Origin of the sequence: Collinsella aerofaciens, from assembly GCF_040915545.1 — a bacterium.
GTDB classification, from domain to species: domain Bacteria; phylum Actinomycetota; class Coriobacteriia; order Coriobacteriales; family Coriobacteriaceae; genus Collinsella; species Collinsella aerofaciens_BE.
Genome location: NZ_JBCPDH010000006.1, coordinates 1 through 95,822, shown reverse-complemented (window position 1 = coordinate 95,822; position 95,822 = coordinate 1). Strand labels below are relative to the sequence as shown.

106 protein-coding genes, 1 tRNA gene, 1 other RNA gene and 1 pseudogene are annotated in these 95,822 nt (G+C 63.2%); 39 read left to right on the top strand and 70 right to left on the bottom strand.

The features are described from left to right. The first annotated feature begins 157 nt into the window (after positions 1-157). From AB5202_RS03765 to gatB, 5 genes are all read left to right on the top strand, one after another. Entirely contained in the window at positions 158-562 is a 405-nt protein-coding gene (locus AB5202_RS03765) for a prealbumin-like fold domain-containing protein (protein WP_368144665.1), read from the top strand. A 742-nt stretch (positions 563-1,304) separates the two neighbouring features. Continuing rightward, positions 1,305-2,222, top strand: a complete 918-nt coding sequence (locus AB5202_RS03760) for a class C sortase (RefSeq protein WP_368144664.1) — start codon at positions 1,305-1,307, stop codon at positions 2,220-2,222. 303 nt (positions 2,223-2,525) lie between these two features. After that, positions 2,526-2,837: an Asp-tRNA(Asn)/Glu-tRNA(Gln) amidotransferase subunit GatC gene (locus AB5202_RS03755; RefSeq protein ID WP_368143787.1), complete on the top strand. Its 312-nt coding sequence runs from the start codon at positions 2,526-2,528 to the stop codon at positions 2,835-2,837. After that, on the top strand, positions 2,837-4,351 hold the full coding sequence (gene gatA / locus AB5202_RS03750; RefSeq protein ID WP_368143788.1) for an Asp-tRNA(Asn)/Glu-tRNA(Gln) amidotransferase subunit GatA: 1,515 nt from the start codon (positions 2,837-2,839) through the stop codon (positions 4,349-4,351). The genes AB5202_RS03755 and gatA overlap by 1 nt, the downstream gene beginning before the upstream one ends. Further along, complete coding sequence (gene gatB / locus AB5202_RS03745; protein ID WP_368143789.1) at positions 4,351-6,027, top strand: Asp-tRNA(Asn)/Glu-tRNA(Gln) amidotransferase subunit GatB; 1,677 nt, start codon at positions 4,351-4,353, stop codon at positions 6,025-6,027. Before gatA ends, gatB begins: the two co-directional genes overlap by 1 nt. Positions 6,028-6,249: 222 nt before the next feature. Here the strand turns inward: gatB and AB5202_RS03740 are convergent, their stop codons facing one another. Beyond that, positions 6,250-7,248, bottom strand: coding sequence for a helix-turn-helix domain-containing protein (locus tag AB5202_RS03740; protein ID WP_368143790.1), 999 nt, complete (start codon positions 7,246-7,248; stop codon positions 6,250-6,252). A gap of 120 nt (positions 7,249-7,368) precedes the next feature. Between AB5202_RS03740 and AB5202_RS03735 the strand changes: the two genes are divergently transcribed. From AB5202_RS03735 to AB5202_RS03710, 6 genes are all read left to right on the top strand, one after another. Then, the gene (locus tag AB5202_RS03735) at positions 7,369-9,195 is read left to right on the top strand and encodes an ABC transporter ATP-binding protein (RefSeq protein ID WP_368143791.1); all 1,827 of its coding nucleotides are present in this window, start codon (positions 7,369-7,371) and stop codon (positions 9,193-9,195) included. Then, positions 9,196-10,953 carry an ABC transporter ATP-binding protein gene (locus AB5202_RS03730; protein WP_368143792.1) on the top strand — a complete coding sequence of 586 codons (1,758 nt, stop codon included), beginning with the start codon at positions 9,196-9,198 and terminating at the stop codon, positions 10,951-10,953. Positions 10,954-11,098: 145 nt separating this feature from the next. Next, positions 11,099-11,344 carry a DUF6110 family protein gene (locus AB5202_RS03725; protein ID WP_055250999.1) on the top strand — a complete coding sequence of 82 codons (246 nt, stop codon included), beginning with the start codon at positions 11,099-11,101 and terminating at the stop codon, positions 11,342-11,344. A 78-nt stretch (positions 11,345-11,422) separates the two neighbouring features. After that, positions 11,423-13,438 (top strand): heavy metal translocating P-type ATPase, encoded by a 2,016-nt coding sequence (locus AB5202_RS03720; protein ID WP_368143793.1) that lies wholly within the window; start codon positions 11,423-11,425, stop codon positions 13,436-13,438. A 138-nt stretch (positions 13,439-13,576) separates the two neighbouring features. Further along, complete coding sequence (locus tag AB5202_RS03715) at positions 13,577-13,930, top strand: hypothetical protein (protein ID WP_349091633.1); 354 nt, start codon at positions 13,577-13,579, stop codon at positions 13,928-13,930. Further along, on the top strand, positions 13,927-14,442 hold the full coding sequence (locus AB5202_RS03710) for a type II toxin-antitoxin system VapC family toxin (RefSeq protein ID WP_368143794.1): 516 nt from the start codon (positions 13,927-13,929) through the stop codon (positions 14,440-14,442). The genes AB5202_RS03715 and AB5202_RS03710 overlap by 4 nt, the downstream gene beginning before the upstream one ends. A 58-nt stretch (positions 14,443-14,500) precedes the next feature. On the opposite strand, the gene AB5202_RS03705 is transcribed toward AB5202_RS03710, so the two are convergent. Continuing rightward, a complete protein-coding gene (locus AB5202_RS03705) occupies positions 14,501-14,935 on the bottom strand; it encodes a hypothetical protein (RefSeq protein WP_368143795.1) in 435 nt (144 codons plus the stop codon). A gap of 237 nt (positions 14,936-15,172) precedes the next feature. On the opposite strand from AB5202_RS03705, the gene ssrA reads away from it, so the two are divergent. Further along, positions 15,173-15,536: a transfer-messenger RNA gene (ssrA, locus tag AB5202_RS03700) on the top strand. A gap of 105 nt (positions 15,537-15,641) precedes the next feature. Here the strand turns inward: ssrA and AB5202_RS03695 are convergent. The 53 genes and pseudogenes from AB5202_RS03695 to AB5202_RS03435 form a co-directional block, all read right to left on the bottom strand. After that, the gene (locus AB5202_RS03695) at positions 15,642-15,953 is read right to left on the bottom strand and encodes a hypothetical protein (protein ID WP_368143796.1); all 312 of its coding nucleotides are present in this window, start codon (positions 15,951-15,953) and stop codon (positions 15,642-15,644) included. Between the two features lie 3 nt (positions 15,954-15,956). Then, positions 15,957-16,769, bottom strand: coding sequence for an N-acetylmuramoyl-L-alanine amidase (locus AB5202_RS03690; protein WP_368143797.1), 813 nt, complete (start codon positions 16,767-16,769; stop codon positions 15,957-15,959). 3 nt (positions 16,770-16,772) lie between these two features. Beyond that, the gene (locus AB5202_RS03685) at positions 16,773-17,078 is read right to left on the bottom strand and encodes a hypothetical protein (protein WP_117637892.1); all 306 of its coding nucleotides are present in this window, start codon (positions 17,076-17,078) and stop codon (positions 16,773-16,775) included. A 13-nt stretch (positions 17,079-17,091) separates the two neighbouring features. Continuing rightward, positions 17,092-17,517: a hypothetical protein gene (locus tag AB5202_RS03680; protein WP_233514508.1), complete on the bottom strand. Its 426-nt coding sequence runs from the start codon at positions 17,515-17,517 to the stop codon at positions 17,092-17,094. Between the two features lie 74 nt (positions 17,518-17,591). Further along, positions 17,592-17,837, bottom strand: a complete 246-nt coding sequence (locus tag AB5202_RS03675) for a hypothetical protein (RefSeq protein WP_117637890.1) — start codon at positions 17,835-17,837, stop codon at positions 17,592-17,594. Positions 17,838-17,855: 18 nt separating this feature from the next. Continuing rightward, positions 17,856-19,037, bottom strand: coding sequence for an RNA-directed DNA polymerase (locus AB5202_RS03670; RefSeq protein ID WP_368143799.1), 1,182 nt, complete (start codon positions 19,035-19,037; stop codon positions 17,856-17,858). Positions 19,038-19,229: 192 nt separating this feature from the next. Continuing rightward, positions 19,230-19,370 (bottom strand): annotated as a pseudogene (locus AB5202_RS03665) (DUF6273 domain-containing protein); the annotation flags it as partial. 31 nt (positions 19,371-19,401) lie between these two features. Beyond that, complete coding sequence (locus tag AB5202_RS03660; protein WP_368143800.1) at positions 19,402-19,872, bottom strand: hypothetical protein; 471 nt, start codon at positions 19,870-19,872, stop codon at positions 19,402-19,404. 104 nt (positions 19,873-19,976) lie between these two features. Beyond that, positions 19,977-20,885 carry a DUF6273 domain-containing protein gene (locus AB5202_RS03655; RefSeq protein WP_368147481.1) on the bottom strand — a complete coding sequence of 303 codons (909 nt, stop codon included), beginning with the start codon at positions 20,883-20,885 and terminating at the stop codon, positions 19,977-19,979. 12 nt (positions 20,886-20,897) lie between these two features. After that, complete coding sequence (locus tag AB5202_RS03650; protein WP_117765355.1) at positions 20,898-21,800, bottom strand: BppU family phage baseplate upper protein; 903 nt, start codon at positions 21,798-21,800, stop codon at positions 20,898-20,900. Between the two features lie 3 nt (positions 21,801-21,803). Then, the gene (locus tag AB5202_RS03645) at positions 21,804-22,124 is read right to left on the bottom strand and encodes a hypothetical protein (protein ID WP_368143802.1); all 321 of its coding nucleotides are present in this window, start codon (positions 22,122-22,124) and stop codon (positions 21,804-21,806) included. A 22-nt stretch (positions 22,125-22,146) separates the two neighbouring features. Then, on the bottom strand, positions 22,147-24,699 hold the full coding sequence (locus AB5202_RS03640; protein WP_368143803.1) for a phage tail spike protein: 2,553 nt from the start codon (positions 24,697-24,699) through the stop codon (positions 22,147-22,149). After that, complete coding sequence (locus AB5202_RS03635; protein ID WP_117637885.1) at positions 24,699-25,412, bottom strand: distal tail protein Dit; 714 nt, start codon at positions 25,410-25,412, stop codon at positions 24,699-24,701. Before AB5202_RS03635 ends, AB5202_RS03640 begins: the two co-directional genes overlap by 1 nt. Continuing rightward, positions 25,409-28,099, bottom strand: a complete 2,691-nt coding sequence (locus tag AB5202_RS03630) for a phage tail tape measure protein (RefSeq protein WP_368143805.1) — start codon at positions 28,097-28,099, stop codon at positions 25,409-25,411. Before AB5202_RS03630 ends, AB5202_RS03635 begins: the two co-directional genes overlap by 4 nt. A gap of 2 nt (positions 28,100-28,101) precedes the next feature. Continuing rightward, positions 28,102-28,758 carry a Gp15 family bacteriophage protein gene (locus AB5202_RS03625; RefSeq protein WP_161160595.1) on the bottom strand — a complete coding sequence of 219 codons (657 nt, stop codon included), beginning with the start codon at positions 28,756-28,758 and terminating at the stop codon, positions 28,102-28,104. Next, positions 28,758-29,261 carry a hypothetical protein gene (locus AB5202_RS03620; RefSeq protein ID WP_368143806.1) on the bottom strand — a complete coding sequence of 168 codons (504 nt, stop codon included), beginning with the start codon at positions 29,259-29,261 and terminating at the stop codon, positions 28,758-28,760. Before AB5202_RS03620 ends, AB5202_RS03625 begins: the two co-directional genes overlap by 1 nt. A gap of 108 nt (positions 29,262-29,369) precedes the next feature. Continuing rightward, positions 29,370-30,086 (bottom strand): phage tail tube protein, encoded by a 717-nt coding sequence (locus AB5202_RS03615; protein ID WP_368143807.1) that lies wholly within the window; start codon positions 30,084-30,086, stop codon positions 29,370-29,372. A 2-nt stretch (positions 30,087-30,088) separates the two neighbouring features. Further along, positions 30,089-30,487 carry a phage tail terminator protein gene (locus AB5202_RS03610; RefSeq protein WP_368143808.1) on the bottom strand — a complete coding sequence of 133 codons (399 nt, stop codon included), beginning with the start codon at positions 30,485-30,487 and terminating at the stop codon, positions 30,089-30,091. Position 30,488: 1 nt separating this feature from the next. Then, on the bottom strand, positions 30,489-30,839 hold the full coding sequence (locus AB5202_RS03605) for a minor capsid protein (protein WP_368143809.1): 351 nt from the start codon (positions 30,837-30,839) through the stop codon (positions 30,489-30,491). A 2-nt stretch (positions 30,840-30,841) separates the two neighbouring features. Continuing rightward, a complete protein-coding gene (locus tag AB5202_RS03600; protein WP_368143810.1) occupies positions 30,842-31,135 on the bottom strand; it encodes a putative minor capsid protein in 294 nt (97 codons plus the stop codon). 32 nt (positions 31,136-31,167) lie between these two features. Then, positions 31,168-31,527, bottom strand: a complete 360-nt coding sequence (locus tag AB5202_RS03595) for a hypothetical protein (protein ID WP_368143812.1) — start codon at positions 31,525-31,527, stop codon at positions 31,168-31,170. Further along, the gene (locus AB5202_RS03590) at positions 31,517-31,672 is read right to left on the bottom strand and encodes a hypothetical protein (protein ID WP_368143813.1); all 156 of its coding nucleotides are present in this window, start codon (positions 31,670-31,672) and stop codon (positions 31,517-31,519) included. Before AB5202_RS03590 ends, AB5202_RS03595 begins: the two co-directional genes overlap by 11 nt. A gap of 14 nt (positions 31,673-31,686) precedes the next feature. Then, positions 31,687-32,568 carry a hypothetical protein gene (locus AB5202_RS03585; protein ID WP_117637877.1) on the bottom strand — a complete coding sequence of 294 codons (882 nt, stop codon included), beginning with the start codon at positions 32,566-32,568 and terminating at the stop codon, positions 31,687-31,689. Positions 32,569-32,571: 3 nt separating this feature from the next. Further along, entirely contained in the window at positions 32,572-33,132 is a 561-nt protein-coding gene (locus AB5202_RS03580) for a phage scaffolding protein (protein ID WP_368143814.1), read from the bottom strand. A 199-nt stretch (positions 33,133-33,331) separates the two neighbouring features. Continuing rightward, positions 33,332-33,496 (bottom strand): hypothetical protein, encoded by a 165-nt coding sequence (locus tag AB5202_RS03575; protein ID WP_158573939.1) that lies wholly within the window; start codon positions 33,494-33,496, stop codon positions 33,332-33,334. Next, positions 33,469-35,139 (bottom strand): phage minor capsid protein, encoded by a 1,671-nt coding sequence (locus tag AB5202_RS03570; protein ID WP_368143815.1) that lies wholly within the window; start codon positions 35,137-35,139, stop codon positions 33,469-33,471. The genes AB5202_RS03575 and AB5202_RS03570 overlap by 28 nt, the downstream gene beginning before the upstream one ends. 50 nt (positions 35,140-35,189) lie before the next feature. Next, positions 35,190-36,506 carry a phage portal protein gene (locus AB5202_RS03565; protein WP_368143816.1) on the bottom strand — a complete coding sequence of 439 codons (1,317 nt, stop codon included), beginning with the start codon at positions 36,504-36,506 and terminating at the stop codon, positions 35,190-35,192. A gap of 197 nt (positions 36,507-36,703) precedes the next feature. After that, the gene (locus AB5202_RS03560; protein ID WP_117765327.1) at positions 36,704-37,987 is read right to left on the bottom strand and encodes a PBSX family phage terminase large subunit; all 1,284 of its coding nucleotides are present in this window, start codon (positions 37,985-37,987) and stop codon (positions 36,704-36,706) included. Then, entirely contained in the window at positions 37,971-38,402 is a 432-nt protein-coding gene (locus AB5202_RS03555; RefSeq protein ID WP_368143817.1) for a hypothetical protein, read from the bottom strand. The genes AB5202_RS03560 and AB5202_RS03555 overlap by 17 nt, the downstream gene beginning before the upstream one ends. A gap of 29 nt (positions 38,403-38,431) precedes the next feature. Next, positions 38,432-39,154, bottom strand: a complete 723-nt coding sequence (locus AB5202_RS03550) for a hypothetical protein (RefSeq protein ID WP_152067357.1) — start codon at positions 39,152-39,154, stop codon at positions 38,432-38,434. Between the two features lie 103 nt (positions 39,155-39,257). Then, positions 39,258-39,392: a hypothetical protein gene (locus tag AB5202_RS03545; RefSeq protein WP_264297873.1), complete on the bottom strand. Its 135-nt coding sequence runs from the start codon at positions 39,390-39,392 to the stop codon at positions 39,258-39,260. Next, entirely contained in the window at positions 39,389-39,586 is a 198-nt protein-coding gene (locus tag AB5202_RS03540) for a hypothetical protein (protein WP_368143818.1), read from the bottom strand. The genes AB5202_RS03545 and AB5202_RS03540 overlap by 4 nt, the downstream gene beginning before the upstream one ends. Beyond that, complete coding sequence (locus AB5202_RS03535; protein ID WP_368143819.1) at positions 39,583-39,768, bottom strand: hypothetical protein; 186 nt, start codon at positions 39,766-39,768, stop codon at positions 39,583-39,585. Before AB5202_RS03535 ends, AB5202_RS03540 begins: the two co-directional genes overlap by 4 nt. A gap of 2 nt (positions 39,769-39,770) precedes the next feature. Then, positions 39,771-40,277 carry a hypothetical protein gene (locus tag AB5202_RS03530; RefSeq protein ID WP_368143820.1) on the bottom strand — a complete coding sequence of 169 codons (507 nt, stop codon included), beginning with the start codon at positions 40,275-40,277 and terminating at the stop codon, positions 39,771-39,773. A 2-nt stretch (positions 40,278-40,279) separates the two neighbouring features. After that, entirely contained in the window at positions 40,280-40,471 is a 192-nt protein-coding gene (locus AB5202_RS03525; protein WP_117637866.1) for a hypothetical protein, read from the bottom strand. Next, positions 40,468-40,677 (bottom strand): DUF3110 domain-containing protein, encoded by a 210-nt coding sequence (locus AB5202_RS03520; RefSeq protein WP_346964631.1) that lies wholly within the window; start codon positions 40,675-40,677, stop codon positions 40,468-40,470. Before AB5202_RS03520 ends, AB5202_RS03525 begins: the two co-directional genes overlap by 4 nt. 11 nt (positions 40,678-40,688) lie before the next feature. Beyond that, entirely contained in the window at positions 40,689-40,937 is a 249-nt protein-coding gene (locus tag AB5202_RS03515; protein WP_368143821.1) for a hypothetical protein, read from the bottom strand. Beyond that, positions 40,934-41,329 carry a hypothetical protein gene (locus AB5202_RS03510; RefSeq protein ID WP_118349165.1) on the bottom strand — a complete coding sequence of 132 codons (396 nt, stop codon included), beginning with the start codon at positions 41,327-41,329 and terminating at the stop codon, positions 40,934-40,936. Before AB5202_RS03510 ends, AB5202_RS03515 begins: the two co-directional genes overlap by 4 nt. Further along, a complete protein-coding gene (locus AB5202_RS03505) occupies positions 41,316-42,044 on the bottom strand; it encodes an ATP-binding protein (protein WP_152067353.1) in 729 nt (242 codons plus the stop codon). Before AB5202_RS03505 ends, AB5202_RS03510 begins: the two co-directional genes overlap by 14 nt. After that, positions 42,028-42,729, bottom strand: coding sequence for a conserved phage C-terminal domain-containing protein (locus AB5202_RS03500; protein WP_368143823.1), 702 nt, complete (start codon positions 42,727-42,729; stop codon positions 42,028-42,030). Before AB5202_RS03500 ends, AB5202_RS03505 begins: the two co-directional genes overlap by 17 nt. A gap of 19 nt (positions 42,730-42,748) precedes the next feature. Continuing rightward, the gene (locus AB5202_RS03495) at positions 42,749-43,321 is read right to left on the bottom strand and encodes a single-stranded DNA-binding protein (protein WP_368143824.1); all 573 of its coding nucleotides are present in this window, start codon (positions 43,319-43,321) and stop codon (positions 42,749-42,751) included. Then, the gene (locus AB5202_RS03490; protein ID WP_117637860.1) at positions 43,318-43,671 is read right to left on the bottom strand and encodes a hypothetical protein; all 354 of its coding nucleotides are present in this window, start codon (positions 43,669-43,671) and stop codon (positions 43,318-43,320) included. The genes AB5202_RS03495 and AB5202_RS03490 overlap by 4 nt, the downstream gene beginning before the upstream one ends. Further along, on the bottom strand, positions 43,672-44,244 hold the full coding sequence (locus AB5202_RS03485; RefSeq protein WP_368143825.1) for an ERF family protein: 573 nt from the start codon (positions 44,242-44,244) through the stop codon (positions 43,672-43,674). Between the two features lies 1 nt (position 44,245). After that, positions 44,246-45,256, bottom strand: a complete 1,011-nt coding sequence (locus AB5202_RS03480) for a DUF1351 domain-containing protein (RefSeq protein ID WP_117637859.1) — start codon at positions 45,254-45,256, stop codon at positions 44,246-44,248. Further along, a complete protein-coding gene (locus AB5202_RS03475; RefSeq protein ID WP_368143826.1) occupies positions 45,257-46,540 on the bottom strand; it encodes a ParB N-terminal domain-containing protein in 1,284 nt (427 codons plus the stop codon). Continuing rightward, the gene (locus AB5202_RS03470; protein ID WP_117765307.1) at positions 46,528-46,824 is read right to left on the bottom strand and encodes a hypothetical protein; all 297 of its coding nucleotides are present in this window, start codon (positions 46,822-46,824) and stop codon (positions 46,528-46,530) included. Before AB5202_RS03470 ends, AB5202_RS03475 begins: the two co-directional genes overlap by 13 nt. Positions 46,825-46,866: 42 nt before the next feature. Next, the gene (locus AB5202_RS03465) at positions 46,867-47,424 is read right to left on the bottom strand and encodes a hypothetical protein (protein WP_368143827.1); all 558 of its coding nucleotides are present in this window, start codon (positions 47,422-47,424) and stop codon (positions 46,867-46,869) included. Continuing rightward, a complete protein-coding gene (locus AB5202_RS03460; RefSeq protein WP_158551309.1) occupies positions 47,421-47,786 on the bottom strand; it encodes a RusA family crossover junction endodeoxyribonuclease in 366 nt (121 codons plus the stop codon). The genes AB5202_RS03465 and AB5202_RS03460 overlap by 4 nt, the downstream gene beginning before the upstream one ends. Then, on the bottom strand, positions 47,783-48,181 hold the full coding sequence (locus tag AB5202_RS03455; protein ID WP_158551308.1) for a hypothetical protein: 399 nt from the start codon (positions 48,179-48,181) through the stop codon (positions 47,783-47,785). The genes AB5202_RS03460 and AB5202_RS03455 overlap by 4 nt, the downstream gene beginning before the upstream one ends. Continuing rightward, a complete protein-coding gene (locus AB5202_RS03450; RefSeq protein ID WP_117637854.1) occupies positions 48,169-48,369 on the bottom strand; it encodes a hypothetical protein in 201 nt (66 codons plus the stop codon). The genes AB5202_RS03455 and AB5202_RS03450 overlap by 13 nt, the downstream gene beginning before the upstream one ends. A gap of 88 nt (positions 48,370-48,457) precedes the next feature. Beyond that, positions 48,458-48,658 carry a hypothetical protein gene (locus AB5202_RS03445; protein WP_117637853.1) on the bottom strand — a complete coding sequence of 67 codons (201 nt, stop codon included), beginning with the start codon at positions 48,656-48,658 and terminating at the stop codon, positions 48,458-48,460. Positions 48,659-48,707: 49 nt separating this feature from the next. Then, on the bottom strand, positions 48,708-49,046 hold the full coding sequence (locus tag AB5202_RS03440) for a hypothetical protein (protein ID WP_368143828.1): 339 nt from the start codon (positions 49,044-49,046) through the stop codon (positions 48,708-48,710). Positions 49,047-49,068: 22 nt separating this feature from the next. Then, a complete protein-coding gene (locus AB5202_RS03435) occupies positions 49,069-49,263 on the bottom strand; it encodes a helix-turn-helix transcriptional regulator (RefSeq protein ID WP_114513521.1) in 195 nt (64 codons plus the stop codon). Positions 49,264-49,378: 115 nt separating this feature from the next. Here AB5202_RS03435 and AB5202_RS03430 point away from each other — a divergent pair, with 115 nt between their 5' ends. From AB5202_RS03430 to AB5202_RS03385, 10 genes are all read left to right on the top strand, one after another. Continuing rightward, the gene (locus tag AB5202_RS03430; protein ID WP_114513522.1) at positions 49,379-50,023 is read left to right on the top strand and encodes a LexA family protein; all 645 of its coding nucleotides are present in this window, start codon (positions 49,379-49,381) and stop codon (positions 50,021-50,023) included. 2 nt (positions 50,024-50,025) lie between these two features. Next, positions 50,026-51,537, top strand: a complete 1,512-nt coding sequence (locus AB5202_RS03425) for a recombinase family protein (protein ID WP_368143829.1) — start codon at positions 50,026-50,028, stop codon at positions 51,535-51,537. Positions 51,538-52,227: 690 nt separating this feature from the next. Continuing rightward, positions 52,228-53,106 (top strand): patatin-like phospholipase family protein, encoded by an 879-nt coding sequence (locus AB5202_RS03420; RefSeq protein WP_217107582.1) that lies wholly within the window; start codon positions 52,228-52,230, stop codon positions 53,104-53,106. Positions 53,107-53,299: 193 nt separating this feature from the next. Next, positions 53,300-53,743 (top strand): 50S ribosomal protein L13, encoded by a 444-nt coding sequence (rplM, locus tag AB5202_RS03415; protein ID WP_022094635.1) that lies wholly within the window; start codon positions 53,300-53,302, stop codon positions 53,741-53,743. A 2-nt stretch (positions 53,744-53,745) separates the two neighbouring features. Beyond that, the gene (rpsI, locus tag AB5202_RS03410; protein WP_022094634.1) at positions 53,746-54,141 is read left to right on the top strand and encodes a 30S ribosomal protein S9; all 396 of its coding nucleotides are present in this window, start codon (positions 53,746-53,748) and stop codon (positions 54,139-54,141) included. 123 nt (positions 54,142-54,264) lie between these two features. After that, complete coding sequence (gene glmM / locus AB5202_RS03405) at positions 54,265-55,602, top strand: phosphoglucosamine mutase (protein ID WP_368143830.1); 1,338 nt, start codon at positions 54,265-54,267, stop codon at positions 55,600-55,602. A 101-nt stretch (positions 55,603-55,703) separates the two neighbouring features. After that, entirely contained in the window at positions 55,704-56,171 is a 468-nt protein-coding gene (locus AB5202_RS03400) for a PTS sugar transporter subunit IIA (RefSeq protein WP_346982314.1), read from the top strand. Between the two features lie 271 nt (positions 56,172-56,442). Then, positions 56,443-57,171 (top strand): glucosamine-6-phosphate deaminase, encoded by a 729-nt coding sequence (gene nagB, locus AB5202_RS03395; protein ID WP_195233705.1) that lies wholly within the window; start codon positions 56,443-56,445, stop codon positions 57,169-57,171. A 448-nt stretch (positions 57,172-57,619) separates the two neighbouring features. Next, complete coding sequence (locus tag AB5202_RS03390) at positions 57,620-60,340, top strand: AfsR/SARP family transcriptional regulator (protein WP_368143831.1); 2,721 nt, start codon at positions 57,620-57,622, stop codon at positions 60,338-60,340. Then, positions 60,313-60,618: a bacterial transcriptional activator domain-containing protein gene (locus AB5202_RS03385; protein WP_368143832.1), complete on the top strand. Its 306-nt coding sequence runs from the start codon at positions 60,313-60,315 to the stop codon at positions 60,616-60,618. The genes AB5202_RS03390 and AB5202_RS03385 overlap by 28 nt, the downstream gene beginning before the upstream one ends. Positions 60,619-60,687: 69 nt before the next feature. Here the strand turns inward: AB5202_RS03385 and AB5202_RS03380 are convergent, their stop codons facing one another. After that, positions 60,688-60,987 (bottom strand): YhbY family RNA-binding protein, encoded by a 300-nt coding sequence (locus AB5202_RS03380; protein WP_006234690.1) that lies wholly within the window; start codon positions 60,985-60,987, stop codon positions 60,688-60,690. Positions 60,988-61,145: 158 nt separating this feature from the next. Then, positions 61,146-61,901, bottom strand: a complete 756-nt coding sequence (locus tag AB5202_RS03375) for a methyltransferase domain-containing protein (protein WP_368143833.1) — start codon at positions 61,899-61,901, stop codon at positions 61,146-61,148. Here AB5202_RS03375 and AB5202_RS03370 point away from each other — a divergent pair. Next, on the top strand, positions 61,901-62,110 hold the full coding sequence (locus tag AB5202_RS03370) for a hypothetical protein (RefSeq protein ID WP_368143834.1): 210 nt from the start codon (positions 61,901-61,903) through the stop codon (positions 62,108-62,110). The genes AB5202_RS03375 and AB5202_RS03370 overlap by 1 nt on opposite strands. Before the next feature lie 239 nt (positions 62,111-62,349). Here AB5202_RS03370 and AB5202_RS03365 read toward each other — a convergent pair whose 3' ends face one another. The 4 genes from AB5202_RS03365 to AB5202_RS03350 all read right to left on the bottom strand — a co-directional run bounded on the left by AB5202_RS03365 (position 62,350) and on the right by AB5202_RS03350 (position 68,048). Beyond that, positions 62,350-63,714 (bottom strand): PFL family protein, encoded by a 1,365-nt coding sequence (locus tag AB5202_RS03365; protein WP_035136908.1) that lies wholly within the window; start codon positions 63,712-63,714, stop codon positions 62,350-62,352. 108 nt (positions 63,715-63,822) lie between these two features. Continuing rightward, positions 63,823-66,378 carry a homocysteine S-methyltransferase family protein gene (locus AB5202_RS03360; protein ID WP_368144299.1) on the bottom strand — a complete coding sequence of 852 codons (2,556 nt, stop codon included), beginning with the start codon at positions 66,376-66,378 and terminating at the stop codon, positions 63,823-63,825. A 9-nt stretch (positions 66,379-66,387) separates the two neighbouring features. Then, complete coding sequence (locus AB5202_RS03355; RefSeq protein WP_368139821.1) at positions 66,388-67,176, bottom strand: hypothetical protein; 789 nt, start codon at positions 67,174-67,176, stop codon at positions 66,388-66,390. Continuing rightward, complete coding sequence (locus tag AB5202_RS03350; protein ID WP_368144301.1) at positions 67,176-68,048, bottom strand: methylenetetrahydrofolate reductase; 873 nt, start codon at positions 68,046-68,048, stop codon at positions 67,176-67,178. The genes AB5202_RS03355 and AB5202_RS03350 overlap by 1 nt, the downstream gene beginning before the upstream one ends. 426 nt (positions 68,049-68,474) lie before the next feature. Between AB5202_RS03350 and AB5202_RS03345 the strand changes: the two genes are divergently transcribed. Continuing rightward, complete coding sequence (locus tag AB5202_RS03345) at positions 68,475-70,562, top strand: glutamine synthetase III family protein (RefSeq protein ID WP_368144302.1); 2,088 nt, start codon at positions 68,475-68,477, stop codon at positions 70,560-70,562. Positions 70,563-71,197: 635 nt separating this feature from the next. Here AB5202_RS03345 and AB5202_RS03340 read toward each other — a convergent pair. The 4 genes from AB5202_RS03340 to AB5202_RS03325 all read right to left on the bottom strand — a co-directional run bounded on the left by AB5202_RS03340 (position 71,198) and on the right by AB5202_RS03325 (position 75,716). Continuing rightward, a tRNA-Glu gene (locus AB5202_RS03340) sits at positions 71,198-71,274 on the bottom strand. A gap of 99 nt (positions 71,275-71,373) precedes the next feature. After that, on the bottom strand, positions 71,374-73,551 hold the full coding sequence (locus AB5202_RS03335; RefSeq protein ID WP_368144303.1) for a MurT ligase domain-containing protein: 2,178 nt from the start codon (positions 73,549-73,551) through the stop codon (positions 71,374-71,376). 45 nt (positions 73,552-73,596) lie between these two features. Further along, positions 73,597-74,640: a hypothetical protein gene (locus AB5202_RS03330; RefSeq protein ID WP_195361393.1), complete on the bottom strand. Its 1,044-nt coding sequence runs from the start codon at positions 74,638-74,640 to the stop codon at positions 73,597-73,599. Further along, positions 74,640-75,716: a tetratricopeptide repeat protein gene (locus tag AB5202_RS03325; protein WP_035136915.1), complete on the bottom strand. Its 1,077-nt coding sequence runs from the start codon at positions 75,714-75,716 to the stop codon at positions 74,640-74,642. The genes AB5202_RS03330 and AB5202_RS03325 overlap by 1 nt, the downstream gene beginning before the upstream one ends. Positions 75,717-76,216: 500 nt before the next feature. Between AB5202_RS03325 and AB5202_RS03320 the strand changes: the two genes are divergently transcribed. The 6 genes from AB5202_RS03320 to AB5202_RS03295 all read left to right on the top strand — a co-directional run bounded on the left by AB5202_RS03320 (position 76,217) and on the right by AB5202_RS03295 (position 82,830). After that, positions 76,217-77,440: an iron-containing alcohol dehydrogenase gene (locus AB5202_RS03320; protein ID WP_035136916.1), complete on the top strand. Its 1,224-nt coding sequence runs from the start codon at positions 76,217-76,219 to the stop codon at positions 77,438-77,440. Between the two features lie 83 nt (positions 77,441-77,523). After that, a complete protein-coding gene (locus AB5202_RS03315) occupies positions 77,524-78,624 on the top strand; it encodes a glycerol dehydrogenase (protein ID WP_368144305.1) in 1,101 nt (366 codons plus the stop codon). A 147-nt stretch (positions 78,625-78,771) separates the two neighbouring features. After that, positions 78,772-79,839 carry a glycerol dehydrogenase gene (locus AB5202_RS03310; RefSeq protein WP_368147480.1) on the top strand — a complete coding sequence of 356 codons (1,068 nt, stop codon included), beginning with the start codon at positions 78,772-78,774 and terminating at the stop codon, positions 79,837-79,839. A 151-nt stretch (positions 79,840-79,990) separates the two neighbouring features. Continuing rightward, positions 79,991-81,244 carry a 4Fe-4S binding protein gene (locus tag AB5202_RS03305; protein ID WP_368144306.1) on the top strand — a complete coding sequence of 418 codons (1,254 nt, stop codon included), beginning with the start codon at positions 79,991-79,993 and terminating at the stop codon, positions 81,242-81,244. A 114-nt stretch (positions 81,245-81,358) separates the two neighbouring features. Continuing rightward, the gene (gene ychF / locus AB5202_RS03300; protein WP_035136922.1) at positions 81,359-82,435 is read left to right on the top strand and encodes a redox-regulated ATPase YchF; all 1,077 of its coding nucleotides are present in this window, start codon (positions 81,359-81,361) and stop codon (positions 82,433-82,435) included. A gap of 11 nt (positions 82,436-82,446) precedes the next feature. Then, the gene (locus AB5202_RS03295) at positions 82,447-82,830 is read left to right on the top strand and encodes a DUF1648 domain-containing protein (protein ID WP_161160566.1); all 384 of its coding nucleotides are present in this window, start codon (positions 82,447-82,449) and stop codon (positions 82,828-82,830) included. Between the two features lie 9 nt (positions 82,831-82,839). Here the strand turns inward: AB5202_RS03295 and AB5202_RS03290 are convergent, their stop codons facing one another. Beyond that, complete coding sequence (locus AB5202_RS03290) at positions 82,840-83,229, bottom strand: hypothetical protein (RefSeq protein ID WP_368144468.1); 390 nt, start codon at positions 83,227-83,229, stop codon at positions 82,840-82,842. Positions 83,230-83,305: 76 nt separating this feature from the next. Between AB5202_RS03290 and AB5202_RS03285 the strand changes: the two genes are divergently transcribed. Beyond that, positions 83,306-83,524 carry a helix-turn-helix domain-containing protein gene (locus AB5202_RS03285; protein ID WP_215675233.1) on the top strand — a complete coding sequence of 73 codons (219 nt, stop codon included), beginning with the start codon at positions 83,306-83,308 and terminating at the stop codon, positions 83,522-83,524. Between the two features lie 21 nt (positions 83,525-83,545). Here AB5202_RS03285 and AB5202_RS03280 read toward each other — a convergent pair whose 3' ends face one another. Further along, complete coding sequence (locus tag AB5202_RS03280) at positions 83,546-84,559, bottom strand: asparaginase (RefSeq protein WP_368144470.1); 1,014 nt, start codon at positions 84,557-84,559, stop codon at positions 83,546-83,548. A 266-nt stretch (positions 84,560-84,825) separates the two neighbouring features. Between AB5202_RS03280 and guaA the strand changes: the two genes are divergently transcribed. Next, positions 84,826-86,424 (top strand): glutamine-hydrolyzing GMP synthase, encoded by a 1,599-nt coding sequence (gene guaA, locus AB5202_RS03275; RefSeq protein WP_152068629.1) that lies wholly within the window; start codon positions 84,826-84,828, stop codon positions 86,422-86,424. Between the two features lie 257 nt (positions 86,425-86,681). On the opposite strand, the gene AB5202_RS03270 is transcribed toward guaA, so the two are convergent. Continuing rightward, complete coding sequence (locus tag AB5202_RS03270) at positions 86,682-87,107, bottom strand: hypothetical protein (RefSeq protein WP_368144472.1); 426 nt, start codon at positions 87,105-87,107, stop codon at positions 86,682-86,684. 59 nt (positions 87,108-87,166) lie between these two features. Here AB5202_RS03270 and AB5202_RS03265 point away from each other — a divergent pair, with 59 nt between their 5' ends. From AB5202_RS03265 to AB5202_RS03235, 7 genes are all read left to right on the top strand, one after another. Further along, positions 87,167-89,908: a PRD domain-containing protein gene (locus tag AB5202_RS03265; protein ID WP_368144473.1), complete on the top strand. Its 2,742-nt coding sequence runs from the start codon at positions 87,167-87,169 to the stop codon at positions 89,906-89,908. A 123-nt stretch (positions 89,909-90,031) separates the two neighbouring features. Further along, on the top strand, positions 90,032-90,505 hold the full coding sequence (locus AB5202_RS03260; protein WP_368144475.1) for a PTS sugar transporter subunit IIB: 474 nt from the start codon (positions 90,032-90,034) through the stop codon (positions 90,503-90,505). 9 nt (positions 90,506-90,514) lie between these two features. Beyond that, positions 90,515-91,300 carry a PTS mannose/fructose/sorbose/N-acetylgalactosamine transporter subunit IIC gene (locus tag AB5202_RS03255; protein WP_368144476.1) on the top strand — a complete coding sequence of 262 codons (786 nt, stop codon included), beginning with the start codon at positions 90,515-90,517 and terminating at the stop codon, positions 91,298-91,300. A 2-nt stretch (positions 91,301-91,302) separates the two neighbouring features. Beyond that, positions 91,303-92,136, top strand: coding sequence for a PTS system mannose/fructose/sorbose family transporter subunit IID (locus tag AB5202_RS03250; RefSeq protein ID WP_368144478.1), 834 nt, complete (start codon positions 91,303-91,305; stop codon positions 92,134-92,136). A gap of 26 nt (positions 92,137-92,162) precedes the next feature. Next, positions 92,163-92,561, top strand: a complete 399-nt coding sequence (locus AB5202_RS03245) for a PTS sugar transporter subunit IIA (protein ID WP_368144479.1) — start codon at positions 92,163-92,165, stop codon at positions 92,559-92,561. A 12-nt stretch (positions 92,562-92,573) separates the two neighbouring features. Beyond that, positions 92,574-93,698 (top strand): glycoside hydrolase family 172 protein, encoded by a 1,125-nt coding sequence (locus AB5202_RS03240; RefSeq protein ID WP_172676343.1) that lies wholly within the window; start codon positions 92,574-92,576, stop codon positions 93,696-93,698. A gap of 79 nt (positions 93,699-93,777) precedes the next feature. Continuing rightward, on the top strand, positions 93,778-94,662 hold the full coding sequence (locus AB5202_RS03235) for an ROK family protein (protein ID WP_368144480.1): 885 nt from the start codon (positions 93,778-93,780) through the stop codon (positions 94,660-94,662). A 96-nt stretch (positions 94,663-94,758) separates the two neighbouring features. On the opposite strand, the gene AB5202_RS03230 is transcribed toward AB5202_RS03235, so the two are convergent. Both AB5202_RS03230 and AB5202_RS03225 read right to left on the bottom strand, forming a co-directional pair. After that, positions 94,759-95,589 (bottom strand): class I SAM-dependent methyltransferase, encoded by an 831-nt coding sequence (locus AB5202_RS03230; RefSeq protein ID WP_368144481.1) that lies wholly within the window; start codon positions 95,587-95,589, stop codon positions 94,759-94,761. Positions 95,590-95,600: 11 nt separating this feature from the next. Beyond that, positions 95,601-95,822, bottom strand: a 222-nt coding sequence (locus AB5202_RS03225; RefSeq protein ID WP_368147478.1) for a hypothetical protein, incomplete at its 5' end; no start/stop codon positions are given.

Genomic DNA, 95,822 nt, shown 5'->3' with positions numbered 1-95,822 from the left:
CATGCCGTCCTCCGATCTCCCGGGGCCGGCCGATCCGGCCCTCAGGGTATCGGGTTCCCACATTCATCCGCACATGTGCGGATGAATGTGGGAAGTGTTCGGATGAAGTTGATAATCAAGGGGCGCCGGCGCCCAGTATGTCTAAGTGAACGGTTCTTTGGGCAATACTGCTTATGATTTTACGACTGATGATAAGGGCGAAATCAGCGTCAAGGGCCTCGATGCTGGCACTTACACGGTCGAGGAGACCCATACGCTCCCCGGCTATAACACCGTGCCCAAATTCACGTTCACCATTACTGCCACGGGTCTTAATCAGAATGAGGGCGAGAATACGTTGACGGTGACCACATCCAAGAATGGTTCTGGTCTCGTCACCAATTCCTCTTCTGGTGGCGGCACCGTTACCCTTACCGTCAAGAACAAGAAAGGCTCCGGCCTCCCGCTGACCGGTCTTAACGGCGTGACCTTCACTTGGATCGCTGGCAGCGCAGTGCTGTGCATCGGCGTGGCACACCTCATCCGCAGCCGTAAGCAGGCTGAGGAGTCCGAGCACGAGTAACGCTCGCTCACCCATCACTTTGGCAGGTGGGATGTGATGGCCATGAGACTTGCGGACACTTTTCTCGTCCATCTACGCTCTTGCTTTGCCATTCTCTTTTCGGGGCAAACTCCGCACTGGAGTTTGCCCCGTTTTTTTTGGGACAACGCAGCCAGGCTCCATTGCTCGATGGATCAAGCGTATGAATATCGAACAGATGTTTGCAATTATTGCGTTTACCAGCTGTAAGTGCGGGTGCTCGCAGTAAAATATCCTTGCGACGCATCCCGTGCGCGGGCGGCCGACGACTCGATCGGAGGTCCCCAAATGCTGAAATTCCTTAACGCGCTCGCCGCCCTCGCGGCAGTGGGCTCGTTCGTCATCGCGTTTCTTGACTCGTATGAGGTTCGGTTTAAGGTCCGTAGGCGCACGCGCGGTGCGGACGGTAGAAGGCATTTGTGCCGCAACAAGCGCAAATAAGAATGCCCGGGGGTCGGATCCCGGGCATTTAACAAAAGCTGAAAACTAGGCCGCCCGCGCTCTCGTACACTTACGCGGGGTGCGTCGTTTTCTATTGACATTGTATCCCGAATCGCTCAGCCGATTCGGGACATTTTGAAAACTCAAATGCGGGCCCATACTCGCACTGCGCAATGCTGCTAGGCTGCGTTGTCCGGCGTGGAAGCTCGCTAATCGGCTATTATTTGTTTAGACAACTTGAGTTGTAGAGGAGTGACCGGCGATGGTGCAGGGCGCCAAACATATGAAGAGCAATAACGCCGCGGACAACGGTGGCTCAAGTCCTCAGCCCCAACCTCAGCCAAAGCCCAAGCGCCGCCGCAAGCGACTGCCGCGCTGGGCCGATCGGCTCATCACCATCGTCATCATCCTTATTGGCGTGGGCCTTATGACCTGGCCGTGGATCTTGGACCGGCTCGAGGCCTCGGGCGTGTTCAACCAGATCAGCACCGTGTCCAGCACCGTGGACGCGCTTTCTGCCGAGGAGCGCGAGCGCATCCTGCTCCAGGCGCGCTCCTTTAACGAGCAACTGGCGGGCGAGGCCACCGAGCTCCCCGCCGACCAGATCGAGCCCTACGCTCAGCAGCTCATCTTTGACCGCGACCCCATGATGAGCTGGGTCGAGATTCCCTCCATCGACGTGAGCATGCCCATCTACCACGGCACGAGCGAAGAAGTCCTTATGGCGGGCGTCGGCCACCTGGAGGGCACGAGCCTGCCGGTGGGCGGCACCTCGACTCATTGCGTGCTCACCGCGCACTCGGGCATGCGCAACCTGAGCATGTTCGATGACATCCATTCGCTGGAGCCCGGCGACCTGGTGCTACTGCACACCATGAACAAGACGCTCGCCTACAAGATGGTGGACTCCGAGGTGGTGCTGCCCGAGGAGATGGAGTCGCTGACCATTGAGCCCGGCGCCGACAAGGTGACGCTCGTCACCTGCACGCCCTATGGCGTGAACGACCACCGCCTGCTGGTGCATTGCGTACGCACCAAGTACAGCAAAAAGGACGTCGACAAGCAAAAGTCGCTGGCCGGCCGCCACTGGGGCAAGCGTGAGTTTGCCGTGCTCATCGTGGTCGTTGCCATTGTGCTGTTGCTGCTGGACATCGTGATCCACACGGTCCGCAAGCGCCGCAAGGCCAAGGCCTCGGCATAGGACATTCTCCAGAACCACCACAAAGGGGACAGGCACCTTTGTGGTGGCGGGGCTTCCAAACCATCACAACATTCGATGAAAATCGCGATTTTGACGAAAAGCGTCGAATGTTGTGATGGTTTTCGTTGTGGGCGAGACGGTTTTCGTTGCGGGCTGGCGGTTTTCGCTACAAAACCGCCAGCCCGCCGCCTGTCAGCCGCCTCCCTCGTTACGTTTTCGCTGCATTTGGGTAAAGCGCCTGCTCCAAGCCGGCGTTGCCCTGTATACTAGAGCGGTTTAACTGTTATGCGGAAGGGAGCGCCTATGGCACTCAGCGAGAAAGACGTGCGCGGCATCGTCGAGTACGCAAAGATCGCACTGACCGATGACGAGCTCGCCCAGATGACGTCCTACATGAACGATGCCGTCCAGATGCTCGAGCCCGTCTTGCAATATGACTTGCCCGACGTGGAGCCCACGTTCCATCCCATCGGAAGCCTGTCCAACGTGATGGGCGATGACCTGCGCGAGCCCGAACGCGATCTGCCGCTCGACGTCGCGCTTAAAAACGCCGGTAGCGCGCGCGACCGCTACTTCCGCGTGCCGTCCATTTTGGGAGAGGGGGAGAGCGAGTAATGGCGCTAAGCTTCGATTCCCTTACCGCCGCCCAGATCGCCGCAGGCGTTGCTGCCGGTGACTTTACCGCTACCGAGGTGGCCCAGGCCTCCCTTGCCGCCATCGAGGCGCGCGAGGGCGGGGTCCAGGCATTCCTGCAGGTGGCGCCCGAGCTTGCGCTCGAGGCCGCTGCGCGCGTGGATGCCGACCGTGCCGCAGGCAAGCCGCTGCCCCCGCTCGCGGGCGTGCCGCTGGCCATTAAGGACAACATGAACCTCGTGGGCACACGCACTACCTGCGCTTCTCGTATGCTCGAGGACTACCAGAGCGTCTACACCGCCACCTGCGTCCAGCGCATGCTCGATGCCGGCTGCCTGCCCATGGGCAAGGCAAACATGGACGAGTTTGCCTTTGGCAGCTCCACCGAGAGCTCGGCGTTCCACCGCACCAACAACCCCTGGGATACCGAGCGCGTGCCTGGCGGCTCCTCGGGCGGCTCCGCTGCCGCCGTCGCCGCGGGCGAGGTCGCGCTCTCGCTGGGCTCGGACACCGGCGGCTCCATCCGTCAGCCGGCGTCGCTGTGCGGCGTGGTGGGCTTTAAGCCCACGTATGGCGCCGTGAGCCGCTACGGCGTGGTTGCCTTTGGCTCGTCGCTCGACCAGGTGGGCCCCTTTGGCCGCACGGTCGAGGATGTCGCGCTGGCCATGAACGCGCTCACCGGTGCGGGCCACGATCCGTACGACTGCACCAACCAGGATTGTGCCGTCGACTTTACCGAGCATCTCAACGACAGCATCGAGGGCAAGCGCGTGGGCATCATCCCTGCGTTTATGGAGGCCGAAGGCCTGACGCCCGAGGTCAAGGCTGCTGTTCAACGTGCCGCCCAGGAGCTGCAGAACCAGGGTGCCGAGCTGGTCGAGGTCGACCTGCCGCACCTGGACGCCGCCATCGCCGCCTACTACGTCATCGGCCCGGCCGAGGCATTCTCCAACCTGGCCCGTTTTGACGGCATTCGCTACGGCTATCAGGAGGAGGGCTGCGCTAACCTGTCCGACCAGAGCTCGCTCTCGCGCGCCCACGGCTTTGGCGCCGAGGCCAAGCGCCGTCAGATGCTCGGCGCCTACCTGCTGAGCTCGGGCGTGTACGACAAGTACTACTACGCCGCGCAAAAGGCCCGCACGCTCATCACGCAGGACTACGACGCCGCGTATGCCAAGGTGGACACCATCCTCATGCCCACCTCGCCTCGCACGGCCTTTAAGTTTGGCGAGATTAGCGATCCCACGCAGATGTATCTCTCCGACCTGTACACCATCTCGCTCAACATTTGCGGTAACGGTGGTATCTCGGTGCCGCTGGGCCTGGGCGAGGACAGCAGGCTGCCCGTTTCTGCCCAGCTGGTGGGTTCGGCCTTTAAGGACCGTCAGCTGCTCACGTTTGCCCGCGCCCTGGAGCGCGGCTTTGCCGATACCGCCACGGGTGCGCCTGCGCTTTCCGTCGCGCCCGATTTTGCCGGGAAGGGAGGCGAGCTGTAATGAAGGAGCTTTCCGAGGTCCTGCAGGATTGGGAGGCCGTGATTGGCCTGGAGATCCATACCGAGCTCACCGCACTCGACACCAAGATGTTCTGCAACTGCAAGCTCAGCCACGATGACGAGCCCAACGCCAACGTGTGCCCGGTGTGCCTGGGCCTGCCCGGCGCCCTGCCGGTGCCCAACAAGCGCGCCATCGAGAGCATTGTCAAGGCTGGTCTTGCCACCAACTGCGAGATTCAGCGCCACTCGATGTTCTACCGCAAGCACTACTTCTATCCCGATATGGCCAAGAACTTCCAGACCACGCAGGGTCCGGTCGCCTTTGCCATGTACGGTCACCTGGACCTGGACGTGACCGGTCGCGGTGCCGCCGAGCGCCCCGACTGCGCGTTTGGCGAGGCCGAGGCCCAGAGCCTGGCGAGCGCTTCGGCCAATGCCGAGGGCCTGTCCACGTCCATGTCCTCGACCATGCGCGAGGGTAACCAGCGCGCCGGTCACCTGGCCAGCTACGATGCGTCCAACCTGCAGATGCCTGAGCGTCGCGAGGACGGTTCCTACACGGTGCCCATCCGCATCCTGCGCATCCACATGGAGGAGGACGCCGCCAAGATGGTGCACGTGGGCGGTGCTGAGGGCCGCATTACCGCCGCGGCCGAGTCGCTCGTCGACTACAACCGCTGCGGCACGCCGCTCATTGAGCTTGTCACCGAGCCCGACTTGCGCACGCCCGAGGAAGCGCGCCTGTTTATGGAAAAGCTCCGCCGCATCTTTGTGACGCTGGGCATTTCGGACTGCTCTATGGAGAAAGGTTCCATGCGCTGCGACGGCAACGTGTCGCTGCGTCGCCGCGGCGAGACCAAGCTGGGCACCAAGACCGAGCTCAAGAACCTCAACTCGTTTAAGAGCCTGCACGATGGCCTTGCCTACGAGATTTGCCGCCAGGCCGAGGTGCTCGAGGAGGGCGGCATCATCTATCAGGAGACCCGCCACTGGGAGCCCAGCCGCAAGCGCACCGTGGTCATGCGCGTCAAGGAGACGGCCGACGACTATCGTCTGTTCCCCGATCCCGATCTGGCGCCGTTCGATCTGGACGACGAGTTTATCGACCGCTGCCGTGGCGAGATTCCCGAGCTGCCCGATGCCAAGCGCGTCCGTTTTGAGGCCGACTTCGGCATTAAGACGGCCGACGCCGAGCAGATTGCCGGCGACCCCGAGTTTGCCGACTTCTTTGAGGCCGCCGCTGCCGGTATGGCCGGCAAGGAGGCCCAGACGGTCGCAAACCTGCTGGTCAACGAGATGATCGCCTATCTTAAAGGCGCAGGCGTCTCGCTCGCCGAGTCCGGCATCGCGCCGGCTCAGGTGGCGGCACTCGCCAAGCTGCTGGCGACCGATGCCATCAGCTCCAACCAAGCGCACGAGGTCTTTGAGGCCATGGCCCAGACCGGTGACGATCCCAATAAGATCGTCGACGAGCGTGGTATGCGTCAGGTGAGTGATGCCGGCGCGCTGCAGCCGATTGTGGACGAGGTGCTGGCAAACTGTGCCGAGCAGGCGCAGCAGTACCGCGACGGAAACCAGAAGGTCATCGGCTTTTTGGTGGGCCAGTGCATGAAGGCAAGCCGCGGCAAGGGCAACCCGAAGCTCTTCAACGAGTTGCTGAGAACGTCGCTCTCGTAAGCGGGAACCCGGGAGCCCCGGCAGGGCGGGTGCTTCCTCAAAATTTCAAACAGTCCTGCGCAAGACGAAGGCCACATTAAGTGGCCTTCTTTGCGTGCGGAACTCATTTTGAGCAAGCGCCCGCCCTGCCGGGGCTTCCGGGTTCTGCAACGACTCGGCCGTTCGGGTCAGGTGGGCTGGATTGAATTTGGTGAATGAGGGTGCCAATGGCGCCCTCATTCTTTAAATATGTTGGGAACGCCAAGCGGTGGGGGTGGTGCCGGTGTATTGTTTGAAGGCTTGGGCGAAGGCGGCCTGCTGAGGGTAGTCGAGCCGCTCTGCCACCTGCGCTATCGTAAGCGAGCTATCTGCCAAAAGTTCCTGCGCCCGCTCCATGCGGCGCCTTCGTATGTAGGCACCCAGGGACTCGCCGGTTTGGGCCTTAAAGGTGGCGCACAGTTTGGATCGGCACGTAAAGAGTCTCTCGGCCACCTCCTGGATGCTCACATGTCTGCCCTTGTTGAGCGAGTGCTCTACAAGGGCAGACGCTTCCTTGGCTAAAGTCACGCTGGTGTGCGTGCCCGTCGCCCGTTGCGCCTGTCTATGGGCCGCATGCGAACAGGCGAGCTCGGCGACCATGGTCTCCACGATGCCTTGCATATAGACGTGCCCGCCTACGGTGCGGGCGCGGTTCTCGTTAATCCGGCGCAGCGTGTGGCAGATGGCAGACGCCGCTTCCTCGTGCCATGGCTCGGCAAACGCCTCAAAGATTCCCGCGAATTCGGTGGGATAGCGGTACTCCAGTTCGTCAAAATATCCAGGCAAAAAGAGCACCGAGCGCGAGTGGTAGAGTTGCCCTGCAAACAGTGGGCTTAATTCCTCGCCACAGTTATCTTGGATAAAGCTGCAAACGGCATTGTTTGGCCACGGTCCATGCAAGAGTGTAAGGTTCGCAGGCGTTATGCCAGCCTCGGGCATGCATGTAAGTGTGGGCGCGCTGACTTCGCTCACGCAGGCGTACGGCTCAGGTGTGTATTCGGTCAGGTACATATCGTGCGTCGGGGTAATGAAATGCTCTATGACGATGCAGGTGGGGGAGAGGGGCATGATCCATGCGCGTCCGTGCGCCCGATCATTTGCTACCTCGCCGGTAAAGACGGCGCCCTTGCCGGAAAGCTCCAGGCCAAACTGCTCAAACTGTGGTGCGTATAGCTCGGTTATGTTGGTCGCGGCCCGATGCATTTTCGAAAGCGTCCCCTTCCTTTGCAGAAACATCCACGCCTGGCTCGATTGTGTGCCTTGGCTAACATATCAATGATAAGTTGATTACGGTTAACTCTCAAGCCGTTAGAAAGGAATCTCATGGCAAAGGGATCAAAAAGGGAAGGCGGCGGTATCGGCGAGCTACTTGCATATGCCGGCGACCGTAAATTCCTAACGTATTTGGGCATGGCGCTCTCGGCGCTCTCGCAGCTGCTGGGCTTTGGCCCGTACGTGTGCATCTGGTTTGTCGCGCGAGACCTGATCGCTGTGGCGCCTAACTGGAGCGAAGCCACCGATATCGCGATGTATGGCTGGTGGGCCGTTGGTTTTGCCCTGGCAAGCATCGTAGTGTATTTCGCAGGCCTCATGTGCACGCACCTGTCTGCGTTTCGCTGCGCGTCCAATATCCGCAAGACTGCGAGCGAGCACCTGCTCAAGCTGCCGCTTGGCTACTTTGACATGCACGCTACCGGTGAGCTGCGCCGTATTGTAGACGGATGTGCCGCCTCCACCGAGACCCTGCTCGCGCACATGCTGCCCGATATCGCCGGCGCCACCGCCATGGTCGCAGGTCTGCTCGTGCTGCTTTTCGCCCTCGATTGGCGTCTGGGGGCTGCATGCCTTATCTCGGTCGTCGTTTCGTTTGGCGCCATGGCCGCCATGATGGGCGGCAAGGGCGCCGAGTTCATGAAGGCCTACATGGGAGCGCTGGTCAAGATGAACAAGACCGGCACCGAATACGTACGCGGTATTCCCGTGGTCAAGGTGTTTCAGCAGACGGTCTACTCCTTTAAGGCTTTCCACGATGCGATCGCCGAATACGCCGACATGGCACAAAACTATGCGGGCACGTTCTGCCGAGGTCCGCAGGTACTCAACCTTACCGCGCTCAATGGTCTTGTGGCATTCCTGTTGCCCGTGGCGTTGCTGTTGGCGCCGGGCGAGACGGACTTCGCGCATTTTATGGCCAACTTCACGTTTTACGCGATATTTTCGGCCGTGGTGCCGACGGCCATGACCAAGCTTATGTTTGTGGGCGAGGCCTCTCAGATGAGTGCCGATTCGCTGGCTCGTATTCGAAGCGTCATGGATTCCAAGCAGCTCTCCGTGCCCGCCCAACCCAAGCACCCTGCCGGCGGCGACGTGCGATTTGAGGACGTGAGCTTTACGTACGAGGGTGCCGAAGCACCTGCCGTTAGCCATGTGAGCTTTAGCGTTTCCGCGGGTAGCACCCTCGCCCTGGTGGGTCCCTCGGGTGGCGGTAAGTCAACCTGCGCAAGCCTGATCCCGCGTTTTTGGGATGTTTCCTCGGGTCGAGTGCTCGTAGGCGGTGTGGACGTTCGCGATATGGATCCGCACGAGCTTATGGACCAGGTCGCCTTCGTGTTCCAGACCAACCAGCTGTTCCGGCAAACACTTGCCGATAACGTGCGCGCCTCCAAGCCTACGGCCACTGACGACGAAGTGCGTGCGGCCCTCTCCGCAGCTCAGTGCGACGACATTGTGGCCAAGCTCCCACAGGGCATCAATACCATGCTCGGTGCCGGCGGAGCATATCTTTCGGGCGGCGAGGTCCAGCGCGTGGCACTCGCCCGCGCGATCCTTAAAGACGCGCCTATCGTGGTGCTCGACGAGGCCACGGCGTTTGCCGATCCCGAGAACGAGGCGCTCATCCAGCGCGCCTTTAGCAAGCTGGCGGCGGGCCGCACGGTCATTATGATTGCGCATCGACTTTCGACCGTGGTGGGCGCCGACCAAATCGTGGTGCTCAACCAGGGCAGCGTGCAGGAGTCGGGTACCCATGCCGAGTTGCTGTCCCAAGAGGGTCTGTATGCCAAGATGTGGGCCGAATACGAACAGGCCGCGAGCTGGAAAATCACTGCAGCGACCGCGGATGCCGCTGTCACGAAGGGAGGCGAGGCCTAAATGTTCGCCTCATTCCAAAAGAAGTATTTCCTATCCGATAAAGGCGTCGCCGGAGTAAAACGCGGCATTTTCTGGACCACGCTCACCAATCTTATTTCCATGGCCGGCATGGGCTTTTTATTCTTGGTCATGGCCGGCTTTGTCGAACATCTCGCCACCGGCGCCGACCTGCCGGATGCGCTGCCGATCGTGGGCGGCCTCCTGGTCTTTTTCGTGTTGCTCTTTGCCTCTAACTGGCAGCAGTATTACTACACCTACTGCATCTTTTACGAGGAGTGCGGCAAGCAGCGTATGGAGATTGCCGAGCGCTTGCGCAAACTGCCGCTGTCATTTTTCGGTCGTCGTGATCTGGCCGATTTAACCGAGACCATCATGGGTGACGTCCAGGCCATGGAGCACGCCTACAGCCACGTGCTGGGAGAGCTTTGGGGCGCCATCATCGCAAGTGCCATTGTGTTCGTGGCATCGCTGTTCTTTTGCTGGCAACTGGCGATCGCGGCGTTTTGGAGCGTTCCCGTGGCCTTTGCCGTGCTGTATCTAACACGCGGCCCCATGACTCCGGTGTTCGATCGCGTGCGCGCCGAGAAGGTCAAGGTTACCGAGGCAATTCAAGAGACGCTCGACTGCGTTCGCGAGATCCGCGCTACCAATCAGGAGGCCCATTATCTTGAGGGGCTCAACGCCGTGATCGATGCCGAGGAGCGCGAGACCACCAAGGGCGAGCTCGCTAACGGGCTTTTGGTCAACTCCGCCTTTGTCATCCTGCGTCTGGGCATTGCCACCACGCTGGTCACGGGCGCCGCGGTGGTCGCCTCCGGCCAGGTCGACTTTTTGGTGTTGTTTGCCTTCCTGCTTATGGTGAGCCGTATCTATGCGCCCTTTGACCAGGCGTTAATGTTAATGTCCGAGCTGTTTGCCGCCGAGTCGTCTGCCAAGCGCATGCGTTCCATCATGGAAGAGCCTGTGGCGCGGGGCAGCGAGAAATTTGAGCCCGTGGGCCACGATGTGGTGTTCGATCACGTGGCATTTGGCTATGGTGCGGGCGAGGACGGCCGTGCCGGCGAGAAAGTTCTTACCGATGTGAGCTTTACCGCCAAGGAAGGCGAAGTTACGGCGCTGGTCGGTCCTTCGGGTTCCGGTAAGTCTACGGTGAGCCGCCTGGCCGCGCGCTTTTGGGATGCCACCGAAGGCACGGTCACCGTGGGTGGCGTGGATGTTGCGGGCGTTGATCCCGAGGTGCTGCTGCGCGACTACGCCATTGTGTTCCAAGACGTGCTGCTCTTTGACGACACGGTGATGGGAAACATCCGCCTCGGGCGTCGTGATGCCACCGATGAGGAAGTGCTTGCGGCCGCGCGTGCCGCCAACTGCGACGAGTTCGTGAACCGCATGCCGCAGGGCTACGACACCATGATCGGCGAGAACGGTTCCAGGCTGTCCGGCGGCGAGCGCCAGCGCATTTCTATCGCCCGTGCGCTGCTCAAAGACGCGCCCATCGTGCTGTTGGACGAGGCGACGGCAAGCTTGGATGTGGAGAATGAGACCGTGGTACAGCAGGCGCTCTCCCGTCTGCTTGCAGGTAAGACGGTTATCGTTATTGCCCACCGTATGCGTACGGTGGAAAATGCCGACAAAATCGTTGTGCTCAAGGATGGTGTGGTTGCCGAGCAGGGCACTCCGGCGCAGCTTAAGGCGGCAGGCGGAGAATTTGCCCGCATGGTCGCACTGCAAAAGGAAGCGGCTACCTGGCAGCTGTAGGAAAGGGGACCAAGATTTCCAAAGGTTAACTTTGGTTGACCATAATAGTTCGATTAAACTAGTCTCAAAAGCGTGCTCGAGCAAACTAATGAACTCGGGTGCTAAGGCACCATGCCGCGCTTGTGCGGCAAAAGGGAGAAGCAACATGAAGAAGTCGACGTTTAACACCCTGCTTGTCGGTGGCGGTTTTCTGCTTGGCACGGCCGGCATCAAGCTGCTCACCAGCGCTCCGGTAAAGAATGCCTGCGTGCAGGGTATCGCGTGCGGCATGCGCATCAAGAACGGCTACCAGGACATGGTCGAGCAGGCCAAGGCTAATGTCGACGACATGGTTGCCGAGGCTGCTTACATCACCCAGAGCGAGGCCGCTGCTGACGAGGCAGCCGAGTAACGCTCCCAGGCACAAACTATGAGATTCTCGATTATTAGCGAGATCCCTGGCAGGACCCGTCTTCAATTGGCGGGTCCTGTGCCAGAGAGCGATCTCGACGCACTTCTTAAGCTCAGCGGCGATATCGATGGCGTGCACAAGGTGCGCGTTTATGGCCGTATTGGCCAGATGGCGCTGGAGTACGACGAGCCGCGCCGTGCGAGCGTGCTCGACGCCCTGGGCGCACTCGATGCTCAAGCTATCGCCGATGCCAAGTCGGGCTATGTGATGCAACTCGAGCCGCGCAAGCACAAACTCGTTATGGACCTGGCGACACTCGTCGGCGCCCATTACGCACGTCGCTGGTTCTTGCCGACGCCTCTGCGTGCGGTGTTTGTCGTGGCCGGTTACATGGCATTTTTGCGCGCTGCCCTTCATGAGCTGGCGCAGCCGCGCCTGACCGTTCCTGTGCTCGACGCTTCGGCCATCGGCATTTCGTTCGTCAAGCGTGATGTCGACACCGCGGGCCAGACGATGTTCCTGCTCAACGTGGGCGAGCTGCTTGAGGACTACACCCGCGCCATGAGCGAAAACGAGCTCATCAACTCGCTGCTCGATGTGCCCGACAAGGCGCAAAAGGTCGTCGGCGACACCGAGGTAAGTGTTGCCGCGACCGAGCTTGAGCCCGGCGACTTGGTCGCCGTTCGCACCGGCATGTCCATCTGCATCGACGGCGTGGTCGAGCAGGGAAGCGCCATGGTCAACCAAGCGACCCTGACCGGCGAGCCGCTTGCCGTCGAGCGCAGCGCAGGCGACGACGTGTTCGCCGGCACTGTCGTGGAAGACGGCAGCATCTTGGTGCGCGTGCGCGCCAACACGGCGCAGACCAAACTGCGCTCGATCGTCTCACTCGTGCAGACGGCCGACTCGCTCAAGTCCGAGGGCCAGTCGCACATGGAAGACCTCGCCAACAAGATCGTCCCGTGGAACTTCCTGCTTGCGGGCTTGGTTGCGCTTGCCACCCGCAGCCTCATCAAGACCTCAGCGGCACTGATGGTCGACTACTCGTGCGCACTCAAGCTCACGGGCTCCGTCGCCGTCATGACTGCTATGAGCGATGCTGCCAAGATGGGCGTGATGGTCAAGGGCGCCAAGTACTTTGAGTCGTTTGCCAAGGCCGACACCATTGTGTTTGATAAGACCGGCACGCTCACCGAGGCGCAGCCGCGTCTTGCCTGCGTGCTCACCACCGATGGCTGGAGCGAGGACGAGATCCTGCGTCTTTCCGCTTGCTTGGAGGAGCATTTTCCGCATCCGGTGGCGCGCGCCGTGGTCAATGCGGCACGCGAGCGCGGGCTTGAGCACCGCGAGCGTCACGCTGCGGTCGAGTATATTGTGGCGCACGGCATCGCTTCGTCCATTGAAGGGCGTCGCGCCATCATCGGTTCCGCGCACTTTGTATTTGAGGACGAGGGTGCGCAGCTCGAGTCCGACATCAAGGAGCAAATCGAGCTCCAGATGCAGGGCCTGTCGCCGCTGTATCTGGCGGTCGATGGCACCGTTGTGGGCGTGCTCGGTATCGAGGACCCGCTCAAGCCCGGGGTCCGCGAGGCCATCGCCGACCTGCACGCGTTGGGCGTCAAACATGTCGTTATGCTCACGGGCGACTCCGAGCGCACGGCCGAGCGCATCGCGCGCGAGGCAGGTGTCGACGAGTTTAAGGCCGAGCTACTGCCCGAGGACAAGTACGCGTATGTTGAGCGCATTAAGGGCGAGGGGCGCCACGTTGCCATGGTGGGCGACGGCGTCAACGACTCACCGGCGCTGGGTCTGGCCGATGTGGGTCTGGCCATGGGCGGTGGAAGCGACATCGCCAAGGAGGTCGCCGACATCATCCTGACCGATACGGATCTTGCCGCGATCGTGCGCCTGCGCCGCATGAGTCAGGGGCTTATCGACCGTCTGACGAGTTCGTATTCCAAGGTGATGCTCACCAACTCGGCGCTGTTGGCATTGGGCATTACCGGCATGATCACTCCGCAGACGTCGTCACTGCTGCACAACGGCTCGACGATCGCCTACAGCCTGGGCAACGCGAAGGCTTACCTGCGCTAGCGTTTTTACTTAAGTTTTTGGCCTGCATTTGGGCGGTGTTGCAGCCGCCAGAATGCAGGCCTTTTGCGTTTGACCATGTGCTAGCAGAAATATATAGTTGTGCTAGCTTAGATAGCAAAAGTCGAAGGTGAGGTTGAGATGGGTACTGTTAGCGGCATGGCGCAGGTGAACGTTCGCGTGGATCGCCAGGTCAAGAACCGTGCCGAGGAGGCGCTGCGGCTTTCGGGCGGGTCGCTGCCCGAGCTCATCAAAAAGGTGGTGGCCAAGGTCGCGCAGGGTGGCGGGCAGTGCGAGGAAGTGCTGTCTGCCGTTGATGGCCGGCAACAGACCGTCGCGCACGATACTCCGTTCGCCGCATCGTGGGCAGCGGCAGATCGGCTTTATGCAGATTTGGGCATCGCTACGTCGCCCGTATCCGACGATCGCGGTTGGGACACAATCTATTCCGAAGCCATGGACGAGCGCTATCGCCAAAAGGGGATGATCCAGTGAGTGGGGCTCCCCTCAAAATAATGGTGGACGCCAACGTATGGGTTGATTCGTTTTGCGTCGACCATGCCGAGTCGCTTGCCGCGCGTGCGTTTATTGGGCAGGCAGCAGAGACGGGGGCATTGCTGTTCTTCCCGGTGCATATTGCCAAGGACGTGCTGTACGTTGTCCAACACGAGCTGAGGCGTAGCGTTCTTGCCAGCGGGGGAGCGCTCGACGAGGCATCTGCCCGCGCGATTGGCGATGCGGCGCTGGCGTTTGTTCGGAACATGACCGAAAACGCCACAGCCGTGGGCGCAGATGCGTCGGACCTTTGGTTGGCCGACAAATACTTAGCGCTCCATCGCGATTACGAGGACAACTTGGTGCTCGCCGCGTGTAAGCGCGCACAGGTCGATTACTTGGTGACCAACGATCGCAAGCTGCTCGAACATGCCGATCTTGCAGCAAAGAAACCTCGTCAAATGATGCCGATTCTTGCTTTGGCCGAACGTGGCGGCGCGGCTATCGGTTAACGCGAACTGTTTGCGGGCCTCTTGGACGACGATGCGCCAAGGGGCCCGCGTCTGCTATTTACAAAAGCTCGGCCTTAATGGCGGGACTTTCCGCGAGCTGCTCGGCTGCCTTTTCGTCGGAGCTGTCGAGCGCTGCCAGGCTGCGGTAGACCCACTCGTTGACCTGGGTGTTCTTGACGCCTGCGGTCTGCATAAGGGCGCCTACCTCGCGGATTGCTGCGAGCAGATCGGCTTTGGGACCCGCGAGCTCGACCTCGATGTCGTGGTAGGCGGCCACGCCGCGGTTCTCACTCACGTGGTCGATAAAGCCCTCGACGGTCTCAAGCTGCTGGGCGAGAGCTGCATCATCGTCAGCGTCCAGCGCGACGAGTGCGTTCGATACCGTGAGGGCGGGATGTCCACAGGGGACAAAGCCTTCGATGACATCCATGGCTTCGGTAATGGTTGAGCCCAGGCCTGCGAGGGCATTGACGAGTTGCTGCTTGGTATCCATAACGGTCCTTTCGGCGGGTCAATTTTGCTTGGCGAAAATATACGTGACGCGTTCGGTAGCAAAAGTGCGAAGTATGGTGCACATTAGGGTCTTCACAGCTCGTGCATAGAACAGCTGTCCGCTTTCAGAACGTGGTAAGATAACACTCCACAAGCGGGGCTCGCCCTGCATGTTCCTTGAAAAGTCGACGGGTGTTGGGTGCTCGTGCCCAATGCCATCCAGACTTTCCCGACATTCGGGGGCGACTGGTTTCGACACGATAGCTCTGAGAGAGGAAGCAAGCCGAGGTCTCCTCGCCTCGTTAAACAGGGGTACCGTCAAATTGAATTGACAACAACTCTTCTTTTGAGCCTATGGCTCTTGCTGCTTAGTTTATAGCGGCGCGTCAACCCGGTGATTTCCCCGACACCGGCGCGACGTCATGTTAGGGGAATGCTCCTGCGCACGTAATCGGTATGGCGCAGGCTAAGACCGAACCGGTTAGGACGCCGCGAGCGTGTCGCTGCGCGCAAAGCGTCCGAGACTAAACCAGCGACTGAGCTTGGAGATGCCAATTAGGGGGCTTTCGTGGACCGGAGTTCGATTCTCCGCGCCTCCACCAACTGTTCAGTAGGCGAACACATACGCGTGTTCGTCGTTAGGCGGGCGTTCGTATTGCTCGTCAGATAGAAAGAAGCCGCTCCATACGGGGCGGCTTCTTTGCGTTCTAGGCCTGCGGCATGATCTCCTGCTCGCCGTCCTCGTCCATGTACGGCATGAGGAACACGCCGCCCTGCTCGGTGGTCAGCAGCAGGTACTCGCGGTTGTGCTCGTCGCACACGATTTCCTGGCCGATGCCCTCGGGCAGGTCGTATATGGGGCCGTCCGTGCGGGCTTGCCTCACGGTCACGTCTTGCGCTCCCATAGCCTGCGACGCGCAGCTGGCGGCGGCCAGGACGATGAACAGCAGGACGACCGCCGCGAGGACGGGGCCGCACCCGCCGTTGCGCTCCTCGTCTGCGGGGCTCGGGTACGGCATGGCCTATCCCACCTTCACCAGATAGTCGTCGGCCTCTGGCTTGCCCGTGGCCTTGCCCACGGCGATGTAGCGCGTTGCGCCGCTGTAGCCCGTGTATCGGCCCCACACGTAGCCGTCGGCGATCTTGTACCAGTTATCCAGCGTCACGGTCTCGCCGCTGGAATAGTGCGCCACCTCGGTGCCGCCCAGGCCGGGGGCGTCGCGCACGCGCAGGTAGTCCACAGTGCAGCGGTAGGTGCCGCCGAAGTTCTCGGTCGTTTCCTGCTGCGCAGGCTGCGGCTGCGGGACGGCTGCGGGGGCGCTTCCAGCAGTGATGCCGAAGCATTCCAGGTAGATGCGCGCCAGCTCGTCCAGGTTGCCGTTGAACTTCTCGCGGTCGCCGTCGTTGTCGATGAAGCCGTTCTCGCACAGGCGGTAGTTGATGCCGCGCGCGGCGGCTCGGTTCGGGTTCGCTAAGTCGGAACGGCGCACCAGCTTCTCGGAGCGTCCGGGCATGAACGCCGCCAGCTTGTCGGCCAGCGCATTGTCGTACTCGTCAGGCTCGAAGCCCTCCTTGATGATGACGTGCGCGCCGTGGGCCGTGGCGATGCCGCTGGCGTCCATGTGCAGCTCCACCACTGGCGCGTCGGTGTTCAGGCGGTTAAGCCCGCCGTCGGCGTACCAGTTGCGGGACGTATCGCCCAGCTCGACCTCGGAACCGCCCAGTTCCTTGATTCGCTGGCCCAGGGCGCGAACGCGCTCGGCCTCGGTGCAGCCGCCTGCGCAGCAGCCGGGGTCGCCAGCGCCGTGGCCGCAGATGATGAACAGTTTAGCCATTGCCTACTCCTTCCCGCCTACGGTCACGCCCAACAGGGCGTCGAGCCACTTGGATGTGATGCCTACCGACTTGAACAGCGTGTAGGCCGCCTGCACGCCGCCTACCACGGCGAAGGCGCACGTGACCCATGCGCCCGGGTCTGCGGGCACGCCGCCCACGAAGCCGGTCACGACGCCCGCCAGGAGCGAGCAGCCCAGCGCCAGGATGCGCGCGGCCTTGCCGGTCATGGCCTCGGTCTTGATCAGCTGCACCGCGAACGGCACGGCGAAAGACAGCACGATGGCTGCGATTGCTTGCATTTCTGTCATTTCGGATTCCTTTCTATCGAGCCGATTCCTTGTAGAGCAGGTCAACGCGGTCGGCGATGTGGTCGACCTTCGCCGCCATGCCCTGGCTGCGCGCCTGGCTGTTCGCCAGGTCGGCGTGCAGCACCTCGTTGGAGGTCACGACGGACTCCATGAGCGCCTTCATAGCCTCCATCAGCGCGTTGCTGCGCTCCATCTGCGCGGCGATGCGGCCCTCCATCTGGCTGCGCTCGCGGTCGCGCTGTGCCCGCTCGTTCACCTCGTCCTGCTTTCGCTCTTCGCGCTTGAGGTCGATGTTCGCCTTGCGCTCGTTCTGGGCCTTGAACTCTTCGAGGAACTGCTTGCCGAAGTACAGGACCACTAGGACGAGCAGCGCGCCGAAAAGCGACCCGGGGCCGTACGGCGCGAAGATTTCCAGCACGTCGGTCATTCGTTTTCTCACCTCCTCGAATCGCTGCCGCGATTGTCCGCGAGGTGTCGCCGGGCAAAAGAAAAGCGCCCCCGAAGGGGCGCTCGCTACTCCTGCGGCGCTTCCGGCTGGTCGGGCTCCATGGCTTCCAGCTCGTTGATGCGGTCGCGCCATGTCTGGCGCTGCGAGATGATCTCGGCCACCTCCTTGGCAGCTGCGGCGATGGCCGAGAGCAGGTCGGTGATGGACGATGCGGAGAAGATGCGCTCCACCGCCTTCATGACCTTGTAGTCGCTCTGCTCAAGCTGCTGTTTGTAGCCGTTGATCTCCCCGGCGATTTCCTGTTCCGTCATGGGTCGCTCCTTCCGTTGCTAGGGTAGGGGCATGTTCCCATCCGTGTCGCCTCCAGGTTTGGATTGCATTGAGCAACCCCCCCCCGCGGGATTTCCGAACAGGCTGCGGTACAGCGCGTCCATGGCCCGCACGCTGCGGTGCGCGTCCAGCCGCTTCATGCCTCCGCGCCAGCTCTGGTAGCTCTGCTCCACCTGCTCAGGGGTCATGATTCCATCGGCGACCATGCGGGCCATCTTCTTGAGCTTGCGGCGCTCCCGCGTTATGGAGTCTCGGCACGGCTTCACGACTATGCGGCCCGTGTCCGTGTAGAAGATGCGCTTCTTCAGCCACGTGAACCCGCGCGTGAGCTTCACCACGCGGGTCTTGCGCGGGTTCAGTTCGATGCCCAGCTCGGCGCATTTGCGCTCTATGAGCAGCAGGCACACCTGCAGGTAGTCCTTGGACTCGTGTATCAGGTAGAAGTCGTCCATATATCGACCGTAGGCCTCGGGGCGCAGCATCTCGATTACGTAGTGGTCAATGCGGTTGGGGTGCGCGACGGCGCATATCTGGTTCGGCTCGCTGCCCAGCCCCAGGCCCACATCGCCCTGCGCGTCTATCAGGCGGTGCTCCAAGGCGACCACGCGCGGATCTAGCAGCGCGGAGGCCACCTGGTCTTTGACGGGTTGGTGCGCTATGCGCGCGAAGTAGTCGGAGAAGTCGCCGAGCAGTATGTAGCCCTCGCGGCCGTGCCGCCTCCAGTGGTCGGCCAGGTGGCGCTTGAGCAGCTTCAGGGCGTAGTCGGTGCCGCGCCCCTTTATGTTCGCGGAGTTCGCGGCTATGAGGGTGGGCACGATCGCGGGCACGAGCGCGTTCTGCGACAGCGACTTCTGCACCACGCGCTCGGGAAAGTGCACGGCGCTGATGTGGCGCAGCTTGCCGCGCTCCCATAGGTCGAAGCGGATGAAGCCCCGGCATATGTCGCGGCCCTCCAAAAGGTCGCGGCGGGACAGGACGGCGTTGCGCAGGTAGTCCTTCATGTACCGCTGCGTGGACGCCTTCCACATCACGCCGCGCGCGGCCTGCTTGGAAGCCTTGCACAGGCTGTTGAGGTCGGCCACGGTCTCAAGCGTGCACGTCTTGACGCGCTCGGCCTTGGCCTTGGCCCGCTTCTCCTCGCGGCGCTTCCGGCGCGCCGCCCGCCTTTGCTCGGAGTTCACAGAAGGCACCCCGCACGGCTTTCAATGTGGCTCTGACAGCCGCTTGAGGTATGGCCATGAAACGCGGCGAAGCCACGGAGCGCCGCGCCATGCAAGCAGCGTCCGGCCACCCTCGCGGGGTGCGTATTTACGGGCGCATGCCCGATGGTCGCGCCTTCCTTCCTCTCCGCGCTCTGCTTTCGGCCCTGGGGCCTACTCGGTCTGGCAGTAAGGGAATCCGGGGCGGGGGCGAACCCAGGTGTTCGTCGCCGAATTGTAGTTGGCATTGCCGTTGTTGTTGACGTAGCACACGTTGGACGAGGAGCCACCCATGACGGAACGCAGCCACCAATTGTACCGATAAACAAGGCGCGACCGCCGCCCATTATAGCGAACGCAGGCGCTCTAGCTCGGCCTCGGCCTCGGCTATGCGCTCGTCGGTCGTCTTCTTGCCGGTGACGCGTACGTTCTTGCGCGCGCCCTTGAGCAGTTTGATCTCCTCCTCGACCATGGCCGCCAGCTCCTCGAAGCGGTTGGCGTTCACGGGCAGGCCGATGTCCATGAGGCACTGCATGTCGAGCATCAGCTGCTCGCAGTCGGCTATCGCCAGCGTCAGGTAACGCTTGCGCTCAAGTGCGTTGAACGAACTGTTGGGGTAGAAGCAGTCGGCGCGGTTGACGTTGTACACGATGCTGCGCGCCGTCTCCACGGTCGGCACCGCGTTCAGCAGCCTGTAGGCCTTGGGCACTACTGAGGAGGACGCCATCAGCTTGTTGACCTCCACGCGGATGGCGATGGCCTGTGTGAAGAACTTGTACTCGGACACCTCGCGGTTGCGCTGGTAGACGCCGCTCACGTGCACCTCCTGGGGAAACTGGCGAAAAAAACGGCCCGCTTCGCGGGCAGGAGGCGACCGCGCAAGGCGGTCGCCTAAAAGCAGAGTATAGAGCACTCGGCTGGCTAGCCGACGAGGAAGCCGGGGCGGGGGCGAACCCAGGTGGTCGTCGCCGAACTGTAGTTGGCATTGCCGTCGTTGTAGACGCAGCACACGCCGGACGAGGAGCCACCCACGACGGAACGCAGCCACCAATTGCACCGAATTCCGTTGACTCGGTGCGCCGTGTCTCGGAACAGATCAAGCTGGCAGTCGAAGCCCACGCTGTAGCCCTTCGTCCCCCACACTGGGCAGCCGTACACCTCCATCTCCGACAGCGAGAACACCTTGCCGATATCCTGCCAGCTCCACGAGTTGGAGTCGTTGAGCGCGCCGCTGGCGCTGTACCGCTCCTCAAGCAGCACGCGCTGGGTAAGCAGGTACTTGGTCAGCCCCTCGGGCAGGCACGCCTCGAAGGCCGTCTCCCACACCTTGAGGTTGCTGTTGAGGTAGGGGCATTTCTGGTCGGCGGTGCCCTGGTTCGTGTTGGTGGTGTTCCACATCAGGAAGCTGTCGTTTGCCACGCCGGTCACGGTCTTGGCCACGGCGATGGGCGCGGAGGCCACGAAGGCGATGTGGTGGCCTTTGGAGCTGTCGCCGCAGCAGTAGTACGGGTCGAAGTGCGCCAGGAGGAAGCGCACGGACTGCTGGGCCGCCACGCCCGACGCGCTTACCAGCGGCACGTCGATGTAGTCTCCCACGCGCAGGCCCGCGAAGTTGCCGTTGGCGGCTCGCTTGTGCAGCGCGTCGTACACGCTGCCGCTGCCGATCTCTCCCGCCAGGATGGTGGCGATGTTCTGCCCGCCGTACTTGCCGATTTGGCCCTGGCGGTTGTACTCGGCGTTGTTGAGCGCCGTCTGCGCGTTGCTGCGCGCGGTATCGTCGATGACCTCGTAGCCGATGCCGCTCACCGACAGGGTTTTCGCTTGTGCCATTTCGTTGCCTTTCTACTTGAGGTTGAGGGTTGTGCCGGACGCCGTGCAGGTGCTCCCGAACGTGATGGTGCTGCCAGATGCACTGGCCTTGGAGGCGGGGCAGTACACGGTGCCGTCGTCGTAGATGAACGCGTCAGTGGCGTCGGCCAGCTTGCCGTACAGGTCGGCTATCTGCTGCTTCTGCTTGGCCATGTCCGAGCTGCCCGCGCTGCCCTGCGCCACGCTGTTGGCTATCTGCAGGGCGATGTTTGCCGCCGCGTCGGCGTTCGAGGCCGCGCCGTTTGCCGCAGCCGTGGCGGCTTGCGAGGCCGTCTTCAGCTGCGACGCCTCGGTCACGCGGTCGCTTTCCGCCGCGGCTCGCTTCTTCTCGGCCTCTGCGCGCTTGGTTTCGGCGGTCTGGCGTGCCTTCTCGTTCGTGGCGCGCTGGTTTTCCGCGCTCGCGCGGGAGGCCTCGGCCTTCTGCATCTGCGCGTTCAGCGCGCTCACATCGGCTAGCTGCCCTTCGAGGTTCGCGATGATCGCCTCCACCGCATCGACGTACGGGCCGGATATCTCGCCCGACGCGCTCGCCGAGGGCAGCACGTTCACCAGGACGTTCTCGGTGGTGGCGTCCAGCCCTGCCGCGTTCCGCACGCGCACGTAGCACACCTTGAGCAGCCCGGCCACGCCGAAGACGGCGGGGTCGACCGTCACGGTGGCCACGTTGTCGCTGATGCCAGTGAACTGCTGCTCCACGTAGGTGTGGTCGGGCTTCGCAGCCATGAGGTGCACCTTGCAGCCCGTCAGGGCCGCCTTCTTGTCGCCGTCGTAGATGGCGGCCTTCAGGACCTCGGCGCTGTCGCCCTGGTGCACGGTGATGACGGGCGGCGCTATGTTGGTCTTCTTGAGGTTGAGCGTAAGCTCGTGCGTTGCCATGCCTCACTCCTTTCCTTCGGCCGCAAGTGTCCGCGATATGTCGCCGGGTTGCACTCTGTGGACCCCGCATATCTCCTCGTCAGTGAGCGCCGAGAAGTCAACGGCGTTGGCCTCGCCGCCTTCCGCGTCCATGACGGCCACGGGGCTGGACACGAGCGTGAAGCCGCCCTTGCCGTCGAACTCGAACACGTCTTCCGATTCCACGATGGCCCGCGCCGTGGCCGGGTCGCTGATGCACTCGAACACCGGAAGCGCCTCGGGCGGCTTCGGCGCGCCGTCGAGCGCCTGCGGCGCTTCGGGTTGCTGCACAAGGTGGTAGAACATTCCGTTTCCTCTCTTGCTTGGTCTAGTTTCCCGTGATGCTGCTCATGCCGGTAATGATTCCGTTCACCACGTTGATGGTGCCCCACGTCCAGTTGTTGCCGTTGTTGGTGATGCACCCGATGAACTGCGTGGAGCCCGTGTATCCGTAGGTGCCGCCGCTGCTCGGGTTGGTTCCTATGGCGAACTTCGGGGCGAGTATCCTGGCGGTGCCCGACGACCCAATGTCTGCGCGGCTGCTATCCAGATACACGTAGTTGCTGGAGTTCTCTTGCAGCTTCACGTACGCCGAGCCGCCCGCGTTGCTGTTGCCACTCTTCATGTACAGCTGCTCGTCGGGATGGCTCATGTATCCCGCGTAGTAGGGGGTCGTCAGCCACGTCTGGCGGTAGTAGCGGTTGACTGCCAGGAATCCGTAGCCGCAGGCGGATATGCCCACGCCGTCGGTAGAGCTCGCCGTGGGGCTGTCCTTCGCGTGGACGGCCTCGATGGTGCAGTACTCGGTCGAGCCGTTCACGAACGACGCTCCCGGGTGGTTGTTCGTCGTCGTGCCGGTGGTGATGTAGTTGGTGGACGACGTACCGACCATGTTGCAGCGGAACATGGAGGTGCTGCCCACCAGCACGGTGCCCGCGATGATGGAGCCGTTCTTGTCGTATATCTGGAAGCCGTTGGTGGCGTTGATGTACACCTTGTTGCCGTTGCCGTCCGTCATGAAGATGGAGCCGTCGCGCAGATAGAAGGCCCCGCTGTCGAGGTCCCAGTACGAGTTGCCGCCCTTGATGCGGCCCGTGGTCAGCTCGTCGGCGGTCACGCCGTCGCCGGTGATGGCCGTGCGCCACTTCCACGCGCCGCTGGAGTACTTTGAGTTGGCCACGCCGATGACGCCGCCGCCTATCTTCACGCACTTGGTCGCGTTCTCCGGCTTCTTGTCGTACACGAGGATGCCCTGGCCGGGCTCCTCGTACACCCAACCGCCCGTGGTGTTTATCTCGCTGTTGAGCATTTCCACGATCTTCTTGCGGATATCCGTCGGCAGCTGATCGAGCTGGTTCTGCAGCCCATCAACCTCGCTCTCGGCGCTCGTCAGGCGCTCGTCCAGCGAGCCGGTGACGCCTTCCAGGTACTCCTTGTTGGCCTCGTCTATCTGCTTGAGCACGCTCTCGCTCTGCTCCACCGTGGTGTCGGTGTAGAGCTTGAGCACTTCCTCAAGGGACAGGTTGCCGTCGTCGGAGTACTTCTTCAGCGCCTCTTCCAGCGTGGTGTCGCCCTTGTCGGCATACTCCTTGAGGGCCTTGTCAAGCGCGTCCTTCACCTCGTCGGTGTAGTCCTTGGCCGCGCCGCCCTGCTCCATGGCGAACGCCTCCTGGCGCTTCTCGGAGGCCGCCAGGCTCTCGCCCCATTTGCCGGTCGATGCCTTGTTGGACGCGTTTACCGCGTCGGCCACGGTGGCGCGGATGCTCGAAGCCGTTCTCTTTGCGCTGGACTTCTGGGCGGCCATCAGCTCGGCCACGGTCTGGTAGTTGCCGAACGTGTAGGTGACCTCGCCGGGGCGCAGCTGATCCTCCACCACCTTGGTGATGCGGGTGCGCACGCGCAACGGCGGGTCGTACACCTTGTCCACCACGGTCACCAGGTCGCCCTCGTCCGCGCCCTCGAAGCCCTCGCCGGCGCGCGCAAGCGCCGTGGCGTCCACGGTGTAGGACACGGTGGGCACGCACGACTGCGCCAGCTGCGCCTCGGTGAGCTTCTTCAGCTCGGCGGCGTCCTCGCAGTCGGAGAACTCCACGTCGCCGAACACGTGCGCCTTGCCGCCCTTGCCGTCGGGCCGTCCCCAGCGCGCCAGCGCGTCGGCCGACCCCACCCAGTTCTGCCCGCCGTTCACGTCGCCGAAGGTCAGCTTGCGGTCGTAGCCGCCCGTCAGGTTGCCGTCCTCGTCGGCGGTCTGCAGGGACTTGCCGTAGCCGTACAGGGCGGTGCACACGTTGCCCTCGTCCACGCTGCGCTTGACGCTCACGAGGTCCTTGGCGTAGGTGAAACGCTTGCCGTTGTCCTCGCCGACCTGCTTGGCCATGCACACGCGGCGTGCGGTCACCTTGGTGCCGCTCACCTGGATTTCGAACGACAGCTCGCCGCCCCAAGTGTCTGCCACGTCGTGGATGGCCGCCCATGCGTTGGTGTGGTAGAAGTTCGTGCCGGCCTGCCCGAGGTCGGCCACGGTTCCGACCTGCCAGCGCGAGGAGGACAGCGCCGAGGCCAGCGCGGCGTAGGCGCTCACGTCGTAGGGGCGCTTGTCCTCCAGGTAGTCGCCCAGGAGCTCGATTTGCGCCGAGGTCGGGCAGTAGTACGTGTAGAGGATGCCCGCGCTTGCGCGCTCCTCCTCCACGCCGTCCACGATGTTCTCGTGCCAGCGGCCCTTGAGGTCGCGCCACACCAGGCGGTCGCCCTTGTCGAGGCGCGCCAGCGTTGTGATGCTCAGGGCGTTCTCGCCGTTGACCTCGCGCGTGTCCTCGCACTCGAACAGCGTCTTGATGGGTCCCTTGTACGCCTCCCAGCGGTCGCATGCCCACAGAATCATCAGCCCACGTACCTTTCCGTCCACTGTACCGTCGCGGTGCCGCTGGACAGCTTGAGGCTGTTGGCCCCCGGCTCCAGCGGGAAGAAGTCACTCTCGAAGGTCACGGGCGCTGGGCTGCCGTCCACCGTGGCCTGCGGGGCGGCCATGTCGATGACCACCGCGCTCGATGCCGTCACCGCCTTGTCGATCTGCACGAATTCGCCCGTGCCCATGTTCGTCAGCCGCAGCGCCGACGTGCTGCCGCCGGGCCTGACGGTCACGGTGGGGTAGGTGCGGAACGTCCCGCCCACCTGCACGCCCGAGGTGCCCGACACGGTTGCGCGCCCCTCGGCCCCGTAGGCCACGGGGTCGTATGCCGTGAACGTCAGCGTGGCCTCGCCGGTGTGCCACAACGTGTCGAGCGCGCCCGGCGAGGTCAGCACGGCCATGTAGCGCAGGCCCAGGTGCCTCTCGTCGTCCAGCCACAGCTCGGCCTCCTTGAGGCACAGCAGGCGCGAGGCCATGAGGCGGCGAAGGGCCGCCATGTCGTCGGCGGGGCGCGCCCTCCAGGCCGCCGCCACGTCTATCGTCAGGGGTTTCAGCTCTGCGCGCATGAAGCGCGAGCCGGGCTGCCCGGGCACGTCGCGCGTGGCGATTTCGTACTCGGGCAGCAGCGAGCGGGTCACGAGCCGGGTGTCGAACCACGGCGCGAAGTCGAAGCCGTTGTATATCATGCGAAGCACTCCTGCCGTTTGATTTCCTTGGCTATCTGGCGGGAGATTTTCTCGATGTCGGCCTCCTCCCGCACGGTCGCGTACAGGTTGATTGTCACGTTCGTGTCGCCATGGGCCGCGCCGCCCTTGCCGTCGAGCAGCTTGGCGATGCCCTCGGCCAGCGGGCGCGCGCCGCGCTCGTTGAACGGCACCACGCCCTCGGGGCCCGCCTCGCCGACGCCGATGACGCTGGGGCCGTTGAACACGCCGCCCTTGGCGTACCAGTCGATGCCGAAGTGCGGCACGCTCGGCGGGGCGATGCTGAAGCTGCCGGAGATGGACAGGTGCGGCAGCTTCAGGTGGGGCAGCGACCACGAGAAGTTGAAGAACCCCTTGATGGAGTCGATGACGTTGCGCACGGTGTCGCGGGCGTTCTGTATCGGCGTCTCGATGGCGCTCTTGATGGAGTTCCACACGCTGCTCACGGTGTCCTTGGCGGCGTTGAACACACTGGAGATCGTGTCGCGGATGCCGTTCACGATGCTGGATATGGTGGAGCTGATGCCGTCCCACACGCTCGACGCCGTGCTGCTCACGGCCCCCCATATGGAGTCCCACACCGCCTGAATTGCCGACAGCACCGCCGATATGGTGGAGCTGATGGCATTGATGGCCGCGCCTATCGCCGAGCTGATGGCATCCCATATGCTGGAGGCGGTGAAGCTCACCGCGCCCCACACCGTGTCCCACACGCCCTGGATGACCAAAAGGGCTGCGCCTATCACGTCGCTAACGTACTGGATGTATGCGCTCACCGCGCCGTAGATGGCCTCCCATATGGCGCTGGCGGTGCCGCTGATGCCTTCCCACGTCGCGCCCCACCATTCGGAGAGCGCCGTCACCACGTCGGTGATGACCTGGCTCACCGCGTCGATGTAGCTTCCCACCGCGCTGCAGATTGCGTCCCATGCCGCCGTCAGCTGCTCGCCGAAGTTCTCCCAGATGAAGTTCCAGGGTATGAGCAGCGTCTCGATGGCCAGGTTCAGAATCTCGCCCAGAAGCATCACGGCGACCTGCACCACGTTGCAGATGCCGTCCCAGATGGACGAGGCGGTGCCGGCCAGGCCTTGGAAGAACCCGGCCATGGCGTCGATGGCTCCCTGCACCGTGGAGCAGATGCCGTCCCACACGCCGCCCAGCGTCTCGCCGAGCTGCGAGAAGAACTCGCCGACGCTTTGGGCCACGTTGCCCGCCACCTGGGTGGCCACCTCGAACGCGGCGCACACGGCATCCAACACGGCGGTCACCGCGTCGCGGAACTCCTCGCAGTTGTTCCACAGCAGCACCACGGCGGCGATGATGGCCGCTATGGCCGCTACCACGGGGTGCGCGGCTATGAGCCCCAGCGCGCCGGTGCCCAGCTTGCCGACCACCTGGAAGGCCGCTCCGATTTTCGGCACGGTGTCCAAGACGGTGCCGACCGTCGACAGCACGGGGCCTATGGCGGCCGCTATCGTGGCGATCGCCAGCACGGCGGTCTGGCCGCCCTCGCCGATGCCGGCGAACCACTCGGAGAACGACTTGACGACACCCGCCACGTTGGTGGCGATGTTGAGCAACGGCTCGCCAAGCGGCTCGATGGAGCCCTGCAGCTCGCGCATGGCCTCCTGCGATTTCACGGCGAAGCTGTCGGAGGCGGCCTCCTGGGCCTGCTGCGCAGCGCCCGCCACGTCGCCGAAGCTGTCCTGCACGCCCGCCAGGGACTCGATCATGCCCATGGCATTGTCCTCGCCCAGCGAGGACCACAGGGTGGAGGCCAGCGCGGCCTTGTCGTACTCGTTTGGCATCTGCGTGAGGTCGCCCAGCACCGCCTGCAGCATGTCCTCGGCGGTGGCGCTGCCGTTCTTGAAGTTCTCGAAGACCTCCTGCGTGCCCTCGCTGAACGAGCCGATGGATTCCTCCATGCGGCCGTCGGACAGCGCCGTCAGGAACTCGTTGAGGTAGTCGCCCACCTTGTCCAGGTTGTACGCGCCGTTGGACGTGCCCGCTTCGAGCAGCGAGAAGTACTCGCTGGCGCTCATTCCCGCCTCGCCCCATCGCACGGAGTATTCGCTCAGGTTGTCGCCCAGCTCGTCGGTATAGTTCAGGCCGCGCTGCATGCCCGCCGTCAGTAGGTCGCTGGCCTCGGTGGCGGACAGCCCGAAGCCCTCCATGAGGGCGTTGGTGCCGCGTATGGACTCGTTCACGTCTGCGCCGAAGGTGTCCGACAGCATGAGTGCGTTGGTGGTGACGGTCTGCAGGTCCTCGTCGGACACGTCGCGAAGGGTGGACTTGCACTGGATCAGCGCATCGTTGACCTCGTCCAGGGACTGGCCCCAGCCACCCTCGTATATGCGCTTGCCTATGCCGCTGAAACGCTCGGCCTCCTCGCCGGACACGCCGAACGCGGCGGCTATGCGGGCGTTGGCCTGCTCGTAGTCGCTGGCCACGCCGAATACGGCCTTGCCGGCGGCCACCACGGGCGCGGTCAGCGTCACCGTGGCGGCCGTGCCGACCTTCTTGAACGAGGACGACAGCTTCGCGGCCTTCTCGTCGCCCTCGGTTATGTTCTTCCAGGAGATGCCCTGGAGGTCGCGCTCCAGGGCCTTGATGTTCTTGGATACGTCAACGGTGTCGAGCACCGCTTTGATGATGACGTTGCCGTCCATGCTCACCTCGTCGCTCTCTTGAGCGCGGCGAACACATCGCGCATCGCCGCGTCGCTTCCTTCCTCAGAGCCGTGTGAGCTGCGGCCTTTGCCGAGTTCGAACGCCTTGTGGGCGGCGTTCCAGGCCTCGACCTCCTGCCTGTTGTATTTGGTTGGCTTCGGCTTGGTCGCCGGGTTGCGGTAGTGGATGGCCGCGCCGAGCGGCGTGTCCTGCGGGCAGCCGCCCACGAGTGCCACGAACTCGGCAAAGCTGATGCGGCCGCGCACCTCGTCCCACTCGATGCCGTAGGCCTGGCGGAAGCTGGTGCGTATGCGCGCCGCGTCCTCCTCCAAGTCCCACAGCGGGGTCTCGTGCGGGCGGTCGCCGGTCAGGTCGAGTCCGCACATGTCCCATACCGCCGCGTCGCGCATCCGCACGAACTCGGCGGCGTCGTAGTCGCATGCGCACCACGCGTCCGCCCAGTCCACGAAGAACAGCGCCAGGAACTCGTCCCGGCGCTGGTCGTCGGACTTGCCCTCGTCGGTCAGCACCTCGATGACGCGGATGATCGTGAGCGCGTCGTCGCGCACCAGCACCTCCTCGCCGTTCCACGGGTAGCGCGTGGCGCTCGTGCCGTCGGGCAGCCGCACCCGCTCGGCCGTGAGCGCGGCTGGCAGCATTACTTGCCGCCCTTCTTCTTGCGCTTGGCCTTGGCGCGGCGCTGGGCGCGGTTGAGCGCCTGGACCTGATCGGCGCGCTCGCTGTATGCAAGGCCGCACGCCATCAGCTGCTCGCTGGTCGCGTGGCGCGCCAACATGTTGAGGAACGTGGCGAAGACCTCGCCCAGGATGCGGATGTTCTCCTCGGGCGCGATGGGGCCCTCGTCGCCGCCCATCCACGCGAGCAGCTGCTCCCAGCCCTCGGTGCCGATGAACGCCGAGATGGTGCGCTTCATGAGGCGGGCCTGCGCTGCGTTGGCCTCGGCCGCCTTCTCGGGGGTGTCGGCCTCGCGGGCCATCTGCTCGTTGGCCTGCGCGCGGTCGATGGCGTTGCCGACCTTGGCCAGGTACTCCTCGATGTGCTTGTCGTCGAACCACACGCGGAAGCGCGGCGTGTCGGGGTTCTCCTCGGGGTCCTCGAAGAACACGTCCTCGTACTCGCGGATGTTTTTCAGAAGTTCCATTTGTTGCCCCTTTCGTGAGCGGTGAGCGTCGGGCATAGAAAAGGGGCGCGGGCCGCTCACTAGCCCGCGCCCCCATGTCCAGGAGGTTATGTCTGGTGTCGCCTGCGGCTACTTCGCCGCCACGGTGACCTTCACCTGCGTGCAGATGCTCGGCTTGGACGCGCAGCGCACGGTGATGACCGCCTCGCCTGCGGCCACGCCCGTCACGTTGCCGTCGCTGTCGACGGTGGCCACGTCGGTGTTGCCCGATGCGAAGAAGCACTTGGCGTTCGCCTCGGCGGGCGTGACGGTCGGCGTGAGCTTCATGGACTTGCCCACGGCCGGGCCGGTCGGCGCGGTGCAGGTGACGCCCGTGGGCTGCTTGAGCTTGTTGGCGGGGATGTAGCGCATAGCGCCAGCGCCCGAGATTGTGCAGGAGAACGCGCCGGGGTCGGACGCCGCGCCCTGCTGCGAGCCGACGGTCAGGCCCAGGTAGGTGCAGTCGCCCTCCACCACGTCGCCGTTGGGGTCGGTGTGGCGGAAGTGGCCCGTGCGGCCCTCGCCGGTCTCAAGCGCCAGGCTGGCAACGAAGTCCTGCGCGGGGTCGCCGTAGCAGCGGTCGCCTGTGACCTCGTACTGCGGCTGCACGCTCTTCACCTTGTCGGTGGGAGTGCCGTAGCCGTCGTAGTAGTCCTTGGTCTCGGTGGTCTCGTTGGTGGTCGGCTTCACCTCGGTGATGCCGCGCGAGAAGATGGCCCACGTGGGGCTGGCCGCGTCTGGCGTAGTGTCGATCTCCAGCGCGCTCATGTAGTTGGGCGCGAAGCCCAGGTCTTGGTTCTTTGCCATCGTTATCCCTTCTCTATGGTTATGGTCGCTTTGATTCGGAACTCCCACAGGTACGGCCCGCCCTCCGGCGGCGTTATCTCCTGCGGCTCTGTGTACAGCGCCGCGCTGGTGAAGCCGTAGGAGCCGGTGGGCGAGGACAGGTCGGCCCCGTCCAACGCGTCGGCCAGGTCGTAGGCGTTGCCCATGGCCTTGGCCTCGGAGGTGTCCTTCACGATGACCTGCAGCACGTATCCGACACGGCGGGTGCCGTCCATGTGGCGCACCGCGTCGGCCGTGGGCATGGGCCTCAGCACCACCGCGTCGTCGTGGCCGCGCGATGCTGCCAGGCGGGTGAGGAGCACCGGGCCGTAGCCCAGGGCCTCTATGGCGGCCTTCGCCGCCTCCATCACGTCCGGGGCCATGTCACGCCCCCTCGGTCAGGAGGTCGACGGCCAGGCGCTCCCAGTCCTCGCCGTGCGCTTCCTTCGCGGCCTTCGGCCAGTCGGCCTTGGCCCTCGGGTTCTTGCCGTGCTTGATAGAGCTGTCGGGCAGGTCGCGCACGTAGGTGGCGTAGTCGGCGTCCCATATGACGAGGCCCTGCCTGAAGTCTGAGGCGGCCTGCATGGAGTTGTGCATGCGCTTGGTGTCCTCTGGCGTGAACGCGTTCATGTCCTCGGCCACGCTCATGGCGAACTTCACCTGCTTGGCCTCCAGCTCCTTCGCGCTGAAACGCTTCATGAGCTTGGTCAGGTCGACCGTAACTGCTGCGGGCATGGCTACCTCACCTCCAGTTCCCAGTGGTGGGGACGGGTGCCGAACGCGCGGCGGGGCGTGCACCTCGCCACGTTCATCCACTCGCCCCCGTCGATGCTCACGCGGCTGCCCACGGGCACGTCGAACATGCCGGGGCTGTCCGCGCCGTCCGCTATCACGAGGCCCTGCGCGCCGTCGCCCAGGGCGTACTCGCGCACGAGCCACGCCGAGACGGGCTCGAAGCGCACGCGGCGCACCTCGACGGGCCGCTCGAATTCGCCGCCGTAGCCGCCCTCCCTGGGCACCTTGACGGACATGGTGGAGGGCCGCGCCGAGCGCGGCACCCGCATCATCTGGTACCCCCGATGCCCGCGTAGAGCAGCGGCGTTCCAAGCAGCTCGCTGCGGACGGCGGCCTCCATGTCGCTGCGGTAGGTGCTGGCCCCTTCGGTACCGGGGTTCCACGAGAACGAGCCGACGGTGAAGCCGCCGCCCTCCATGATGCCGCCCGAGCATCCGTACGCGGCGTCGACCTCGCAGGCCGCCATGACCGCGCGCGCCCACTCCTCGGAGCCGTCCGGCTCGTTGGGGAAGATCAGGTCGCGCACGGCTGCCGTGGCGTGGGGGAGCGCCGCCTTGAACTCCTCGGCGGACAGCTCCCCGCGCCCGGCTGCCAGGTAGTCCTCGTGGGTCGGGGCTCTAGTTTCCATCGTCCTCGGCCGCCTCGGGCTTTTCCGCCTTGCCCTTGGCGGGCTGCTCGTCTGTGGCCTTCGCCTCGGGCTTTTCCGCCTTGCCCTTGGCGGGCTTGGCCTTCTTCGGGGCCTCCTTCTCGAAGGCCAGTCCAACGGTGCGCATGTCGCGCCTCCTTCCTACGCAGCCTTCATGCCTGCGGTGATGTAGTGCGCCAGGTTCTCGCGCACGCCGCACACGCCGTACTTGCGGTACTTGAACAGGTGGCCGAAGCCCTGCTGGTTGTCTTCGGCGTCGATGACCTTGCCGTGCGCGAAGTTCCAGCGCAGCACCACGGCGTCCTTGTGGACGATGAGGAAGTTCATGTCCACCGCGCCGGTGCCCTTCTTGTAGTGGCCGATCTCCTCGTCCTTGGTGGTGCCGTCCAGGAGGTCGATGGCGCTGTAGAAGCGGGACTGCGGCACCTTCACGATGGAGGAGAAGCCGTCCAGCGCCTCGCGGGACTTGGTGGTGTCCAGGTCCTTCACCATACCCAGCAGGGTGGGGGTGATGAACAGCACGCGGCCCTCTTCCGGCACCTCCTTCTCGTCCATGTCGCACATGGCGGCGTTCAAGCCCTTGAGCATGTCCGCGCCGTCGGCGTAGGTCTTCTGCTCCTTGGTGATGCCGGTGCCTGCGCACAGCGTGGAGAACACGAACGCGTCTCCCTCGGGCACCACCTTGGTGCGGTTGAAGTGCGCGGCGGCGTTGCCGAACGCCAGGTTGAAGGACTGGGCGTCCACTTTCTGGTCGATTTCCAGGATGGTGCCGCGGTCGTAGTTGGCGCTGATGGGCTTCCAAGTCAGGGACGCGCCGCTGTTCTGCGGCAGTCGCCCGTTGGCCTGCACGTCGCCCAGGCCACCCATGGAGTAGACGGGGTAGTAGAACTCGCCCAGCTGCTCCATCTGCGCGATGTTGCCCTGCGGCGCGGCGCTCTCAAGCACTGCGGTCAGGGATTCCTTGCGGTACGCCTCCATGAGCACGTTCTCGTAGCCCTTGGGCAGTTCGATGCTGTTTGGCATGATTTACTCCTTTGAAGATTCGTCGGTGAGTCCGAAAGCTGCGCGGAAGTCGGCCAGGCCGTCGGAGCCTGCGCCGCCCTTGGGGTCGCCGCCCGCGCTCTCGCGGGGCTGGTCGGTGAACATGTAGGCGTTGTCCTTCTTCAGGGCCTCGAAGTCGATGCCCGTTAGGTTGCCCTGCTCGTCCAGCTTCGCGTCGGCGATGTTCGGGATGATCGCGCGCGCCGCCTTGGCGTTGCGCACCCCCATCTGCGCCAGCTTGGTGTCGATGGCGAAGTCGCGGCGCATGTCGGCCTCGCGCTTCTCGGCGTCGGCCTTGTACGCCTCGTTGTCGGCCTTGGCCTTGTCGAGCGCGGCCTGCAGCTCGTCGGCGTTGCCCGCCTTGGCGGTGAACTCCTCGATCTGCTTGTCGCGCTGCTCCAGCTCGGCCTTGAGGGCCTTCACCTGCTCCTGGTACTCGTCGGTCTCGCGCTTGTACTTCGCGTAGGACACGACCTCCTTCGCGGGCTCGGTCTGCTTGCCGCTGTCGCCGCCCTCGTTGCCTTGGGGCTTGTTGTCGTCCGCCATCGCTTGCTCCTTCCGTGTTTGGTTTTCGCGCTTCCCTGCGCGCTTGGATGGCCCGCCGTTGTCGCCGCGGTCGCGTGCGGGGCCGTTGTCGCCGCCCCATCGCGTGACCGCATCTTCCCCGAGGTGTCGCCAGGCAAAAGAAAAGGCCGCCCGTGATGGGCGGCCTTGATGCCGTGCGTCTACTCGGTTGTCGCTTGGTCTACTTCATCAGCCCCGCGTCGCGCAGAACCTTGCGGGACTTGGCAAAAAGCTCCTCGCGCTCTTCTTTGGTCAGCTTTTCGGCGGCTTTCGACTCGGAGGCGCTGTCATCTATGACGAGCACCCAGTCCTCTGGCGTCACTTCTTTTTTGTCAGCCTGAACCATTTCGCTTCCTCGTTTCGCTCGTAGAGCATTTCGGTGGCAAGCTGGTCGATAACGTCGCCGCCCACGTTCGGGCACTCTCTTTTCGCCAGCTCTCGCAGCTCCTCGTACGCTTGTACGACGCTGCGGTCGTTCACCTTGATTTCGTAGATTGTACCATCGTGGCACGCCACCACTGAGCTGCGCACCCAGTCGTTTTCCGCCACCGTTCGAATGTCGGTCCACGACGGCGGCGAGCTCATGGGGTGGTTGTGGATCAGCACCACGCCGCCCTTGGTGCGCCTGCACGTCTCCACCTGCTTGGCGGTCAGGCCGCACGCCTGGCTCTTCAGGCCGTGCCCGAAGGTGTCGGTGACGCGCTCGCCCTTCTTCCACGACACGACGGACATGCGTTCGTAGCCCGTGCCGTCGCGGTCGCGCAGGATGCGGCGGCTTTCGGCGTACACGGCCTCGCTTGCGCGCTTCGGGATGGGAAGGGACGCCACCTTGTCGTGGTAGGCCCTGCCGTTCACGGCGCGGCGGCTCACGTCTGCGGCGGTGCCCGCGCCCTTGCCCGGCATGAACTTCTCGCGCACCCAGGTCTTGTCCGTGGCAAGCGGGTAGATGCGCTCCTTCGATTCCGCGGCGGCCTCGCGCGTGCGCTCGCGGGACAGGTAGGGATGGGCGGCTATGTGCTCGCGCTGGCGCTTCTGCAGCTTGCCCAGGCGCAGGCGCTCCTTGGTGTTGTCGAGCCCGGCGGCCTCCAGGGCCGTTGCCTCGCGCTTGGCGGCGCGTATGCCGCGCTCAAGCTCGCGCTGCTTCTGCTCTGCCTGGTATCGCTCCTCGCGCTTCTCGTCGCCGCCATCTGGATCGCGCTCGTACCGCAGCTGCTGGCCCTCCACGTAGATGCCGAAGTCGTGCTTGCAGTTCGCGCCGCACAGGCCATCGACAGAGCCGTAGCCCGTCTCGCGGTAGAACGGCGGGTACTTCTTGGACTTGCCCGACAGACTGAACACGCGGCCCTGCCACTTGGCGTGGCTCTCGCGCGCCCCGCCGTGCGAGGAGGTCTGCACGAGGTCGTGCCCGGTCTCTTCAAGCAGCTCCAGCGTGTTGCGGCTGCCGGCCTGCACCGCCTGCGTGCGAATGTGGCGGCGCATGGCCACGTCCGCCTGCGCCCACGCCCCGCTCTTGTAGTCCACGACGGACACGCCGCGCCGCGCCAGCTTCAGCACGGCCTCGCGGGTGGCCTGCTCGTAGCCCGCCATGCCCGAGTTCACCCGAGCCACGGCCTGCGCCACGACTTCGAGGTAGGCGCGCTGCACGTTGGCGGGCATCTTCAGGTTGTCGCGGCTCACGACGTCCTGCACTCCCGCCGCCGTGGCCCGCGCTGAGTTGTGCAGCCTCCACTGCATCGTCTTGGGCAGCGCGCCCATGGCCGTGCCCAGCGTGGCCAGGTCGGCCTCGGCGCTCTTGGCCACGGCCTCGGCCGCAGCCTTGGCAGCCTCGCGCGCGGCTCTGCGGCCCTCCTCGTTCATGGCCTTCTGCACGTCCTTGGCGGCAAGCGCCGCCTTGCGGGCGGCCTGCGAGTAGGCGCTGTCGCCCTCGAAGTCGATGGAGCCTATGATCGCGGCGTAGATGCACACCAGGCGCAGGGTGTATTCGTCCATGGCCCCCTGCGCTGCGTCGGTGAAGTGCTCTATGTAGTCCGGCCCCAGCATCAGGCGAGCCCGTCGCCCAGCATGTCGAACGCGCCGCCCTGCTGCTCGGGCACGTTGGCCTTGGCCTCGTTGCTGGTCTCGCCGTAGAAGCGGCGGCGGTACTCCCACGGGGCCATGATGCCCGCGCCGACCTCGCTCATGGCCATCTCGCGCGCGCTCTGCGTGTCGCTGATGATGGAGTCGTCGAAGTCCACGGTGACGTCGCCGTAGGGCACGGCCTCGCCCTTGATGCTGCGGCACGCGTCGGCCATGCCGTTCACGAGGCGCACGATGGACTTGCGCAGGGCGTTCTCGTGCCGGTGGATGGATCGCATCAGCTGCGAGTTGTCGGCCGCCACCTCCTTGGCGGTCTTCAGGCCCGTATGCGACTCCCAGGAGAAGTAGCCGTTGCCGAAGCCGCACGCCACCGACAGCAGGCGCAGGCCCGTGTTGATGGCGCTGGCGTTCTCGTCGGCCTTGAGGTCGCTCTGAACGGTCTGAATCTTGGCCGACCCCTCGTCGCCGGGGTTCATGCTGAAGATGGTGTCGTCGGCCTCGCCGAAGGCGTAGTAGGTCTTCGTGAGGCTGCCGTCCGGCCCCTTGTCGGTCTTGGACTCTATGAGGGTCTTGTCCACGAACGTGCGCGGGCGGCCCACGCGAATGTGGTCGAGCAGGGAGGTGGCGGCCTCGTCGACCACCTTCATGGCCCCCACGGCGTTGCAGTACACGCTCGCGCCCATCGCGCAGTAGTCGTAGAAGCGGTTCGACACGGCGGGGCGCACCAGCGCGAAAAGCGGGCGGGTGCAGCGCGTGTCCATGTCGGCGCTGATGCCCTCGACCGTCACCTGCTTGTGCGTCTTGGTGTCGAACAGCTGCGTGAGGATGTGGTAGGTGCCGCCCTTGAGCACGTGGGCCTGGCACTGGTCGTAGTCGCGCCCGGCGACCTCCACGCGGCCCACGAACGCGCACTGCGTGCAGTCGTCGGCGCTCCACGTGAGCGGGACTATCTGCGTGGCGTCGTAGCGCACGATGCGCAGCTCGGCGTCGGGCGTGTAGGCGCTGTCGGTCACGCCTCGCGGCTCGATGACCCACGCGCCCGTGCCCATGGCGAACGCGCGGGCTATGAAGTCGGCGTTGTCCATGGCGAACGATGTGGGCGCGTCGCCGTCCTCTGTCGGCTGCGGCGCGGCCTGGCCGTCCTCGTGCCCCTCGTCGCCGACGCCGCCCGTCGCCTTGGGGTTGGCGAAGTAGCGCGCCATCCAGACGCGGCGCTCGTCGCTCGTGCTGGAGATGATCGTGCTCTCGTTCATGAGCAGGCTGGCCCACTCGTCGGCCACGAGCGCCGCCGGGTGCAGGCTGGCGCGCTCGCGCTTGTACACGCGGAAGCCGCGCCGCTCGCTGTAGTGGTACCAGCCGTTGTTCGCCGCGAACCAGCCGAACCAGACGCCCACCATGCCCTGCATGCGGGTGTCCGGCTGGTATCCCATGCGGCGCAGCCACGCCTCGGCGTAGCCCGTGTTGCCTCGCTTCTCCATCAGAGGTTGCTCCTTATCCACAGTCCTGCGGCGTAGCCCGCCGCGTCTATCGCGTCGTCGTTCACCTTCGGCAGTGTCTCGGTTATGTCGCCCTGCCCGTTCGACACGTACTCGAACTCGGGGAACTCCTTGGCGGCGAGCGGGCAGCGGTCGGGGTCGATGACTATGCGCGTAAGGTTCTGCATCCACCTGATGCGGCTCTTGGGCGCGTTCAGGCCCTGCTTGAGCGACTTCTGCGCGCCGATGCCCTGCTCCTGGTAGTAGAGGATCATGCCGCGCGCCGCGCTGTCGCACCACACGTCGGCGGCGGGGTCCTCGGCCGCCTGCAGCTTGGCCGCCACCAGCTCGGCGGTCTTGACGTCGATGGCCTCGGTTCCCTGTCTGCTCTCCTCGTCCAGCAGGTACAGCACGCGCTCGTTCTCGTCGTAGCCCGCCTCCATGAACACCCAGGGGTGCACGCTGCCCGCGTCCACGCCGAACGAGCGCAGGGCGATGGACGCGCGCTCCTCCGCGGTGATGGGGCGTATGTCCAGCAGCTCGTCGGGGAACACCTCGGAGCCCGTGCCGATGACCTCGCCGAGCCATTGCCAGCGGTAGGAGTCGGGCGTCTTGCGGCGGCTGCGCTCGGCCTCCGCCAGCGCCGCGGCGCTTATCCACTCGGGGTGCTCGTCTATGACGTCCAGGTACGTGGTGTGGCATATGAAGCGCCCGTCCTCGCCCGGGTGGGCCTCCAGGTCGCGCGCCTCCTTGTTCACCCAGTTGCGAGCCGAGCGGGGAGGGTTGTAGCTGTAGAACACCCAGAACATGTCGCCGCCGCGCAGGAACGTGGCCAGCACGCTGCGCACCTCGTCCATGCCGTCGAACTCGTCTACCTCCTCGAACCACACCACGGCGCAGTAGCCGGTGCGGAACTTCGCGGACTTCAGCTTCTTCGGCTTGTCGCATCCCACAAAGCGTATGACCTGCCCGGTGGGGCGGTACGTCACCTCCATGGGGGACAGGCCGAAGTCGAACAGGTGCGCCACGCCCAGCACGTCGCACGCCCAGCCTATCTGCTCGTACACGGACGTGCGCAGCGTGTTGCCGACCTTGCGCAGCACGACGGCGTTGGCCTCCGGGTTGAGCATGATCAGCAGCACGATGGCGATGGATATGAACGACGACTTGGTGGAGTTGCGCCCGCCCTTGAACCAGTAGTGCGTGAACTCGTGCGCCTTGATGGAGCGCCACACGCCGGCGAACACGGAGGCCACGACGTCCGAGAGCCTAACCGAGGTCGTCAACGATGGTCACCCCCGCCTCCGCCATGGCGGCCTTCGCGCCGTCCACGCCGAACATGTCGTTGAGCAGCTTCACGCTCTCGGTTATGGCCAGGCGCGCGTCGCCGTTGATGCTGCCCTCGGCCGCCTGGCGGCGGAAGATGGGCAGCGCGCCGTCCAGCACCTCGAACAGCGGGGCGGCCGCGTCCTGCAGCTCCCAGCGGCAGTCCTTGGCGGCCGCGTCGCGGATTTCCTGGATTCTGTGCGCGATTCGTGGGTCGCGCATCAGCTTGGACGCGGCGCAGCTTATCGAGTTGTAGTTCATCCGCTTGCAGTCGTAGGCCGCGCGGTACGCGTCCTGCTGCTTGGCGCGGGGCTTGGCCATCTCGCGGGCGAACGCCTCCTGCTTCGCCGTGAGCGGCCTGTCCTTCTTGGGCACCTGCGGCCTCCTTCCTGATTAGTTTCGCGCTAGCCAAGCGACGCGATCACATCGCGCTCGCGCGGCGAAAGCGCGAAACGCTCTGCGGCTGCACGCTCTGATATGAGGTAGCCGCTGCCGTATATCGCCTTGTTCTGCACGCGCTGCGCGTCGAGCGCCCTCGTGAAGCTGCACTCCTGCGGCCCCACGCGGAAGTCGATGCCGTACTTGGAGTAGCGCGCCAGCATGGGCGCGGTCAGCACCTCGTCCGGGTACTCGTACTTCGGCAGCGCCTTGGCCTTCTCGCGGCGCAGGCGCTCTATCGCGGCATCCAGCTCGGAGCGCAGGTCGGGCGCGCTGCGAGCCTGGGCGGGGTCGAGGTTGGTCACGAACGACGTGTTGACGCTCGCGCCGTTGGCGTACGTCACGCCGACGCCCGTCACGACCTTGCAGCAGTTGCGGATGCCCATGCACGTCAGGGTGGGGGCGAACAGGAAGAAGCCCACGCCGCGCTCCTGGTAGTGCTTGACGATCTTGCTCAGGATGGAGAACGGCGGGTTGTCCACCACCGTGCAACCCTGCGGGTACTCCTCGCGCTCGTAGTCGCCGCCCGGGTAGAACGGGCGCGCCACCTTCGCCAGGTCGAACCCGTACTCCCGGTGCGCCCACCGCAGCACGCAGTCGTACACCTCGGGCGGGGTGTAGCAGTCGTCCGTCGTCCTTTTCGGCTCGAACTTTGCCGTGAACTCCTCGTATGTCTCGCCTCTCGCCATGCGTCTCCTATCTCTCGGCCCATATGGTCGCAAGCGTGTCGCCGGGCACGGAAAAGGCCGCCCCGAAGGACGGCCCTCTGCCTGTTTCCGTATTCGGTTGCCCCTATCCGCACGCCGCCACGGCCATGGCCATGAGCCCGAGCGCCAGCGCCCTTATGGCGTAGATGGCCGCCGCGTCTATGGCGATTGCCGCCGCTATGAACAGCAGGCACCCCCAGTTGCATCCCGGGCGGTTCATTCGCCGCACCGCTCGGACTTGAGCCATGCCAGGTACTCCTCGCGCGAGTCGAAGCGGGCCACGAGCATGAGCGTGGCGGCGTCGCCTGCCTTCTCCTCGCGCTTCACGGCGACCATCGCCGGGATGGCGTAGAACTCCACGTCCATCAGCGCGGCCCTCTCCGGCGTGCCGAAGAAATGCTCCCAGTTCGTCATCGCGCGTCCTCCTCAGCACCCGGACCGACCTTGCGGTAGGTGAAGTCCTCGAACAGGTGGCCGCACCAGCGGCAGCGGTCGCCGCCCTTGGGCAGGTGGTGCCAGATCTCGCGCATGCCGCACTTCGGGCAGCGCACCTCGATACTGGGTCGGCGCTTCGGCTTCTCGGTCTGCTGCTCCATGGCTACTCCACCGCCATCCGCATGGCCGGCTTCATGGCCTCGCGCAGGCTCTTGGCCAGCTCCTCGGCCGTTACCTCGGCCTTCACCTCCACGTTCACGTTGGGCATCGCGAAACCGTGCGCCTCTTCGGCCTTGAGGCAAGGCATGGCGGCGTCCTGGGCCGCGCCCTTGAGCGTCGGTGACGCTGTCACCATCGGCTCGCAGCGCCCCAGCCACAACTCGCACTCGTCCAGCTTCGTGAGCGCCAGGGCGCGCTCGCGGCTCGCCTCGTAGGCCGTCTCGATGCCCTTGCGCAGGTTCTGCACGGCCGTCTCTTCGGTTCCGGCGTCCAACTTTTCGCGCAGTAGGGCGTTCTCGAACCTCAGGTTGCGAGCCTCGCGACGCGGCACTGCTACCGTATGGCTTTGCTGCTCGCCCCAGCAGTCCTCGCACAGCGGCGCGCCTACGCCCATGTTGTCCTGCCCCAGGGCGTCGATATCGCGCCCGCAGGTATCGCAGATGATTCCCATGGCTACTCCCTTCCTTCCGGCTTCACCGCGCCTGCGAGGAACCACGCCCGCAGGCTCTCGGCGCACTCCGGGCACAAGGCCCTTGCCTTGCCGTCGATTCGCGCGCTGTTCCTCAGCACCATCTTGGCGTAACCCGCCAGGGTCGCCGGCACCTCCTTGCCGCAGCGTTCGCATGCGCACATGTACAGCCTCATGCCTGCTCGCCTCCCTTCGGCAGAGCGTCGGCGATTCGGTCCCAGTCGGTGGCCGACTTCTCGCTGGGGTACTCGTAGGCCCCCACGCACGGCACCGGCAGCACCGCCATGCCGTCGTGCTCGCCTGCGTACTCGTCTGCGTCCGATCTGCTCTCGAACGCCAGCACCACGTCGCTCTCCGTGGCCACCGCGTAGATCTTCTTCATCGTTTCGTCTCCTATTCGAACTCGAAGCACTCGCATGCCTCGCTTGTCTCGTCCACCGCTTCCACGTCGGGGCCGCCGCCCGTCATGGCGTCGCAGGCGCACACGGCCTCGCCGCCAGCGCCCTGCACGCGGCCGCAGAAGCGGCACTCCCGGCACGTGCGGCCCTCCCACGGGTCGGGCCGGTTCCACGGTGCCCTGGGGTCGGACTCGAAGCACCCGGGCGGGAGGTTCCACCCGCTTGAAGGCTCGTGCCCGCTCACATGCACCGCCTGCCCCTCGGCAGCCGCCCCCAGCCGTCCATGGCCAGGGCATCCGCGTACTTGGTCGGTTCCGGCAGCAGCAGGTACTCCCAGTGCCCCGAGCCCGGCGGGGCTGGGCGGTTGAACCTCTGCTCGGCCCTGACCCAGCGGAAGTGCAGCCGGTTGGCGTGCGCCAGCCCGTGGCAGCCGCTGCCGTTGCCGCTGCCGCACAGCATCACCGTGGGCTTGGGAACCTCGCGCCCGTCGCGGAACAGCTTGCCCGCCCCGCGCCTCACGATGTGGTGGCGGTTGAGCGGCCACGGCGCGCCGCACACGGCGCACCTGGGCGTCTCGATGCTCGGCCCCTCCATGAGGGGGCGCAGGATCTCGGGCAGCGTGTCAACGTTTGCCATTCGATAGCCTCCTGTCCTTGCCTTGCAGCTCGTACTTGTCGCACATCTCCGACAGGCGGCTCACGATGGCCACCGCCGTCTCCTCGTCGCCGTTCTTGGCCAGGCGGCGTATGAGGTCGCTCTTGCCGTACTGCGTGGTCACGACCACGGGCCTCATGTTCTCGTACCTGTCGTTCACGACGCGGAACACCTGCCCCAGTGTCCAGTCGGTGGGGGACTCCTTGCCCAGGTCGTCCAGCACCAGGCACCCCACGCGGGAGAGTCTGGACAGCACGCCGTCCTCGGTGCCGTCGCCGCCGTAGGTGCCCTTGATGGCGGCCAGCACGCCCAGCATGTCGGTCACCCTCACGCTGGTGCCGCCGTCCACCAGGAGCCGCGCCACGGCGCTCGCCAGGTGGGTCTTGCCGGTTCCCACGGGGCCGCAGATGTACGCCCCGCGCCCTTGCTCAACCTTCGCGGCAATGCCCTCGGCCATGGGGGAGGCGGCTGTCATGAAGCGGGGCTTGATTCCGGCCCGCTCGTAGGCCCGGCGGCGTTTGGCTGCGGCCTCCTCGGCCTTGGCCCTGGCCTCAAGGCGCGAACGCTCGTCGCGCTCCGCCACGGCACCCGGGCAGCCGCACGGCTTCCAGCCGCAGAAGGTGCGGCGGCCAGCCAGCACCACGTAGCGGACCTCCAGCTGCGCCCCGCAGTGGGGGCACTCAGTCGTACTCGGCATAGCCGTCGGCCTCCTTCCGGGTCCTCGGGCCGCGGTTCACGTAGTCCTCGAACTTCGGCGAGAACAGCGTGGAGGGCCGCAGGTACTTGGCCATCTTCGGGTCGCCCGCCCACTCGGCTGCCATCGTGTCGATGACGGCCAGGAAGTCGGGGAGGCGGTAGCCCTCGGCCCAGCGGGCGTGTATCAGCCTGCGGGTCTTGGCGCTGCTTGAGCGGTAGCGGGTGCCGGCTGCCTCGTTGAGCGCATGCACGATTTCGTCAAAGGGGATTAAGGGGTTATCTATATACTCAACCTCAACCTCAACCTCTGCATTGCCGCAACTCGATGCGCCTGCATGTGCATCCGCATCTGCTTGCGCATGTGCGGCTGCATCTGTATCCGCATATGCTCCCGCATGTGCTTGCGCATCGGCTTGCGCCCGTGCCGCCGCATCGTCCACCGCGTCTTCCTTCCCCGGCCTGTTGCCCCAGCGGGCGTTGGCCGCCTTCCTTGCGCGCTCGCTCTTCTCGTCGCCCATGTCGAGCCTGCCCTTGAGCACCAGGAAGGTAGGCAGCCACGCGGGGCTGCCCTGCGGCTCCTTGCCCGTGAACCGGTACTCGACGATGGCGTAGATGAACGGCGCGCGCTGCTTCTCGGGCATGGCCTGCGCGGCCGCCCAGAAGTCGTCGTGTATAACCATGCCCATAGTGTCGCCGTCGCCTTCCCTAAAACGGGATATCCTCGTCGTACAGATCGGGCATGGCCTGCTGCTGCGGCATGGCCTGCTGCTGCGGCATGGCCTGCTGTGGCGCGTACGCCTGCTGAGTGGCCGGCTGCGGCGCGTAGGCGGGCTGCTGCGGCGCAGGTGCCGGGGCGGGGCGTCCCTGGCCGTACGTGCGGGCCTGCGGCGCTTGCGGGGCCGCCTGGGGCGCGTACTGCTGCGGCGCGTAGCCCTGCTGCTGTTGCTGGCCGCTCATGAACTCCAGCTCGTCCACCACGACCTCCAGCGCGCTGCGCTTCTGGCCGGTCTGCTGGTCGTTCCAGCTGCGGTAGCGCAGCTTGCCCTCGATGGCCACCTTGCTGCCTTTGGCGAGGTACTGCGCCAGCTTCTCGCCGCGGGTGCCGAACAGCGTGCAGTCCACGAAGTTCGGGTAGTCCTCCCACTGCCCGGTCTGCTGGTTCTTGCGGCGGTCGTTGACGGCCACGCCCATGGACAGCACGGACATGCCGCCAGACGTGGAGCGCAGCACGGGGTCGCGGGTCAGGTTGCCGGATATGCACACGCGGTTGATGCTCATAGATACCCTCCTTGGGTTACGTCCCCGCTGTTCCAGATGCGGGTGATCTGCGCGTCTACCATGCGGATACGCAGCTTGATTACGTTGATGGCCTCCTGCGAGGCCTTGTAGATGGCCTCGGAGCAGTCGCGGCGGCGCTTGGCCTCCGCTATCTGCTCCTGGCCCCGGCACACGTCGCCGATGATGGTGACGGGCGTGCCCTTCTGGCGCTCGTTCAGGATGGCGATGCGCAGGGCCTTGCGGTACTCGGCCTCGTTCTCGGCGTACTGGCAGCCCGACTCCTTGCAGGTCTTCAGCTCGGCCTCCAGCCTGTCGGTCAGCTCGTCCAGCTCCTCGGTGAGCGCCTGCATCTACTCCACCTGCCAGTCGGGGCGCGGGCAGCACGGGCTGTTGGCCACGAACTCCATGTACTGCGGCATGCTGGCGAACTGGTAGCGCGCCCCGCAGCTGCGGCAGTGGGCCGTGAAGGGGCCGTCTGCGGGCGGCTGCTTCTCCTCGGGCGCGGGCTGCTCCTCCATGGCGTCGGGATCGCTCTGCCCGTCGATGGCGAACGCGCCGCACAGCGCGTACTTGCGGGCGTAGCTCGACGCCATGCCGGTCACCTGGGCGTCGTCCGAGCCCTTCTTGTGCTCGTCCTCGCGGGCGTAGGCGCTCACCTGCAGCAGGCCCTCGCCGCCCTCGACGGGGAACACGCACGCCGTGGACTTCACGTAGTAGCGGTCGCCTATCTGCACCAGCTCGTCGGTCATGAAGAACGCCAGGCCCTCCTTGGCGCACGGCTCCTTCAGCGCGGCCACTATGTCCTCGTAGCTGCGGTAGCTGAACTTGCCGAAAGCGTTGTACTTGGCCTTGGGCACCACCACGGCGCGCTGCACGCGGGCAACGGCCGCCATGAGGTCGATGGACTGCTGTTCCTGGGTCATGCTAGTAGCCTCCGTTCATTCGCTCGTAAACCTGGCCCACCGTGCCGTGCATGATGGTGCCCACGACGCCCTGCGCCTTGAGGGCCGCCGCGACGCCCTGCATCTGCTCGCGCGTGGCGCACGGCACCACGACCGTCCACGGGTCGCCCGCCATGGCCACGGGTGCCGGTGCGGGCGGCGCTGGCGGCACCGGGGCGGGCATGGGCGCGGGCTGCGGCTCGGGCATCTGCTCAAGCGGCTGCGGGAACTCTGCGGGCTGGCATTCCGCGGGCTCGGGCACCGCTTCGGGTTCGGGTTCGGGCTCTTCCACGGGTTCCGGCTCCATGGCCGCCTTCAGCTCGGCGATGCGCCGGCGCTCCTCCTCGGCCTTGTGCGCCGCCGTTATGGCCGCGCCCAGGTCCAGGGTGGCGAACAGCTCGCGCTCGGCCTCGTCGTAGAACGGCTCGCCCTGGAACTGCGCCTTGAGGGTTTCCCAATCCTGGGCCAGGCGCTCTACCTTGGCCTCCAGGGCCTTGAATGCCTTCACCTCGCCGAAGGTCTTGTTGGTCCACTGCTTCTCGTGGAAACGCTCATAGGGCACGACGGGGGCCAGCAGCCCGGCGAACTCCTCGTAGTGCTCCCGCAGCTTGGCGTACGCGCGCAGCTGGCGCTCCTCCTCGGCCTCGTCCAGCTGCGCCTTGATGCCGTCGGCTGCCTGCTTCGCGATGCCCGCCACGGCCTTGCACCTGTCCTCGAACGCGGCCAGGGGCTTCGTGTACTCGCGGCTCACGGCCTTGCGGCGCTCGTCTATCTCCTTGGCGATGCCGTTGAGGTAGGCGCGGTCGCGCTTGGCGGCCTTCACGTTCTCGTCCTTGCCCATGTCGTAGGTCGCGCCCTCGTAGTCGGCCACCAGCCTGCGCACGTGCGCCTCCAGGGCGTCGAAATTGGCCTCGATCACGGCGGGGGAGTACGCCACGGTCAGCTCTGACGCCTCCTCGGGCTCGATGATCTCGGCCTCAACTGCTTCGCTCATTTACTCCTCGCTTCCCAGGCGCGCCATGCACGCCTCGTAGGTTTCCGTCTCGGCCGCGTTCGGCTCGTAGCCGTCGGCCTTCATGGCCTCGTAGGTGATGGTCACGTTCTCGACCGTCGCTCGGTTGAAGTACACGGAGCTGCCGCCTTCCATGAGGCTCCAGGCCGTCCAGCCGCTCATGTTCCACGCTGACCGCCAGCCCATGGCCGCGGCCAGCTCGGTGGGCGTGCGGTCGATGGGTCGGCCCAGCAGCTCCTCGAACGATTCCACGGCCTCGGTCTCCATGGCGAACGCGGTCAGCGCCAGAGCCGTGCGGCGCATCGACTTGAGGTCGCCCGCGTGGGCGGCAAGCCACTCGCGGCGGGCCTTCGCGCCGTCCTCGTAGGCGGCCTGGAAGTCGGCCTTGCGCTGGGCTGCGGCCTGTGCGGCCTCGTCGGCCCCCTCGGCCACCGGCGCCAGCAGGGTCACGCCGAACGACGTCTCCTCGGCCAGAAGCCCCGCGCCCGCGTTGTCGGCCACGTAGGCGTCCAGCGCCGCCAGGTCGGGGCGGTAGTCGGAAAACGTGCGGCATGCGGCGAAGCCCTCGGGGCATTCGTCGACGAACTCGACGCCCGCGTCGGCAAGCACCGCCACCACCTCGGCGCGGTTGCGCCTCTGCTCGGCCTCGGCCTTCAGGCTCGCGTACACGCGCTGCCATTCGGACTGCTTGCAGTCGCGCAGCTCGGCCACGGCCTCGTCGTCGCCCTCGAACTCGGCGATGGCGGCCAGGCGGTCGAGCGTCATGTCGTAGGCGGCGTCCTGCACCCTGCGGGCGGCGCGGCGCGCCTTGGCCACGGTGCCCGCGTCGGTGCGGGCGGCCACGGCCACCTCCTCGTCGGGAATGTCGAGCGCCAGCATGGTCTGCACGCCGCGCGACTTCTCCTCGGCGGTCAGCCCCAGCTTGGCGTCGGTCTCCACCATGGCCTTGGCGGCCTCCACGCGCGCCAGCTCGGCGTCGTCCAGGTCGTCGTAGACCTCGGCCAGGAACCGCTCGGTGCCGATGGAGCGCATGGCGCGCACGCGGCACTCGCCGTCGATGATCCAGTAGATGCCGCCCTCCTTGTACAGGATGGGCTTCATGACGGGCTGGCCGGGGTTGAGGCGGTTGGCCTTGAACTGCGCGGCCAGGCCCGCGATGTGCTCGGCGCTCTCCCTGGTGGTGAAGTCGCGCGGGTTCATCGGCTCGCCGTCGGCGCGCTCGTAGGGGTACACGTCGCAGATCGCGACCTCCTCTAGCGATTGCATGCGCGGGCCTCCTCGTCTACGACCACGCGGCACTCCATGCCCACCAGGCGGGCGCGGCACGCCACGCGGGCCACCTCGCCCATGAGCGCGATGCGCTTGGTGGGCACGGGGCCGTTCTTGATTTGCGCGGCCATGCAGGCGGCCCCCATGTTGAACGCCTGGCGCATGGCGGCGTCGAAGCCGCCGTCGCCCGGCTCGGGCACGGGGACGGCGCGCTCGATGCGCTTCAGGATGCTGTCCACCGTCTTGTCCGCGACGGTCTTGCTGATGATTTCCGTGAGCATTTGGGTCTCCTAACTGGGAAAACTAAAAGTGATAAAAACTTTTCAGGATTTCGGAACTTTTTTCTCTATGCGCTCCTTGCGCTTCTGCGCCGCCTTGACCCTGCGGTACAGGTAACGGCACAGCCACCGCTCCATGGCCTCGTCGTGCGCCTCTGCTGCCTTGTCGGCGGCGTAGCGGCTCATGCCCGAGGTGTCCGGGGCCTGCGGCATGGGGTCGGCGCGGCTCTCTCGGCCGCACTCGGTGCGCTCGTAGGTGCGGCGCTCCTCTGCGGTCAGCCTCGGCAGCAGCTCGGCTATGCGGGCCTCTATGGTCTCAAGCTGCTGCTGGCGTCTGCACGGTTCGCAGATGCCGTCCTTGCCGAGGGTCGCCCTGCGGCACCCGCACGACGGGCACAGCTCCAGGCGGTGGCGGTAGCAGCGCAGGGACACGTGGCCGCCGCTGGCGTTGATCACGCGCCGCGCGTTATCCAACTGGTTCTTGGACAGCCGCAGCTCGCGGCGAATCTCGCGGGCGGGCACCTTTCCCGCCAGCTCGGCTATGCGGTCGAGGTCGGCCTTGCGCCACGCCCTGTGTGGCCTGCCCTTGTCTCGGCGGGTCACTCGTCGCTCACCTCCACGACCACGCGGGGGCGCGCCCTGTCGGTGAGCACCCTGTCGGGGCATTGCTCCACGTACTTGCGGGAGTCGTCCTTGATTACGCCCGCCGCCACCAGGCCGTCGAGCACGAACTTGCGCGCGAAGCCCACGTTGTCGGCGTCGCGGCGCATGTCGGGCTCGTAGAACGTGGTGCGCACGGTCACCCGGCGCTCGAAGCGCGGCGCTCGCTGCTGCATGGCCGCCGCCCTCACGCGCGCCGTCTCGCGCTTCTTCATGGCTGCCGCCTTGTAGCGGTTGGCGCGCTCGGCGCTGATGTAGTCGTTCAGGCTCGGCATTCGGCCCTCGACCGTGACGGTGCACCTCATTGCGCGCCCCTGTCGTAGATGCCCTGCGCCTCGGTTAGCGTGGAGGCGGCGAAAACGGCTGGGCCCACGATGGCCTCCCACGTGCCCACCAGGTCCACGGAGTCCACCGGCGTGCGGCGGAAGCTCACGGCGGCCAGCATGGAGGGGCGCTGCAGCACCATGTAGCGGGACAGCACGCTCCACAGGTTGTGGTCGCGCTTGAACTCGCTGGCCTCGCTCACGGTCATGCCGTTCTGGCACGCCAGGGTGTACACGTTGTCGCGCTGGATGACGTGGCCCTCCAGCATCAGGCGGTAGCAGATGCGGCGCAGCTTCGCCCATGTATCGGGGTTCGAGGCAACCCAGCCGCACGCCTTGGCCACGAGGGCCTGGGCCTTGGCGTCTACCTCGGCCATACTGTTGCCTCCAGCGCCCATGTGGCGGCGATGCACGCGCAGACGAACAGGGCGGCGAAAACGGCCTGCAGCCTCTCGCGGCGCTGCTCGGGTGTTACACTGGTCTCGGTTCGGAAGTGAACCGTTGCGGTGCGCGTCTTTCGCTTGCCGGCTGCGACGCGCACCCTCTTTCCCTTGATCTTTTCCATTCCTGGAACTTCCTCTCGTTCTCTGGGTCCTTGTAGAACTCGCGCATCATGGCGGCGCACTCGTCGCACATGGCGCGCTGTATCGGGGTCATTCGCCCGCGACGCCCGGCAGAAGCAGCGGGGCGTCCTCGTAGGCGACCTCACCGGTGTCCCTATCCACGAACATCACCTCCTGGTCGTCGTACACGTGGATGTTGAGCATCTGCCCCGTGAACTCCACCAGCTTGGGGATGAAGTCACGGAACTTCGGGTCCAGCTCAAACTGCAGCACGCACTTGCCGCTCTTCACGTTGAGGGCGGTGAACCCCCCCCCGTACGGTCACCTCGTTCAGCATGGCCTACTCCTTCTCGTCGTACGCGGTGTCGCGCGCGATGGTCTTGAAGTCGGTGCTCCAGCCCTTGCCGTTCACGCTGAACTGCACGGAGTTGTAGACGTTGAACTGCATGCCGCCGAGCTCGAACCAGGTCGTGCTCGCCTCCAGAAGCTCGATGCCGCTCGTCTGGAAGCCCAACATGGCCGCGATGCGGCGCTTGAGGCTGTCGTGCGTCTCCTCCATGCAGCCGTTCTCGGCCAGCTCGAAGTTGACGGCCACGCGCTTGCGGTCGTCGATGAGGTGGTCGAGCGTTTTGCCGATGATCTCGGCGACGAACTCGGGCTGGTGGCTCTTGGTGGTCATGGTTTCTCTCCTATCTATAGGTTTAACTATCGTTGCTGCCGAAAAAAATATCAGCCACACGCACGCCGAAAAGTTTTGCCAGTTTTTTGGCGTCCTCGATAGTCACGCTATCGGGGTTGCTTTCCATCTTTGCGTACGTGGGCCGCGAGATGCCGAGAAGGCCAGCCACGGCCTCCTGTGAGTACCGTGCCTTCTTGCGCGCATCAACCAATTCCATCGAATCACCTCCTTGCTTGGTATGCCTAAGACTATAACCAAACATATAGTGACTGTAAAGAAGATTTGTCATATTCTGTAAAAAGATTTTAACGGTCGCAGCGGAAGGAGGACACGTGAGCATAGCCGAGAACATCCGAAGGATTAGGACGCAGCACGACATGACGCAGGAGGAGTTCGGCAAAGTTGCCGCCGTCTCCGCTATGGCCGTATCTCAGTGGGAAAACGGGCGAGCAGTGCCTCGCATGGGCGCAGTTCAGCGCATTGCGGATTATTTCAATATCAGTAAAGGCGAGGTTATTGACGAGGGAACAGATGGCGTTGTTTTGCCTTCCGGCGCCATGCCCGTGGTGGCCAGCAGCGCCACCGTGCCGCTGCTCACGCTCGGGCGCGTGCACGCCGGCGCGCTCGCCGACGAGGAGGAGATAGCGCACCGCGTTGAGGTGCCCGCCTCGGTGTGCGCCGGGCACCCGCGCGCGTTCGCCCTGGAGGTCGAGGGCGACTGCATGAACCGCGTCATACCCGAGGGCAGCCACGTGCTGGTCGACCCCGACCGCCAGCCCGCCAACGGGTCCATCGCCGTGGTGGAGACCGAGGACTACCGCGCGGTCATGCGCCGCTGGTACAAGGGCAGCACCAAGCTGATGCTGTCGGCGGATAGCTTCGAGGACTACGAGGACATGATTTTCGGCATGGACGACGGCCCCGTGCGCGTGATCGGCACGGTGGTGTGGTTCCAGGCCGCCGACGAGATGGAGTAGCCGTGGGCGGGCGCGCGGCGATATACGCCCGCTTCTCGAGCCACAACCAGCGCGGCGAGTCCATAGAGATACAGGTGGAGAAGTCCCGCGCCTACTGCGCCGAGAACGACCTGCGCGTGGTGGCCACGTACTGCGACTTCGCGCAGACGGGCACCAACACCGACCGCGCCGAGTTCCAGCGCATGATGGCCGACGCCAAGCGAGGGCTGTTCGATTTCGTGGTCATATATAAAGTTACCCGAATCATGCGCAACCGCGACGAGATGGCCATGGCGCGCATCATGCTGCGCCGCTGCCGCGTCGAGATACTGTACGCGGGCGAGGACATTTCGGACGGCTCGGCGGGCGTGCTGCAGCTGGGCATGCTGGAGGTGCTGGCGGAGTACGAGAGCGCGCTCGACGGCGAGCGCATACGCGACGGCATACAGAAGAACGCCGAGCGGTGCATGGCCAACGGCTGCGTGCGCTACGGCTGGGACATAGTGGACGGGCGCTACGTGGTCAACGAGGAGGAGGCCGCCGCCATCCGCCTGGGCGTGCGCATGGTCTTGTCGGGCAAGTCGGTGGCCGACGTGGTGCGCGCCTGGGAGCCGTACCGCACCAAGCGCGGCGGCAAGTGGCGCTTCCAGACGGTGCGCCGCATACTGATGCGGCGGGAGAACGGCGGGGAGTACCGCTACGCGGGCGTGGTCGTGCCCGGCGGCATGCCCGCCATCGTTCCCATGGATGACGAGGAGAGGGTGATACGGATGCTTGAGGACTCGCACAGGCCCCGCGCCAAGACCGAAGCGTGGGACTTCCCGCTCACGGGCAAGCTCTACGACGGGCGCGACGGCGGGCTGATGACCGGCACCAGCGGCACGGGCAAGTCGGGCAGGCCCTATCACTACTACCGCTGCCGCAGCTGCGGGCGCACCGTGCGCCGCGATGTCGTGGAGAAGCGCGTGGCCGACGCCGTGCGCGAGGCCCTGGGCAGCGCCGACAGCCGCGAGCGCATCGCTCGCATGCTGGCCGACGCCGAGGAGGAGCGCGCCGACGAGAAGCCCTTGAGCGAGACCATAAAGGGCGAGCTGGCCAAGATCGAGACGGCGTTCTCCAACATATGGGCGGCCATCGAGTCGGGCATCGCGCCGCCGGGCGGCAAGGAGCGCATAGACGCGCTGAAGCAGCGGCAGGCGCTCCTCAAGGACGAGCTGCGCACGGCCGAGGCCCTTGAGGCCGCCCGCCTTGACTACGACCGCGCGCTGTTCTGGCTTGAGGGCATGGCCGCCGCCGAGGTGGACGACGCGCAGCTTCTGCGCACGTTCGTGGCGCGCGTGGTGCTGGGCGGCCCCGACGATGACGACGGCCTGCGCGTGGCGTTCACGTTTGACGATTCTGCCGGCTTGGGCGATAATCCGTCGCTGCCTGGCGCTATAGGTCCAGGTGGCGAGGTGTTCGACCGAATGAACGCCAGCTCCACCATAAGTAACAGGCAGGTAGATACTTATATCTACCTGCCTTTTTATTTCTAGTCCGTATCGCGGAGAATCGAACTCTATGCAGGGCGCGGGCGTAAAGAAAACGCTAAGCGTTTTTAGCCCGCGGGCGAGGACGCCGACAGGCGGCCGAAGCCGGTGCGTGTTCGCGAAGCGAACACGCGGATTCTCCGCGCAAAGCTCCAGCCAGATATAGATGCGATGCCGATCGGGCGTCTTACCCCGGCCTCAACCCATCAACGGATCCCCCGCACCGCGGAGAATCGAACTCTATGCAGGGCGCGGGCGTAAAGAAAACGCCTCAGTGACGCAGAGTGGGACGCGCTTTCCCGATGGCAGCCCAGGCGGAAAGCACGTCCCGGAATCCGCGCTCAGACTGGGACGTAGTTTCCGGATGGCGCCTCAAGCGGAAACTGCGAGCCGGAATCGAGCCGTAGAGTGGGACATGCTTTCCCAATGGCAGCTCAAGCGGAAAGCACATCCCGGAATCTTCGTTCGGAATGGGATGCAGTTTCCAAATGAATGGCTAGCGGAAAGTTCATCCCGGAATCCGCGCTCAGAACGGGACGCGCTTTCCCAGCGGCGGTCCAAGCGGAAAGCGCATCCCGGAATCCCGCCTCAAACTGGGACACACTTTCCGCTTCACCTGCCGCCTCGAAAAACCCATGCGCTCGCTATCCCAAAACTGGGTAGAAGAAAGCCAAAACGAAACAGCAGGAGGTCAACATGACTGCAGAAGATAAGGCAAAGAACGCTGGCAAGGTCGCGCTCGTCCTGGAGGGCGGCAGCTTCCGCGGGCAATTTACCGCAGGCGTGCTCGATGTTCTCATGGAGGCTGGCGTCGAGATTCCGGCTGTCTACGGTGTATCGGCCGGCGCTCTCAACGGCGTGAACTACAAGTCGCACCAGATCGGCCGTGCCAACCGCATCAACCTGGCTTTCTGCAATGACAACCGCTTCATGGGCGCCGCATCGTTTGCGTCCACGGGCTCTATTGTGGGTTACGACTTTATCTTCAACGATGTCCAGGACCGCCTAGATCCCTTTGACAACGAGACGTTCGACGCAAGCCCCATCGAGATGTACGCCGTCGCGACGGACATGCTCTTTGGAACCGCCACGTACCTGCCGGTCAAAAGCGCCGTACTTGACCTCGACGCTGTTCGCGCCTCGACGTCGCTGCCGCTGGTGACGCCGCCGGTCGAGATTGACGGGCACAAATACGTCGACGGCGGCGTAGCCGATTCGGTCCCCATCGAGCATGTGCTCGAGGAGGCGGGCTTTGACCGTGCAGTCGTCATCGTCACGCAGGACCGCTCGTACGAGAAAAAGCCTTACGAGTTTATGCCTGCCGCGCGCGCCCGCTATGCCGACTACCCCTATCTGCTCGAGGCTATCGAGACGCGCCACGACCGTTACAACATCCAGCGCATGCACCTGTGGAAGTATGAGCGCGAGGGCCGTGCGCTGGTCGTTGCTCCGCAAAAGCCGGTCGAGGTCGGCCATGTCGAGCACGATTCGGCAAAGCTTTTGGACCTGTATATCCAGGGCCGTCAGGAGGCAAAGCGCCTGCTCGCGGAAATCCAAGAGTTCGTTGAGCGCTAGCGACGGCGAACCCTCAAAAAATGACAACAGCTAAAGAGCTGGAAAATCACGGCTCGTGGATGACATGTGCAGAAACTCTGGTCGGAGCCAAAATACCTGTTGACTCGTACGGCGAGCGGGGTAATATGGACGGGTTACTTGCAGAGCCCCGTGAATCTCTGTAACAACACGTACTGTACATGGAGGAGTCTAAGTGATTTCGAAATCGACTCACTACGCCAAGCAGGGCGAGGTCCAGCGCAACTGGGTTCTCGTCGACGCCGATGGTGCTGTCCTGGGCCGTCTTGCCACCCAGATCGCAATGATCCTGCGCGGTAAGAACAAGCCCCAGTTCACGCCCAACAGCGACTGCGGCGACTTCGTTGTCGTCATCAACGCCGATAAGGTCCAGCTTACCGGTAACAAGGCCGACACGAAGACCTATTATCGCCACAGCGGCTACAACGGCGGCCTCAAGGCTGAGAGCTTCCGCCAGGCTATGGAGAAGCACCCGGAGAAGGTCATCGAGCGCGCCGTTCGCGGTATGCTGCCCAAGACCACCCTCGGCCGTGCCCAGATGACCAAGCTTAAGGTCTACGCTGGTGCCGAGCATCCGCATGCTGCCCAGAACCCCACGAAGATTGAGCTGGAGGCTTAAAGATGGCTGAGAACACCGTTGTCTACCAGGGTACCGGCCGTCGTAAGAACGCCGTCGCCCGCGTCCGTCTCGTCCCCGGCACCGGCAAGGTGACCATCAACAAGCGTGACGCCGAGCAGTATTTCGGCCGTCATCAGCTCGTTGAGAACGCCCTTGCTCCCTTCAAGGTGACCGACACCGCCGGTCAGTTCGACGTTATCGCTCTGTGCGATGGCGGCGGCATCTCCGGTCAGTCCGGCGCTCTGCGTCTGGGCATCGCTCGCGCTCTTCTGAACGCTGGCGACTACCGTGCTGACCTCAAGAAGGCCGGTTTCCTTACGCGCGATGCTCGCGTGGTCGAGCGCAAGAAGTACGGCCTCAAGAAGGCCCGCCGCGCTCCCCAGTTCTCCAAGCGCTAAGGTTTTATCTCCTTTCGAGATACAATGTACAAGCGGGGCCTGCCGATTCCTCGGCGGGTCCCGCTTTTCTTTTTCGACTAGGGTGGGCGGTTGCATATCGCCTGCTAGGGAAGGAGCGATCCTATGCCCCAGAACATCTTCGGTACCGACGGCGTCCGTGGCGTCGCCAATGCCGACCTCTCGTGCGACCTCGCGTTTCGCCTGGGCCGCGCGGCGACCAAGTTCCTTGGTCCGGATATTTGCATCGGCCGCGACACGCGCCTTTCGGGCACCATGCTCGAGAGCGCTCTGACCGCCGGCATTATGGCCGAGGGCGGCCGTCCGCATTGCTGCGGCGTCATTCCCACGCCCGCCGTGGCGCTGCTCACTGTTCAAAACGAGCTCGACGGCGGCATCGTCATCTCTGCTTCGCATAATCCGCCGGAGTTCAACGGCATCAAGTTCTTTAGCCGCAAGGGTATGAAGCTTCCCGATGCTGTCGAGGAAGAGATCAGCGCCTGGGTCATGTCCGAGGAAGCCATGCCTGCCGACACGCTGCCGACTGGCGCCGGCGTGGGCCACATCATCAAGATGAAGGACGCCCGCAAGGCATACGTCGACCACGCCATCGATACGCTTGATGGCCTGAGGCTCGACGGCCTGGTCGTTGCCGTCGACTGCGGTCACGGTGCTTCCTGCCAGACTACGCCCGCCGCGCTGCAGCGCCTGGGTGCCACGGTCCATGCCATCAACACCGATTATTGTGGCACCGACATTAACGTTGAGTGCGGCTCCACTCACCTTGAGCCCTTGCGCGAGCTCGTGCTGCGCACCCACGCCGATATCGGCCTGGCCCACGACGGCGACGCCGATCGCGTGCTGTTCGTGGACAGCGAGGGCAATGAGATCGACGGTGACTACATCCTGGCTATCTGCGGTTCTGACCTCGCCGCTCGCGGCAAGCTCGCCAACTCCGAGATCGTCTCGACCGTCATGTGCAACCTGGGCTTCTCCATCGCTATGAAGGAGCAGGGCTTCGAGATGGTTCAGACCGCCGTGGGCGACCGTTATGTTCTTGAGCGCATGCTCGCGGACGGCGCCGTCATCGGCGGCGAACAGTCCGGCCACATCATCTTCCTGGAGCACAACACCACCGGCGACGGCCTGGTGACGGCTCTGCAGCTGCTGGCCGTGCTCAAGCGCACCGGTCGCACCCTCACCGATCTTGCCGGTATCATGAAGAAGTACCCGCAGGTACTCGTCAACGTGCATTCGGACAACAAGGCTGGTCTGGACGATTGCCAGCCCATCTGGGATGCCGTCGCTGCTGCCGAGAAGGAGCTTGACGGCCGCGGCCGCATTCTGGTGCGCCCGAGCGGTACCGAGCCGCTGGTCCGCGTGATGGCCGAGGCCGAGACGCACGAGCTGACCCAGCGCGTTGTCGACGACATCGTCGAGGTTGTCAAGCGCGAACTTCCCTAATGGTCAAAAACCGGTGCCAAGTGGTAAACTGTTAAGGTTATTTTGATTGATTGGTATGTCCGAGGGGGAGCATGTTCACTAAAGTCCTAAGGTCTTTTGGTATGCGTGGTCGAGTCCTTACGCTGGATGCTCCCATCTCGGGCGACGTCATTCCGCTTTCCGAGGTAAACGACCAGACGTTTGCCACCGGCCTTTTGGGCCAGGGCGTGGCGATCCGGCCCACCGGAACGCGTGTGATTGCACCGGCTGACGCCAAGGTCGAGGCCATTTTTCCCACGGGACACGCTGTTGCGCTTAACACGGCCGATGGTCTGGACGTGCTCATCCACGTTGGTTTGGACACTGTTCAGCTCGAGGGCAAGCACTTTACCGTACATGCGCAAGTGGGTGACATCGTCCATAAGGGCGATGTACTCATTGAGTTCGATCGCGAGGCAATTGCTGCCGAGGGCTACGATGTGACGGTTCCCATCTTGGTGTGCAACTCCGTTGAGTTCTCGAGCATCAAAGGCTCCGTTGGTGTGCATGTCGAAGAGATGGACCAGCTCATCGTTGCTCGCGAGCGCTAGCAAGTGCACGTGGCCATTAGCCTACAATTCAAACACGTTTACGGAGGGCGCCCTTGAAAGAGGACGCCCTCCGTGGCAAGATGGGAAACGTCCGAGGCTAAACAGCTTCGGGTCACCGTGGACGGGCAGGGGCCTCGACGCGGCTAGACACGAGACACATACATTACGCGACCTCGCCCTGGTGGCCGCACACGTTGGTTGCGGCCGACGCGGGCCGCGGGCAAGTGCTTGTAAGGGAGCCTTGCCTCTCTTGTACGAGAAAGGACGCGTAATGAAGATCATTAAAGCTAAAGACTACGAGGATATGAGCCGCAAGGCCGCCAATATTATCTCGGCGCAGGTTATCCTCAAGCCCGACTGCGTGCTGGGCCTTGCCACCGGCTCCACCCCGATCGGTGCCTACAAGCAGCTCGCTGCTTGGTACAAGAAGGGCGACGTCGACTTTGCCGAGGTCAGCACCTACAACCTGGATGAGTATCGCGGCCTTTCGCATGACGATCCCCAGAGCTATCACTACTTCATGCGTGAGAACTTCTTCGATCACATCAACATTGACCTGAACAACACGCATGTGCCCGACGGTTCCAACCCCGATGCCGCCGCTGCCTGCTCTGAGTACGACAAGATCGTCGCCGCCGCCGGTTACCCGGATCTGCAGCTGCTCGGTATTGGCAACAACGGCCACATCGGCTTCAACGAGCCCGATGACCACTTCTCCAAGGGTACGCACTGCGTCGACCTCACCGAGAGCACCATTCAGGCCAACAGCCGCCTGTTCGACAGCATCGACGATGTTCCCCGTCAGGCCTACACCATGGGTACCCAGACCATCATGTATGCCCGCATGATCCTGGTCGTCGCCAATGGCGAGGCCAAGGCTCAGGCCGTGCATGACATGTGCTATGGTCCGGTTACGCCCGAGTGCCCGGCTTCGATTCTGCAGCTGCACACCAACTGCGTTGTCGTTGCCGACGAGGCCGCCCTTTCGCTCTGCGAGTAGCGCGAATCCTGCAGCTCGACATAGCCTTGCCTAAGGCCTCCGCTTTGCGGGGGCCTTTTTGCTATCCTTTTCCGCCCACTTGACCAAAATCTTGCCGCAAGCTTGACGAATGCCGGATGTCCAACAGCTTGATTCATTCTATACCAGATTCTATGCAAAAATGCCACTAGAAGGTCGTAGACGGTAGCGGGTGCTAGGCGAGTTGAATGACATGGCTGAACCTTGTTCATCTGCGTTACACTGCCGCTTAGATGGGACAAGCTGACAAGCTCATTTACCTGCTTAAAGACCGATTAGTCGGGGGATTAATAACAATCGGCCCTCGCTGTACAAAAACTTGCCGCTTGCGTACCAAAAGACAACCTAAAACACAAGGTCGCTCTATTCATAGCGCGGCTTGTATGGTCTTGCGGCTACAGTGTCCATACGGTCGAGTTGAGGAGCGGGCATGGTAAACGATTTGAGCAGTATGGACGACCTCGAGCTGATGCCGCTGGGCGGAGGCTATATGGTGCGACGCGAACGCTTGATGAATGAGCTTATCGCCAAGGGCCGAAAGGCCGGCATTGTGGTTCTTTATGCGCCCGACGGGTTTGGGAAGACCTCGGTGCTGCTGCAGTACACCCATGAGGTTAAATGCGACCCGACGCGAGGCCCCGTGCGGATTATCGAGGCCGATCGCGCCATTGGGCGCGAGGTGTTTATGCAGCTCGAGGTGGTTACCGAAGAACTCAAAGACAAACCGCACTCCCTTATCGCGATTGATAATGTGCCAAACCTCGATCAGCACGATACCGAAGACCTCATCGACAGGATTCGCGGCCTGCGCGCTATGGGGGTAGGGGTCTTTATCTCCTGTCGTCCTTCAAATCGTCAGCTGATTCATGGGCTGGGCGATTCGGTTAAGATCAATGCGCAGATGCTTAAGGTGCATGCCTATGAGTATTCGGCGTGGGCATCGGCGTTTTCGATCAGCACATCGCTTGACTTTTATCAGCTCACGCAGGGCGTGCCCGAGCTCGTTTCGGCATTGCAGACGGGTCTGTATGGCCAAGGTGACGTAGCCGGTCTGCTCGAAAACGAGATTGTCAACGTATATGGCGCGGCACTTGCCGATCTGGCTTCGCTCGACAATAATGCGCTGTTTTGCGTGGCATGTCTCATGGTTTTGATGGGCGAGGGCAATATCGCAGAACTCGAGGCCTGTGGGGTGAGGCTGTCGATGGTCGACCAGTCCTATTTTGTGCGCGACTACCCGATCTTTGGCTTGGATCCCGCCGAGCGGAGTTTTACGTGTCTGGGCACGGAGGATAACGGACGCTTGCGCTTGCGTAAGTTGGTGGCCGAGGTCCGCCCCGAACTTGTTCCGAGGGCGGCCCGGATTTTGCTTAAGGCGGGCCGATGCGATGCGGCGATGGGCCTGGCGGACGCCTTTTTGGACCGTGAAGCGGTCCTTGAACTTGCTGGGCAGTATGGGGTCGATCTGGCTCTGACGGGGCACGGGGCCGATATCTGCCGAGCGGCGCTGGGCACGATCGATGCCGACGATCCGGCTCCAGAGCCAACGCCCGCCGAGGCGCTCGGCGTATATCTGGCAGCGGTCAGCGTGTCCAATACAAAGCTCGCTCGCTATATGGCATCGGTTATCGAGCGCGGGGGCGAACGGGCGGCCTGCGAAATAGACCCTGTCTCATGGAGGGTGGCCCAGACACTGACAGCTGTTTGCTATGGGGACAACGGGCTTGGGCTCCCTACGAACCTGGCCGTGCCAGAAATCGAGACATCCCATACCGCACTCGATATGTTGTCTGCGCATATCGAGATCAAGCGATGCCTGACCGAACGGGGAGATGACGGCGGCGTTCTACAGCAGCTCAAAACGAGCAGGGCCTATGATTGCGAGCTCGACATCGTGGGGATTGTTATACGGGCCGATAGCATGCTGGTGGAGCTCTTTGACGGGTCGTTTGCGGGAACCGACGAGCGCGACGACGAGATGACGGTGGTGCGGGAGGCGCTCGACGTACGTGGGCTTAAGGCGATGACTATCTGGGTGCGCATGGTGTTGGCGGCACGGCGGCTCCTTTCCGGCTTGCCGGTAACCGACGATGCGGCGTTCAACGAGCTCGATCGTTTTGCCGTGCGCATGCGCGACAACCAGATTCAGCTGTTTGGCCTGTTGCTAGAAGGCTGGCAGTCGCTGGCAGAGGGACGGCCGGTTAATGCAAAGTTCCGTGCGGTCCAAGTGCTCAAACTTGCCGAGGAGTCGATTGCGTACATGCGCGATAACGCATTGCTGCTGGAGCGTGCGGCATATCTGCGTAACACCTCGATGGTTTCGGTTCGCGAGGAAGCGGAGCTACTCGATATAAGCCAGACGCAGGTTGGTGGCGCAGAAGCCTGGATGGTGGCGCTGCATTTGGCCTGTGCGGGCCGAGACAGCGACCTTGCGGCCTGGATGTCCATGAATCGTGCGGGGATTCTAGAGCCATCGTATCGGCTCTTTGCGCGCCTTGCCATGCATTGTCTGGGCGAGCCGGCGGGCAGGATACGCAAGAAGCTTCCCGTGCGCGAGCTGTCGCGGTACTCGCTGCGCGACGATTTGGAAGGGGAGGGCGAGCGTCTGTTCCAGGCTGGCGAGGTTGAAGCCGTTGATACCATCGACCATATCGAGATTCGCATGTTTGGTGCGTTTCGCGCCGAGCGCGACGGGTTTCCCATCACGGACAAAATGTGGCGCCGCAAGAAGGCGGCGACACTTGCCGAGCGGCTTGCGCTGGGCATGGATGCGCTCGTCGATCGTGAGACGCTGGCCATGGAGCTGTGGCCCCATGCCGAGTTCAATAGCGCCCGCAACAACCTGTACTCGACGATATCGCGCTTGCGGTCGGCCTTGGGGCCGACGCCAGACGGCAAGTCGTGCGTGCTCATCCAAAATGAATGCATCGGACTCAACGGCGACTACGTCAAGACCGATGTACGGCTGTTTGACCAGATAAGCCGCGAGGTTTTGGGAAATCGCACGGGTGCGCGCGGGCCCCATTTAGTTGAACTGTGCCTTAAGATTGAGCAGCTTTATGCCGGACCGCTGTATGTTCCCAATGGCTGTAATCCCACCTACTTTTTCGTATGCGACGCATTATGCAGTCAAAGTACATCGATTGCATGATTAAGGGGGCCAATGCCGCTCTAGAAGAAAACGATCTGCAGTCGGCGATTTGGCTGGCGGAGTCGGGGCTTCGGCAGGAAACGGCGCGCGAGGATATGGTGCGCTGCGCCATGCGCGTCTACAGTGCGGCGGGGCGGCGGCGCGATATCGTCGAGCTATACAGCGGGCATATGCACCATCTGAGGGAGCAGGTCAATGGCGTGCCCGAGCCCGAGACGCGGCGTCTATACGAGCGCTTGGTGGAGGGGCGGCTCAATCGCGTGCTGGTCGAGCGATAAAAAACGGGCGCCCAAAGTACTTGGGCACCCGTAAGCTTGCTATGTGTTGGCTCGCCGGATCATTGGCTCTTAGACGAGCTTGATCTTCTCGATGTCCTTGCGCGAGGACTCGCGATACAGCGAGAACTTGCGGCCGATGACCTGGACGACCTCGGCGTGGCAGCGCTCAGCGAGCTCTTCGGCGGCCTCGCGGGCGGAAAGGCTGGAGCCATCGAGCACGGAGCACTTAACGAGCTCGTGCTTCTCCAGGTAGGCGACCGTCTGCTCGACGGTGCCCTCGTTGACGTCGGACTTGCCGATGATGATGGCGGGGTTGAGGTGATGGGCCATGCTGCGAAGCTGCTTGACCTGTGCTCCTGTCAGTGCCATGGGTTCTCGCTTTCTATGTATGGGGCGCCCCGCGACGGGGCCTTAATCTACGTGAGCTGTCCCACGATAGCGCAGGAACGGCGGTGTGTGGAGCGCGTTCGCCCAGTTCAAAAAGAATGCGGATGCCGAGCGGGTGGGCGGTGCGGGCTGCGAACGGGCTATGAGCTGGGCGCAGAGACCGGCTCCCATGCAATAAACGCCCAACGAACCTTGCGGACATGATCGAGCATATAGCGCCCCTGCGGCACGCCCTTGGAGCCCGGCTCACCGGCATGGGGGTTCTCAATCATGTGTTGAGCGATGTAGTCGCGCAGGCGGTCAACCTTATCCTCGTTGCCATGCTCGAGCATACGGGAAAAATCTGCTACGCCCGCTTCAAGGTTATCGAAGGTATCGCGACGAGGCGATTCAAAGTACGTAACCTGCGGCAGGGCACCCATCTGAATGAGGATATTAAAAGCATACACAAAGCCATTACTGCAGGTAACCGAGGCACCGATGGCGTTCATCAGGTGCAGGTCATAGCGCGGGCTGGAGTTGGCGACCATCGTGACAGCACAACGCCGACGAGCCGTACGATCAAGCTTGGCAAGCGCGCCTTTTAGATTGGTCGTCGTAACTGACCGACTGGCAAAGGCAACATCCACCGCTTTCGCGACCGGTCCAACCAAATCCCAATCATCATCCCAAGCGAGCTCAAGCGGCGTAATGCGATCCTCGAGCCCATAGTACTCAATGCCAGCATCAAGCGTGCCCAACATAGCAGGGGAAAAGTCAGCAGCAATCACAGGATGCCCAGCCTGAGCAAGCGGAATAGCAATCGACCCAGCCCCACACCCCATATCGAGCACCGACTCACCAGGCTCAAGCGCCAGCAGTTTTATAAAATCCCGAGCATACGGGGCAGTCTCCAATGGCCGAAAATGCCGAGCCCGCTTATCCTACTCAAAAGGATCATCAGCCCGATGCCGATCAGCTTGCAAGCGCATCCATTCGTCATTCCAATCAGCAGAAAGAAGCTCAGAGCGAGCATCCCCATCAACCACGGGCCAACCTCCTAGCAACAAAAAAGCGACTCCTCCCAAAAGAAGAGCCGCAACCAGCATATATCAGAAAGAATTGATCCAACGCCAAACCGCCGTATCGACCATGTGGTGCAGGAGCGAAGCGACTGCAACCGGGATAGAACTCAATCGAGGTCCCGTTGTGCGGGAGCCCCGGGGAGGGCAAATATATAAGGTCGATCGCGAGTTCCGCACGAGCCGGAGAGCACTTAATGTGCTCTCCGTGCGAGTCAGGACTGTCCGAGCAGGCGACCTTATATATTTGCCCTCCCCGGGGCTCCTCGCCAGTCCCCCTCAGCTAGTTCTTGAGCGAGTTCAGCGGCGCCGGGAAGCGTCCGCCACGGTGGGCGAGCACGGTGCCGGCGTTGGGGTTCACCGGCATGATGGGCGCACGGCCAAACAGGCCGCCGTACTCGACGCAGTCGCCCACGCCCTTGCCAATGGCGGGAATCACGCGGACGGCCGTGGTCTTGTTGTTGATGACGCCGATAGCCATCTCGTCGGCGATGATGCCGGCGATGGTCTCGACCGGGGTGTCACCGGGGATGGCGATCATGTCCAAGCCAACGGAGCACACGCAGGTCATGGCCTCGAGTTTCTCGAGCGAAAGCGCGCCAGCCTCGACGGCGGCGATCATGCCGGCATCCTCGGACACGGGGATAAAAGCGCCGGAGAGACCGCCCACGCTGGAGCTGGCCATGACGCCGCCCTTCTTGACGGCATCGTTGAGCATGGCGAGTGCGCAGGTCGTGCCGGGGCCACCGCAGGTGCCAACACCGATGATCTCGAGGATGCGGGCAACGGAGTCGCCGATGGCAGGCGTGGGGGCCAGCGACAGGTCGACAATGCCCTTCTCGACACCCAGGCGATGGGCGGCCTCGCGGCTCATGAGCTCACCGGCGCGGGTGATCTTAAAGGCGGTCTGCTTAATCTTCTCGGCGACCTCCATCATCGATGCGGAATCGGGCAGCGTCTCCAGGGCTGCGGCCATAACGCCGGGGCCCGAGACGCCAACGTTGATGACGGCGTCGGCCTCGCCACCGCCGTGGACGGCGCCCGCCATAAACGGGGAGTCCTCGACCATATTGGCAAAGCAGACAAACTTGGAAGCGCCGACGGAGTCCTGGTCGGCCGTGAGCTTAGCGGCGTCGATGATGGTCTGCGCAGCCATGAGTACGGCGTCCATGTTGATGCCGGCACGCAGGCTGGCGACGTTGACGCTGGAGCAGACGCGGCTGGTGGTGGCGAGCGCCTGCGGGATGGACTGGATGACGCGGCGGTCGGCGTCGCCGATGCCCTTCTGGACGAGCGCGGAGAAGCCACCCAGGTAATCGATGCCGAGCGTCTCGGCCGCGCGGTCGAGGGCGTGCGCGATGGGGGTGAGGTCCTCATCCTTGCAGCAAGCGGCGATCTGCGCCACCGGGGTGACGGAGACGCGCTTGTTGACGATAGGGATACCGTACTCGCGCTCGAGGTTCTCGGCGGTCTCGACCAGATGCTCAGCCGTGTGCGTCACGTGGTCGTAGATCTTCGTGCACATGCGGTCGAGGTTCTCGTCGCCGCAACCCATGAGCGAAACACCCATGGTGATGGTCCTGATGTCGAGGTTCTGCTCCTCAACCATGCCGCGGGTTTCCGCGATTTCTGCGGGCGTGATCGCCATCCTTGCGCTCCTATCTGCCAAAACGAGCATAGTTTTATCTATTCTAACGTGCCGCACGTGCCAAGTGGCGCATGCGGCACGTTTTGGTGCTCGGTTGTTTCCGTTGTGTTACTGCCCAAAGACCTCTTCGGCGATGCGCGCGCTCTCGGCGGCGTCCTTGGCGTAGTAGTCCGCGCCGATCTGTTTGGCGTATTCGGGGGTGAGCACAGCGCCGCCCACGATGATCTTGACGCCTGGGACCTCGGCATGAAGCAGCTTGATGGTCTCCTCCATGGCGACGACCGTGGTGGTCATAAGCGCCGAGAGGCCGACGAGCTTAATGTCGCGCTCCTTGACGGTTTTGAGCACCTCTTGCGGGTCGACGTCGCGGCCTAGGTCAAAGACGGTGTAGCCGTAGTTGTCGAGCAGCATCTTAACGATGTTCTTACCGATGTCGTGGATATCGCCCTTGACGGTGGCCACGCAGATCTTACCCTTGTCGGCAATCTCGCCGGCGGGCATCAGGCGTTTGATGGTATCGAAGCCCACGCGCGCGGCCTCGGCCGAGGCCATGAGCTGCGGCAAGAAGAACTTTCCCTGGTCAAAGAGGACTCCGACCTCATCGAGGGCGGGGATAAAGTGGTTGTTGATGAGGTCCATGGCGTCGTGGTCGGCCAGCAGGCGCTCGGTCTCGGTCGCGATTTCGCCCTTGCGACCCGAGACGACCATGTGGCGGATGGGGTCGTCATCGGCTCTTGCGGTGGTGCTTGCGGCAGGCGCGGCATCGCTCGATGCTGACTGAGCGGCCGCCGGGTTGGCGGCAATCTTGTACGGGTCGGTCCAGCCGGCGTAGCGCTCGATGTATCCGGTCGAGCCCTCGTCCTCAACGCTCAAGACGCGATAGCTGTAGACGGTATCCATAAAGCGCTTGGAGCCCGGGTTCATGATGGGGGCGTCCAGGCCCGCGCCAAAGGCGGCGGCCAAAAAGACCGAGCCCAGCAGCGGGCGGGCAGGCAGGCCAAAGCTGATGTTCGACACGCCGAGCGCGCATTTGACGCCCAAGCGCTCCTTGCACAGGGACATGGCGCGCAGGATCTGCTCGGCCTGGCGCTGGTTGGTCGAGGCGGTCATGACCAGGCAGTCGATGAGGATGCGGTCCGATCCGATTCCGTAGCGGGCAGCCTCGGCCACGATGCGCTCGGCGATGTCGAAGCGAGCCTCGGCGGTATCGGGGATGCCGCCTTCGTCGAGTGTAAGGCCGACAACGTTGGTGCCGTAGTGAGCGACCAGCGGAAAGATCTCATCCATGATCTGCTGCTTGCCATTGACCGAGTTGATGATGGGCTTGCCGGCGTAGCGGCGCACGGCGGCCTCGACGGCGGCGGGATCGGTGGAGTCGATCTGCAGCGGCAGCAGCGTGGAGCCCTGGAGCTGCTCGGTTGCCTGCTGGATGATCTTGACCTCGTCGATCTCGGGCAGGCCCACGTTGACGTCCAAGATGTCGGCGCCCTGCTCCTGCTGGCTGATGCCCTGGCTCACGACGTAATCCAGGTCGCCGTCGCGTAGGGCCTGCTGCAGGCGCTTTTTGCCGGTGGGGTTGATGCGCTCGCCGATGACGGCGATCTTGTGGCCGTCGCAGGGAAGGTCCACGACCGTCTGGGCGCTCGTGACCGACATGCTGGGCTTGCGGCGGCGCGGGCTGGGCGTGTGGTTGTCGATGAGCGTGCGCAGCGCTGCCATGTGCGCCGGCGTGGTGCCGCAGCATCCGCCGACGACGCTCACGCCATCGGCGATCATGCCGGCGACGGCCTCGGCGTATTCGGGGGCTTGGATATCAAAGACGGTGTTGCCGTCGTCGTCCACATGGGGGAGTCCTGCATTGGCCTGCACCATAACGGGCTTGTCGGTAACGGTGAGCATACGTGCGGCGAGTCCCCGGAGCTCGGCCGGTCCTTGGCTGCAGTTGATGCCCAAAACGTCGGCGCCGATGGCGTCGAGCGTGATGGCGGCGACCTCGGGGCTCGTGCCCAAGAAGGTGCGGCCGTCTTCCTCAAAGGTCATGGTGGCAAAGACAGGAAGGTCGGAGTTCTCGCGGCAGGCGAGGACCGCCGCCTTGATTTCGGCCAGGTCGGTCATAGTCTCAATAATAAAGAGGTCCACACCCGCGGCGACGCCGGCGCGCACCTCCTCGGCAAAAAGGTCGTAGGCTTCGTCAAAGCTCAGGGTGCCTAAGGGGCGAAGCAGTGCGCCGATGGGTCCGATGTCACCGGCGACGTAGTGGGCACCGGCCGAGTGGGCGCAGGCGACTGCCGCGGCAAAGACGTCTGCCACGGTGGCGGCGCCGTCGAGCTTGTGGGCGTTGGCGCCAAAGGTGTTGGCGGTGATCACGTCGCAGCCGGCTTCGACGTACTGACGCTGAATGTCGGTGATGACCTGGGGCTCCTCAAAGTTGAGCAGCTCGGGCAGGGCGCCGGCCTTCATACCGGCGGCCTGCAGCATGGTGCCCATGCCGCCGTCGAACAGTAGGTGGCCCGTGCCCTCGATGGCCGCACGCAGGCGATCGTCCTTAATGCGCAGATCGTCGATCGTGCGCGTCTTGTACGTGGCACCGTTGCGACGTGCGGCATCAACGGGTGCCGCCAATGCAGTGCCGTCAGAATCATGAGTGATAAGCGGAGTAAACATCGAGGGCTCCTAATGGCTGGAATAGCAGGTGGTGTGGGCGGCGCGGAAGCGGCAGTGCTCGCGCATGCGGCAGATATTGCAGGTGGGGCGGCTCTGGGCGTCGTGGACTTCGCCGTCGAATAGGCCGATCACCGCGGTCACGCTTTTGGTGGGCATGAGCAGGCTGGTGGGTGTGACGGTAAGCCCGATGAGCCGCGTGGCGTTGAGCGCATTGACGATCGAGCGCTGGGCCGAGAGCGGGCAGTCGCCGTAGCCGGGACTAAAGCGCCAGTTGCCAGCGAGCCCATGAACGGCGGCGTCCGTCTTGACCTGCTGGTCCATTTGCTCAACGGCGGCTTCCACGTAGGCGGAGCACGCGGCGTCGAGCACGGCGCCCTCCAGGGGATGTTGGGCTCCCGTGGTGCGCAGGCGACGCTCGGCGTCCATGCCGAGGGTGCATGCCATGAGCGCGGCAAAGCGGGCATCTTTGAGATGTCGATAGATATCGCGACCTCGCAGCTCAACGTTGGTGCCGACCAAGCGAATGCAAGGCTCACTTTGTTCGTCCACGCCCGTGGCATCGACGGCAAATACGCGGCGCACGCCACGGGGCTCAATGTCAAGTTCCAGACGCTCGACCACAAGCTCAATACGTTGCGACAGCTCGGGCTCAATCTGCTGGCCGCCGTAACCCAGATACCGCAGCATCTCGGCACGGTCGACACGGGGATGGTGCGCAGCATCGACACGGTAAAGCGCCGGCGACGCAAGGTCGGCCGGCACTTCGACAGCGGTTGTATCGATGTGCGGTTTTTCCATTACCCCAGGCGCTCCATAATGGTCGCGGCGATCGCAGGACGGTTCATAGTGTACAGGTGCAGGCCGTCGGCGCCGTGCTCCTTGAGGTCGCAAAGCTGGCGGGCGGCATAATCTACACCGGCTGCCTGCAGGCTCTCGGGGTCGTTCTCGTACTTGGCGAGAATCTTGATGACGGGGGAGGGCAGCGACGCGCCGCACATAAAGACCATGCGGCTGATCTGCGACTTGCCCATAAACGGCATGATGCCCGCGGTAATGGGCACGGTGATACCGGCCTTGTCGGCAAGCTCGCGGAAGCGATAGAAGCACTCGTTATCAAAGAAGAGCTGCGTCACAAAGAAGCTTGCGCCGGCGTCCTGCTTTTGCTTGAGGTGTTCGACCGAGGCGTTGAGGTCCTCACAGGCAATGTGGCCCTCGGGGTAGGCCGCGGCGCCTACGCAAAAGCCGGCGTCGACGAGCTCGGGGATGAGGTCGCGGGCGTAGGCGTAGTCCGAGGCGGGCTTGTCGTCCTCGGTCGCGCCGGCAGGGAGATCGCCACGCAGGGCCAGGATGTTTTCCACGCCGGCGGTGCGATACTCGTCGATTTTAGCGGCGATATCGGCGTGCGAGCGGCCCACGCAGGTAAGGTGTGCCACCGAGGGTGTATCGAATTCGCTCGTAATCATATGCGCGATGGGGGCGGTGGTGGCACCGTTGCCCGAACCGCCGGCCGAGCAGGTGACCGAGACAAAGCTCGGCGAAAGCTTGCACAGATTGCCTGCCACTTCGCGAGCCGTGTCGAGGGTGAGCTCGCCCTTGGGCGGGAACATCTCAAACGAAATGGGCGCGGTGCCCTGGGATGCTGCCTGCCTAAAAACCTCGTCGACGCGCATATCGTGCTCCTCTAGATACGTAATAGTGTGATGTGTTGTAAGGATTCTACAGCACCACTGTGCCACGGTGGAGTTTCACTCGCTATTTGAGGATACCAATCAAAGATGCCTTGCTATCGGCATTCCCTATAACAGGGCGGTCAATCTAGGATGGGGCTATAAAGACTGGTATCTGATGTGAAATACCAGTTAATGGAGCTCCATCTCAAATTGACTACCCTTAAACCATGGGGAAAGGTCTGCAATTTATACAGTTGATTGGCTGTTGAGGGTGGCAACGCCGCCCCGATAGGGTAACCTCATTGATTGGTTTCGCGACAGCAACATAACGGTAATGTCGCGGAAACACGGCGAGTCTAAGCTATGACTCGTTTGTTAGTAATCAACACCGCTTCTCACGCGGTGCCGATACGAAGGGAGTTCCGTATGGCCGAACTTACTGACCGCTTCGGGACCATGGTGTTCTCTGAGGAAGTCATGAAGGACTACCTCCCCAAGGACATTTGGAAGCGCCTTGCTGCAACCCTCGAGGGCGGTGAGCCGCTCGACCTGGATGTGGCCAACGCCGTTGCCCATGCCATGAAGGTCTGGGCCATCTCCAAGGGCGCGACGCACTATGCGCACTGGTTCCAGCCGCTTTCGGGCATTACTTCCGAGAAGCACGACAGCTTCCTGGAGCCCAACCACGACGGCACCGCCATTACCAAGTTTACGGGCAAGAACCTCATCCAGGGCGAGCCCGATGCCTCGAGCTTCCCCAACGGCGGCCTGCGCGCCACCTTCGAGGCCCGTGGCTACACCGCTTGGGACCCCACTAGCCCCGCCTTTATCAAGGACGATGTCCTGTGCATCCCCACGGCTTTCTGCTCCTACACGGGCGAGGCCCTGGACAAGAAGACCCCGCTGCTGCGTTCCATGACCGCGCTCTCGCGTGAGTCCAAGCGCGTTCTGGCACTGTTTGGCAAGACCCCCAAGAAGGTTGTTCCTTCCGTGGGCGACGAGCAGGAGTACTTCCTGATCAAGAAGGACGCCTACCGCAAGCGCAAGGACCTGGTCATCACCGGCCGCACCCTCTTTGGCGCCGCTCCCTGCAAGGGCCAGGAGCTCGAGGAGCACTACTTTGGAGCTATCCGCCCCACCGTCTCGGCCTACATGAAGGATCTGGACGACGAGCTGTGGGCGCTCGGTATTCCCGCCAAGACCAAGCACAACGAGGTCGCTCCCTGCCAGCATGAGCTCGCCCCCGTCTATGGCGAGGTCAACGAGGCCATCGACCAGAATCTGGTCATGATGGAGAAGATGAAGCTCATCGCCTCCCGCCACGACCTGGTCTGCCTGCTGCACGAGAAGCCGTTTGAGGGCATCAACGGTTCGGGCAAGCACAACAACTGGTCGCTTGGCACCGAGTCCGAGAATCTGCTCGATCCGGGCGACACCCCGCTCGACAACCTGCAGTTCATCGTCTTCCTCACCGCGGTGATCGAGGCCGTCGATAACTATCAGGAGCTCCTGCGTGCCTCCGTTGCCTCGGCCGGCAACGACCATCGTCTGGGCGCCAACGAGGCCCCTCCGGCGATTATGTCCATCTTCCTGGGCGACCAGCTTACCGAGGTCGTCGAGAAGATCATCGATGGCAAGGCTTCCGTCCATGCCACGCGCGGCGTGCTCGACCTGGGCGCCGATACCCTGCCCAAACTGATGCAGGACAACACCGACCGCAACCGCACCTCCCCGTTCGCCTTCACCGGCAACAAGTTCGAGTTCCGTGCCTGCGGCTCCGAGCAGAACGTCTCCGACTCCAACCTGGTGCTCGATGCCGCCGTGGCCAAGTCGCTCAAGTCCTTCGCCGACACGCTTGAGGGCACGCCCGAGGATGAGTTCCAGGACGCCGCGCTCGAGTACTGCAAGAAGGTCCTGACCGACCACCAGCGTATTCTCTTCTCCGGCGATGGCTACTCCGATGAGTGGCCCGTCGAGGCCGAGAAGCGCGGCCTTGCCAACAACAAGACTACCGCCGACGCTCTGCCCGCCTTTGTTTCCGATAAGGCCATCGCGCTCTTTGAAGAGACGGGTGTCCTGACCAAGGCCGAGGCCCAGTGCCGCTACGACTGCAAGCTCGAGAAGTACAACAAGCTCATGAACATCGAGGCCACCACGATGGTTCGCGAGGCGCGTCGTACCTATCGCCCGGTCATTACTGCCTATGCCACCAAGGTCGCTAAGGGCCTTGAGACTATTCGTGCCGCCGGTGCTGAGGCTGCCATGCAGTGCGAGCAGAACACGCTCAACAAGCTCTGCAACGGTATCACCGCCATCAACGACTCCATCAAGGCGCTCGACGCCGTGCATCAGAAGGCCGAGGCTCTCGATGGCCAGGAACAGGCCAACGTGTACGCGCACGAGGTCGTTCCCGCTATGGATGCGCTGCGTGCCGCTGTGGATGCCATGGAGGAGATCGTGGCCGCCGACTACTGGCCGGTCCCGACCTACGACGACATCTTGTTCTACGTGTAGAGCGTAACTGACATATCGTCACGGTATTGAGCCGGGGTCCGCATCATGCGGGCCCCGGTTTTTGTTTGCGAAGGACGCTTTGAAGCCCGTTTTGCCGCCGATTTGCCTAGGTATAAAGGGCTATGGGCAAAAAACGTCAAATATGAGTACTGTCACAAGTCCTGTAACATTATTTATTTGCAAAATATGTAGTGTTACGCAACATATGTCCAAGTACTTAGCCGATAAACGTCTGCAATTTTTCCGCCGTAGGACGCCTGACGGCTAAATCGCCTTCTGAAGGCATGAAATCGCTGTAACTAAAATGGTAACAGTACTCATATTTGCCATTTTTTGACCACAGGCCTTGCGATGATGCCGGGATCCGCACCCTGCCGGGTTCGAATCCCGGCGCATGGGTAGCAAAAAGCCCGCTACCGAATTGGTAACGGGCTTCACATCTCAAATGGTGCCCCCAGCGGGATGTCCGCGTGCGGCTGGCGCCGCCCGCTTTCGCTGCGTCGCTTCGCTCCTTGCGTGCTGCGCTGGAAAACGCTTGCGCGTTTCCTCAGCTCCGCACCCTGTCGGGTTCGAATCCCGGCATATCGGTAGCAAAAAGCCCGCTACCGAATTGGTAACGGGCTTCACATCTCAAATGGTGCCCCCAGCGGGATTCGAACCCGCGATATCCACCTTGAAAGGGTGGCGTCCTTGGCCGCTAGACGATGGGGACAGCTGGAAAAAGTATAGCAGACTTTTTTAGCCGTTCACATATCGTTGGCAAACTGAAAAACCACCACAAAGGTGCCTGTCCCTTTGTGGTGGCGGGGCGTTAGGGGAGGAGCTTCATGGCGGCGTCGTGGGCGGCGCGCTCGTAGATGTCGTCGAGGGGCTTGAGCGGCAGCAGGGCTGTGGCCTGCGCATCGCCGCGGCGCTCGAGGGCGTGGGTAATGAGCCAGTCGGCGAGCTCGGGGTTCTTGGGTAGCGCTGGTCCGTGCAGGTACGTGCCGATGACGCCCTTGTAGATGATGCCCTCAAAGCCATCGTCGCCGTTGTTGCCGGTGCCCGCAACGACGGACGTTCCGAGCGGCGTGGCATCTGCGTCGAGCAGGGTGCGGCCGCCGTGGTTCTCGAATCCCACAAAGGGCTCGGGTGCCAGGTCGGTCTTGACGGCGACGTTGCCGATCAGGCGGTCGGAGCCGCGCACGGTTTCGGCGGCAATGACGCCCAGGCCCTCGACGCGATTCTCGCCCATATAGTACGAACGGCCGAGCAGCTGATAGCTGCCGCAGATAGCAAGCAGCGAGCCGCCGTCCTCAACATAGGCCGCGACCTTGTCTTTTTGAGCGAGAAGCTCGTGCGCCACGGCCAGCTGGTCGCGATCGGAGCCGCCGCCCATCATGACGATGTCGGCGTCGGCGAGATCGAGCACCTCGCCCATGCGAACCTCGTCCACGCGAACGGGGATGCCACGCCAGGTGCAGCGGCGCTCGAGGGCGATGACATTGCCGCCGTCGCCGTAGAGGTTGAGGGCGTCGGGATACAGATAGACGATGCGCAGGGGGCGTGAAAGCTCGACCGGCGCGACGCCGACGGGGACGGCGCTGCCATCGGCGCACGTTGCGGCGTGGGCGGCAACCGTAGCCGCATCGGTGTCTTTGAGCCCATCGAGCTCCTTGACCAGCGGCGGAAAGGCCGTGTAGTTGGCGACGGCATAGAAAGTGTCGCCAGCCTCCTCGTCTGCCACGGCGCCGATCGCCTGCTCGATATTCGAGATAATCGTGGCATCGATACCGGCGTACTTGAGGCGCACCTGCATGTCGTGCGCGCGCGTGCCGCCGGCAAAGGCGACAAGTCCCGTTGTGTCGGCGATGCGCTCAAAGTCGACGTCGTAGATCCACGATACATCGTGGCCGTCGGCATCGTTGTCGTTGAGGAAGAAGGCGCAGAGTCTGCCGCCTGCCGTTTTAATGGACTGAATCTGGCGATCGAAACCCACGGGATTTTTGGCCAGGTTTGCCTCGACGGTACGGCCGGCGATCTCCCAGCGGCCCATACGCCCGCCCGCGGGGATGTAGGCATCGAGCGTGGGCTGCAGATGCGCCGCGTCCACGCCCAGCTCGTGGGCAGCGAAGAAGGCTGCGGCTACGTTGTAGACCATATACAGGCCGTTGTAGCGTGTGGCGATGTGTACGGCAGCCGCGTCGGGCGCAGATCCAAAGACCAGGTCAAAGCCGTAGCCGTCGCAGCCGAGCTCCACGCCCGTCACGCGACGGACAAGCACAGGGCGGGCCCAGCCGCACGAGGGGCAATGGTAGGCGCCGAGCTGGCCGTATTGCACGTAGTCATACTCCAACGGGGCGTTGCACTGTGAGCAAAAGCGCGAGTCGCTAATACGGTCGGACTCGGTGTTGGTGGCGCCATCGATGCCAAAGGCAATACTCGCGTTGGGAACGCGCGCGGCAATCGAGGCGCACAGCGGGTCGTCGGCGTTGTAGATGAGCGTCGTTGCCGGCGAAAGCTCCAACGCGTGGGCGATGACCTCCTGGGTGTGATCGATCTCGCCATAGCGATCTAGCTGGTCGCGGAACAGGTTGAGCAGCACAAAGTACGTCGGCTTGAGCTTGGGCAGAACGCGTACGGTGTAAAGCTCATCGCACTCAAAAACGCCCACGCGCTTGCCGCTGCTGGTGTGTTTAAGGCCGCCGCGGGCCTCGAGTAGAGCACCTACCACACCAGGCTCCATATTGTTGCCGGCACGGTTGCACACCACGGCAGCACCGCTGGCAGCAACGGCGTCGGCGATGAGGTTGGAGGTGGTGGTCTTACCGTTGGTGCCGGTGATCACCACGCTGCGGTCGACAAGGCCAGCGAGGTCGCTCAGCAACTCGGGGTCGATCTTCATGGCGATGCGGCCGGGGAGTACGCCGCCCTGGCGCTTAAGGACGGAGCGCAGCCCCCAGCGAGCGATATCGCTCGAGGTGCAGGCAAGAGATGAGCGGAGGTTCATGAAACCGTTCCTAACGTAAACGACATGGTCGGGTCGAGTGCGTCACTAAAATCCGTAGCGGCGCGCAAATTCCTGGGCAAGCTGCGATACATCTTCGCAGGCGTTGGCCCAGGGGGCAAAGTCGGGAGTGTCCGAGATAATACCGTCCGCTTCCCAAACGGCCTGGTGCGAAAGATCCCAGGGATCGTGTGGCTCGGGCCGGCAGGGAAGGTACGGTGTCTGGTACATGGGGTTCAGTAAGAAGAACGCGCCACCCTCGCAGCGGTTGGCGAACTCACGCAGCGCGCGTGTCGCCGGGCGCATCTTGTTTGTTTTGAACAGCAGAATCGTGCGGGCGAGCAGATACCAAGGAGAGTTCTCGAGGGCATCGGCCCCCATCTGCTCCTCGAGCTGGTGGGCCAGGGCAAAAAAGCCGTCCTCGTCTTCCAAGCGAGCGAGGGCGAGTAACACGGTGCCTGCCGCTCGGGTGGGATAGCCTTCCGCCTTAAGAACACGGCGAGAATAGTTGACGGCAGCACGGTAGCGGGCGCTCGCCATGCACAGCTGCGAGATGGCCTCGAGTGTGTGAAGCCACCCGATAAGCGCCGGCTCGCTCACGGTGAGCTCTGCCGCCGTCACGCCGTCCGTCAAAACTTTGTTGGCCCAGTAGTGCGGGGCCTCCATATCGAACCCGGGCACGCTTTGCTGCAGGTAATCGGCCGTGGTTGCCTCGAGCTTCATCAGGTCGCCCAGGCAGGCGTCAACGGGTGTGTCGGCCAGGATGATGGCGAGCAGCTGCGCGTCGACGGTCAGTGCGTCGACGCGGACAATCTTGAGCAGCTCATCGCGCATGTCGTCGAACAGGCGATTGCGCGTCTGCTCAAACTCCTCGTCGCTGCCCATATCTTCGATGCGATGGAGCTCGTCGAGCAGGTGGCGATGAACACCGGCATAGGACAGCAGCGCCTGGGCATGCTCGGACTGCGCGTACTTTTGGGGATTCGCACTAATGTCGTTATGGACAAGCTCGCGTGCTGCATCGGTGAGCTCGGGGTGCGACGCCAGATAGGTGCGCTCCAGGTAGGCGGGGATGTAGACGCTCGGATCCATTAGAGGTCTCCTCCCTTAAATGGAAGCCCCTGCTCGGCTGCGCGCAGGATGCGCTCGTCGATTTGGGAGCGCACGATGTCGTTGGTGGCGACCCAGGCGGCAAAGCTGGCGTTGTCGGGGGCGCCCAGGCCCTCCTGCAGTACCGGCGTCGCCTCGGACAGCGCAAGGACAAGCTCGTCGGTGGAGCCCACACCCACGTTGACGCGGGCATAGACGCCATCGGGAAACTCGGTTTGGAAGTAGAGTGCCTCGGCTGCGTGCGGACACGAGCGCACAAGGATACGCAGGTAGTGCTCGGCGCCCTCGTAGTCCAGTTCGCGCCAAGCCGTGCTCATCAGCGCGATGAGCGTCCACGGGTCCAAGTCGCGCTCCGCATCTTTGGGGCGGCGGCGCAGTGGGGTATTCGCGAGGTACGGCACGGAGTGTGCGGAGCGAAAGCGCTTGAGCTCCTCGGCGGGGTATTCGAGCTTTGCCATGGCGAGCATCGCGGTGTGGCGGACACCAGCGGGGTCGTTGGGCGCAAAGTCCAAGCTGCGATTCGCGGCTTCGAGCGACATGCGATAGCGGCCGCTAATGAGGGCGCGCGATGCCAAGGCGGCAAGCCAGCGCAGATAGGGGCGGCGCGTAAGGTCGCCTGCGGCCTCGCGCTCGTAGGGGTCCTGGGCCGAGGCGATTTTGAGCGCTAGGTCGTGCTCGACCTCATCGCACTTGGACACCAGGTACTGTACGTATTCCTCGTTGGATTCGGCGGTGAGTGCCGTCAGCATGCGCTGAGCGTCCCAGTTGGCCGGATCGAGTGCGGCCGCCTCGCGGAGCATGTTCTCGGCAGCTGTCTCTTCTTGCTCTGCCTGGGTATCGTCAGGGATAAAGGGAATGCGGTAGTCGACAGCCTCGACCACCTTGGCAATGAGGTGCCCGGCACGGTCGCGGTCGTGCACGATGAGCGGTGCGGGGTTGCGGGTGAATTGTTCCATCAGACGCTCTACGGCGGCAGCGTCGGTGAGCGGGATATTGTCGCGGCGCAAGGCCTCAAGAACGAGGCGATGGCAATCCTCTTGAATGGGATCGAATGCCATGGGGCCTCCTTTGCTGCGGTTAGGGTTCAAATGTTTCTATATAAGGTTCTAGTTTACCCGCATGTGGCACACCGGGGGTGCCGCACTTGGACTTGCACCTTTGCACCACGAAGACGGATGTCGCACAAATGTCGGCACCTTGGACGACCGAGTGGTATCACGGTGCCGCAAACGGTCGATTTTTGGCGGCGAACGGTGCATATTTTGGAGGGGCACCGTCCTGCCCAGGATATGTAGTCAACCTTGATAAAACGTTTGCCCAGCTTGGGAGTATGAATGCCGCACAAGGGTCTTCAGGGATAGAAAAAACGTTTCATCATTGGCGGCTTTAGGTGAATAACTGACCAACCAGAACGGTAAAATAGTGTTTGTCTGAGCGTTGAGACGTTTAGACATCGCGCATTGTCATCGCCGGCAACGCGCAAACCGGTCCTAACGGAGCCAATTGGGTGCTCCGTTATATACGCAAGTCTAAGAGGGGCTTGTTTAGGAGGCACAGTATGGGACGTTTTACCAATCCTCGCGATCTGTACTTTGGTGAGGGCGCTCGCCACGAGGTGAAGAACCTCAAGGGCAAGAAGGCCATCATCGTTTCTGGCGGCAGCTCTATGCGCCGCGGCGGGTTCCTGCAGGACGTCGAGGCCGACCTCAAAGAGGGCGGCTTCGAGGTCAAGCTGTTCGAGGGCGTCGAGTCCGATCCGTCCATCGAGACGGTCATGAAGGGCGCCGAGGCCATGCGCGAGTTCGAGCCCGACTGGATTATCGCCATCGGCGGCGGCTCGCCCATCGATGCCGCTAAGGCCATGTGGGTCTTCTACGAGTATCCCGAGGAGTCCTTCGATAACATCATCCAGCCGTTCAGCTTCCCCGAGCTGCGTCAGAAGGCTCACTTCTGCGCCATCTCCTCTACCTCCGGTACCGCTACCGAGGTCACTGCCTTCTCCGTCATCACCGACTACGCCAAGGGCATCAAGTACCCGCTGGCCGACTTCAACATCACCCCTGATGTCGCCATCGTCGACCCCGAGCTCACCTACACCATGCCCGCCAAGCTGTGCGCTCACACCGGCATGGACGCTCTGACCCACTGCATGGAGGCCTACGTTTCCACCTGCGCCTCTATGTTCACCGATGCCAACGCTCTGCACGGCATCCGCGAGATCGTCGAGTGGCTGCCCAAGTCCTATGCTGGCGACCATGAGGCCCGTCAGCACATGCACGAGGCTCAGTGCATCGCCGGTATCGCCTTCTCCTCGGGCCTGCTCGGCATCGTTCACTCCATGGCTCACAAGACCGGTGCTGCCTTCGAGAACGGCCACATCATCCACGGTGCTGCTAACGCCATGTACCTGGGCAAGGTCATCCAGTGGAACTCCAAGGATCCCCGTGCTGCCGAGCGTTACGCTTACGTGGCCAAGGAGATCCTGCACCTTCCCGGCGAGACCAACGAGGAGCTCATCGCTGCACTCGTCCAGAAGATTCGCGACCTCAACGACCAGCTCAACATTCCGCAGTCCATCAAGGATTACGCGAATGGTGGCGTGAAGGTCGACGCCGAGAACCCGCAGATGGTTTCCGAGGAGGAGTTCCTCGCCAAGCTGCCCGAGATCGCCGCGAACGCCGAGCAGGACGCCTGCACGCCCGAGAACCCGCGTGAGACCAAGGCTGCCGACTTCGAGAAGATCCTCAAGGCCTGCTACTACGACACCGACATCGATTTCTAATCGACTCTTGTTATCGTAACGAGGGGCTCCGCACGTATCTGTACGGAGCCCCTTTCTTTTTTCTTTTAGAGAATGGGATAGTTATGGCTGCAATTTTCAATAGCCCCAGCAAGTACATCCAGGGTCCGGACGAGCTCGCCAAGCTCGGCTCTTACGTTGAGCCGCTCGGCGCTAAGGCCCTCGTCATCGTGACGCCTTCGGGCAAGAAGCGCGTCGGTGCCAAGATCGAGGGCGGTTTTACCGAGGCTAAGGCCGAGCTGCTGTTTGAGGACTTTAACGGCGAGTGCTCCAAGGGCGAGGTCGATCGCCTGGTTGCGCTCGCTCGCGACAACGGTTGCGACATCATCGTCGGCGTCGGTGGCGGCAAGATCCTCGACACCGCGAAGGCCGTCGCCTATTACCTGGAGTCCCCGGTTATCATTTGCCCCACCATTGCTTCGACCGATGCCCCGTGTTCGGCGCTTTCGGTGCTCTATACCGATGACGGCCAGTTCGACAAATACCTCTTCCTTAAGGCAAACCCCAATATCGTCCTTATGGATACGACGGTTATCGCGGCGAGCCCGGTGCGCCTGACGGTTTCCGGTATGGGCGATGCGCTCGCAACCTATTTCGAGGCTCAGGCGACGCACGATGCCGACGGCGGCACCTGCGCCGGCGGCAAGGGCGGAATGGCCGGTCTGGCGCTCGCCAAGCTCTGCTACGAGACGCTTATGGCCGATGGCGTCAAGGCCAAGGTCGCGCTGGAGAAGGGCGCGCTCACGCCTGCCGTCGAGCACATCATTGAGGCCAATACGCTGCTTTCGGGCATTGGCTTTGAGAGCTCGGGCCTTGCCGCTGCTCATGCCATCCACAATGGTCTGACGATGCTGCCCGAGTGCCACGGCATGTATCACGGCGAGAAGGTCGCCTTCGGCACTATCGTCCAGCTGGTACTCGAGGATGCCCCGACCGAGAAGCTCGAGGAAGTCTTGGGCTTCTGCATTGAGCTTGGCCTGCCGGTCACGATGAAGGAACTTGGCGTTGCCGAGCTTACGCGCGAGCAGGCCATGATTGTTGCCGAGGCCGCCTGCGCACCCGATGACACCATGTGCAACATGCCCTTTGAGGTGACGCCCGAGATGGTCGCAAACGCCATCCTGGGTGCCGACGCGCTGGGCCACTACTATCTCATGGATGAGTAAATCAAGCTAAGGAAGGGGCAAAGCTAACAGATGACTTTGCCCCTTTTTGCTATGGTGCAAACTAACCTGGCCCCTTCGCACCAAGTTGGTGCAAAGGGGCCAGGTTACTTTGCACCAATCGTTGTTTGATGAAGGGCGGATTCTCGTATGGCGCTTCCTATGGTTTACGGCGGTCCCGGCCGGTATGTTCAGGGGCCGGGCGAACTGTCGCGTCAAGGCAGGTATTTGTCATGGTTGGGCTGCGCTGCCTATGTCTTGTTTGACCAGGGCACCGAGGATCGGCTGTGCAGGCAGATCGTCGATGGATTTCTGGACGAAGATCTAAGCGAGCCGTTCTTTAAGATTTATGACGGTCCGTGTACGGAAGAGGCCGTTGTCGAAATGGCTAAGGAAGCCCAGGCCGAGTATTGCGACATGGTGGTGGGCATTGGCGGCGGCAAGATGCTCGATATCGCCAAGGCCGTTGCGTTTTATGCCGAGTTGCCGTTGTGCGTATGCCCCACGGCGGCGTCGATGGATGGTCCGTGCAGCGCGATTTCGGTGCTGTATCACGAGGATGGGTCGTTCGACCGCTATCTGATGCTCGAGAAGAATCCAGATCTGGTCGTGGTCGATACCAGCGTGGTCGCGGCGGCCCCGCTGCGTATGACGGTCGCCGGTATGGGCGATGCGCTGGCAACGTACTTCGAGGCGCGTTCGTGCGCCGCGGCGCACGGTGCCAACGAGCACGGTGGCACGCCGGGGCACTTGGCTCTGGTTGCGGCTCGTGCCTGCTATGACACGCTCATGGAGTGCGGCGTCGCTGCCAAGCGCGATCTCAGAAAGGGACGTATATCGCCGGCGGTTGAGCGTCTGATCGAGTGCAATATTCTGCTCTCGGGTGTTGGCTTTGAGAGTGGCGGCCTAGCGCTCGCCCATGCCATTGCCAACGGCCTGACGATTTTGCCCGAGTGCAAGGCCATGCATGGTGAGGCCGTGGCATTTGGCCTGGTGGTGCAGCTGCGCCTGGAGCGTGCGCCCGAGCTTGATCAGGTGCTCGAGTTTTGCCAGCGCGTTGGTCTGCCGACGACGCTCGAGGAGCTGGGTCTTGGCGAGATTTCCGATGCCGATCTGCAGGGTGTTGCAAATGCGGTCTTTAGAAACGAGCGTAATATGGCCAACGAGCAGGCCAAGGTGACCAAACAAAAGCTCATGCAGCTCATGTGCGAGGCATAGCTTGGCACTTGATTGACCTTGTGCAATCGAGGCGGCGATAGGCCATAGGCTATTTGCCGCAAAGATGCGCCGCGTGTAATTTGCCCGAGGCGCGGGCCGATAGCGTATCATTATCTCTTGCTTGTTTGCACTGCTCAGGGAGGGGCCGCGCATGGCGCAGGAACACGATCTGTTTGATGACATTATCGAGATCAGCAAGGGTTTCGACTTTCTTAAAAACCCGCTTGGCGGCGTGACCGATGCACTCGATCCGTCGGCGCCGCAGTGGAATCCTGCCGACTACAAGGAGCGTCCGCGCGGTAACACCATTCCGTGCCTGACCTGCAAAAACGAAAAGAGCAGCTGCACCGCGTGCATGGACGTGTGCCCGGTCAACGCTATCGAGGTCGAGGAAGACTCCATCGAGATCCTCGACTCCTGTCGCAAGTGCGGTCTGTGCGCCGCTGCTTGCCCGACGGAGGCGATCATCTCTCCGCGCCTTGCACCCAAAAACGTCTACGATGACATTGTCTCGGCGGCTACGAGCCACGAGACCGCCTACGTTACCTGCACGCGTGCCCTTAAGCGCATGCCGCGCGAGAACGAGGTCGTCGTCGCCTGCGTGGGCGATATTACGGCAGAGACTTGGTTTTCGGTACTGGCCGACTATCCCAACGTGAGTGTGTACCTGCCGTTGGGCGTGTGCGATAAATGCCGCAACACCGGCGGTGAGGATATTCTGGGCGAGGCGATTGCGAAGGCCGAGGAGTGGTCCGGCACGGGTATGGGCCTGGAGGTCGACCCCAAGAGCCTCAAGTGCCATAAGCGCCGCGAGTACGAGCGCAAGGAGTACATGGAAAAGATCGCCCGCACCACGGGCCTGACGGTGACCAAGCTCAATCCGGCGACGGCGGCGCTGGCTTCGGTGACGCAAAAGCTCAAGGCCCATCGCCATCAGATTACCCAGCTGGAGCGCACGCTCAACACCATGTGCGGCACCACGACGACCAAGCGTCGCCGTTCGCTCACGCACGGGCGCCAACTGGTGCTCTCGACGTTGCAAAACCACCCCGAGCTTGCCCAGAACATGCAGGTGAGCACGCCGGAGTGCGATTTTGACAAGTGCACGTCGTGCGGCGAGTGCGTCAATGTATGCCCCACGTTCGCCTGCGATTTGGTGGGAAGCGGCCGCTTTGCGTTGGAGTCGACGTATTGCTTGGGCTGCGGTGCCTGCGTCAAGGTGTGCCCCGAGCATGCGCTCAAGTTGGTTGAGCATGACGCGTCCAATCTGGTCGTCGTCGACCCCGAGGCCGAGGAAAAGGCCGCCCAGAAGGCGAAGGCTCACGAAGAAGCTGAGAAGGTCAAGGCCGAAGCAAAGGCCAAGCTCGACAAGATGCTCGATCAGGTGGAGAAGCTCGCGGACTAGCCAGCGACCCCAATCTTTGCTTCATTTGCGCCGCCGCGGTGTCCGGATTCGCCCGGATGCTGCGGCGGCGCTATACTTATACAGTTTGAAGTACCTGTACCAAAAGGAGCTGTCGTGTCCCTTTCCATCGGTATCGTGGGCCTGCCCAACGTGGGCAAGTCGACGCTGTTCACCGCGCTTACCAAAAAGACCGGCCTTGCCGCCAACTACCCGTTCGCCACGATCGACCCCAACGTGGGTATCGTCGACGTGCCCGATAGCCGCCTGCAAAAGCTTGCCGACATCGTCAACCCGGGCCGCATTGTGCCGGCTACGGTCGAGTTTGTCGACATCGCGGGCCTGGTGAAGGGTGCCAACGAGGGCGAGGGCCTGGGCAACCAGTTCTTGGCAAACATCCGCGAGACCGATGCCATCTGCGAGGTCGTGCGCTACTTTAAGGACCCCAACGTCATGCGTGAGGTGGGCCGCACGGGCGAGTTCGTCGATCCTGCCGGCGATGCCGACACCATCATGACCGAGCTCATCCTGGCCGATATGGGCACGCTCGAGAAGCAGCTGCCTAAGCTCGAGAAGGAGGCCAAGCGCGACAAGGAGCTCATGCCCAAGTTTGAGGTCGCCAAGCGCCTGCTTGCCTGGCTCAACGAAGGCAAGCGCGCCGCGTCCATGGAGATGACCGACGAGGAGCGTGCCGCTGCCAAGGGCCTGTTCCTGCTCACCATGAAGCCCATCCTGTATGTGGCCAACGTGGACGAGGATATGCTCAACGACGATCTGGCGCCCATCGATGGCGTCAAGCCGCTGCCCATCTGCGCCAAGATCGAGGCCGAGCTTTCCGAGCTCGATCCCGAGGACGCTGCCGACTACCTGGAGAGCCTGGGCCTGGAGCAGCCCGGTCTGGACGTGCTCGCGCAGGCGGCCTATAAGCTGCTCGGCCTGCAGTCGTTCTTTACGGCCGGCGAGATGGAGGTCAAGGCCTGGACGGTTCGTCAGGGCGCGACCGCCCCGCAGGCCGCCGGCGTCATCCACACCGACTTTGAGCGCGGCTTTATTAAGGCCGAGGTCATTGGCTACGACGACTACATCGAGCTCGGCGGCGAGCAGGGCGCCAAGGCCGCCGGCAAGCTGCGTATTGAGGGCAAGGACTATGTCATGGCCGATGGCGACGTCGTGCACTTCCGCTTTAACGTGTAAGGACGACGCATATGTTTAAATATGGCAAAAAAGCCGGCTACATGGGCATCGCGCTGCTCGTACTTGCGGTGATTCCGCTGGTGGTTGCAGCGTGTGTTATCCCCAACATTGGCCCCGAGGTGGCAACGAAGTTTAACGCAGCCGGCGAGGTGACGCGCTGGGGTAAGAGCTACGAGCTGCTGGCACTGCCGGTGCTCAACCTGCTGCTGAGCGTGGCGACGTACTTTACGGCGGGACGCCAGGCAAAGAACAACGAGGACTCCGCTGTGATGGCACGTCTTGCGTGCGAGCGCTACCTGCGCAACGGCTGCATCACGGGCGTGTTCCTCAACGTAATCAACGTCTACTTTATGTATTCGGCGATTACTGGAACGGGCTTTGGCTTTGGTTTCTAGCTTGTCCTTTTAGGCAACGAGCCTGCACGCATATTCAATGGCTGCTGCGAGGCCGCCGCTCGATCGTGGTTTAAAGACCATGTCGGCGGCGGCCTCGTTTTCGTATCCGGCGCCGCGAAGGGCGAGTGCGATACCGGCTTCTAAAAGGAGCGGCAGGCCGCGTTGGCTGGTTGCGATTACGGCAACCTGATTGAGCGAGCAGCCGTGCGTTTGGCATTGAATGGCAAGTTCACCTTGCGCCGGGCAAGGGGCCAGAACGGCGGCGACGCGACTTGATAGCAATGTAAATGCTGTGCGCTCATCGGGCGAAAGGCATTCAGCTTCAACGACGACGAGCTTGGGCGGCGCGCTGTTTGTGCGAAGCGTGGCTCGGTACATGCGGACCGAAGAACCCGACATAGAAAACTCCTGTGTATTCGGCAAAACGTAAACTATAGTTTACGTTTATGTTCGGCTCCATTTCAAACTCGGCTGCATGGACGAACGTGCGAAACAGATTCTTGGCAGGCGGGTCGAAGAGACACGCAGGGACCTTGGTATCTCCAAGGTTGATTTTTGTGTGGCGACAGGAATCAGCCGGCCCTACCTCGACCGAATCGAAGATGGGACGGCAAATTTCACGCTCAGGGTTCTATTTAAGATCGCGCCCGCACTCGGCATGACGGTGTCAGAGCTTCTCGAGGGCATTGAATAGAAGATGCCTATTGACCGGTGGTTACACCATCGGGATGCGGTCGTGGTTGACTTGGCTGTAGAACAGGCGCTGGATTTCGGTGGCATCGCGTGACTGGCCGAGTGCCCACATGGTCTTGGCCACAAGCGTCTCGGTGGTCATGTCATCGCCGCGCAGAATGCCCGGATGATCGGCGTAAGCGCGGCCGACCTCATAAACGCCCAGATCGAGGCCCTCTTCGGGGACCTGCGTGGTCATAACGACGGTGCGGCCCGAATCGACCCAGCGGAAAATCGCCTCCTGGAATGACTCGCCGGACTCGCCAAACTCGGGGATACCGCCAATGCCAAAGGTCTCCAGAATCACGGCGTCGTAGCTATCGGCTAGGGCGTCCAGGATACCCGGGTTCACACCGGGCGTAAGCTTGAGTACAAATACGCGCGGGTCGATGCTGTCGTAGAAACGCACCGGGTTTTCGCCCTGATGCGTGCCGTGGAGTCCGTTGCGCACGATGCGGTCGTTGCGGATATAGGCGATGGGCGGATAATTGACGCTAATGAACGCGTTAAAGCTCATGGTGCGTTGCTTGCGGGCGCGCGTGCCGGCAATGGCGACGCCACCAAACACAATCGACACATCGTGCGAATGCTCGTCGAGCGCATAGAGCAGGCTCTGGTACAGGTTGAGCTTGGCGTCGGTAAAGGGATTGCCCATGGGCTTTTGCGAGCCGGTGAGCACGATAGGCTTGGGGCTGTCCTGAATCAGATAGGAAAGCGCCGCCGCGGTGTAGCTCATGGTGTCGGTGCCGTGCAGAATCACGAAGCCGTCGTGGTCGGCATAGCCCTTGACGATGACGTCGCGGATACGCATCCAGTCACTGGGGCGCATATTGGTGCTGTCGATGTTCATGGGCTGCACGACGTCGAGCTCGCAGAGGCCCGAGATCTCGGGGACGCTCTGGGCGAGCTCCTCACCGGTCAGGGCGGGGGAGAGGCCGTTGCCGTCCTCGGTCGATGCGATGGTGCCGCCCGTGGCGATGAGAAGGATGCGCTTCATGCTGGTATTCCTATCGTATTTGCCGCCGCAGGGGCGGAGTCGTTCGGCAGTATTGTGGCACAGGGCGTCCAATGTTCAAACGTATTACATCATCTGTAACGTTTGGTAACACTTCAATTGCCGTCAAATAGGGCCCAGGTCGTGCGTTTGCCGTGCGCTGATGGCTGCGAGGGACGAGAAACCCCATATAACGTGTACACTATGAAAGCTATTTCGTTCATTCACGCGGGTGGGCATCGGCTCCCCGCCAACAAGAGGGGGAAACCATGGATCAAAAGGCTTCCGCAAAGGTCCTCGTACTCGACTTTGGTGCGCAGTACGGTCAGCTCATTGCCCGTCGCGTCCGCGACCTCAACGTGTATTCCGAGATTGTCCCCTGCGACATCTCGGCCGACGAGATTCGCGAGATGAACGCCTCTGCGCTCATCCTTTCCGGCGGTCCGGCTTCCGTGTACGCCGAGGACGCTCCGTCCATCGATCCTGCCATCTTTGACCTGGGCCTTCCCGTCCTGGGCTTCTGCTACGGCCATCAGATCACGGCAGTGACGCTCGGCGGCAAGGTCGGCCACTCCGAGGTGGGCGAGTATGGCCGCGCCACCATCACGCGCACGGCTGGTGCCAAGCTCTTTAACTCCACACCCATGGAGCAGACCGTGTGGATGAGCCATCGCGACGCCGTGTCCGAGGTGCCCGAGGGCTTTACCGTTACCGCCAGCACCGACGTGTGTCCGGTTGCCGCCATGGAGTGCCCCGAGCGCAAGATCTTCACCACGCAGTTCCACCCCGAGGTCAAGCATTCCGAGTACGGTCAGCAGCTGCTGAGCAACTTCCTGTTTGAGATCTGCGGCCTGGAGCCCAACTGGAGCATGGACAACCTGGTCGAGACCATGACGGCCGAGTTCCGCGAGAAGGTCGGCGACGACCGCGTGATTCTGGCCCTGTCCGGTGGCGTCGACTCCTCCGTCGTGGCTGCGCTGGGCGCTCGCGCCGTGGGCAAGCAGATGACCTGCGTGTTCATCAACCACGGTCTGCTGCGCAAGGGCGAGCCCGAGCAGGTGGAGGAGGTCTTCACCAAGCAGTTTGACGTCGACTTTATCCACGTCCACGCCGAGGACCGCTATGCCGAGCTTCTGGCCGGCGTGACCGAGCCCGAGGAGAAGCGCCGCATCATCGGTACGCAGTTCTGGAAAGAGTTCTTCGCCGTGGCGCAGCAGCTCGAGACCGATGGCAAGCCGGTCAAGTACCTGGCTCAGGGCACCATCTACCCCGACATCATCGAGTCCGGCGCTCGCAAGACGGGTGGCAAGACGGCCACCATCAAGAGCCATCACAATCTGATCCCGTTCCCCGAGGGCGTGCACTTCGACCTCATCGAGCCGCTCGACCACTTCTTTAAGGACGAGGTCCGCGCGCTCGGTCTGGCGCTGGGCCTGCCGGGTCACATCGTGTTCCGCCAGCCTTTCCCGGGCCCGGGTCTGGCCATCCGCATCATCGGCGCGGTCGACAAGGAGAAGCTCGAGATCCTCAAGAACGCCGACGCTATCGTGCGCGAGGAGCTGGATGCTTACAACCAGCGTCTGTTTGAGCAGACCGGCGAGCGCAACTCCGAGCACAGCTGCTGGCAGTATTTCGCGGTCCTGCCCGACATTAAGTCCGTCGGCGTTATGGGCGACGAGCGCACTTATCAGCGCCCGATCATCCTGCGCGCCGTCGAGTCCAGCGATGCCATGACCGCCGACTGGGCCAAGCTGCCCTACGACGTGCTGGCCCGCATCTCCGGCCGCATCGTTGCCGAGGTTCCCGGCGCCAACCGCGTGTGCTACGACATCACGTCCAAGCCGCCCGCGACCATCGAGTGGGAATAAACGATATTCGTTGATTTCAAGCCTCTGACCTGCGAAAACAGGTCGGGGGCTTCTTATTTTGCAACCACTGTGCAACCTTTGCGGTTTCGCGTCCCGTGAACAGGGGACGTAGCACTGTTCACGTCTGGGCCCATGTCGGCACCGATCATTGCCCGAGCTGCTTCTGCTTGCGCTTCAGCTTCCGCTGCTCGAAGCACGTCGCCCGGTGTTCCTCGCCAGAGGAGAGCTGGCCGTTCCTTGCGAAACCGCGAGACCAGCTATATCCGCTTGCTGGGGGCTTGCTTGAGCCAGTTCCTCTTGAAAGAGCCTATACCTCCGAAGAACTTGTTGTACGTCTCACCGTTCTCCTTGGCCTCGCACTTGACCAAGGCAAGTTCGATGGTGCAGAGGTAATCCGCCACTTGCTCGAGGCGGTAGTCGGTCATCGAGGTCTTGCGGCGTCGGACGACCCCTTTTGAGAGGACCTTGCCCACCGAGTCGTCTCGCCCGCGGAACAGAAGGAGCGCATCCTCGCGACCTTCGGCGACCTGTGCTGCGAGATGGAGGGCTGCACCATCGTGCAGGGCCCTTTCCAAAGCGAAGTGTCGAGCCGAAGTGTTGAGCGTCGGCCCTGAATGTTCAATGGCCGTTGTTTTCTGCCCCTCAAGTGGTGAACTTCTCCTCGGGGCTGTTGATTCCCCCACGCGCCCCCTTCCGTTCTCTGTGTTCCCCTTATACTCCTTGTACAAGGAGGTAAGAAGTCATGGACAAGACCGCACAGGACAGCTTGGCAAAGAAGCCCGTCGACATGAGGGACAGGATTCTCGAGCATCTCGAGGCCCTCACCTCTGCCGTCTCGCTCGACGACCTTGCCCGTCTGTCCACCTCCGACATCGCCGAGACGCTCATCATCTCCAGGAGTCTGGCGAGCCAGTACCTCAACGACCTTGTTCGCGCCGGCCTTGTGGTTAAGGTGGCGGGCAGGCCTGTCCGTTATTTTCATCGCCGCGCGTTCCAGAAGCGTTTTCAGGTAAAGCTCTCTGCAAGCGAGTACGCCTCGCTCGCCGACCTCATCCAGGCGACGGGAATCGCCGATCACCGTGACTTCGCGCGTGCCGTGGGCTTTGACCTGAGCCTCAGCTCCGTTGTCGAGCAGTGCAAGGCTGCGGTTCAGTACCCTCCGTTCGGCCTGCCCATCCTCTTGAGCGGCGGCGTGGGTGTCGGCAAGTCTTTCCTTTCTCGTCTTGTGTACGAGTACGGCAAGAACCAGGGCTTGCTGTCCCGCGACTCCTCCTATGTGCGCATCGACTGCGCCGGGGTCCCGGACGCCGCCTCGTTCAACCGGCTTCTTGACGAGTCGATCGCGAAATCACGCGGGGGTGTGGTTTTTGTCAACGGCATCGAGGCACTCTCTCCCTCTGCGATGGAGCACTGCCTTGCGACGGCCCTCGGGCTCGATGCCTCCCAGGATGCGCCGCGCGCTCGCCTCGTTCTTTCGACGACGCTTTCCGCCGATGACCTGAAGGTTTCCTCGGCCTACAGCAAAATGCCCATCTGTGCCCGCGTCCCCTCACTCAAGGAGCGGACCCCCGAGGAGCGCGAGGATCTCATCTTGAGCTTCCTGCGCAGCGAGGGGTGCCGAATCGGTTCTGATGTGAAGATTAGCCGCGGCGCATACCGTTGCCTCGTGAACGCGGACTTTTCCGATAACATCGCCGGCTTGCGCGCCTGCGTGACGAACTGCTGCGCCAAAGCGTTCCTCAATCGCGAGGGCGACTACGTCGTCGTTCGCCCGTATCTTCTTCCCAGCGGGCTCCTCTCCTCCGCGCAGATCGATCAACAGCCCGACGATGGCGTTCTGATCGACGCGTCCCTGGATGCCGCCGAGAGCACAGGGCCGGTCGAGCAGGCGCTCGATGCCCTGTGCTCTCTCGATGAGCGATTCTGCGCCGGGGAGCTCTCTGTCTCCGAGCTCGTCTCGCAAGCTGTCTCCGCTGTGCGCGGCGTTGAGGATCACTTGATCTTCGGCCGCGGCGTTACCTCCTCGAGGTCGCGCGCCTTCGAGCGCATCGTGGGCGCGGTCCTTGCCGACGCAGGCTCTTCTTATGGCATCGAGCTTTCGAGGAAGGTCGCTTTTCTACTGGCCCAGGAGATTTGCCTGCAGTTGTGGCCGGGCATCGGCCTGGCTAAGCGAAAGTCTGCCTGTGCGGAGCAAATCTCCCATCTCCTCGGTGCCGTGACCTCCGAATTACCGTTTGCCTCGAGCGTCTCCGATGAGGTCGCCGCAGACGTGGAAGGGGCGCTGGGAATCTCGCTCGATCACTTCACGAAGACGCTTCTGACGCTGTGCGTTGCATCGGAGTCTCGCGACGCGAAGGCCCTTCGAACGCTCTGCGTCATCTTGTCCCACGGCTACTCAACGGCGACGAGCATCGCCGACGCGGCGAACCGTATGCTCGGCATGCATGTGTACGAGGCGGTCGACATGCCCTACGACCAGCAGCTGAAGGACATCGTCGGTCCGCTCCAGCGCCTCGTCGACCGCCATTCCTACTGCACCGGGGTCGTGTTCCTCGTCGACATGGGATCCTTGGAGGAGGCCTATAAGGCCCTCGAGAACGTTACCGACTCCACTATCGGCGTGGTGAACAACGTCTCTACCGGTCTTGCGCTCGAGATCGGGATCGGGCTGCTCGGCGGCAAGTCCATCGCCGAGGTTCTTGGCGATGCGACCGCCGCGTGCGTGACGCACTGCAAGGTGATCGAGCGCGTCAACCGTGAGGACGCCATCGTCTTCTGCTCCGAGTCCGGGGTCGACGCCGCGGAGAGGATACGCCAGCTCGTCTCGCAGAGCCTCCCGCGCACCATAGGCGCGCGCCTGCTCACGAGGCCCTTCAAGCAGCTCGTCGCGAACGGGTCGAACGACGCCGTTTTCTCCGAGCACCGCGTCTGCGCCGTCATCGGCACGGGAGACCCCGGGGTCGCCTCCATCCCCTTCGTCGCCCTCGAGGACATCATGTCGACGGCGTCCGCCTCTAAGGTCGATGCCGTGTTCGGCAGGTGGCTTGACGCTTCCGAGCTCTCTTCTTTCCACGAGAAGCTGCTCTCGAACATGACGCTGCAGAACGTCATCCGCTCCATCACCATCCTCGACCCGGAGCGGCTATTCCACGAGATCGAGAGCGCCGTGCACGAGCTTCAGCGCAGGACAGGCGAGAAGATCGGCAGCAACGCCATCATTGGGCTCTACGTCCACCTCTGCTGTCTCGTCGAGCGCCTTGTTACCAGAAACCCCATTGAGACCTACGTTGGCCAGGACCGCTTCGAGGAGGAGCGTGCCGATTTCATCGAGTCCTTCAGGCAGAGCTTCTCGAGCATCTCGACGCGCTATCGCGTAGAGGTTCCCGTAAGCGAGATCGCATATGTCTTCGACTACATAAGCGTGAGCGCCGCCCCGGCGCGAGAAGAGCGCCTCGGCTCCTCGGACCTCCTGCTCGACGAGTGACCTTCCCCGCGCCGCCGCAAGCTGACCGCGCGTCCTCAATAATCCGATAACCCCTTGCCCGGCGCGAATCCGGATAGCGCCGAGGCAGTACCGAACGTAAAACTTCATTTGATAGGAGCAAACATGAGTGTTGTTATGGCACGAATCGACAATCGCCTGCTTCACGGCATCATCGTGACGCAGTGGGCCCCGGTGTCGGGCGCGACCCGAGTCATGGTCATCGACGACAAGGTCGCCGGCGACGAGGTCCTGAAGTCCACTATGAGGATGGCGCGCCCCGCGGGCATGGCCGTCTCGATCATCTCCGAGGAGACCGCGCTCAAGAACTTCGCGGCGGGCAAGTACGACCGCGAGAAGGTCTTTGTCATCGCCAAGGAGCCCGAGACGATCCTTCACCTGGTCGAGTTGGGCATCGAGCTCCCGTCGCTGATCGTCGGCGGCTCTCTTGTCAAGGAGGGCGGCGTCCAGCTCACCCAGCGCGCCTATGCCTCCGCCGAGAACGTCCAGAGCTACAAGGCGCTCATCGCCCGCGGCGTCAAGGTGACGGCACAGTTCGTGCCCGCCGACAAGCCCGTCTCCGTCGCCGACCTCATCTAAGGAGGGATCATGGTCAACTTCACTATCCTGCAGGTCGTCCTTTTGACCCTGCTTGCCTTCATCAAGCACGTGGACTACTACGGCATCCCGATGATCTTCGTCAACTATGCCGTCTTCTGGGGTCTTATCACCGGCGTCGTCATGGGCGACTGGCAGACCGGCCTCGTCATCGGCGGCACCATCCAGCTCATGCAGCTCGGCGTCGCGGGCTTCGGCGGCTCGTCGATTCCCGACTACGGCACGATGGCCATCATCGCCACCGCCTACGGCGTGACCCTGGGCGCGGACACGGGCCTCGCCATCGGCCTGCCGGTCGGCATGCTCGGCATCCAGCTCGACGTCATCGTCAAGATCCTCAACGGCTTCGTCGTCGAGAAGTCCCAGAAGTTCTGCGACGAGGGCAAGTTCAAGCAGATGAACGCCATCCTGTGGGTCTGCCCCGTGCTCTTCGGCCTGTGCGCCGCCTTGCCCGTCTTTGTCTCCGTGACCCTCGGCCAGCCCGCCGTCAACTGGCTCCTCGAGGTTATGCCCCAGTGGTTCCTTTCCGGCCTCACCCTCGCCGGCAAGATGCTCCCGGCCGTCGGCATCGCGATGCTGCTGCGTTACATGCCCACTGGCAAGTACTTCCAGTACCTGCTCGCCGGCTTCTTCCTCTCGGCCTTCCTGAACGTGCCCATCATCGGCGCCGCCATCGTCGGCGTTGCCCTCGCGATCGCGTTCTACCAGCGTGCCGAGAGGGACACCGAGTTCGCCGCCCACGCTTCCGCAGACGCCTTCATCGGAGAGGATGAGTAACCATGGAAAACGAGAACATCACCGCCGTCGCCGAGGGCAAGCCCTCCGGCTACAAGGTCACCAAGAAGGACCTGCGCAACGCGAACTGGCGCTGGCTCATGAGCGTGTGCACCTTCAACTACCAGACCCAGCAGGGCGCCTCAGTCGCCTACGCCCTCTCGCCGGTCCTGAGGAAGATCTACACGAACGACGAGGACTATAAGCAAGCGCTCAACAACCACTTCCGCTACTACAACACCCAGCCTTGGCTCGCCGCCATCATCCTTGGCGCCTGCGTGGCCATGGAGGAACGCGACGGCCTAGCGGCGGCGGACGCCGTCCAAGACCTGAAGATCGGCACCATGGGACCGCTCGCCGGCGTCGGCGACTCCCTGCTCATGACCATGATCCCGACCATCATGGGCTCCATCGCCGCCTACATGGCCATCGAGGGCAACCCCGTGGGAGCCGGCATCTGGTTCGCGCTCATCCTGGCCATCTTCTGGATCCGCATGCACGCCCTCGAGTTCGGCTACAAGCAGGGCGTGAAGCTCGTCACCGACTTCAGCGAGAAGCTTCCCAACCTCACTGCCGCCGCCTCCGTGCTCGGCCTCACCGTGGTCGGCTGCCTCATCGCCTCGGTCATCGGCGTCACCTGCCCGATTAGCTTCAGCTTCGGCGACGTCTCGATGGAGATTCAGCCGCTGCTCGACAAGATCCTGCCTGCCATGATCCCCGCCGCCATCACGGGAAGCGCGTATTACCTTCTTACCAAGAAGAACGCGAGCATGACGGCCCTCATCCTCGTGGTGATCGTCCTCGGGATGGTCGCCTCCGCCGCCGGCATCCTTGCCTAGCTTCGACCCAAGAGATTGGTGAATCAATGAGAAAGATAGTTGTGGCGAGCCATTCCCTTCTCGCCCAGGGCTTCAAGGACACCCTCGAGTTTCTTACGGGTAAGAGCGACGCCGTCAACGCCGTGTGCGCCTACGTGAACGACAACGGCGAGGGGCTCGACGCGGCGGTCGAGGCGGCTCTTTCGGGCACTGACGAGGTCGTCGTCCTCACCGACGCGTACGGCGGCAGCGTGAACCAGCGCTTTTCCCGCTTCGCCTCCGACCGGATCCACGTGATCGCGGGTGTCAACCTCCCGCTCGCCATGACGGTCGCGCTCGCGCGCCCCGACGAGAAACTCGACTTCGACGCCCTCGTCAACGAGGCGCGCCAGCAGATCATCTACGTGAACGGTGCCAGTTCCGCCGAGTGCGACGACGACGAATAGAGGAGGTCGACGATGAGAGAGTTCCTTAAGGACGTGTGGATGCACGGCGGTGAGGAAAGCCGCGCCATCACCCCCGAGAACATCACGGGCGAGAAGGGCCGCGCCGCCATGTCGGCCAGCCACCTCGGCGTCGGCCGCAAGGGCTCGTGCTGCGTGCCCCTTGAGTCCGGCGAGACCATCACGCTCGCGGATATCGAGGGCCCCGGCATCATCCGCCACATCTGGATGACCGTCCCCGACAAGACCGCCGCCGGCAGCTTCGTCATGCGTGACCTCGTGCTGCGCTTCTACTGGGATGACGAGGAGACCCCCTCGGTCGAGTGCCCTGTCGGCGACTTCTTCTGCAACGGCTTCGGTGAGCGCGCCATCGTCAACTCGATGCCCATCTGCGTGAACCCGACGGGCGGCATGAACTGCTACTTCGAGATGCCCTTCAGGAAGCACGCCAAGGTCACGCTTACGAGCGAGCACCCCGGGTTCATTAAGTACATCTTCTACACGTTCAACTACGCGCTCACCGACGTGCCGGACGACGCCATGTACTTCCACGCCCGCTTTAACCGCGAGCGCAGCACTCGCAGGGGCGTCGACTACACCGTGCTCGACGGCGTGCGCGGCAAGGGCTACTACGTCGGCACCTACATGGCCCTGTGCGCCCTGGAGCGCTATTGGTGGGGCGAGGGCGAGATGAAGTTCTTCCTCGACGGCGACGAGGAGTTCCCCACGGTCACCTCGACGGGAGCCGAGGACTACTTCGGCGGTGCCTGGGCCTTCCTCGACAGGCCGCCCCACGCGCTGCCCGAGGCGCAGTGCTTCAACACGCTGTTCGCCGGCTACCCGTACCGCTCGACGCGCGACGCCACGCGCGACCGCTTCAGCGCGGGCAAGCCGAACCCGAACCCGATGCTCGCGACCAACGACGACGCGCTTCCCAGGCACGGCCTCTACAGGTGGCACCTTCCCGATCCGATCTCGTTCAAGGAGGACCTGCGCGTGACGTTCCAGGACCTCGGCAACGACGACATCAAGCTCTACGAGCGCGAGGACGACATCTCCACCGTCGCCTACTGGTACCAAAGCGAGCCGCACGCCGTGCTCGCCCCGTTTGCCGCAAGGCAGGACCGCGTGCCCAGGTAGGGTCGCCTCGAAACAAGCCAACGTTATGGGCGCCCGCGGTTGACCATGACTGCGGGCGTCCCTTTGTAAGGAGGATCACATGAGCGAAAAGCAAATGAGGCTCGGCGCCCTCGAGGCCGGCGGGACCAAGATGGTCTGTGCCGTGGTGTCCGGCGACGGCGAGGTCCTCGACCGTATGGAGACCCCGACGCTTACGCCCGCCGAGACCGTCCCGCAGATGATCGAGTGGTTCACCGCCCGCGATGTGGACGCGTTGGGCATCGGCGCCTTCGGCCCGACCTGCGTCGACCCCAACGACGAGCGCTACGGCTCCATCCTCCAGACGCCCAAGCTCGCGTGGCGAGGCCATGGTCTTCGCGCCGCGTTCGCCGACGCCCTCGGGATTCCGGTGGCCTACGACACGGACGTGAACGTTGCCTGCCTCGGCGAAGGGGTCTTCGGCTGCTGCAAGGGGCTCGAGGACGCCGTCTACGTGACCATCGGCACCGGCGTGGGCGCGGGCGTCATGTGCGCGGGCAGGCTCCTTCACGGCATGCTGCACCCCGAGGCCGGCCACATGCTGGTAAGGACCCGTCCCACCGAGGAGGGACGCTGCGTCTGCCCGAGCCACGCGAGCTGTCTCGAGGGCCTCGCCTCCGGCCCCGCCATCGCCGCGCGCTGGGGAAAGCCCGCGGCCGAGCTCGCGGACAACGATGAGGTGTGGGCGCTCGAGGGGGATTATCTGGGGCAGATGTGCGCGAACCTCGTGCTCATGTACTCGCCTCGCCGCATCGTCCTCGGCGGCGGCGTGATGCACCAGGAGCAGCTCTACGGCATCGTCCGCAAGAAGACCCTCGAATATCTGGGTGGCTACATCCAGACCGCCGAGCTTAAGGACATGGAGAGCTACATCTGCGCCCCGGGCTGCGGCGGCGACCAAGGAATCCTCGGCGCGGCCGAGCTGGCAAGAAGGACGCTCGCGTAACTTGCGCTCTCTCCGCCATACAACGCGTTAAGAAAAGATGAGCGCTTCTTGCCAATTGGGCGGCAAGAAGCGCTCATCTTTTGCATTTTTTGTCTCTCAAAATCTTATTTTCACGATTTGCATTTTCATCCCGTTGTCACCGACCCTTGCGAGAAACCGGAAAAAGCCGCTGACAGAAGGGTCCCTCAAATCGTTGTAGCCCAGCATATAGCCGCGACTTGTGACCTGCAGACGGCTGTCCCACGTGCCGATTTCCTTGGCGGCATCCGAAACCGCAAAATATGCCCCCACATCCTTGATTTTCGCAGTCTTAAGCCATGTTTTTGCGATCATCTTTACCGCCGTCCGATTGGCAGCATCAAAGACCAGCACACTGCCGGGGAAAGCGTCCGCCATCCCCCGCACCAGTTCCCGGACCTGCTGGGTCAGAAAGTAATAGAACACCCCGGAGGCAAAGAACACCGCCCCGCCGGAGGCATCGATTTTGCTAAACCATGCGGTGTCTTTCAGGTCGCAGGGGATATTTTGTTCTCGATTCCCGGCGGGCAGTAGCTGCTGCCGCAAGGCAATCACATCCGGGAAGTCCAGATTGTAGATCTTGCATCTACCGTTGTCGCAGGTTCTGCCGGTGTTGTCCAGCCCGCAGCCCAGATTGACCACCGCCGCATTGGGGTGGCCTTTCAGGTAATCCCGCACCTCGAAAGCAAGATCACTCTGCCGTGTGGCCACCTCCAGCGCACCAAAGCGCTGCATCAGGCTACGGGAGTTTTTCTCTGCCTCTGAAAAGTCGTAGTCGATTTGGTCGAGCAGACGAACCGCTGTTTCATCCCTATAAAGGTTCGGGTACAGCTCCGTACACAGCTTCCGGGAATACAGCGGGAGGATCAGCGTCTCCTGAACGGTGTTTTTCTCAATTTTACATTTCATAGGTTTCTTCCTCAGTGAATAAAAACTGTCATAATTGCCGCCAGCACAGCCGCTATGACCGTCATGCCTATCGCCATGTGCAGGATGGATGCAAAAATACCCGTGCTTGATACCCTTACTTCCGCGCCGTGACGCAGAGCCACCTTTTCTTTTGGCTCTGTTAGACCAGGATTGACATTCCGCCCCGTCATCTTCTTGCGATTGCACAATGGTCGCCCTCTTGTCGGATTTGA

Coding starts and splice junctions, on each gene's coding strand:
- AB5202_RS03760 (WP_368144664.1), top strand. CDS start 1,305: ATGAAGAGCAATAACGCCGCGGACAACGGTGGCTCAAGTCCTCAGCCC.
- AB5202_RS03755 (WP_368143787.1), top strand. CDS start 2,526: ATGGCACTCAGCGAGAAAGACGTGCGCGGCATCGTCGAGTACGCAAAG.
- gatA (WP_368143788.1), top strand. CDS start 2,837: ATGGCGCTAAGCTTCGATTCCCTTACCGCCGCCCAGATCGCCGCAGGC.
- gatB (WP_368143789.1), top strand. CDS start 4,351: ATGAAGGAGCTTTCCGAGGTCCTGCAGGATTGGGAGGCCGTGATTGGC.
- AB5202_RS03740 (WP_368143790.1), bottom strand. CDS start 7,248: ATGCATCGGGCCGCGACCAACATAACCGAGCTATACGCACCACAGTTT.
- AB5202_RS03735 (WP_368143791.1), top strand. CDS start 7,369: ATGGCAAAGGGATCAAAAAGGGAAGGCGGCGGTATCGGCGAGCTACTT.
- AB5202_RS03730 (WP_368143792.1), top strand. CDS start 9,196: ATGTTCGCCTCATTCCAAAAGAAGTATTTCCTATCCGATAAAGGCGTC.
- AB5202_RS03725 (WP_055250999.1), top strand. CDS start 11,099: ATGAAGAAGTCGACGTTTAACACCCTGCTTGTCGGTGGCGGTTTTCTG.
- AB5202_RS03715 (WP_349091633.1), top strand. CDS start 13,577: ATGGGTACTGTTAGCGGCATGGCGCAGGTGAACGTTCGCGTGGATCGC.
- AB5202_RS03705 (WP_368143795.1), bottom strand. CDS start 14,935: ATGGATACCAAGCAGCAACTCGTCAATGCCCTCGCAGGCCTGGGCTCA.
- AB5202_RS03695 (WP_368143796.1), bottom strand. CDS start 15,953: ATGCCGTACCCGAGCCCCGCAGACGAGGAGCGCAACGGCGGGTGCGGC.
- AB5202_RS03690 (WP_368143797.1), bottom strand. CDS start 16,769: ATGGCTAAACTGTTCATCATCTGCGGCCACGGCGCTGGCGACCCCGGC.
- AB5202_RS03685 (WP_117637892.1), bottom strand. CDS start 17,078: ATGACAGAAATGCAAGCAATCGCAGCCATCGTGCTGTCTTTCGCCGTG.
- AB5202_RS03675 (WP_117637890.1), bottom strand. CDS start 17,837: ATGACGGAACAGGAAATCGCCGGGGAGATCAACGGCTACAAACAGCAG.
- AB5202_RS03655 (WP_368147481.1), bottom strand. CDS start 20,885: ATGGCACAAGCGAAAACCCTGTCGGTGAGCGGCATCGGCTACGAGGTC.
- AB5202_RS03650 (WP_117765355.1), bottom strand. CDS start 21,800: ATGGCAACGCACGAGCTTACGCTCAACCTCAAGAAGACCAACATAGCG.
- AB5202_RS03645 (WP_368143802.1), bottom strand. CDS start 22,124: ATGTTCTACCACCTTGTGCAGCAACCCGAAGCGCCGCAGGCGCTCGAC.
- AB5202_RS03640 (WP_368143803.1), bottom strand. CDS start 24,699: ATGATTCTGTGGGCATGCGACCGCTGGGAGGCGTACAAGGGACCCATC.
- AB5202_RS03635 (WP_117637885.1), bottom strand. CDS start 25,412: ATGATATACAACGGCTTCGACTTCGCGCCGTGGTTCGACACCCGGCTC.
- AB5202_RS03630 (WP_368143805.1), bottom strand. CDS start 28,099: ATGGACGGCAACGTCATCATCAAAGCGGTGCTCGACACCGTTGACGTA.
- AB5202_RS03625 (WP_161160595.1), bottom strand. CDS start 28,758: ATGCTGCCAGCCGCGCTCACGGCCGAGCGGGTGCGGCTGCCCGACGGC.
- AB5202_RS03620 (WP_368143806.1), bottom strand. CDS start 29,261: ATGGAACTTCTGAAAAACATCCGCGAGTACGAGGACGTGTTCTTCGAG.
- AB5202_RS03615 (WP_368143807.1), bottom strand. CDS start 30,086: ATGGCAAAGAACCAAGACCTGGGCTTCGCGCCCAACTACATGAGCGCG.
- AB5202_RS03610 (WP_368143808.1), bottom strand. CDS start 30,487: ATGGCCCCGGACGTGATGGAGGCGGCGAAGGCCGCCATAGAGGCCCTG.
- AB5202_RS03605 (WP_368143809.1), bottom strand. CDS start 30,839: ATGCCCGCAGCAGTTACGGTCGACCTGACCAAGCTCATGAAGCGTTTC.
- AB5202_RS03600 (WP_368143810.1), bottom strand. CDS start 31,135: ATGTCCGTCAAGGTGCCCAGGGAGGGCGGCTACGGCGGCGAATTCGAG.
- AB5202_RS03595 (WP_368143812.1), bottom strand. CDS start 31,527: ATGGAAACTAGAGCCCCGACCCACGAGGACTACCTGGCAGCCGGGCGC.
- AB5202_RS03590 (WP_368143813.1), bottom strand. CDS start 31,672: ATGCGCACCGTTGGACTGGCCTTCGAGAAGGAGGCCCCGAAGAAGGCC.
- AB5202_RS03585 (WP_117637877.1), bottom strand. CDS start 32,568: ATGCCAAACAGCATCGAACTGCCCAAGGGCTACGAGAACGTGCTCATG.
- AB5202_RS03580 (WP_368143814.1), bottom strand. CDS start 33,132: ATGGCGGACGACAACAAGCCCCAAGGCAACGAGGGCGGCGACAGCGGC.
- AB5202_RS03575 (WP_158573939.1), bottom strand. CDS start 33,496: ATGGTTCAGGCTGACAAAAAAGAAGTGACGCCAGAGGACTGGGTGCTC.
- AB5202_RS03570 (WP_368143815.1), bottom strand. CDS start 35,139: ATGGACGAATACACCCTGCGCCTGGTGTGCATCTACGCCGCGATCATA.
- AB5202_RS03550 (WP_152067357.1), bottom strand. CDS start 39,154: ATGGCGAGAGGCGAGACATACGAGGAGTTCACGGCAAAGTTCGAGCCG.
- AB5202_RS03545 (WP_264297873.1), bottom strand. CDS start 39,392: ATGAACCGCCCGGGATGCAACTGGGGGTGCCTGCTGTTCATAGCGGCG.
- AB5202_RS03540 (WP_368143818.1), bottom strand. CDS start 39,586: ATGACGAACTGGGAGCATTTCTTCGGCACGCCGGAGAGGGCCGCGCTG.
- AB5202_RS03535 (WP_368143819.1), bottom strand. CDS start 39,768: ATGGAGCAGCAGACCGAGAAGCCGAAGCGCCGACCCAGTATCGAGGTG.
- AB5202_RS03530 (WP_368143820.1), bottom strand. CDS start 40,277: ATGGGAATCATCTGCGATACCTGCGGGCGCGATATCGACGCCCTGGGG.
- AB5202_RS03525 (WP_117637866.1), bottom strand. CDS start 40,471: ATGAGGCTGTACATGTGCGCATGCGAACGCTGCGGCAAGGAGGTGCCG.
- AB5202_RS03520 (WP_346964631.1), bottom strand. CDS start 40,677: ATGAAGAAGATCTACGCGGTGGCCACGGAGAGCGACGTGGTGCTGGCG.
- AB5202_RS03510 (WP_118349165.1), bottom strand. CDS start 41,329: ATGGCAAACGTTGACACGCTGCCCGAGATCCTGCGCCCCCTCATGGAG.
- AB5202_RS03505 (WP_152067353.1), bottom strand. CDS start 42,044: ATGCCGAGTACGACTGAGTGCCCCCACTGCGGGGCGCAGCTGGAGGTC.
- AB5202_RS03500 (WP_368143823.1), bottom strand. CDS start 42,729: ATGGGCATGGTTATACACGACGACTTCTGGGCGGCCGCGCAGGCCATG.
- AB5202_RS03495 (WP_368143824.1), bottom strand. CDS start 43,321: ATGAGCATCAACCGCGTGTGCATATCCGGCAACCTGACCCGCGACCCC.
- AB5202_RS03490 (WP_117637860.1), bottom strand. CDS start 43,671: ATGCAGGCGCTCACCGAGGAGCTGGACGAGCTGACCGACAGGCTGGAG.
- AB5202_RS03485 (WP_368143825.1), bottom strand. CDS start 44,244: ATGACCCAGGAACAGCAGTCCATCGACCTCATGGCGGCCGTTGCCCGC.
- AB5202_RS03480 (WP_117637859.1), bottom strand. CDS start 45,256: ATGAGCGAAGCAGTTGAGGCCGAGATCATCGAGCCCGAGGAGGCGTCA.
- AB5202_RS03475 (WP_368143826.1), bottom strand. CDS start 46,540: ATGCAATCGCTAGAGGAGGTCGCGATCTGCGACGTGTACCCCTACGAG.
- AB5202_RS03470 (WP_117765307.1), bottom strand. CDS start 46,824: ATGCTCACGGAAATCATCAGCAAGACCGTCGCGGACAAGACGGTGGAC.
- AB5202_RS03460 (WP_158551309.1), bottom strand. CDS start 47,786: ATGAGGTGCACCGTCACGGTCGAGGGCCGAATGCCGAGCCTGAACGAC.
- AB5202_RS03455 (WP_158551308.1), bottom strand. CDS start 48,181: ATGGCCGAGGTAGACGCCAAGGCCCAGGCCCTCGTGGCCAAGGCGTGC.
- AB5202_RS03450 (WP_117637854.1), bottom strand. CDS start 48,369: ATGGAAAAGATCAAGGGAAAGAGGGTGCGCGTCGCAGCCGGCAAGCGA.
- AB5202_RS03440 (WP_368143828.1), bottom strand. CDS start 49,046: ATGACCACCAAGAGCCACCAGCCCGAGTTCGTCGCCGAGATCATCGGC.
- AB5202_RS03435 (WP_114513521.1), bottom strand. CDS start 49,263: ATGGAATTGGTTGATGCGCGCAAGAAGGCACGGTACTCACAGGAGGCC.
- AB5202_RS03420 (WP_217107582.1), top strand. CDS start 52,228: ATGACTGCAGAAGATAAGGCAAAGAACGCTGGCAAGGTCGCGCTCGTC.
- rpsI (WP_022094634.1), top strand. CDS start 53,746: ATGGCTGAGAACACCGTTGTCTACCAGGGTACCGGCCGTCGTAAGAAC.
- glmM (WP_368143830.1), top strand. CDS start 54,265: ATGCCCCAGAACATCTTCGGTACCGACGGCGTCCGTGGCGTCGCCAAT.
- AB5202_RS03400 (WP_346982314.1), top strand. CDS start 55,704: ATGCGTGGTCGAGTCCTTACGCTGGATGCTCCCATCTCGGGCGACGTC.
- nagB (WP_195233705.1), top strand. CDS start 56,443: ATGAAGATCATTAAAGCTAAAGACTACGAGGATATGAGCCGCAAGGCC.
- AB5202_RS03390 (WP_368143831.1), top strand. CDS start 57,620: ATGGTAAACGATTTGAGCAGTATGGACGACCTCGAGCTGATGCCGCTG.
- AB5202_RS03385 (WP_368143832.1), top strand. CDS start 60,313: ATGCAGTCAAAGTACATCGATTGCATGATTAAGGGGGCCAATGCCGCT.
- AB5202_RS03380 (WP_006234690.1), bottom strand. CDS start 60,987: ATGGCACTGACAGGAGCACAGGTCAAGCAGCTTCGCAGCATGGCCCAT.
- AB5202_RS03370 (WP_368143834.1), top strand. CDS start 61,901: ATGGCCGAAAATGCCGAGCCCGCTTATCCTACTCAAAAGGATCATCAG.
- AB5202_RS03365 (WP_035136908.1), bottom strand. CDS start 63,714: ATGGCGATCACGCCCGCAGAAATCGCGGAAACCCGCGGCATGGTTGAG.
- AB5202_RS03360 (WP_368144299.1), bottom strand. CDS start 66,378: ATGTTTACTCCGCTTATCACTCATGATTCTGACGGCACTGCATTGGCG.
- AB5202_RS03355 (WP_368139821.1), bottom strand. CDS start 67,176: ATGGAAAAACCGCACATCGATACAACCGCTGTCGAAGTGCCGGCCGAC.
- AB5202_RS03350 (WP_368144301.1), bottom strand. CDS start 68,048: ATGCGCGTCGACGAGGTTTTTAGGCAGGCAGCATCCCAGGGCACCGCG.
- AB5202_RS03345 (WP_368144302.1), top strand. CDS start 68,475: ATGGCCGAACTTACTGACCGCTTCGGGACCATGGTGTTCTCTGAGGAA.
- AB5202_RS03335 (WP_368144303.1), bottom strand. CDS start 73,551: ATGAACCTCCGCTCATCTCTTGCCTGCACCTCGAGCGATATCGCTCGC.
- AB5202_RS03330 (WP_195361393.1), bottom strand. CDS start 74,640: ATGGATCCGAGCGTCTACATCCCCGCCTACCTGGAGCGCACCTATCTG.
- AB5202_RS03325 (WP_035136915.1), bottom strand. CDS start 75,716: ATGGCATTCGATCCCATTCAAGAGGATTGCCATCGCCTCGTTCTTGAG.
- AB5202_RS03320 (WP_035136916.1), top strand. CDS start 76,217: ATGGGACGTTTTACCAATCCTCGCGATCTGTACTTTGGTGAGGGCGCT.
- AB5202_RS03315 (WP_368144305.1), top strand. CDS start 77,524: ATGGCTGCAATTTTCAATAGCCCCAGCAAGTACATCCAGGGTCCGGAC.
- AB5202_RS03310 (WP_368147480.1), top strand. CDS start 78,772: ATGGCGCTTCCTATGGTTTACGGCGGTCCCGGCCGGTATGTTCAGGGG.
- AB5202_RS03305 (WP_368144306.1), top strand. CDS start 79,991: ATGGCGCAGGAACACGATCTGTTTGATGACATTATCGAGATCAGCAAG.
- AB5202_RS03295 (WP_161160566.1), top strand. CDS start 82,447: ATGTTTAAATATGGCAAAAAAGCCGGCTACATGGGCATCGCGCTGCTC.
- AB5202_RS03290 (WP_368144468.1), bottom strand. CDS start 83,229: ATGTCGGGTTCTTCGGTCCGCATGTACCGAGCCACGCTTCGCACAAAC.
- AB5202_RS03285 (WP_215675233.1), top strand. CDS start 83,306: ATGGACGAACGTGCGAAACAGATTCTTGGCAGGCGGGTCGAAGAGACA.
- AB5202_RS03280 (WP_368144470.1), bottom strand. CDS start 84,559: ATGAAGCGCATCCTTCTCATCGCCACGGGCGGCACCATCGCATCGACC.
- guaA (WP_152068629.1), top strand. CDS start 84,826: ATGGATCAAAAGGCTTCCGCAAAGGTCCTCGTACTCGACTTTGGTGCG.
- AB5202_RS03265 (WP_368144473.1), top strand. CDS start 87,167: ATGGACAAGACCGCACAGGACAGCTTGGCAAAGAAGCCCGTCGACATG.
- AB5202_RS03260 (WP_368144475.1), top strand. CDS start 90,032: ATGAGTGTTGTTATGGCACGAATCGACAATCGCCTGCTTCACGGCATC.
- AB5202_RS03255 (WP_368144476.1), top strand. CDS start 90,515: ATGGTCAACTTCACTATCCTGCAGGTCGTCCTTTTGACCCTGCTTGCC.
- AB5202_RS03250 (WP_368144478.1), top strand. CDS start 91,303: ATGGAAAACGAGAACATCACCGCCGTCGCCGAGGGCAAGCCCTCCGGC.
- AB5202_RS03245 (WP_368144479.1), top strand. CDS start 92,163: ATGAGAAAGATAGTTGTGGCGAGCCATTCCCTTCTCGCCCAGGGCTTC.
- AB5202_RS03240 (WP_172676343.1), top strand. CDS start 92,574: ATGAGAGAGTTCCTTAAGGACGTGTGGATGCACGGCGGTGAGGAAAGC.
- AB5202_RS03235 (WP_368144480.1), top strand. CDS start 93,778: ATGAGCGAAAAGCAAATGAGGCTCGGCGCCCTCGAGGCCGGCGGGACC.
- AB5202_RS03230 (WP_368144481.1), bottom strand. CDS start 95,589: ATGAAATGTAAAATTGAGAAAAACACCGTTCAGGAGACGCTGATCCTC.